We start from the raw sequence: 115,343 nt of genomic DNA on the forward strand, positions 1-115,343 counted from the left end.
TCGGAGACAGCCATCCCGTTCAGCTGGGACTGGTTCGATGTCACCAGAATCGAGACCTTCGGCCAGATCGCAGCGGGGATCTCGCTGTCCATCTTTGTCTACTGGGGCTGGGACGTCTGCCTCACCGTGAACGAGGAAACCGCGAACGGCAAGAAGACCGCAGGCCTCGCCGGCACCCTGACTGCCATCATTGTCCTGGGTATCTACCTTCTGGTGAGCATCGCCACCATGATGTTCGCCGGCGTCGGGGACACAGGCAACGGGCTGAACAACACGGAGAACCACGAGAACATCTTCACGGCGCTGGCCTCGCCGATCATGGGACCATTCGCCATCCTGATGTCCCTCGCTGTCCTGTCCAGTTCCGCTGCCTCACTGCAGTCCACGTTCATGTCGCCGTCACGGAGCCTCCTGGCCATGGCGCACTACGGCGCCCTGCCGGAACCGTTCAGCCGCATGAGCAGGCGCTTCTCGACGCCGGGCTACGCGACCGTTGCCGCCGGCATCCTCTCCGCGGGGTTCTACGCCGTCATGCATGTGATCAGCGAGAACGTCCTCAATGACACCATCCTGGCGCTGGGCCTGATGATCTGCTTCTACTACGGCCTCACTGCCATCGCCTGCGCCTGGTACTTCAGGAACAGCGTATTCAGCAGCGTCCGAAACTTCGTGCTCCGGCTCCTCTGCCCCGTGCTTGGCGGGGTCGGCCTGTTCGTAGTCTTCCTGCAGACGGCCATGGACAGCTGGGCTCCCGAGTTCGGCAGCGGGTCGGAGGTCTTCGGCATCGGACTGGTCTTTGTCCTGGGGATCGGAATCCTGGCCATGGGAGCTGTCTTCATGACGATCATGGCCCGCGTCAGCCCAGGGTTCTTCCGGGGCGAGACCATCCGCCGGGACACCCCCGCGCTGGTGGTTCCTGAGTAGCCGGCCACTAGCGCCGACACCAAAAACGGTGCCCTGCCCGGACAATCTCCGGAGCAGGGCACCGTTTTTCTTGGTTTCCTGTGCTTATCTCAATGCCGGTGCCTCACGTCAGGTCGCTGTGTCCGCCGCTCACCAGAAGTGAGCCACGTCCACAACCACCCGGGATCCGGATCCCGGTCCATCCAGGGTGAAGACCCTGAACGGGAGCCGGGCACGGACGCCCAGTCCGATGCTGGTATAGCCTTCAAAACTTCCTGCGGAAGCTACCTGACGGAAGGTCTGGTATCCCGAAACGTTGGACAGTTCGGCCGGGTTGGCCGGGCTATACGTAGCGGCGCCGGTTTCGACGTCGTAGGACGGTGCTTTCACGGTCACCTGGAGGAACGCCTGCCCCCGAAGCGGAACCAGATTGCCAGAACCGTCCTGTGCCACGTGGTCGACGTAGCGGACGGTGTAGCCGGCGGCAGGGCCGTTGAGATCAACCACCATCCGGTCGAAGCAGTAGTGCTGCCCCGTCCGCACGTTGGTTACTGAAGCGGTACTCATCGCCGGATTTGTTTCAGCCAGCGACCCCCAAACGAGTCCACAGTACGATGTGGTTGCCGAGGCGGGCCCCGGAGCCAGGAAACCTAATCCGACAGCCATCAAGATAGCTGCCAGCCACGTATGAATCTTTTTCATTGCGGGCCACCCTTCGAGTGATTAGGTAGCTCAAGCGTAGGAGCCTGCCACGCCCTTAAGTAGGGCTGTGGCCGCTTCGGCACGCAACCGTTAAGGAGCCCCGTTTCCGGTCACGCGGACGTGATTCTGGATGGCATGAGGGGCAGAAAGTGACCATATTTTGGCCGTTTCTGGACGCCACCGTTATGCGTGATAACGACACCGGATCGAGACATGGGAAGCGCCGGCCATCCAGGGGATGGCCGGCGCTTCCGGAGTGCAGGCAGGGGCCGTTTATCCTTCGCATTCGCGGCAGTACTTCATACCGTTCTTTTCCCTGGCAACCTGGGACCGGTGGCGGACCAGGAAGCAGGACGAACAGGTGAATTCATCGGATTGCTCGGGAACGACAATGACCGTCAGTTCTTCGTTTGAGAGATCAGCGCCCGGGAGGTCGATGCCTTCAGCAGTATCGTTCTCGTCGACGTCGATCACTGCAGTCTGGGCGCTGCCCGCGCGGGATGCCTGAAGAGCCTCCAGCGATTCCGCGGGAGAATCTTCTTCTGTCTTACGTGGAGCGTCGTAATCGGTAGCCATTTGCGTGGTTCACTTTCGTTGCTGCGCTGCGCCATTTCAGGCACCTCAGTGAAGCAGTTTAGGTCATTATGCCGTTCCTTGGAGAAAAGTGTGCCTCAATAGACATTCCGGGTCGGTGGATGCCGTATTTGCTGACGGCAATTCCCCTTCCCGGGTGGTATTTTCCGTCCAGCCGCCGGTGTCCTAGGCCGATTCCGTGGTGTCCTGCCCGGGCGCCACTCCTGCTGCTGCATGTGCGGAGCGGGCGTGGTCACGCCCGAGGGCTACCCCGCTCAGCGCCGGCAGCCAGCCCCAGCGCGTTGCGTCGGCCATGGCGCCGGCCGCCTGGTCAACGGAATCACACATAAACACGTCAGCTGTCCACGCCAGGAGGCGGGCCATGAAGGGAGGACTCATGTCCTGAAAGTACGTAGCGAATGTTGTGGGGGCGTTTCCGGACAGTCTCGCGGGAATTAAGTTTCGGTCCTAGGCTTGAACCGCGATATCAACATTGTGGCCCGGGGAGGCACCATGGCCGTCAAACTTAACGGGAAGGCGCTTAAGCAAGCGCGCAAACTCATCGAGGACGGAAAGGTCGAACGTGATGTCCGTGACGACTGGAGCGAGCACGCGCCCTCCACGGACGACGAAAACAACTTCATCGACAAGCACGGCTTCGCGGCTTTCGCGGAATGGCATCTGGGCAGGGACGACGAAAAATCGGACGGCACCAAGGGCAGTGTGAGCTTCCCCTTCGGCGACTTCAAGAAGGTTCACCGCTGCGCGGTCATCTCGTTGGAAGGCAGGGCCGCCCAGTACGGGCATGATGACATCCGCGACGCCGCGAAAAAACTGCTGGAACTCATGGATTCGGATTAAGAGTCCCCGTTGTTGGTGCTCCGGTTTCCGTGGCTGGTACCTAAAGGACCAGAACGGGCTTGATGGCTGAGCCGGCCTTCATGTCGTCCGCTGCGAGGTTAACGTCTTCAAGCTTGTAGGTGCTGATCAGCTTTTCCACCGGAAAGCGGCCGGCTTCCATCAGCGCGACGATCGCCGGTATCAGCGTTTCGGTTTCACTGTCGCCCAGCGTGATGCCCTGTACTCGCCGCCCGGGCATGATGAAGTTGACGTCCACTGCGGCCGTTGTCCCGAACGCCGGTGCGCCGACTGCCACCACCTGACCCCGCGCCGCCGTCGAAAAGACCGCCTGCTCCAGCACCTTGGTGTTGCCTGTGGCTTCGATTGCGGCGTCCGCGCCGCCGCCGGTGATCTGCCGGATCTCGGCGGGAACGTCCTGCACCGCTGACGCGTGAATCGTGTGGGTTGCCCCGAGTTCCCGTGCGAGTTCCAGCCGCGCAGGAACCATGTCGACGGCGATGATGGTCACGGCCGGGCTGAGCGCCGCTGCCATGATGGCGGACAAACCCACAGCGCCTGCTCCGAAAACGGCAAGGCTGGAGCCCGGCCTGGGCCGGATTGCGTTCCACACGGCGCCCGCGCCGGTCTGTACGCCGCAGGCCAGCGGTGAGAGGAGTTCAAGCGGAAGTGTTGTTTCCACCTTGACCACGCTCCGCTCGTCCACGACAGCCTGCCGCGCGAAGGATGACTGCCCGAAGAAGCGGCCGCCCAGGGCCTTGCCGTCCCGGGATATGGGTGAGCTTCCATCGATCCGGGCCCCGCCGATCAGGTTCGCCGGGAGCCACGTGTCGCAGTAGGCCGGATGTCCGTCCCGGCAATTGCCGCAGCGGCCGCAGGAGGTGAAGGACAAGATGACGGTGTCCCCTGGAGCAACGCGGCTGATGGCTGAGCCGACCGCTGAGACCACTCCGGCACCCTCGTGGCCGAGCACCCCCGGGAGGGGGAAGGGGAGTCCGCCTCCCGCAACCGACAGATCCGTATGGCAGAGTCCGGCGGCCTTGATGTCGACGAGTACTTCGTGCGGCTGCAGGTCATCCAGGAGTACCGGCTGGATGACAAATCGTCCACCGGCCGATTCAACAACGGCTGCTTCAGTGATGAGTGACATGTCCGGCTCCTAGTCGGTGGCGATAATGACGGACTTTGTGCGGGTGTAGGATTCCAGGGCTTCAGGCCCGTACTCGCGCCCCCAGCCGGAATTCTTCACCCCGCCAAACGGCACGGCCGGATCCAGCAAGGCCCAGGAGTTCACCCAGACAATGCCGGCGTCGAGCTTCGAGGAGACCCGGTGGGCGCGGGAGATGTTCGACGTCTGGACACCTGAGGCGAGCCCGTACTCAGTGCTGTTAGCCAGCGCGATGGCTTCCTCTTCCGTATCGAACGGCTGAACCGTGAGGACCGGACCGAAGATTTCCTCCTGGACGGCAGCCGCATCGTTGCCCAGCCCGGCGATGACTGTCGGCTGGTAGTAGAAGCCGCCGTCGAGGTCCAGCGGTCCCCCGCCCACGATGATCTCGCCGCCTGCAGCCTTTGCTGCCTCCACATAGGAGCTCACTTTGTCCAGCTGCTTCCTGCTGGCCATCGGCCCCACCACCGTCCCCGGGTTAGTTGGATCACCGACCGGCACGCCCGCGACTGCGTCCTTCAGGATGCCCAGGACTGTTTCGTAGACGGGCCGTTCCACCAGGAGCCGCGGACCGCCCATGCAGAACTGGCCGGAGTTGAAGACGAAGGCGCCGATGACGGTACCGATTGCCTTGTCCAGGTCGGCATCCGCAAAGAGGATGTTGGCGGCGTTGCCACCCAGCTCCGCGGTGACAGGCCGGAGGTTCTGGCCTGCGAGCGCCGCCACCTTCCGGCCCACGTCAGTTGATCCGGTGAACGCCACTTTGCTGACATCCGGGTGGGCCACAAGATGGTCGCCTAGCGTTCCGCCTGAGCCCGTCACGACGTTGAAGACACCGGCGGGAACGCCTGCATCGGCAAGGATCCCGGCCATGAGCAGCGCACTCAACGGCGTGTCACCGGCCGGCTTGTGGACCACTGAATTGCCAGCGGCCAGGGCAGCGGCAATCTTGGTGCTGGACAGGATCAGCGGAAAGTTGAAAGGAGTGATTGCCACGACCACGCCCAGCGGCTCGCGCCGGGTGAAGGCGTGCGCGTGCAGCGGCGTTTCCCGGACCGAGCCGTCCAGCTGCTGCGCCAGGGCTGCCACATATTCGTACTGGTCCGCTGCCGTCGCCACGTCCACTGCCCGGGCGAAGGTAATGGGCTTCCCGACGTCGGTGCTTTCGGTCAGTGCCAGTTCCTCGGCCCGCTCCCGGATCAGCTGCGCCGCCTTGTTCAGGATCCGGGACCGCTCGCGGCCGCTGAGGCCGGACCAGCGTCCGTCCTCGAATGCTGCCTTGGCCGCGGCAACTGCCGCATCGGCGTCCGACGTCGTGCTGGCTGCAACCGTTGCTGCCACCTCGCCGGTCGCGGGATTGATGATCGCCGTCGTGCCGCCGTCGGACGCCTCCCGCCACACGCCGTTGATGAACAAGCGGCCGTTTACGACGGCGTCCGGCAGGTCGGACGCCGTCGTCCGGAACTCCTGGATAGTCATTTTTCTGTTCCTTCACGAGATCATCTGAATCCGGCGTGCATCTCCGGGCGTCTGGATGTGACCTGCATCATGATTCTTGAAGAACGGGGGCGAAACAACAGGACCCTTGCGGGAAATGGATAGGCCCCTGCGGGCGGCGGTCAGTTTCCGGTTATCCGCTTCAAGGTTTGAGACGGGTGCTCGCCGAAAGTCTTCGCATAGCGGATAGCGAACCTGCCGGCGTGCGGGAATCCCCAGCGTGCTGCCACCTCGTTGATCCGCGTGGATGCGGTGCCGGACAGCAGTTCGCTCCGGACCTTGCGGAGACGGATGCCGCGAAGGTGCTCCATTGGCGTGGAGTCGAGATGCGCGCGGAAGCCCTGTTGGAGCGCCCTCGGGCTGACGCAGGCATCCGCGGCCACACTTTCGAGGGTGAGCGGGAGGTGCGCGTTGGCCTCCATGAAGTCGACGGCGCGCCGGACAGAGGCGGACCCCACTGTCTCTACGGCCCCGGCCAGTTCTTCGCTGAAGTTATTGGGCGCCGACAGCAGCAGGCCGCGGACTGCGTACTGGACAGCGGCCCGGGCCACCAGGGGCGTGGACAGCAGCGAGTCCGGACTGCGCAGGCTGGCGACAAGCAGGTCTACCGCCGAGCGCCACTCCTTGCCGCGGTGGGACGTGAGGTCAAATGAGCCTTCGAACTCCAAAGGCTGCCGGGGAGAGCGGCCCAGGAGTGCTTCAAGTTCCTGGTGCATCAGGGCGGCGGGGATCTTCAGGCCCAGCATCTGCGTCGGTTCGGACCACCCCTGGATGCTCGTGGCCTGAACGGGGCCGTGGATGGCTGCGGTGGCAGCGCTGCCCACCACCACGCGGTTGCCCTGCGAAAAACGTATCCTGCCGAAGAGCGGAAAATTGACCTGGTAGGCGTCTTCCAGTTCCCCGGTGGTGATCTTCACTGGCATGCCGTACTCGAGCATCCCTACGGTCAGCCCCTCCAGGCTCACCGCTTTGAGCCGCCACTGGAAATCAGCAACGGATCTCCCGAAAGCCAGATCGTGCGGATACCAGACACGTCCGCCGATTTCCATTGCTTCGTCCGGAATGCTGCTGCGCGCCGCAACGCGTCCTTGCGTCGAGGTTGAGCCGCCGTCGGCTACCGAAACTGCCATGTTTCGCATCTGTCCACTAGAGCATGAGGAACGACGAGGGGCAACATAAAAATCATGCCCCCGCGCTAGGTGACTTCGATGGTGACGACCGCAAGTCCGTCACCAGATGCACCAGCCGGCAGCCCTGCCTTGGAGGTGACGGCCCGGGAGACGCAGCAAGCCATTCTTTCCGCGGCCCTTTTCTGTCTCGCACTGTAAAACACATCGCGATGGTCGATGCTGCCTTCGAGCTGGAGGATCCGCACCTCGCACAGGCCGCACTCACCCTTGCGGCAGTCGAACATCATGTCGGCGCCGGCATCTTCAAGAGCCTCGAGCATTGATCTGCCCTGGCCGACCTTCACTTCAAGATTCAGGCGTGGCACCTTCACGACAAACTCCTCCGGGTCGTGCCAGCCGCTGTTGCCGAAAGTCTCGTACCGCAAGTTGGGGAAGCTCAGGCCACGCTCCGCCCAGGCACGGCGGACGGCATCCATGAGGCGGATGGGTCCGCACATGTACAGCTCGGTGCCCTCGTCCGCTTGTGCGACCAAGGCGTTCACATCCAATGACGTGCCTTCGTCGTCCACATGGACTGCCAGGCTCCGGCCATGCATTTCCTGCAGCTCGCGCAGGTAGGCCATGGCCCGGCGGGTGCGACCGGCATAGGCGAAGGTGTATTGGGCGCCGAGGTTTTTCAGAACCGCCGCCATGTTCATCATGGCCGTGATGCCGATGCCGCCGGCCAGCAGCATGTATCGTTCTGCTCCAACCCGAAGCGGGAAGTTCTGCAGGGGCTGGGTCATCTGCAGTTCATCGCCCGGCCTCAGTGAATGAATGAACCTGGAGCCCCCGCGCGAGAGCGGCGCCTCCAGGACGCTGATGACCAGCCTCCTGCCATCAGGACTGGATTCCACCACTGAATAGGAACGCCTGTCCTCGTGGCCATCGATGCTGACCATCACGTCGATATGCGAGCCCGGCTCCGCTTTCCTGGGCATGGATGGTTCCAGGACCAGCCGCTGGATGTCTGTGGCGATGTTGACCGTCTCAACAACTGTTCCCAGTTGCCAGACCTCTATGTTGGATGCTGCCATGGCTTCCGTCCCGTATCTGCCTGGCCGCCCTACGCGAGGGGAACCAGGCGGCCTTCGGCCTCGAGTTGGCGTTCGATGAGGCGCCGCACCCACATGCCGCCGGCATCGATGTTCAGGTTGTAGAACTCGTAGTCCGGGTTGGCATCGATGGCCGCCTGCTGCGCGGCAAGCATTGCCTCGTCTTCGCCGAAGACGCCGTGCACGCCGTCGCGCAGCTGGGTGGTGATCAGCTGGCTGTCCAGGCGGTAGTTACGCATGAACGCCCAGAAATAATGGCAGGTCTTGTCGCTTTCCGGCGTGATGGCATTCATGACGAAGCCGTTGACGCCCTGGCTCCGGTCGCCCTCAAAAGCCCCCGTCCCGGATTTGGCCACCCCGACATCAATGTTGATGACAGAGGGGGAACGGAAGGTGATGATCTGCCAGCGGTCCACCTTGCCCTCAAAACCCGGGAACCTGTCCCTCATGTTCTTCAGCCAGAACGGCGGTGCATCAATGTTGAACATCCAGCGCGCCACTGTCACGGTCTCATCATCATGCGTGACCACAAAGTCGGATTCGCTGAGTTCTTCCTGGCCGATTGAGGAGGAGTGGATGAATTCCTCGTGCGTGAGGTCCATGAGGTTATCCAGGACCAGCTGAAAGTTGCACGGGGCGTAGATCGTTTCCCCGTCGCCGGTCCAATCCGGGGAGTCGAGCTGGTGCATGTCCGGGACGAGCCGAGGGTCGGCCTTGGCGGGGTCACCAAGCCACACCCAGACGTACCGGTAGCGCTCGACTATCGGGAATGAGGGCACCGTGGCGCTCGGGTTGATCGTTTCCTGAGCGGGCATTGACACGCAGCGGCCCGCGGAGTTGTAGACAATGCCGTGGTAGGGGCATTGGATCCTGTCCTGGCCGAGGGTCTTGCCCATCGAAAGCGGTGCCAGCCTGTGCCAGCAGGCGTCCGCGAGGGCCACAGCCTTGCCGTCCTCAGCGCGGTAGAGCGCCAGGGGACGGCCTGCCACCTTCCGGGACATGGGTTTACGTGTGACTTCCTTGTCCCATGCTGCGACGTACCAGGCATCCAGGGGGTACCCGGGGAGCTTGTTCGTTGTGGAGCTCTGGGTCCGCACAGCTGTCACGATGATTCCTTCCGGTCTCCCGGGGCGTCGACAATGACGGAGCCGGGCTGGTTCTCAAGAAACGGGCAAAGGGGGCCGGCATCAATACCTATCCCCATAGTTAATGTGGTGGATCACAGACTAACTATGGATATAGTTATTTGCAAGAGGACAGGGGAGAGACTGCATGAGTCTTCGCTATGCGTTGTTGGCGCTCCTTTCTGTGGAGCCCATGACCGGCTATGACCTGTCCAAGAGGTTTGAGTCCTCGGTGGGACATGTCTGGCACGCACCCGACTCGCAGATCTACCCGGAACTGCGCCGAATGGAAAAGGACTCCCTGCTCACAGGGGAAGAGGTCCCCTGGGGCCCGCGGGCCACGAAGACCCGGTACCGGATCACGGCGGCGGGAACCGCGGCTTTCCGGGAATGGATGAACACCCCGCTGGAGTACTCACGGGAGCGTGATCCCGTGCACCTCAAGGCTGCCTACCTCGAATGGGCCTCGCCTGAATCAGCACGCGCGCAGATGAGGGCCCATATCGCCTATCATGAGGTGCGCCGGGAGCAGTGGGAAAACATGATCGCGGAGCTCCGCAGCGGGACCAACATCATGCTGGCGAAACGTCTCGAAGTGACCCCGGAAGAGGACCGCGATCGCACGGTGCAGTTCAAAATCTTCACCTACGAAGGGCTGGTCGCCCGGGCCGCGACCGAAATCGACTGGGCCCGCCGCGGCCTGGAGCTCATAGACCTTCTCGACGGCGGGACCTGAGTAAGCGCATCGGAGAGGAGAGGAGTGGCTGCCTTCCGCGGCCACTACTCCTTATTTCAGCAGGGCGACATCAGACACGAGATCGATGTGCTCCAGCATGGCCGCAGAGGCAGCCTCGGGGTTTTGCTGGCGGATGGCATCGGCGATCCTGCGGTGCGAGGCCAGTGACTGCTCCGGCCGGCCGGGCTGCCCGAGCGATTCGAGGCGGGTTTCCAGGATCATTCCGGCAATGAACGACATGAGCTGCGCCAGCACTGCGGAGTGCGCCGCGGCCGTGACGGCCTGGTGGAACAGTTCGTCGCCATGCGCACCCTTGGCGCCTGAAGCCACTTCTTCGGCCATGGCGTCCAGCGCCTTGTCGATGGCCCTCATGTCCGCGTCCGTCCGCCTGGCGGCGGCGAGCTCAGCGAGCTTGACCTCGAGGGTGCTTCGCGCTTCGACAATCTCCGGGAGCCGGCTGCGGTGCTCGCGCAGGCCCTTGATCACGGATGGAACGTTGGGCCGGTAGACAAGCACTGCTCCCGTTCCATGCTGGACATCAATCACGCCGAGGACTTCCAAGGCAACAAGGGCCTGGGCCAGCGTCGCCCGCGAGACGCCCAGCCGTTCAGCCAGGTCGCGCTCAGCCGGAAGAGTGTCCCCCGGGCCCAGCTGCGCGGCCTCGATGAACTCCATGAGCTGCTCCACCAGCTGCTCGTAAAGCCTTGGCCGCGAGACCCGGGAGATGTGATGCGTGGCTGTCTTCTTTGGCATGCCCGTCCTTCCGCGACGTTCTTGGCACCAGCTTAGCGGAGAACTATTGACAAACTCACCGGGTGTCTAGGAGGCTAGGCCAGTGAGCCAGTAAGCCACGTCACATCAATCTCTCTTGATCCGGAGGAACAAAGATGTCCGCTCCCGTCCTTTCCATCATCATCCTGGCGGTGATGTTCCTGCTGGCCACGGTGCTGCCCCTCAACATGGGTGCCCTGGCCTTTGTGGGAGCTTTCCTGCTGGGCTCGGTCGTCCTTGGCATGTCAACCAATGACATCCTGGCCAATTTCCCCGGCGGTCTGTTCCTCACGATCGTTGGTGTCACCTACCTCTTCGCCATCGCCCAGAACAACGGAACCATCGACTTGCTGGTGCGAGGCGCCGTGCGGTTGGTGGGCAACAAAGTGGCCCTCATTCCCTGGGTCATGTTCGCCATTACCGCGGTGATCACCGCCGTCGGCGCACTGTCTCCCGCCGCCGTCGCCATCATCGCGCCGATCGCGCTGAGCTTCGCCGCCAAACACAAAATCAATCCGCTGATGATGGGCATGATGGTCATCCACGGCGCACAGGCCGGCGGCTTCTCCCCCATCGCCGTTTACGGGGTCACGGTCAACGGCATCATCGCCAAAACAGAACTCGCGGCGAGCCCCATGGCAATTTTCCTGGCCAGCCTGATCTTCAACTTCCTCATTGCCCTGGTTCTCTTCATCGTCCTCGGCGGCAGCAAGCTGCTCGCCACGAAAGCCGGTCGTCTCGTGGGCCACGCCGCGGAGTCGCGAATGGCCGTCAGCGTCGGGGCCCGCGCGGCGGGTGTCACGCTGCAAGGCTCCGGTTCGGACATCTCCTCCGCCTCCGTTTCCGGGGCGGGGACCGCTTCCGGCGCCTCGTCTGAGGGCCGGACAGCGGGGACTGAATCCCATGGCGCCCGCGCCAGCATGCCCCAGCTCGTCACCATCCTGGGCCTGATCGCCCTGGCCGTCATCTCGTTGGGATTCAAGGTCGACGTCGGATTCGTCTCGATCACCATCGCCATCGTTCTGGCACTTGTCTCCCCGGCCGCCCAGAAGGGGGCGGTGAACAAGATCAGTTGGTCCACCGTGCTGCTGATCTGCGGCATGCTGACCTTCGTCGGCGTCCTTGAGGAAGCTGGCACCATCAAATTCGTCTCCGGCGGGGTCGCGGATCTGGGCATGCCCCTCATGGCTGCCCTGCTGATCTGCTACATCGGTGCCGTAGTATCCGCCTTCGCCTCCTCCACTGCCATCCTCGCGGCCCTCATCCCGCTTGCTGTGCCGTTCCTTGCGACAGGCCAAATTGGGGCCGTCGGCGTCATCGCGGCGCTCGCAGTCTCCGCCACGATCGTGGACGTTTCACCTTTCTCAACGAACGGAGCCCTGGTGCTCGCCAACGCCCCTGAAGACGTGGACAAGGAGAAGTTCTACAAGCAGATCCTGGCCTACAGCGGCATCGTCGTCATCGCGGGTCCGGTTATCGCGTGGCTGGCGATGGTGGTCCCGGGCTGGATGTAGCCGGCACGAAACGCATGCAGCAGACCAGCCACCGGCAATCTCCCGAACTGCAAGAAAAGGACCAGCCATCATGAGCACCGAATCCATGTCCCCAGCTGAAGGCCCCCTCTCGGGCTATCTCGTAGTGGACCTGAGCCGTGCCCTCGCCGGGCCCCACGCCGGAATGATGCTCGCTGACCTCGGCGCGCGGGTCATCAAGGTCGAAAACCCGGGAACCGGGGACGACACGCGGGGATGGGGGCCGCCCTTCGTCGGCCCTGACGACGATCCCCAGGCCACGTACTTCCTGTCCTGCAACCGCAACAAAGAGTCCATCGCGCTGGACTTGAAGAGCGACGACGGGCGCTCGGTGCTGCGCGAACTCATAGGACGCGCCGACGTGGTGATCGAGAACTTCCGCCCCGGCGTGCTGGACCGGCTGGGGTTCCCGGCCGCAAAAATGCATGCCCTGAACCCCGCCCTGGTCATCCTGTCGATCACCGGCTTCGGCCACGACGGGCCCGAATCCTGGCGCAGCGGCTACGACCAGATCCTCCAGGGCGAGGCGGGGCTCATGTCACTGACGGGGTCGGGCCCGGACGACCCCCAGCGGGTGGGAGTGCCCATTGCCGATCTGCTCTCCGGGATGTACGGGGCATTCGGCACCCTGGCAGCCTTGCTCCAGCGCGAACGGACGGGCCAGGGGCAGATCGTCCGGACGTCCCTGCTCGCGGCGCTGATCGGCGTCCATGCCTTTCAGGGCACCCGGGCCACCGTTGCGGGCGAGACTCCGAAGGCTCAGGGCAATCACCACCCATCCATCGCGCCCTACGGGCTTTTCCACTGCCGGCAGGGGCGCGTACAGATCAGCGTGGGCAGCGAGAAGCTATGGACCACGTTTGCCTCGGCCTTCGGGATTGACGCCGCCCTGCCGGAATTCGCGACGAACGCAGACCGGGTACGGAACCGGGAAAAGGTCATCGAAGAAGTGGAGCGCGTATTCTCCGACATCGACGCCGAACCGCTGCTCGCCAAACTGAACGAAGCCGGAATTCCGGCCGGCAAGGTGCGGACCCTGGACGAAGTCTACGCATGGGAGCAGGTCCGCTCCCAAGGCCTGGTGATCGACGTCGACCACCGAATCCTCGGCAATGTCAGCCTCCCCGGGCCCCCGCTGCGCTTCTTCAGCACCTCCGATACCGCCGAAACGACGCTCAAGGCCCATACGGCGCCGCCGCTGCTGGATCAGGACGGGGAACAGATCCGGCAATGGCTTGGACTGGCACCCGCCGGCCGGACCGGTAAAGGCGCAAGCAACGGCGCAGTTAACGGAGCTGCCAATCCAGGGGAAGAACATTGAGCACGCCGACAGGCCAGAAAGCCCGTCATCTGGACGCCACCGAACTCATCACCACCGTGCTGGATCCGGGCTCCTACACCAGCTGGGACAGTCGGGCGGTAGACCCCGATCCCAGCCCCGATTACCGGCAGGAACTGGCGGCCGCGCGCGAAAAGACCGGCGTGGACGAGTCCGTGCTGACCGGAGAAGGCCTGATCCGCGGCCGCAGGGTGGCAGTCATCGTCAGTGAATTCCGCTTCCTGGGCGGCTCCATCGGGCTGGCCGCGTCGGAACGGATCGTGATCGCCGTCGAGCGGGCAACGCGGGAGGGCCTTCCGCTTCTGGCCGGGCCGGCGTCCGGCGGCACACGCATGCAGGAAGGCACCATCGCTTTCCTGTCCATGGTGAAAATCAGCGCCGCGGTGCGGGCCCACCGCCAGGCCGGGCTGCCCTACCTGGTTTACCTCCGCCATCCCACCACCGGCGGTGTGATGGCATCATGGGGATCCCTCGGGCACATCACCGTGGCCGAGCCCGGCGCCCTGCTCGGCTTCCTGGGGCCCCGCGTCTACGAGGCGCTGTACGGCGGCCCCTTCCCGGACAATGTCCAGGTGGCCGAGAATCTCTTCGACAAGGGGCTCGTGGACGCGGTGGTCCCGCCCTGGCAGCTGTCCGACGTCGTCGACCGTGCACTGAGCATTCTGGTGACGGGACCGCAGCCGAGGATCCGCCAGCCGCGCACCCTCGCTGTCAGGCCGTCCGATGCCGGGGCGTGGACATCAATCCAGATCTCCCGGAATCCGCGGCGTCCGGACCTGCGCCAGCTGCTGGCCCACGGTGCCCGCGATGTGCTTCCACTTAATGGCACGGGCCAGGGGGAAAAGGACCCGGGATTGCTGCTTGCCCTGGCCCGCTTTGGCCAGATGTCCTGTGTGGTGATCGGCCACACGCGGCCCCGGCCATCGCAGGAGACAGCGATGGGCCCGGCATCGCTCCGGGAGGCGCGGCGCGGGATGCGGCTGGCCGAGGAGCTCGGGCTGCCGCTGCTGACGGTGATCGACACGGGTGGCGCAGCCCTCTCCAAGGAAGCCGAAGAAGGAGGATTGGCCGGCGAAATCGCCAGGTCGCTGCACGACCTCATTGGCCTGAATTCACCCACTGTGTCAGTACTGCTGGGTCAGGGAGCGGGTGGCGGCGCACTGGCTCTGCTGCCGGCCGACCGGACCATCGCCGCCCAGCATGCCTGGCTCTCGCCGCTGCCGCCGGAAGGCGCCAGCGCCATCGTGCACCGCAGCATCGACTTTGCCGCCGAGATGTCTCAGGCACAGGGCGTCAACGTCGGATCCCTGTATGCCTGCGGCCTGGTGGAGCACATCGTGGACGAACGCGGCGACGCCGCGCTGGAGGCCCGGGCCTTCTGCCAGCGCATGGGACAGGCGATCGAATACGAACTAGCCACGCTGTCTACGTCGGGGATCAGCGAACTGCTGACAGGGCGGCTGGAGAAGTACCGCAACCTTCGTTGAGCCTCCTGTCGGATTCGAACCGACGACCCCCGCTTTACAAGAGCGGTGCTCTGGCCAACTGAGCTAAGGAGGCGCGCCCCGGAGGGCCTGCGCAGAAACGACGCTAGATAAGGTTAGCCCAAGTCCACCCGCTGGTAAAAACGCCGGAACCAGCGGAAGCCGCACGGAACAACGAAGGCCCGGTTCCAGATCATTCCGGAACCGGGCCTTCGCGGCTAACTAGCCTTTGGCGGCGATTGCAGCCTGGAGGAAGTCAGGGAACGGGGTCTGGGCGCTGTCGCCCTTGCCCCACTGCTTGCCGTCCACGAAAACTGTCGGAGTTCCGGTGACACCGATAGCGGCGGCCTCTTTGGTGGTGAAGGCCACGTAGGGCCGGTAGGTCTTGTCATCAACGCATTTGCTGATGTCCTGGGCTCCGATGTCGGTGACCATCTTCTTCAGGTCGTTGTCTGAGATGCCTGCGCTGCCTTCTGCGGGCTGTTTCGCAAAGAGCGTGTCCACCAGCGCCGCGTACTTATCCGGTGATGAATTGGCAACGCACGCCGCGACGTTGGCGGCCCGGGAGGAGTAGTTCGTGGTGGACCTGGAATCCAGGAACCCCAGCGGCCTGTATTCGACCGTGATCTTGCCGTCGTTTCGCAGGGAAGTCAGCTGCTCGTTGTACTTCGATTCGAAGTCCTTGCATACCGGGCAGATGAAGTCGATGTAGAGAACCACCTTGACGGGCTTTCCGGCCTCGGCTTCGGCGCCCGGTGCAACCACCTGGGCGGGGACTGTTGCGGGCTTGTCCGGCACGTCTGCCGCATTAACGGTGGTGGGCTCCGACTTGGCCACGTCCGTGTTGGCGAGCAATGTTACGCCGCCGTGGGCGTTTCCATTGGCAGGCGTGGGGCCCTGGTCCGCGATGGGTGCGTTCTGCTTCATGCTGGTGGTCACCACAAGTGCCACGATCACCAGGATGGCAACCACTGCCGCCACAATGCCCCAGCCGATCAGCAGTTTGTTGCGCTTGTCCTTTTTCAGCTGGGCTTCGCGGATGAGGCGCGCCTTCTCGCGTGCCTCCGCGGTTCGCTCAGCCTTGGACTTACGTACTTCATTTGCGGGGGTCATGTGTTCCTTGGGTCGATCGATGTGGGGACCACTCAGTGGCAACTTCATCATTTTAGGGGAGAAACCTAGGAGCTTGCGCTGTCAAGTATTCCTCCAGTTGACCAACGGACGAATAGCACGGAAGATTCCGCCCCGTTAGGGTGGGCTAAGAGGCACAAGCAACCCCAGGGGGCCGCAATGCAAACACCCGTCCAGGAAAAACCCATGGCTCCGCCTGAAACCGGCTCCGCCGCAAACAGCTCCGGCATAGGCACGAAGTACGACTTCATGGTGGTCTCCAACAGGCTGCCTGTTGACCGCTGCCCAAGCGGAGGGGGCGGTGACGACGGGGACGGCTGGCGTCGTTCGCCCGGCGGCCTGGTGACAGCCCTCGCCCCGATGATGACCAAGACTGACGGCGCGTGGGTCGGTTGGCACGGCGCTCCGGACGAGACCGTTGAACCCTTCAGCCACGGAGGGATGGACCTGGTCCCGGTCCAGCTCAGCACCGAGGATATTGAACTGTATTACGAGGGCTTCTCCAACGCCACGCTCTGGCCCCTCTATCACGACGTCATCGCGCCGCCGGAGTTCCACCGGACCTGGTGGGATGCCTACCGCCGGGTCAACAGAAGGTTCGCCGACGCCGTAGCGTCCCATGCGGACCGGAACGCCACGGTCTGGGTCCAGGACTACCAGCTGCAGCTGGTGCCTCGGATGCTGCGCGAAGTGCGCCCGGATCTGCGGATCGGGTTCTTCAACCACATCCCCTTCCCGCCCCCGGAGATCTTCGCCCAGCTGCCCTGGCGCCAGGCCATCATCGACGGCCTCCTCGGCGCGGACCTGGTGGGTTTCCAGCGTGCCAGCGACGCCGGGAACTTCATGCGGTCCGCGCGCCGCTTCCTCGGTGCCAGCGTCAAGCAGCAGCAGGTCCACGTGAAGGGCGGCGACGGCCAAATCACGCACATCGCCCGTGCCCAGTCATTCCCCATCTCCATCGATGTCCGCCACATCACCGAGCTGGCGAGCAAGCCGGAGATCATCGAACGCGCCCGCCAGATCCGCCAGGACCTGGGCAACCCCAAGACGATCCTGCTGGGCGTGGACCGGCTCGACTACACCAAGGGCATCCGGCACCGGCTCAAGGCCTACGAGGAGCTCCTGAACGAAGGCAAGCTCACCGTGGGCGATGCCACCCTCATCCAGGTGGCCAGCCCCAGCCGCGAGCGCGTGGAACAGTACCGCCTCCTGCGCGAGGAGGTGGAGGGCACTGTCGGCCACATCAACGGCACGTACGACACCATCGAGAGCACCGCCGTCCGCTATCTGCACCACAGCTACCCGGTCGAGGAAATGGTGGCGCTGTACCTGGCCGCCGATGTGATGCTGGTGACGGCCCTGCGGGACGGCATGAACCTCGTGGCCAAGGAATACGTCACAGCGCGCACACAGAACGACGGTGCGCTCGTCCTGAGCGAATTTGCCGGCGCCGCAGACCAGCTCAAACAGGCGCTGCTCATGAACCCGCACGATATCGACGGCCTCAAGGACACCATCATGCGCGCGGTCAACATGTCCCCCAGGGACGCAGCGCGGCGCATGCGGGCCATGCGCAAGCAGATCCTTGAACACGACGTGGACCACTGGTCCGCGGACTTCCTGCAGGCACTGAATGAAAAGGTGATCCGGGATGACTCCTGATGCCCGCCCGGCCAACGGCCCGCTGACCCTCTCCCCGGAACTCCGGGAGGCCCTCCGGCGCATCGCGCAGACGGAGCATCTCCTGGTGGCCATGGACTTCGACGGCACCATCTCCCCCATCGTTGACCATGCCGAGGACGCCCGGCCGCTTCCGCGCTCCGCAGCCGCCTTCGCCGGGCTGGCCGCCCTTCCGCGGACGACGACGGCACTCATCTCCGGGCGGGCCCTCGCGAGCCTGCGGGCGGTGGCTTCGCCACCGGTGGACACGCTGCTGATCGGCAGCCACGGCGCGGAAGCCTGGTTGGGCCCCGGCTCCGCCGAGTTGACGCTGGACGACGGGCAGAAGGCCATGCTCGCCGAGGTCCGCGGCATTCTCGAAGAGATCGTGGAGCAGGCACCTGGCACCCTCCTGGAAGACAAACCTGCCGGCGTGGTCCTGCACACCCGGCTCGCGGCCGATGACGTAGCAGAAGACGCTGTGGCAGCGGCCCGCGCCGTCCTGCAGGACCGCAGGGGCGTTTTCCTGAAGAACGGCAAACGGGTCCTGGAGACTTCGGTGGTCAACGCTTCCAAGGGCGAGGGCGTGACCTTCCTGCGGCAGATCACCGGCGCCACGGCCGTGCTGTTCGCCGGGGATGACACCACCGACGAGGACGCCCTGGCGCGCCTGGAACCCGGCGATGTGGGTGTCAAGGTGGGGCTTGACTTCACCCAGGCGCAGTTCCGCATTGAGGCCCCCGTCCATGTGGCTGAGCTGCTGGAAACCCTGCTGCAGGAACGCAGCCTCGTGGTGGCAGAGGAAGAGTCCGGGAGATCCGGCGGGTAGCCGAACTTGACCAGGCTCACATGTGACGTTTGTAACATTTAGGTGGAAAGCCCATTCGTCTGACATACTCTGGGGTGTGATGTGGCGCACAAGTACCGTGCGGCGTCACGCGATACTCTCCGGCTTCGGCCGGGGAGTGCGCGGCTGCAATGCCGCGGATAACTGAATTACATGAACCATTCACAACGGATCGTCCGGCACGTACCTGCCGGTGAAGGGATTGATAACTGTGGCAACAGTTACTTTTGATAACGCTACGCGTCTGTACCCGGGCACAGAGAAGCCCGCTGTTGACAAGCTCAACATTGATATCGCCGATGGCGAATTCCTGGTCCTCGTTGGACCCTCCGGCTGCGGTAAGTCCACCTCACTGCGAATGCTCGCAGGCCTTGAGGATGTCAACGCCGGCCGTATCCTCATTGGCGACCGCGATGTCACCGACGTTCCCCCGAAGGACCGCGACATCGCCATGGTTTTCCAGAACTACGCTCTATACCCGCACATGACGGTGGCGGACAACATGGGCTTCGCCCTGAAGATCGCAGGCGTCAGCAAGGAAGAGCGTGCAGAGCGCGTCCGTGAAGCCGCGAAGCTTCTGGACCTCGAGCCTTACCTGGACCGCAAGCCGAAGGCACTCTCCGGCGGTCAGCGCCAGCGTGTGGCCATGGGCCGCGCAATCGTCCGTAACCCGCAGGTCTTCCTCATGGATGAGCCGCTCTCCAACCTGGACGCCAAGCTCCGTGTCCAGACGCGTACGCAGATCGCATCCCTGACCCGCCGCCTTGGTGTCACCACCGTTTACGTGACGCACGACCAGGTCGAGGCCATGACCATGGGTGACCGCGTTGCAGTCCTCAAGGACGGCCTGCTGATGCAGGTGGACACCCCGCGTAACCTGTACGACAAGCCCAAGAACGTTTTCGTTGCCGGCTTCATCGGCTCCCCCGCCATGAACCTGCTCGAACTCCCGGTCGTCGACGGCGGCGTCCAGTTCGGCGGAACGGTCTACCCTGTTCCGCGCAACGTCCTTGAAGAAGCACACGGCAGCACCGTCACCCTGGGCTCACGCCCGGAGGACCTGGAGACGGCCCCGGCCGGCGAAGGCCTCAAGGTCGAAGTTGACGTTGTTGAAGAGCTGGGTGCCGACGCATACGTCTACGGCCACACCACGCTGGACGGCAAGGACCACGACATCGTGGCACGCGTCGACGGACGCCGCCCCCCGATGAAGGGTGAGATCATCTACGTCCGCCCGCAGTCGGGCCACGTGCACCTGTTCGACACGAAGACCGGCCTGCGCCTGGGCGACTAGTCCCCGTAACCGACGGCGGCCCCTCCTCATAGGACGGGCCGCCGTCGGCGTTAACCCCAGGCAGCGCATGGTTTAGGCCGCCGCCCCGATGTACGGAAGAATTAACCCATGACCGAGGAAAACAGCGCCCAGTGGCACGACGAACCCACCGACTACGCGCAGATCGGCAAACTGCCCCGGTTTGAGGCGGCCAGCGCCAACGACGAGAAACTTTCCATGGTCTCCAGCTCGCTGAACATCACGGCTGCGGCTGCCGATCCTGAGCTCCTGGACCTGCCCTGGCACATTGCCCTGGAGGACTGGCCGGCCGAAAACCTCGCTGCCCTCCCCCGCGGCATCTCCCGTCACATCGTTCGGTTTGCCCACCTGGGTGGCTCGGTGATCGCCATCAAGGAAACATCTGAGCACGTGGCCCGGCACGAATATCACATGCTGCGCAAGCTTGCACGGCTGGACGTTCCCTGCGTGGAACCCGTCGCCGTCATCACCGGCCGCACCACTCCGGACGGCCGGCCGCTGAACCCTGTGCTGGTCACCCGGCACCTGAAGTTCTCCATGCCTTACCGGGCACTGTTCTCGCAGATGCTGCGCAAGGACACCCTGACCCGGCTCATCGATGCCCAGGCCCTCCTGATGGTCAGGTTGCACCTCATCGGCTTCTACTGGGGCGACGTCTCTCTGTCCAACACCTTGTTCCGCCGCGATGCCGGCGCCTTCGCCGCCTACCTCGTGGACGCCGAAACCGGCGAGTTGTATCCGGACCTGTCCACCGGGCAGAGGGAGTACGATCTTGAGATCGCGCGCGTGAACATCGCCGGTGAGCTCATGGACCTGCTCGACGGGGGCCTGATTGAGGACAAGGTGGATCCTGTTGCCACCAGCGAGCTCATCATGGACAGCTACCGCCGCCTGTGGGCCGAGCTGACCGAAAAGGAATCCTTCGAACTCGGCGAGCGCTGGCGTGTAGGCGCCCGTATCCGGCGGCTGAACGAACTCGGCTTCGACGTCGAGGAATACGCCATCAAGACCACCCAGAACGGCTCAACCATCCAGCTCCAGCCCAAGGTGGTGGACGCAGGACACCACCAACGGCGGCTGCTGCGCCTGACCGGGCTGGATGCACAGGAGAACCAGGCCCGACGCCTGCTCAACGACATGGACACCTTCCGTGCCGACAACAACCCGGACATGGACGAGGAATACAGCGCCCACCTGTGGGTCAGCCAGATCTTCGAACCGATCGTCCGTTCCATTCCGCGGGACCTCTCCGGCAAGCTCGAACCGGCGGAAGCCGTGCACGAGGTACTGGAGCACCGGTGGTACATGTCCGAAAAGCAGGAACGGCACATCCCCCTTGCGGAAGCAGTGCAGTCCTACATCGACTCCATCCTTCGCCACCGCCGGGACGAGGCCGCAATCATGCTCAATCCCGACACCCAGCTGCTCAAGATCCTGGAAGTGGAGACCGAGGAGTCAAGGTACGGCGGCGACGAATCGATCGACGAGTACCCGGACGTAGACGACTAAGCGCACCCCCGCCCAACCAGGCTAGATTGCCTTGCCCGGGTTCAGGATGCCGGCAGGGTCAAAGAGCCGCTTGATCCTGCGCTGCAGTTCCCTGACGGGCTCCGGCTGTTCCAGGCCGAGCCAGCGCAGCTTGTACTGTCCTACGCCGTGTTCGCCGGTGATGGTGCCGCCCATCTCCAGGGCAGTGGCGATGGAGGCATCAAGCGCAAGGTTCAGCCTTTTCATGGCGTCTTCGTCAACGGCACGGTCCACCCGGTCGATCCAGAACGTGGGGTGCAGATTGCCGTCTCCGGCGTGCGCGACCACTTTCAGGTTCACCCCATAGGCTCCTGCCATTGCTTCCAGCGCCGCGATATAGTCCACGAGGCGTGAGCGGGGCACGGCAACGTCTTCGCCCACCCGGTATTCGTCATCGACCTCGGCACCCCGGCTGCTCCTCCGCAGCTCCACCAGCTGCTCCGCCTCGGCAGTGGACTCCGTGGTGACCAGGGCGCCGCCGGCAGCGAGGACCGTGCGGATCACGTCGGCTTCAGCGGCGGCGCCGAAGCCGTCAGTCTGGATCAGGAGAAGTGAGCGGCCGCGGGAACTCAGGTCCGAGCCGTGGAGGTCGTCGAGCTGGGCAAGCGTGCCGCCGTCGAGCAGTTCCATAATGGCCGGCTGGACACGGGCCCGGCCCACCGCCAGCACACCGGAGGCGGCCTGCCTGAAGTCGGGGTAGAACGCAGCAATGGTCTGCACGTCCCGCGGCAAGTACTTGAGCCGGACGGTCACACCCACCACAATCCCCAGCGTCCCTTCCGAACCAACAAAGAGCCCGGTCAGGTCATAGCCTGCGACGCCCTTGAACGTCCGGTGGCCTGTGTGGATCAGGGAACCGTCGGCCAGCACCACGTCCAGGGCGAGGACAGAATCCCTGGTGACGCCGTACTTGGCGCAGCGCAGCCCGCCCGCGTTGGTGGCAACGTTGCCTCCGATGGTGGAGATCCGGAAGCTGGCAGGGTCCGGCGCGAACATCAGCCCGTGCACTGCCGCTGCCTCGTTCAGGACTGCGTTCAGGACACCTGGCTCGACGACGGCGGTCTCGTCGTCCGGGTTCAGGTCCAGGATGCGGTTCATCCGTTCCAAGGACAGGACCACCGAATTCCTGCTTGCATGCGCGCCGCCTGAAACGCCTGTTCCTGCGCCGCGAGCCACGACAGCTGTCCCCCGGTCCGCGCAGCTCCGCACCACAGCCTGCACATCCGCCACCGTTTCCGGGAAGACGACGGCGGCAGGCAGCTGGTAATCCAGGACAGGTGCCTGGTCCACCGCATACAAGGCGAGCAAGGCCTCGTCCGTGCTGACTTTGGCAAGCCCCAGCGCGCCTTCCAAGTCTTCAACTATGCTGCCCACGCAGCCTCCAGTTCCGTCGTCGCATCTGTTCGCCAAGTCTAGGCGGACACCTGGACGAGCGCTGGAGGCACTCGCGCTCAGCTATTTTTGGAAGCGCTTCCATACTGCTATTTCGTCTAATCATTTGACTATCAGCACCCTTTGTGTCATATGACTGGAAGCGTTTTCATTTTTGCGCTAGCGCGTCCTAAACTCGTCTCCATGTCCGTTGAAACAGTGATCTCCGCCACAGCACCATTGACAGGCCCGCTGACCCTCATCCATGATGCGGACAAGGCTCCCGGCTGGTGGCGCTCGGCCGTCATCTACCAGGTGTATCCCCGGTCATTCCGCGACCTCAACGGCGACGGCATCGGAGACATTGCAGGCATAACCCAGGAACTGCACCAGCTAGCAGAATTGGATGTGGACGCCGTCTGGCTGTCCCCCTTCTACCGGTCCCCGCAGCGCGACGCCGGTTACGACGTCAGCGACTACTGCGACGTGGACCCGATCTTCGGCACTTTGGGCGACTTCGACGTCATGATGGCCGAGGCAAACCGCCTGGGCCTGAGAGTCATTGTGGACCTTGTTCCCAACCATTGCTCGGCCCAGCACGTGGCGTTTCAGGCCGCCCTCGCCGCGCCGGCAGGCAGCCCCGAACGGGATCTGTTTATTTTCCGCGACGGGCAGGGCCCCGATGGCCACGAACCGCCCAACAACTGGCAGTCCCACTTCGGCGGTCCGGCGTGGACCCGCACAGTCGGAGCGGATGGCCGGCCGGGCCAGTGGTACCTGCATCTCTTTGATTCCTCGCAACCCGACTTCAACTGGGACAACCCCGCCGTCCACGCTGAATTTGAACGGGTGCTCCGTTTCTGGCTGGACCGCGGCGTTTCCGGCTTCCGCGTGGACGTGGCCCATGCCCTGGTCAAGGCCCCCGGGCTCCCGGAATGGGGGCGGCAGGGCTGACGGCAGCAGCTCGGACGGCTTCCCGGGCCATGAGGCCCCCATGTTCGGCCAGCCTGCCCTGCATGACATCTTCCGTGCCTGGCGCCTGATCCTTGACGAGTATGGTCCGGACCGCATCCTGTGTGCCGAAGCCAACGTCGATCCATTGCCACGGCTGGCGGATTGGGTAAGGCCCGACGAAATGCATCAGGCCTTTAACTTCCCCTACCTGCATGCCGGGCTCGACGTCTGGCGTCTGCGGTCCGTCATCACCGATTCGCTGACTTCCCTGGATGCCGTAGGAGCACCAAGCACGTGGGTGCTTTCCAATCACGACGTCGTCCGGCATGCCTCCCGATTCGGCTACAACGGCCCCGGACCGCGCGACGGGGACGGCATTGGCCCCGCGGACCCTCAGCCGGATACAACCCTCGGTCGCCGGCGTGCAGCCGCGGCCTCCATGTTCATGCTCGGGCTGCCAGGTGCCGCCTACCTGTACCAGGGTGAAGAGCTCGGCCTGCCGGACGGCATCGACATCCCGGAGGGCCTGCGGCAGGATCCGACGTTTGCGCGTACCGGCGGAACCCGGCTGGGACGCGACGGCTGCAGGGTGCCGCTCCCCTGGCGTGCCGCCGAGCGTCACAACGGTTTCGGTTCCGGCCAGGATCCCTGGCTTCCGCTGCCGGCGAGCTTCGCTGAACTGGCCAGGGACACCCAGGCGGCGTCGCCGTCGTCGCATTTGTCCCTCTACCGGAAAATGCTGGCCCTTCGTCGGGAACTGGCCCTGGGCCGGGGATCTCTCGCTTGGGCAGAGGAATGGTGCACGGGCTCGTCGCTGGGCTATGTGAACGGCGCTACGCTGGTGCTTATGAACCTGAACCACGAACGCCTGGAGATGCCTGCGGGGGACGTCCTGGTCCGCAGCGCGGAACCAGACGCAGGGCACTTCCTGGCTTCCGGAGAAACCGTGTGGCTGCGGATCGATGGGAGCGGCGACGAGTAGTGGGACTGGCGGGCATCAAGGACGTAGCAGACCGGGCAGGGCTGTCCATTGCCACGGTCTCCCGCGCGCTCAGTGGCAAGGCAAACGTTTCGCCCAAGAGCCGTCAGCTCGCGCAGGCAGCCGCGGAAGAACTCGGTTTTGTGCCGTCCTATCATGCCTCCAGCCTCGCCTCCGGCCGTAACCACAATGTGGGGCTGGTGGTCCCCTCGGTGCACCGCTGGTACTTTTCGTCCGTGATGGAGGGTGTGTCCGTCGCGCTGCTGGACGCCGGCTATGACCTGACGCTCTACAACGTGGGTTTTCAACCGGAACGCCGCCACAGCCTCCTGAACGACTTCCTGCTCCGCAAACGGCTGGACGCAGTGATTGCGGTGGCGCTGGTGCTCAGCGATAGCGAAATCAAGCAGCTGCATGCCATACACCGGCCGATTGTGGGAATTGGTGGCGCGTTGGAGGGTGCCTCAAGTATCCGAATCGATGACGCCCGGCTAGCCCGGATGGCAACCGACCATCTCATCAACCTGGGTCACACTCGCATCGCCCACATGACCGGCCTCGCCGAGCTTAACCAGGACTTTAAGTTGCCCGGGATCCGGCAGGGCGGTTTTGAAGAAGCAATGAAAGCCGCCGGCCTCAGTGTCCGGCCGGAATGGCAGGTGTCAGCGGATTTCACCATCCAGGGCGCCTATGCCTGTGCCCGCCGCCTCCTTGGCACGGCCGAGCGCCCCACAGCGGTCTTTGCGGCGTCGGACGAGATGGGAATCGGCACTATTCTGGCCGCCCGCGATTTCGGCCTCCGCGTGCCCCAGGACCTTTCCGTGATCGGCATGGACGGACACGAACTGGGTGAAGTCTTCGGTTTGACCACCATTGACCAGGATGCGCGTGGCCAGGGCGCGCTCGCGGCCAAGCTGCTGCTTGAAAGGCTCGACCCCGGTGCCAAGCATGACGCCGGGCAAACTTCTGCGGTTCCCGCCACTGTGGACAGGGAGTACCGGACGGAATTCATCATCCGGAGCAGCACAGCGGTACCGCCTGCCTAGGCTGGTTTCCCTTCGGGGACCGTTCCGCCCATGAACCGAACATAGCGGCTGAGGACGTCCGGCCAGTCCGCTGCATAGGCCGCGCGCGTTGCCGATGGATCCTCGGCACCCTCCCAGCCGTCATGGACCAGCCTGATCTCGGTCCCGGACTCCACGGCCCTGAAGGCCACGCGTAGCTCCGTGGACCAGAGCGCGGTGGTTCCGGGGTGCCAGGTGGCATGGAAGGACAGTGGCGGCTGCCAGTCATCGATGGTGCCCCAGATGGTTGTCCTGCCATCCTCAGCTGTCTCAAGGATCAGGTTCTCTTCGAACTCCACATAGGAACCTGCCCCGTAGACGCCGTGCGATTCCAGGGGCCACCACAAATGGGTGTGATCGGTGAAGCCCGCGAACGCCTGGACAACTGATCCAGGAACGGTCACCGTGCAGATCACCGGTCCCAGGTCATCCCGCGACTCGGCAGGGTCCGGGATGGAATCATCCGCATGGCTGAAGAGGCTGTTCATGGACGTCAACTCTACCCGCCGCGCCGAACGTCGCACCCGTCCCCCGACGCTTCCTCAGGTCCTGCAGGGTTTATCCCGACGCTTCCTCACATCCTGCAGGAAACCGGGGGATGCTCTCTCAGTTTGTGTTGGTAGGGCTCGACGGCGGTGCTGGCCGGGTTGTGGGGGGGGGTGTTGTCTTGTGGTTTGGTTGTTAAATGCGTCAGGCCCCGACGTGATTGTCGGGGCCTGAGCCTAAATAGTGTCCGGCGGTGACCTACTCTCCCACACCCTCCCGGGTGCAGTACCATCGGCGCTGTGGGTCTTAGCTTCCGGGTTCGGAATGGGACCGGGCGTTTCCCCCACGCTATGACCGCCGTAACCCTTGTACCCGGACCCGTTGGCTGTGCCGCGGGGTTGGGAAATCTTGTGGTTACAACATTCGTGCCCGTGTTAAGGGGCAGTTGTGGTGTTGTTATGTAGTTGTGGTTTTGTTCCCTGCAACTAACCGGTTTGGTTTGTTGTTTGGGAACCACATAGTGGACGCAAGCAGTCTTGTTTCTTTTTACCAGCCCCGTGGTGCAAACGCTTTTGAAGTTCGTTTGCGGGGTGGTGTGTGGTGTAAGTTATCGGCCTATTAGTACCGGTCAGCTTCACGAGTCGTTAGTCCTCGCTTCCACATCCGGCCTATCAACCCAGTGGTCTGGCTGGGGGCCTCTCACACACGAGGTGTATGGAAATCTCATCTTGAAGCGAGCTTCCCGCTTAGATGCTTTCAGCGGTTATCCCATCCGAACGTAGCTAATCAGCGGTGCACTTGGCAGTACAACTGACACACCAGAGGTTCGTCCGTCCCGGTCCTCTCGTACTAAGGACAGCCCTTCTCAAATTTCCTGCGCGCGCAGCGGATAGGGACCGAACTGTCTCACGACGTTCTAAACCCAGCTCGCGTACCGCTTTAATGGGCGAACAGCCCAACCCTTGGGACCTACTCCAGCCCCAGGATGCGACGAGCCGACATCGAGGTGCCAAACCATGCCGTCGATATGGACTCTTGGGCAAGATCAGCCTGTTATCCCCGAGGTACCTTTTATCCGTTGAGCGACGGCCATTCCACAATGTACCGCCGGATCACTAGTCCCGACTTTCGTCCCTGCTCGAGATGTCTCTCTCACAGTCAAGCTCCCTTGTGCACTTACACTCGACACCTGATTGCCAACCAGGCTGAGGGAACCTTTGGGCGCCTCCGTTACTTTTTAGGAGGCAACCGCCCCAGTTAAACTACCCATCAGGCACTGTCCCTGACCCGGATTACGGGCCGAAGTTAGATGTCCAAAGTGACCAGAGTGGTATTTCAACGATGACTCCACCCGAACTGGCGTCCGGGCTTCAACGTCTCCCACCTATCCTACACAAGCCACTCCGAACACCAATACCAAACTATAGTAAAGGTCTCGGGGTCTTTCCGTCCTGCTGCGCGTAACGAGCATCTTTACTCGTACTGCAATTTCGCCGAGTTTATGGTTGAGACAGCGGGGAAGTCGTTACTCCATTCGTGCAGGTCGGAACTTACCCGACAAGGAATTTCGCTACCTTAGGATGGTTATAGTTACCACCGCCGTTTACTGGGGCTTAAATTCTCAGCTTCGCCTTGCGGCTAACCGGTCCTCTTAACCTTCCAGCACCGGGCAGGAGTCAGTCCGTATACATCGTCTTGCGACTTCGCACGGACCTGTGTTTTTAGTAAACAGTCGCTTCCCCCTGGTCTCTGCGGCCCCGATCCCCTCCGGACAGCGTGTGTCCATCAAGGTTGGGGCCCCCCTTCTCCCGAAGTTACGGGGGCATTTTGCCGAGTTCCTTAACCATAATTCTCTCGATCGCCTTAGTATTCTCTACCTGATCACCTGTGTCGGTTTGGGGTACGGGCGGCTAAAACCTCGCGTCGATGCTTTTCTCGGCAGCATAGGATCACCAAATCCCCCCGTGAGGGGGTCCCATCAGATCTCAGGCATCATGAACAGCGGATTTGCCTACCGTTCGCCCTACATCCTTAGACCGGGACAACCATCGCCCGGCTTGGCTACCTTCCTGCGTCACACCTGTTAATACGCTTACCTCCCAGGATCAGGTCCCGCGCTCCACCAAAACCCTCACACCACAAGGGTGATCGGGCAGGTCTCGGGCAGTTAGTATCCCCTGTTCAGCATGGACGGTTTTTCGCCGGTACGGGAATATCAACCCGTTGTCCATCGACTACGCCTGTCGGCCTCGCCTTAGGTCCCGACTTACCCAGGGCAGATTAGCTTGACCCTGGAACCCTTGATCATTCGGCGGACGGGTTTCTCACCCGTCTTTCGCTACTCATGCCTGCATTCTCACTCGTGTAGGCTCCACCGCTGGTTTACACCGCGACTTCACCGCCCACACGACGCTCCCCTACCCATCCAGACGCCTGAACCACAAGGGCTTAGCAAAAATCTGAATGCCACAACTTCGGCGGTGTACTTGAGCCCCGCTACATTGTCGGCGCGGAATCACTTGACCAGTGAGCTATTACGCACTCTTTTAAGGATGGCTGCTTCTAAGCCAACCTCCTGGTTGTCTTCGCAACTCCACATCCTTTCCCACTTAGCACACGCTTAGGGGCCTTAGTTGGTGGTCTGGGCTGTTTCCCTCTCGACTATGAAGCTTATCCCCCACAGTCTCACTGCTGCGCTCTCACTTACCGGCATTCGGAGTTTGGCTGACGTCAGTAACCTTGTAGGGCCCATTAGCCATCCAGTAGCTCTACCTCCGGTAAGAAACACGCAACGCTGCACCTAAATGCATTTCGGGGAGAACCAGCTATCACGAAGTTTGATTGGCCTTTCACCCCTACCCACAGCTCATCCCCTCCATTTTCAACTGAAGTGGGTTCGGTCCTCCACGACGTCTTACCGTCGCTTCAACCTGGCCATGGGTAGATCACTTCGCTTCGGGTCTAGATCACGCCACTGCAACGCCCTATTCAGACTCGCTTTCGCTACGGCTTCCCCACACGGGTTAACCTCGCGACGTAACACTAACTCGCAGGCTCATTCTTCAAAAGGCACGCCGTCACAGCTACTTGTGATTACTCACGGCTGCTCCGACGGATTGTAAGCACACGGTTTCAGGTACTGTTTCACTCCCCTCCCGGGGTACTTTTCACCTTTCCCTCACGGTACTGGTCCGCTATCGGTCATTAGGGAGTATTTAGGCTTATCAGGTGGTCCTGACAGATTCACACGGGATTTCTCGGGCCCCGTGCTACTTGGGATACTCTCACAGGCGGTACACAACATTTCGGTTACGGGGCTCACACCCTCTCTGGCCGGCCTTTCAAGACCGTTCACCTATGCCTGCACATCACACCCCACCGGTCCGGCAGAACCAGTATGGAAAGTCCCACAACCCCGACCATGCAACGCCCGCCGGCTATCACACATGGAACGGTTTAGCCTGATCCGCGTTCGCTCGCCACTACTAACGGAATCACTATTGTTTTCTCTTCCTGCGGGTACTGAGATGTTTCACTTCCCCGCGTTCCCTCCACGCACCCTATGTGTTCAGATGCGGGTCACCAGATCACTCGCGCGTCTGGCGGGGTTTCCCCATTCGGACACCCTGGGATCACAGTCCGGTTATCGACTCCCCCAGGCTTATCGCAGATTCCTACGTCCTTCTTCGGCTCCTAATGCCAAGGCATCCACCGTGTGCTCTTAAAAACTTGACCACAAAAGATCAAAAAACTAATTCACGAGAGAACCACGAAAACCACCCGGGAACCACCACCACAACCCAAAAGAGCCACAGCAACAGCACCCCGGACAGATCCAGGTTCATATTCTTGGAAATTGCTTCTTATAAAAGATGCTCGCGTCCACTATGTAGTTCTCAAACAACAACCCCAAACCACACACCCCACACACCACCCGCCCCAAAGGACAAGCAAACCGTGCGATCAGTGCAGCCAGGAAACCAGAAACAAACAAACCCGGAAAAACACACCACAACCCGTAAGCCATGACGCATCCCACCGGCCCTGTTGCCTCAGGACCCAACAGTGTGCCAAACACTAAACCACCCAAACCACACCCCGACGTTCCAGGACACCCGCACTCCCCAAAGGAAGAACAAAACATCCGTACTAGACAAGGCATAAACCAGGCAGCCGCTATTCGTTGATATTCCACCCTTGAGCACCCGCCGCAGAACTTGCGTCTGCGCAACGGGCATATACTCCTGACAAACCCCCACACCACATACATGGCATGAACAATCCGTAGGTGCTCCTTAGAAAGGAGGTGATCCAGCCGCACCTTCCGGTACGGCTACCTTGTTACGACTTAGTCCCAATCGCCAGTCCCACCTTCGACAGCTCCCTCCCACAAGGGGTTAGGCCACCGGCTTCGGGTGTTACCAACTTTCGTGACTTGACGGGCGGTGTGTACAAGGCCCGGGAACGTATTCACCGCAGCGTTGCTGATCTGCGATTACTAGCGACTCCGACTTCATGGGGTCGAGTTGCAGACCCCAATCCGAACTGAGACCGGCTTTTTGGGATTAGCTCCACCTCACAGTATCGCAACCCTTTGTACCGGCCATTGTAGCATGCGTGAAGCCCAAGACATAAGGGGCATGATGATTTGACGTCGTCCCCACCTTCCTCCGAGTTGACCCCGGCAGTCTCCTATGAGTCCCCGCCATAACGCGCTGGCAACATAGAACGAGGGTTGCGCTCGTTGCGGGACTTAACCCAACATCTCACGACACGAGCTGACGACAACCATGCACCACCTGTGAACCAGCCCCAAAGGGGAAACCACATCTCTGCAGCGGTCTGGTCCATGTCAAGCCTTGGTAAGGTTCTTCGCGTTGCATCGAATTAATCCGCATGCTCCGCCGCTTGTGCGGGCCCCCGTCAATTCCTTTGAGTTTTAGCCTTGCGGCCGTACTCCCCAGGCGGGGCACTTAATGCGTTAGCTACGGCGCGGAAAACGTGGAATGTCCCCCACACCTAGTGCCCAACGTTTACGGCATGGACTACCAGGGTATCTAATCCTGTTCGCTCCCCATGCTTTCGCTCCTCAGCGTCAGTTAATGCCCAGAGACCTGCCTTCGCCATCGGTGTTCCTCCTGATATCTGCGCATTTCACCGCTACACCAGGAATTCCAGTCTCCCCTACATCACTCTAGTCTGCCCGTACCCACCGCAGATCCGGAGTTGAGCCCCGGACTTTCACGGCAGACGCGACAAACCGCCTACGAGCTCTTTACGCCCAATAATTCCGGATAACGCTTGCGCCCTACGTATTACCGCGGCTGCTGGCACGTAGTTAGCCGGCGCTTCTTCTGCAGGTACCGTCACTTTCGCTTCTTCCCTACTGAAAGAGGTTTACAACCCGAAGGCCGTCATCCCTCACGCGGCGTCGCTGCATCAGGCTTGCGCCCATTGTGCAATATTCCCCACTGCTGCCTCCCGTAGGAGTCTGGGCCGTGTCTCAGTCCCAGTGTGGCCGGTCACCCTCTCAGGCCGGCTACCCGTCGTCGCCTTGGTAAGCCATTACCTCACCAACAAGCTGATAGGCCGCGAGTCCATCCAAAACCACAAAAAGCTTTCCACCCCCCACCATGCGATGAGGAGTCATATCCGGTATTAGACCCAGTTTCCCAGGCTTATCCCAGAGTTAAGGGCAGGTTACTCACGTGTTACTCACCCGTTCGCCACTAATCCCCCCACAAGTGAGGTTCATCGTTCGACTTGCATGTGTTAAGCACGCCGCCAGCGTTCATCCTGAGCCAGGATCAAACTCTCCGTTGAAGTAAAACAAAAACGAAAACAACATGGAAACCACGGGAAAACGCGGCAACCACACTGCAAAAATTTGAAACCAGCTGTAAAAACCAGACCCAACCACGAGGTGGCGGACCCGGCCAAAACAACCAATCAAAAAACAATTGGTATCAACAAACTTGGCACACTATTGAGTTCTCAAACAACAGACACACCCGACACCACCACAACCAAAAACCAGCCATGGATCGCTCCGGAGCAACTTTTCAAACTTACCCGCTAGCTTCGTCCTGGTCAAATCGGCGTTCCTGACTCCGTTTTGCCATGGGCATCTGGGTCACCTTCACCGACTGACTCCGGGGAGCAGCGCGGAAATAAACTCTACCACCACTTGGCGGCTATGGCCAACCAGCCCCCGTCCAGACTGCCCGGATGATCCGAAGACAGCTGAAAGTAAGCTGAAGGTTTACTGAACTAAGACCGCACGATTCCTGAGTGACTCCAAGGCGCAGGCAGGAGCGCGAAAAAGCCCGGAATCGCAAGGATTCCGGGCTTCTTCATCACCGACTCACAGCGTCTTGGTCAATCCGCAGTACTCAATCGGCAGCCGGGGCGCCGGGCTTGAAGTACGCCGCACCCAGCGGCGGCAGCGTGACAGTGAGTGTGGCGGGCTGGCCATGAAGTCCTTCAGGGCTTGCCTTCAGCTCCCCTGAGTTCAGGACACCCGAACCTCCGTAGGCGGCGGCGTCGGTGTTGAGCACCTCGGTCCACGCACCCACTGAGGGGACGCCCAGCTCATAACCGACGTGCGGTCCTCCGGAGAAATTGACGGCGCATACAAGAGGGTTGCCTTTGGTGTCCCAACGGACAAATGTCACGACGTTCCGGTCTGCGTCCCCGCCGTTGATCCACTGGAATCCGCCGGGTTCGTTATCGCGTGAGTAGAGGGCCGGCGTCGAGCTGTACAGCTCGTTCAGGTCCTTGGTGAGCAGCTGCATTCCTCGGTGCGCGGGAATGTCGGCAAGCCACCAATCGAGGCCGTGCTGTTCGGACCACTCCGCTTCCTGCCCGAACTCGGTGCCCATGAAAATCAGCTGCTTGCCGGGGTGCGCCCACTGGTACGCCAGGAAAGCCCGAAGGTTGGCGAGCTGCTGCCAGCGGTCGCCAGGCATCTTGCGGAGCATGGAGCCCTTGCCGTGCACTACCTCGTCATGACTGATGGGCAACAGGAAGTTCTCGGTGAAGGCGTAGACCAAGGAGAACGTCAGGGTGCCGTGGTGCCACTTGCGGTTGACGGGATCTTCGGAGGCGTACTTGAGGGAGTCGTGCATCCAGCCCATGTTCCATTTGAGGCCGAAGCCCAGGCCGCCATGGCTGGTTGGCGCCGTCACTCCCGGGAAGGCTGTGGATTCCTCAGCGATCATCACCGCGCCAGGGTGGGTCTTGTATACCGTGGCGTTGACTTCCTGGAGGAAGGAGATTGCTTCCAGGTTTTCGCGTCCGCCAAAACGGTTGGGCGACCACTGCCCGTCTTCGCGGGAGTAGTCCAGGTACAGCATTGAGGCGACAGCGTCCACCCGGAGCCCGTCGATGTGGAATTCATCGAGCCAGTAGAGCGCGTTGGCCACCAGGAAGTTCCGCACCTCGGTCCGGCCGAAATCGAAGATCAGCGTGCCCCAGTCCGGGTGTTCGCCCAGATTGGGATCGGCGTGCTCGTACAGCGGCTGCCCGTCGAACTGCGCAAGGGCCCAGGCGTCTTTGGGGAAGTGTGCGGGTACCCAGTCAAGGAGCACCCCGATCCCGGCCTGGTGCAAAGTGTCCACCAGGAAGCGGAATTCGTCCGGGTGGCCGAACCGCGAGGTGGGAGCGAAGTAGGACGTGACCTGGTAGCCCCATGATCCGCCGAACGGATGCTCGGCAACCGGCATGAACTCGACGTGGGTGAAGCCCAGCCATTTGACATACTCCACCAGTTCCTTGGCGAGCTCGCGGTAACCGAGTCCTAGCCGCCACGAACCAAGGTGGACTTCGTAGACACTCATTGGCGAATTGTGCGGGTCCCGCTGGGCGCGGGCTTCCATCCACTCGGAATCCTTGAAGGAATAGGACGGCTCCACCACCCTGGAGGCCGTCAGCGGCGGGACCTCGGTGCCGAAGGCCAGGGGATCGGCCTTCTCCACCCAGTGGCCGGCCTTGGTTTTGATCTCGAATTTGTAGCACGCCCCTGCTAAAACGCCGGGCAGGAAGACTTCCCACACTCCTGAAGAGCCCAGGGAACGAAGCGAATGCTCGCGGCCGTCCCAGGCGTTGAAGTCGCCTTTGACGCGTACTGCCTCGGCATTGGGCGCCCAGACAGCGAAGGAGACGCCATCGACATCGCCGAGCGGGGACTTGTAGTGCTGCACGTGGGCTCCCAGCACTTCCCACAGCTTCTCGTGCCGGCCCTCGCTGATGAGGTGCAGGTCCACTTCACCCACCGTGGGCAGGTAGCGGTAGGGCTCATCCACGGTCAGCGGCTCGCCGCCAGGGTAGGTGACCTCCAGCCGGTAATCGGGAACGTGGCCCGGCTGCAGGGGATCCAGCACCACGGCCCAAACGCCGTTGGCCTCATGAGTCATGGGCACGGTATCCGCCGCCGTCACTACCGACACGGATGACGCAAGGTGCTTGACCGTCCGGATGGTGACGTGGCCGTGGTCGTCCAGGTGTGCGCCGAGGACGGAGTGCGGTGCGTGGTGCTCGCCGTTCGCCACCCGTGCAAGGGTGTCTGCGTCCACGTGAAGCGGCACGTGCGGCCGATCTGTGCGTGCTGAGCCTGTCATTTTGTTACCTTCCGATGCCGCCCCGGCCTGATCGCCGGTGCCTTTACCGCTGAGGAGCTTCCGGACCGCGTTCACTGGTATGGCCAGCCAATCCGGTCTGTTCCGCAATTCATAAACAACTTCGTAGAGCGCCTTGTCCAGCCACAATGCCACAAAGAGCGGCGAACGGCGGTCGATGGTGCCCGCTGTGACGCCCGAGTAGCCGGCGAGGAACGCGTCGGCGCAGTCCTCCACCCAGGATTCCGGCACACGTGCTCCCTGATATTCGCGTTCCGCCGCACCCCCGGCGTAGTCGAAGGAACGCAACATGCCCACTACATCGCGGAGCGGAACGTCGGGAAAGTTGCGTTCGGCGATGGGGCGGAGGGGCTCGCCTTCAAAATCCAGGATGGCCCACCGTTCCGGCTCCCCGCCGTGGCCCGGAACCTGCAGGATCTGCCCCAGGTGGAGGTCGCCATGGATCCGCTGCAGGGGTCCCGCGGCCACGCCGTCGAGTCCGGCGAGCAACGCGTTAACGGTCTGGTCGTAGGGCCCGACGGCGGCGCCCGCCTCCGCCCAGGCCTGCCGGACCCGCTGGGCTACTCCCGGAACAATGTCCTGGCCCGCGACCCTCTCTTCGGATTGGCCAAGGGCGTCGGCCAGCCGGCGGTGGACGGTGGCTGTTGCGGCTCCCAGGGCGTGTGCTTCGGCGCTGAAGTCGGTTCCGGTCCTGGCCGCGTCCACGGCCAGACGCCAGGCGTCCCGGCCACCGGCGAGGAACTCATGCGCGACGGCCAACTCGCCCTCGGCCAGGCCGGAACCGCCCGGCAGCTCCCATTCGCCCGTGACCCATCCGAGCGTAGCCGGGACCTCGGACGTGTGGGCCGCTGTCAGGGCAGCGCCCACCTCTACTTCGGGATTCTTCCCTGCAGAGAGGACCCGGAAGAATTTCACAATGGCTGCGGACTCGCCGTCGTCGACTATTACTGAGCTGTTGGACTGCTCGCCGGAGAGAACCTTGACCATGCCGTGGGCAGTAGGCAGCCGGTAGTCGGACGGGGCCCGATGGCCCGTGGCCCTGCCCGTGGCGGAGCCGGACCCGCTGCGGATCAGCTCCAGCCAGGCGGAGACGAAAGCTGGATCGTGGACGGCGTCGTAGATCCATTCCGGTCCGGACCCCGTCTCGGTGAACTGACCGACCAGGGCACGTTCCATTCCGGTCAGCGGCGCCGTCCTGTAACTGACCGGAACCTGGACGACGTCGGTACGCTGTCCGCCGTCGGCGGTAGATGACGTTGCTGCCAGCAGGAAGACCTCAAGGTGGGCATGGCCGGCGGGATCCTCAAGGCCCAGGCTGCCTACCTGTTGCAGCTCAAAATCGGCGGTCTTCACCGGGAACCAGCGCTGACGCGGCAGCCACCCCCGCAGGAGTCCGCTGAGTGCCGGGCTGAGGACGGGTCTGCTCATGTCAGTTCTCATAATCAGTTCTCAATGGAGAGGATGGGCATCGCCTGGGTAAAAGGGGAGGTCGGGTTGGAGGCCGCGGAGCGGATCCTGAGCCAGAAGAAATCGTGGCTTCCCAAGGTCAGCGTCAGTGTGCCGTCGTCGTCGATGCCCGGAAAAGGCTGCCCGCCAAAAACGTCACGCAGCCCGCGGCCCGCAAATTGCGGGAGCTTCAACCGGGCAGCCACAGGGTGCTGTGAGAGGTTGAACGCGCACAGGATGGATTCACCGTCCGCCCCCGCTGTGTTGTCGTCGGACAGCTCCCGCAGGTACGCGAGGACGGCGTCATGATCCGCCTCCACGTGCTTGAAGTTTCCGAGGCCGAACGCCGGATGGTTCTTGCGGACGCTCAGGATCTGCCGGGTCCAGCGGAGCAGGGAACCCGAATGGGCGGCCTCCGCTTCGACGTTGGCCATGCTGTAGTTGTACACAAGCGACTGGATGACCGGAAGGTACAGCTTGCCGGGATCCGCGTCCGAGAAGCCTGCGTTACGGTCCGGGTTCCACTGCATGGGTGTGCGTACGGCGTCCCGGTCTTCAAGCCAGATGTTGTCACCCATGCCGATCTCGTCCCCGTAATACAGGAAGGGACTCCCCGGGAGCGACAGCAGCAGGGCGTGAATCAGTTCGATCTCAGCCCTGGAGTTGTCCAGTAGCGGTGCCAGCCGTCGACGGATACCGATGTTGGCCCTCATCCGGGGGTCCGGCGCGTACCAGCCGAGCATTGCGGCACGTTCATCCGCCGTGACCATTTCAAGCGTGAGCTCATCATGGTTCCGCAGGAACGTCCCCCACTGCGCCCCCTCGGGAATCTCGGGGGTGTCATGCATGGTTTCGATAATGGGAGCGGCCTTCTGGTCGCGCAGTGCGTAATAGAGGCGCGGCATGATGGGGAAGTGGAAGGCCATGTGGCATTCGGGCTCTTCTTCCGTCCCGAAGTACTCCACTACCTCGTTGGGAGGCTGGTTTGCCTCGGCAATGATGACACGCCCGGGGTAGCTCTCGTCCACCATTCTCCGCAGCTTGCGCAGGAAGTCATGGGTGGCGGGGAGATTTTCGCAGTTGGTGCCCTCCTCCTCGAAAAGGTACGGGATAGCGTCCGCCCGGAAGCCGTCGATGCCCTGGTCCAGCCAGAACCTGACAACGTCAAAGAGTGCATCGATGACCTTCGGATTCTCGAAGTTCAGGTCCGGCTGGTGGCTGAAGAACCGGTGCCAGAAGAACTGCCGGCGGATCGGATCGAAGGTCCAGTTGGATTCCTCGGTGTCCACGAAAATGATGCGGGCATCCTGGTACTTCTCGTCCGTGTCGCTCCACACATAGAAGTCGCCGAAGGGACCGTCAGGGTCCTTGCGTGACTCCTGGAACCATGGGTGCTGGTCCGAGGTGTGGTTCAGCGGAAGGTCGATGATGACCCGGACGCCGCGCGCGTGGGCTTCGGCAACGAGACGCTTGAAATCCGTGATGGTGCCAAACTCATCGAGTACCGAGTTGTAGTCGGAGATGTCATATCCGCCGTCGCGCAGGGGTGACTGGAAAAACGGCGGCAGCCACAGGCAGTCAACGCCGAGCCACTGCAGGTAATCGAGCCTGTCGATGAGTCCGTGGAAGTCCCCGGAACCATCGCCGTTGGCGTCCGCAAAGGCCCTTACGAGCACCTCGTAGAACACTGCCTTCCGATACCAGAACGGATCATGTTGAAGACCCGGTGCGTTCAGCTCGAACGTGCTCTTGGGGGTGAAATGCTGGCCGGAGCCCTGCGGGTTAAAACTCACGGATGCGATCTCCTCACGCTCAGGATGTGTGCGGGTTCGATGTGCGCGTCCAAGCGGACGTAGTTGTATTCGCCCCATTCCCAGCTTTCGCCGGAAATCAGGTCATCCACGCGGAAGCCTCCATTGTGCAACAGGTCTTCCGGGTCAAGTTCCAGTGCGGCCAGGTCGAGCGACACGCTGCTCTCCCTTGTCCCGTGCGGATCGACGTTGACCACCACGATGATGGTGTCCTTGGTGCCGTCCGCGAGGGTCTTGTGCTTGGAGAAGACCACGGTGGCTTCGTCCGTGCTCTCGTGGACTGTCAGGTTCTGTAGGTCCTGAAGGGCAGGGTGGCTGTGCCGGATCTCGTTGAGCCGGGTCAGGTACGGGGCCAGCGTCCGGCCGGATGCTGCCGCGGCCTCCCAGTCGCGGGCCTTGTACTCGAACTTTTCGTTGTCGATGTACTCCTCCGCGCCCGGCCGGGCGACGTGCTCGTACAGTTCGTAGCCTGCATAGACACCCCACAGCGGGCTGGCTGTTGCCGCCAGGACCGCTCGGATCTTGAACGCGGGCGGGCCGCCGTACTGCAGGTATTCGGTGAGGATGTCGGGGGTGTTGACGAAGAAGTTGGGCCGGAAGTAGGCCGGCGAGTCGTGGCTGACCTCTGTGAAGTAGGCCTCCAGCTCCTTCTTGGTGTTCCGCCAGGTGAAGTAGGTGTAAGACTGCTGGAAACCGGCCCGGCCCAAAGCGTGCATCATGGCCGGACGGGTGAAGGCCTCGGCCAGGAACACCACACCGGGTGCCTTGGTGTTGACCTGGCCGATGAGCCATTCCCAGAACCATACGGGCTTGGTGTGGGGATTATCCACACGGAAAATCTTCACCCCATGGCTGACCCACAGAAGAACAATCCTGAGGATTTCCTCGGAGAGGCCCTCCGGATCATTATCGAAATTCAGCGGATAAATATCCTGGTATTTCTTCGGCGGGTTTTCCGCGTAGGCAATGCTGCCGTCCACGCGGGTGGTAAACCATTCCGGGTGGGATTCCACCCACGGGTGGTCCGGCGCGGCCTGAAGCGCCAGGTCCAGTGCCACCTCGAGTCCCAGCTCTTTGGCCCGGGCGACAAAGGCATCGAAATCCTCGAACGTGCCTAGATCCGGGTGGATGGCATCGTGGCCGCCCTCCTTGGCCCCGATTGCCCAGGGCGAACCGGGATCGTTGGGGCCGGCGATCAGTGTGTTGTTCGGCCCCTTGCGGTGCTGTACGCCGATGGGGTGGATGGGTGGCATGTAGATCACGTCGAAGCCCATGGCCGCCACAGCGTCGAGGCGTTTGGCTGCCGTGCGGAAGTTTCCTGAAGTCCAGGCGCCCGTGGTGTGGTCCTTGACTGCGCCTTCGGAGCGGGGGAAGAACTCATACCAGGCTCCGCGGCCGGCCAGGTCCCGCTCAACCAGCAAGGGGTACTGCTCGGAGACGGTGACCAGATCGCGGATCGGCTGGTGAGCGACAACGCCGGTGACCGCGTGGCTGAATCCGGCCCCGAGGCGCTCCTCCGTGCTGAGGGAAGGGTCAGCCAGCTTGTCTGCGGCCTCTCGGAGGACGCCCCTGTCCCACTCGCTGCGGGAGTCGTCCCCGGCAGCTTCATGGAGCAAGGCGGCACCCTCGGCGAGCATCAGCTCGACGTCGATCCCGGCGGCCACCTTGACCTCGGCATTATGATGCCACGTTCCGTACCTGTCATGCCACGCCTCGATGAGGAAGGACCAGTTGCCGGTGCCCGACGGCGTGAGGGTACCTTCCCAGCGGTCCGTCCCCATCCCGCGTTCTCCCCTCGGCGGGGCCAGCCTGACGCGTTGGCGCTCCTGGCCGGCGGGATCCAGGAGGACGGCAGTTACGCCCAGCCGGTCGTGTCCTTCGCGGAATACGGTGGCGCCCACCACTATTCCCTCACCAGGCAAGGCCTTGGCCGGAAACTTTCCACCTTCCACCACCGGCTGCACGGCGGCGATAGGAAAACGGCCAAACCTCAGACCGTCAAAGATCCGGCCTTTTGGCTTTTGCATGGATGCGGCACTGGTTCCTAAGTTAGTCGTCACATGCTCGACGTTAGCGAGAAATCAACGAGATTGCTAAGCCTGCTCAGTTTTTTCGGGCCGCGTTTCGACTTTCCTGCAAGCGTTATCTGTCATTTACCTAAAAGAAAGCCAAACCGGTTCCTGCCGCCCATGTTGTCGGTTAGTGTGGCGCAGGTGAAGGCAATCCGCAGATTTACCGTACGAACTGTTCTCCCCGAGCCGATCAGGCCACTGGCCCGATTAGCGACGAATCTCCGCTGGTCCTGGCACCGGCCGACACGCGAGCTGTTCGCGGGATTGAACTCACGCATCTGGGAGGAAAGCGGACAGGATCCGGTCACCTTCCTGGGGCTGGTCAGCCGCGAAGAGTTCCAGAGCCTCGCCGCCGACCAGTCGGTGGTGGAACGGATCAGGGCTGCCGAGAACGACCTTGACCGGTACCTCGAGGAACCCCGCTGGTACCAGGGCCTGGGCGGCGACGCCCCGACTTCCATCGCCTATTTTTCGCCCGAATTCGGCATCACCGAGGTGCTCCCGCAGTACTCCGGCGGCCTGGGCATCCTGGCCGGTGACCACCTCAAAGCTGCCTCCGACCTGGGCGTGCCGCTGATCGGCGTCGGCCTGCTGTACCAGGCCGGCTACTTCAAGCAGTCGCTCTCCCGCGACGCCTGGCAGCAGGAGACCTATCCTGTGCTGGACCCGGACGGACTCCCGCTGACGCTGCTCCGCGAGCCGTCACGGGACGGCAACGGCCGTCCCCTCCAGGTTTCGCTGCCGCTTCCCAACGGCCGCCGGCTGCTGGCACACATCTGGCGTGCAGACGTCGGGCGCGTCCCCCTGCTGCTGCTCGACTCGAATGTTCCGGGCAACGACGACGCCGCACGCGGCATCACTGACCGCCTCTACGGCGGCGGAGGAGACCACCGGCTCCAGCAGGAGCTCCTCCTGGGAATGGGCGGGGTGAAGGCGCTGCGCCTCTACCAGCGGCTCACCGGAACCGACGCGCCGGAGGTGTTCCACACCAACGAAGGCCACGCCGGCTTCCTCGGCATTGAACGGATCCAGGAGCTCATGGCCGGCGAGGAAGCCCTCAGCTTCGAGGAGGCACTTGCTGCCGGCAGGGCCTCCACAGTGTTCACCACGCACACTCCGGTGCCGGCCGGCATCGACCGCTTTGAAGTTTCCCAGATCCAGCACTTCTTCCAGGCGGGGCTGGCGCCTGCCGTGCCGGTCGAGAGAATCCTCGAACTCGGCCAGGAAAACTACGCCGATGGAAACCCGTCGGTCTTCAACATGGCAGTGATGGGCCTCCGGCTGGCGCAGCGCGCCAACGGTGTGGCCAAGCTCCATGGCGAGGTGTCCCGCGGCATGTTCTCCGCGCTGTGGCCGGGCTTCGACCACTCCGAGGTGCCCATCACGTCGGTGACGAACGGTGTGCATGTGCCCACCTGGGTGGATGGGCGAATTTCCAAGCTCGCCAGGGACCAGTTTGGTGCCGAAGCCGAAGCCATGGGGCGCTGGGATCTCGCCTACAACGTCAGCGACGCCGATGTCTGGGCGCTCCGGCGCGAAATGCGCGCCGCGCTGGTTGACGATGTGCGCCGCCGCCTCCGCGCCGCCTGGAAGAAGCGCGGCGCCGCGGACGCCGAACTCGGGTGGACGGACAACGTCCTCGATCCCGATGTCCTCACGATCGGGTTCGCCCGCCGTGTCCCCACCTACAAGCGCCTCACCCTGATGCTGCGGGAGCCCGAGCGGCTGAAGGCACTCCTCCTGCACAAGGAACACCCCATCCAGCTGGTGATCGCCGGCAAGTCGCATCCGGCCGACGACGCCGGCAAGAAGATGATCCAGGACCTGGTGCGTTTCACGGACGATCCCGAAGTCCGGCACCGGATCGCGTTCCTGCCGAATTACGACATTGCGATGGCCAGGACGCTCTTCCCCGGTTGCGATGTCTGGCTGAACAACCCCCTCCGTCCGCTGGAAGCATGCGGCACGTCGGGGATGAAGGCAGCCATCAACGGTTCCCTGAACCTTTCCGTCCTGGACGGCTGGTGGGATGAGATGTACGACGGCGAAAACGGCTGGGCGATTCCCACCGCCAACAACGGCGCGTCCCCGGAGGATCGCGACGACATTGAAGCGGCGGCACTCTATGAGCTGCTGGAAACCCAGGTGGCGCCGCGTTTCTATGGCAGTACAGTCTCCGAGGACGCCGGGGCGGCCGGCCCGTCCCTCTCCGGGATGGAGAAGGTCCCCACGCACTGGGTGTCCATGATCAAGCACACCCTGTCGCACCTCGGCCCGGCCGTTTCCGCGGAGCGGATGCTGCACGACTACGTCAATACCCTCTACCGTCCTGCCGCGGAGGCAGGACGCAGGGCCGTGGCGGACTCCTATGCCCAGGCCCGCACCCTCGCGGCCTGGATCGCGCACGTGCGTTCCGCCTGGCCACTGCTCCATGTGGAACATGTGGATTCCGTTGGGGTATCCGAGGATCCGCAGATTGGCGACACCCTTCAGGTGAACGCGTACGTGGCTCTGCACACCCTTTCCCCGGATGACGTTGCCGTCGAAGTTGCTTACGGCCGCGCCGAGGAAAGCGATACCTTGGCGGATATCACCATCATGGAGCTGAAAGCGCAGGAAGACCTGGGCAGCGGGCGCCACCTGTTCACCGGTTCCCTGGTGATCGACCGCTCCGGCTCCTTCGGCTACACCGTGCGCGTCCTGCCCCGGCACGAGGCGCTGGCGTCCAAGGCCGAACTTGGACTGATCGTCAACGCCTAGCACCGGCACGACCCGGCAGCTAATGACGCTCCACAGCCCGGCTGGGGTCATTAGTTGCCGGTTCGCGCCCTAGGTGCGGTAGATGTTCATCGAGAAGGCCTCCACGAGATCTTTTTCCCCGGCTGCCACCCGGCTGCCCTGGCGGAGCTCGTGCTGGGCTGAAGTGGTGAGCCTAAGCTCGAACGTCGTGTGCAAGGGTGTTCCGTCGTCCTTGGTGAGCCGCGGCAAGGTGACCTTTACGTCCGAGCCGGTGCCGTTCACCACCAGCAGCCCTGTGAGCGTGCCGTCATCCGATCCCAGCAGGTGTTGCATGACCCGGCGCCGGGGGTCGTTCCAGCGCTCCATCGACATGGGTTGGCCCGACTCATCGAACCAGTGAAGATACGAGTGCCCGTCCTTTGCAGGAAAGTCGTCAGGCTGGCTGGCGAGGAACTCCTTGCGCAGCCGGATGTAGCGTTTGGTGCTGCGCAGCATCTCGTGCGACTCAGGCGTCATCGTCCAGTCCAGCCACGCGAGCGGGTTGTCCTGGCAGTAGGCGTTGTTGTTGCCCTGCTGGGTGCGTGCCAGTTCATCCCCTGCCGTGATCATGGGCACGCCCAGGGAAATCATCAGGGTGGCCATCAGGTTGCGCCGGGACTGGGCCCGCCGCGCCAGGATGTCCTCGTCCTCGGTCCGGCCTTCAAATCCGTGGTTGTAGCTGCGGTTGTCCCCGTGGCCGTCCCGGTTCTGTTCCCCGTTGGCCTCATTGTGCTTGCGGTCATAGGACACCAGGTCATTCAGGGTAAACCCGTCGTGGGCGGTGACGAGGTTGACTGAAGCGAGCCGAGAGCGGCCGGAGCCTTCGAACAGCCCTGCCGATCCGGAAAGCGCGTCGGCCAGTTTCGCCACCGATCCACCATCGCCTCCGGCATCGATAGCCCCTCGGTCCGCGACCCAGAATGAACGGACGGCGTCCCGGAAATGATCGTTCCAGTCAACCCAGTCAGCGGGGAACCGTCCCGTCTGCCAGCCGCCGTAGCCCACGTCCCAGGGTTCGGCAATGAGCTTCACGTCGGACAGCACAGGGTCAGCGGCAATGGCGATGAGGAACGGATGCCGCGGATCGAATTCGTTTGCCGCATTCCGGCAGAGCGTCACGGCGAGGTCGAACCGGAACCCGTCGATGTGGAATTCATCCACCCAGTACCGGAGCGAGTCCAGGACCAGCTGGACGACGCGGGGTTCCCCGAAGTTCAGGCTGTTGCCGCATCCCGTGGTGTCCAGATATCTGCCGTTGCCGTCCGTGCGGTAGTACGTGTCCTCGCCAAGTCCGCGGAAGCTCAGTGCCGGGCCGTCCGGGCCGCCCTCCGCGGTGTGGTTGTAGACGACATCCAGAATGACCTCCAGCCCGGCTTCATGGAGGAGCTTAACCATCATCTTGAACTCATCCTGGATGGCTTGCGGGCCGGCCTCCTGGGCGGCGCGGGTGGCATAACCGGGATGGAGGGCAAAAAAAGCGGCGGTGTTGTAGCCCCAGTAGTTAGTCAGCCCGAGATTCTGCAGGTGCGGCTCGTCCAGGTGGAAATGGACCGGGAGCAGTTGGACGGACGTGACACCCAGGTTCTTTAGGTGCTCAACGACCGCCGGATGAGCCATCCCCGCATAGGTGCCCCGCAATTCATCAGGTACATCCGGATGCTGCATGCTCTGGCCGCGCACATGGGCCTCGTAGATGATGGTGTTGCGCCACGGCAGCCGAAGCCGCTGGTCGGACCCCCAGTCGAAATCATCGGCCGTGCGGACGCTCGTCAGGAATCCCTCCCGCTGGTCCACGGCGCGGCCGTACGGATCGAGCAGCAGCGGCTGGCCGCCGTCGTCGTCAAGGTCCAGTGTGGGCACGGACAGCGGCAACGACTCCGCCTTGGATATGGCCCGGAAGCCATATCGGGACCCGTAGGGAAATCCATCCACAAGTCCGTGATGCACGCCCTGGGTCACATTCGGGAGCGCCTGGCAGTGCCATTCGCCGCCGGGAGCCTTGTAGGCGATCTCGAGATTACTCACGCCCGGGGCGTAAACGGCCACGTTGGCCCGCGATCGAGAAGCCTTGGGTCCACCCGAGTGCGGGCGCGGAACGCTGACACCGAGTGGAAGAGCCGTGGAGGCATCCATGGTGGAAGCAGTGTCAAAGAGCGGCATAACCATCACCTAAATCTTAGCTGCCCGGAACAAATGACCGGTTTTCCTAACCGTGACGTCGCCACGGCCGCCTGCCCCGGCGTTGCATACTGGAGGTACGCATCTACATGGAGGAGGCAACTGTGCGGGTTGCGCTTGCCCAGATCATCACCGGCCGGGACCTGGCCGCAAACCTGTCCCTGCTGGATGCGTACGCGCACAAGGCCAAGGCCGGCGGTGCGGATTTGGTGGTCTTCCCGGAAGCCACCATGAGGGCGTTTGGAAACCCGCTGACGGACATCGCCGAACCCTTGGACGGGCCGTGGGCCCGGCGGGTGCGCAGCGTTGCAGAAACCCTGGACCTGGTCATCGTGGCCGGCATGTTCACCCCGGGCTCGCTGTCTGGCGACGGCCGCCGGAAGGTGCGCAACACCCTCCTCGTCACCGGCCCCGGCGTGGAAACCAGCTATGACAAGGTCCACCTTTTTGACGCCTTCGGGTTCCTCGAGTCGGACACAGTTGATCCGGGAACCGAACCGGTAACGTTCGACGCCGGCGGCCTCACCTTTGGTCTTTCCACCTGCTACGATATCCGCTTCCCTGCCCTGTTCACCGCCAACGCGGAGCGTGGCGCCGTGGCTAACATCATCTGCGCATCCTGGGGATCCGGTCCGGGCAAGGTGGAGCAGTGGCAGCTTCTTTCGCGCGCCCGCGCACTGGATTCCACCTCCTACGTCCTGGCCTGCGGTCAGGGTGACCCCGTCAGCCAGGGCATCCGTGCCGGCGGCGCGGCACCTACCGGGGTAGGCCACTCCGCCGTCATCTCCCCGTTCGGGGAGGTGCTGGACGAGCTGGAAGGGGCCCGCGGGCTCCTGTTCGCGGACCTGGATGCGGCCGTGGTGGAGGAAGCCCGCCGAAACCTCCCGGTCCTTGCCAACCGCCGCGACTTCTGAGCACGCTCCCTCACCTTTCGCACACCAAAAGCAACGATCCCTCACTTGATGTGAGGGATCGTTGCTGTTTTGGCTGCAGGATGTGAGGGAGCGTTCCTGTTTTTGTTGCAGGATGTGAGGGATCGTTACTGTTTTGGCTGCATGATGTGAGAGAGCGTCCAGGGACTACTTGGCGGCGCGTTGCCTGGAGACCTCGTAGAGGGAGATGCCTACGGCCATGGAGGCGTTCAGCGATTCCATCGCGGAGTCGATCGGGATCGAAACGATCTGGTCGCAGTTTTCGCGGACCAGCCGGCTCAGGCCCTTGCCCTCGGAACCAACCACGATGCACACCGGTTCGGTGGCGAGGGTGAGGTCGGGCAGGGAAACGTCGCCGTCGCCGTCGAGCCCCAGGACGAAGATCCCCATGTTCTTGAACTGCTTCAGGGCACTGTTCAAGTTAGCGGCGCGCGCCACCGGAACACGTACGGCCGCACCTGCACTGGTTTTCCAGGCTGACGCCGTGACTCCGACCGAGCGGCGTTCAGGCACAATGACACCGTGGCCGCTGAAGGCGGAGACGGAGCGGATGATGGCGCCGAGGTTACGCGGATCGGTGATGCCGTCCAAGGCGACAAAGAGCGGCGCGTTTGCGACGTGGCCCTTCTTCCAGCGGTCCACGGTTTCCTCGGCCAGGTCGTAAGCGTCCTGGTACTCGTACGGCGGGATCTGCAGGACCAGGCCCTGGTGGACGGCGTCATCGGTCATCCGGTCCAGCTCAGGCTTGCCGGTTTCCAGCAGCGGGATGCCGCGCTCGGCAGCAATCTTGAGGGACTCCTTGACGCGGTCATCCATTTCGATCCGGATGGCGATGTGCAGGGCTTTCGCGGGAATGCCCGCCCGGAGCGCCTCGACGACGGAGTTCCGGCCGGTGACGACTTCCTCGGTGGCGCGCCCTTTGGGGCCGGAGCGGGCGGCGCCGGCGCTACGCGCACCCGTGCCGCGCTTGGCGGCGGACCGTTCGGCCAGCTGCTTGCTCTTGTGGGCCTTGTGGTAGGGGCGGTCCTCCGCCTTGGGCGTGGGGCCCTTGCCTTCCAGGGCCTTGCGTCCATGTCCACCGGTTCCGATGGTTGGCCCCTTCTTCGCTTTGACCGATCGGCGACCGTTGTTGGCCATGAGTTCCACCCTTGATTGTTTGACTGAGTCTGCCTACCAGTCTACTGAATCAAGTAAAATCGCCGGTTCAGTCCCTCTGCAGGCTCCAGGTGGCGCCGTCGGGTCCGTCCTCAACGACGACTCCCGCCATCTTGAGCGTGTCCCGAATGGCATCCGAGGCAGCCCAGTCCTTGCTGGCGCGGGCTTCCGCCCGGGCCGCCAGCTGGGCTTCCACGAGGACACCCAGCGCTGCCGCTTCCCGGCTGTTCCCGGCGTCGGTGCTTGCGGCCGCGTTCAGGCCCAGGGCCTCGGTCATGATCATGACTGCGTTCTTTGCATGCCGCGCGGCGTCGTCGTCCCCCTCGGCCAGCGCGGTGTTACCGGCGCGCACGACCTCATGCAGGGCGGCCAGCGCGCGCGGGACATTCAGGTCATCGTCCATGGCTGCCGAGAAGGCCTGCACTGATTCAGTTGACGGCCCGAAATTACCCGCCACAAAACCGAAGTCGGCACCGAGACGGGCGGCGGCCTTGGCCTGGAACCCGTCAATGCGCTCGACGGCGGCGGCGGCCTCTTCCAGCGACGTGGGCCGGTAGTCCAGCACGGAACGGTAGTGGGCCTGGCCCAGGTAGTAGCGGACGACCCGGGGGGATGCGAGTTCCAGCATCTCCGCGGGGCTGACGGTGTTGCCGATGGATTTCGACATTTTTTCGCCCTGGTACGTCACCATGCCGTTGTGCATCCAGAAGTTGGCGAAGCCGTGACCCGCCGCCTGGGACTGGGCCATCTCGTTCTCGTGATGAGGGAAGCGCAGGTCCAGTCCGCCGCCGTGGATGTCGAACTCAGTGCCGAGGTACTTGGTGACCATTGCGGAGCATTCCAGGTGCCAACCCGGCCGGCCGGCGCCCCACGGCGAAGCCCAGCTCGCCGTCGTCGGCTCTCCCTCTTTGGAGCCCTTCCACAGCGCGAAGTCGCGGGCGTCCTTTTTGCCGCGCGGATCAGCGTCCTGGGCGCCCTGCATGTCGTCGATGTTCTGGCGCGTCAGGGAGCCGTACTTATCCCAGGACCGGACGTCGAAGTACACGTCGCCGGAGCCGTCCAGGGCAGGGTAGGCGTGGCCGCGCTCGATCAGCTGCTGGATCAGGGCGTGCATCTCCGGGATGTGGCCGGTAGCCCGGGGCTCATAGGTGGGCCGGGACACGCCAAGGGTGTCGTAGGCCTGGAGGAATTCCTGTTCATAGCGGTAGGCCAGTGCCCACCACTCCTCCTCACGGACTTCTCCCGGCTCAGGCACAAAATCCGGAGCAAAGGACGCTTCGGACTTCGCCAGGATCTTGTCGTCAATGTCCGTGACATTGCGAACCACAGTGACGCGGTAGCCGCGGTACTTCAGCCAGCGGGTGAGCTGGTCAAAGGCTATGGCGGACCTGATGTGGCCCACGTGCGGCATGCCCTGCACCGTAGCCCCGCAGTAGTAGACGCTAGCCTTACCCGCTACGAGGGGGACGAAGTCACGGACTTCGGCGGATGCTGTGTCGTAAAAGCGGAGAGTCACCGCTCCAGATTAGCCGATGCCCGTGGGTTGACTGGGATAAACCAAAGCCGTGGCCACGGCGGAAATGCCCTCGCCGCGCCCTGCGAACCCCAGTCCGTCACTGGTGGTGGCCGTAACGCTCACCGGCGCGCCGGCCGCTGCGCTCAGGGCGTCCTGGGACTCCTGCCTGCGCGGACCGAACTTCGGCCTGTTGGCCACGAACTGCACGGCGACGTTGCCGATCTCGAAGCCGGCCGCGCGGACAATCCTCGCCGCTTCAGCCAGGAGGGTGACGCCTGAGGCGCCAGCGAACTCGGGGCGGTCGGTCCCGAAGTGGGTGCCCAGGTCGCCTATCCCGGCGGCCGAGAACAGGGCGTCGGCCGCGGCGTGGGCCACCGGATCCGCATCTGAATGCCCGGCCAGGCCCCGCTCACCGTCCCAGTGGAGCCCGCCAAGCCAGAGGGGGCGTGGCTCCTCATCCGCGGCGTAGGCATGTACGTCGATTCCGATTCCGGTGCGCGGGAGGATCATCTTGCCAGTACTCATTCCCTAGCCTTCCACCCAGCGCACTCCGAGGGGACCTTCCAGCAGGCCCTCGGCAATGATCAGGTCCAGCGGCGTGGTGATCTTCAACGATTGTGTGGAACCGCGCACTGCATGGACTGGAACCCCCAGCATTTCCACCAGCATGGCATCGTCCGTAACGGCGGCGAACTCTTTCTCGCCCAAAGCCTGTGCTGCCTGGTGCGCCCGCAGCAGTGTGGGGAGGTGGAAGCCCTGCGGAGTCTGCACAGCGCGCAGCTCCTCCCGCGGAGCTGTGCCCGTCACCAGTTCAGGGGCAACCTTGCTGTCCTCCCCCGTAGTTGCGACGACGGTCTTGACAGTGTCCACCACGGGAACCGCCGGGATCACGGCAAGGGCACCGGCGGCCAGGGAATCGACGACGCGTTCGAAGACGTACTCCGGCGCCAGGGCGCGGGCGGCATCATGCACCAGCACAGCCTCGGTGCCATCTTCCAAGGCGGCCAGCGCTGACCGCACGGAATCGGCCCTGGTGGATCCGCCGTCGACAACCGTCAGGAGCGGGCCCGCGTCTGCGAGCTCCAGCCGGAAATCATCCACCAGCTGCCGCAGCCCGTCATGACCCGCTGGGAGGGCTATGCAGATCTGGCTTCCGACGCCGGCTGCCACGACGCCGCGGAGGGCGTGCAGAAGGAGCGGTTCGCCACCGAGCGGGACGGCTGCCTTCGGCATGCCGTAACCCAGCCGCTCGCCGGAACCTGCAGCCACCAAAACGACGGCGGTGATAGGGCGGGGCAGTCCGTTACTCATGCGGTCCAGCCTACGTCCCCGGCCACCGCGGCACTTCACTCATCCAGCCTCGTGCCGCTGAAATTGGGCAAAAAGAAACCCCGGCGGCGCTTGCGCGCCTCCGGGGTCAATTCTTAGGAAGCCAGGACCTCGTCGAGAACGCTTGCTGCCTTCTCTTCGTCGGTCTTTTCAGCCAGCGCCAGTTCTGAAATCAGAATCTGCCTGGCCTTGGCCAGCATGCGCTTCTCACCTGCGGAAAGGCCCCGATCGTGATCACGGCGCCAAAGGTCGCGGACAACCTCTGCCACCTTGATGACGTCACCGGAAGCAAGTTTCTCCAGATTTGCCTTGTACCTGCGTGACCAGTTGGTGGGCTCTTCAGTGAACTCAGCCCGAAGCACATCAAATACGTGCTCCAAGCCTTCCTTGCCCACTACGTCACGGACCCCAACAAGATCAACGTTTTCTGCTGGAACTTCAATGGTCAGATCACCCTGGGCCACCTTGAGCTTGAGATACATTTTCTCTTCGCCCTTGACGGTGCGCATCTTGATTTCTTCAATTTTTGCAGCACCGTGGTGAGGGTAAACTACTGTCTCGCCGACCTCAAATACCATGTGGACATTCCCCTTTCCCGCAGACCAGTTTATCACGATTCAGGCATACGACTGGCCTCGAAAGGCGCCTGGAAGCGCATGAATACGCGGAAAACGGGCAGAATCAACCCCCTCGGACCCCTTGACGGACGTAGATAATAGTGCATGCGGAGGGTCCTGCCAAGGGTATTATGACCGCCCTGAATCCTCGTTTGGAGGGGTTTACGGCTAGGCTATGGGCTGAATAATGTTTCAAGACTCTCGAGGAGTACGTGACGTGCGTTTCATTGCGATGAACCGGGCCCGGCGCAACAAAGTGGCGCTGGCTGCAGCAGCCCTGGGTCTGGGCCTGCTGACCATGACGGGCTGCGGCTACATCACCCCCCAGCAGACCACTCAGCAGTACAGCGCCTCGGACGGTATCCGTGCGGATCTTGGACCCCTGGAGCTCCGGAACATCCTGATTGTCTCCGCAGGCGAAAACAAGCCCGGCCGTCTCCTGGGCGCCGTCTACAACTCCTCCTCCAAGGACGTCAAGCTCAGGGTCAACGGCGCTAAGGGTTCGCAGACAGAGGTGCCGGTGAAAGCCAACTCCTACACGCTGCTCAACGACTCCACGGACGAAGCCATCCTCAGCACGAGCGGCGGAGCCCCCGGCTCCCTGGTGGACATCAAGGTCACTGAAGACGGCACCAACGTGGACAAGACCATCAAGGTTCCCGTCCTGGATGCCACGCTGAAGGAATACCAGGAGTACCTCCCCGGCAGTGCCACGGCCACCGGTACCGCGTCATCGACGCCGTCGCCGTCTTCTTCTGCCGGCCATGTCGCCTCGCCCTCGCCCTCGGCTTCTACATCAGGCGCCGGCCACTAAGGTCCCGCTCGCCAACGCAAGGAGGGGCTCCCGTAGCGAAACTACGGGAGCCCCTCCTTTGGTGCCTGAGACTAGACAGGCCTGCGTCCGGAGCTAAAGCCCCGACGGCCTACGGCTCGAACTTGTAGCCGAGGCCGCGTACGGTCACCAGGTACCGGGGCGCCGACGGGTCAGGTTCGATTTTGCCCCGGAGCCGCTTGACGTGCACGTCCAATGTCTTGGTGTCGCCCACATAATCCGAGCCCCAGACCCGGTCGATCAGCTGGCCCCGCGTCAGCACCCGCCCGGAATTGCGAAGCAGCATCTCCAGCAGTTCGAATTCCTTCAGCGGCAGCAGCACCTGCTCTCCAGCGACACTGACGACGTGCCGCTCGATGTCCATCCGGACCGGTCCGGCCTGGACTGTGGAGGAGACCAGTTCTTCCGGCTCGCCCTGCCGGCGGAGCACAGCCCGCACCCGCGCCACGAGCTCCCGTGACGAATACGGTTTGGTGACGTAGTCGTCTGCCCCCAGCTCCAAGCCGACCACTTTGTCGATCTCGGAGTCCTTGGCGGTCAGCATGATCACCGGAACGCTGGACCGCTGCCTCAGCTGACGGCAGACTTCCGTACCTGAGAGGCCAGGGAGCTGCAGATCGAGCAGGACCAGGTCGGCCCCAGTGCGGTCGAATTCGGTAATGGCGTCCACGCCGTTGTCCACGACCTCCACCTCGAACCCCTCTTTGCCCAGCAAATACGACAACGGGTCACTGAACGACTCTTCGTCCTCGACAATCAAAATCCTGCTCAAGCGCTGGCTCCTTGTTCATTGACGCGGGGTTCTTCGACGCCGGGTTCTCTGGCGTCTTTTTCGTAAGGGGCCTGTTCACTTGGGCCTTGTTCTCTTGGGCCCTGTTCATGGGGGCCTTGTTCACTGGGCACCTGTTCATTGGGGCCTCGTTCTGCTGGGACTGAGGCCGCTGGTTCTTCCAGGGTTTCCATCTCCGGGAGCCGGAGCGTGAAGGTGGAACCCTGGCCGGGCCGGGACCACAGGGTCACCTCGCCGCCGTGGTTGGAGGCGACGTGCTTGACGATGCTCAGGCCCAGCCCGGTTCCGCCGGTATGGCGCGACCGTGCAGCATCCACCCGGTAGAACCGCTCAAATACCCGTTCCTGGTCCTCGGCGCTGAGTCCTTCTCCCTGGTCGGTGACGGACAAGGCGATGAGGCCCTCCTTGGCGCGGACGCCAATGCCCACACGCGTGTTCTCCGGGGAGTAGCGGATGGCGTTGTCGATCAGGTTCCGCAGCGCTGTCACCAGCAGGTCCCGGTCCCCGAACACCATCGCCTCCACCCGTTCGCCCACGACAATCCGGATGTTCTTGCTCTCGGCGGGAAGCTGCGACCTGTCCACGGCTTCAGTAATCACGGTGTTGATGTCCACCGGCGTTCCCTGCCGTGACACGCTGGCACCCTGGAGGCGGGATAGTTCGATGATGTCCTGGACCAGGGCAGCCAGCCGGCCGGATTCCTTGTGCATGCGCTTGGCAAACCGGCGCACGGCCTCCTCGTCGTCGGCGGATGATTCCAAGGCCTCGGCCAGCAGGGAAATGGCACCTACCGGGGTCTTCAGTTCGTGGGATACGTTGGCCACGAAGTCGTTGCGGATCTCCTCCGTGCGCGTAATCTCGGTCCGGTCGTCAGCCAGCAGAAGGATATATTCCTCCCCTAGCATGGCTGCGCGGACCTGCACAATGATGGTTCCGTGGCCCAGCGGGCCGCGTGGAAGCTCCAGTTGTTTTTCCAGGATCACTCCGTCACGGCGGACACCGGCTGTCATGTCGAGCAGTTGCTCGTGGACGACTGTGTGCCCTCGCACCAGCCCGTAGGCATAGGCCGCGGGACTGGCACGGACCACGCCGTCCACGGCGTCCACCACCACAAAGGCCCGACCGACGACGGCAAGAACCTCAGCTGCGCCGGCTGGCAAGGCGAGTTCATCGGCGTCGATATCCACCAGCTGCCGCTGCCTTTCGCTGACCCTGAACGCAAGCACGCCGAAGGTGCCGAACGACAGGCCGATGAGGCCGGCGATGACACCGATGAGCATAGGATCCACAGCTCCAGCTTATGCTCTAAGAAATGCCTGTCCGCCGGTTGCGGCCTCCTGTACCAACGGTTCAGCTAACGTTCATCTACAGGTGCCTAACCGTTCACCGGGTGCTGGCACAGTTATACGTTGGAGTGCCGAACGGCGACATGAATTCCTGCCGCAGTTTTCCTGGCCGGGGTTTCAAAGAAAGGACGCCTACGTGCGTAAGGTTTTTCAGGAAGAGCTGACCCTGGTGGGCGACCAGCTGGTGGAGATCTCGAAGTTGGTCAGCGAGGCGATCGGGAAGGCCACGACATCTTTCGAGGTGGCCGATGTGGATCTTGCCCAGGATGTCATCGCCGCCGACGCCCGCATCGATTTCCTCCAGAACAGCCTGGATGAGCGCGCCATTGACATCCTCGCCCTGCAGGGGCCGGTGGCCAGCGACCTGCGCATGATTGTCGGCTCGCTGCGGATGAGCGCCTCCCTCGAGCGCATGGGCGATCTGGCGCGGCACATCGCCCAACTGGCGCGCCTCCGCTTCCCGTCCAACGTGATACCGGCGTCCATGACAGAGACCTTTAAGAGCTTCGCGGAACTGGACCAGCTGATCGCCGACAAGCTGACCGTGCTGCTGGAAACCCGGGACCTTGAAGTCGCCCGCGACATCCTGAAGGCGAACAGTGCCATCAACGATCTGCACTTGAGCGTGTTCCGCGCGATCGCCGGCAGCGACTGGCAGGAGTCCCCTTCCACCACTGTGGACGTGGCACTGGCCAGCCGCTACTTCGAGCGCTTCGCCGACCACGGCGTCTCCGTGGCGCAAAAGGTCACGTACCTGGTGACCGGCGCGTGGCAGCCCAACGGGCTCGACCACGCCTGACGTCCTTTGCTTCCGGGAGAGTTCAGCTAACGACGACGGCCGGTCACCTTGGGGCGGATTCCATGGGTCGTTGCAACACCGCTGGTGGCTAAGTAGTCAAGAGTAGAACACGCAGGCGCTCGGCTGGGGTTTTCCAGCCGAGCGTTTTGCGTGGGCGGCCGTTGAGTTCCTGGGCGACGTGTTCGAGATCTTCCGGGCCGTAGACGGACAGGTCCGTGCCTTTGGGGAAGTACTGGCGCAATAAGCCGTTGGTGTTCTCATTGGAGCCGCGTTGCCAGGGGCTTGCGGGGTCGCAGAAGTAGACGGGCATGTCGGTGGCCATGGTGAAGGATCGGTGTCCGGCCATTTCGGCGCCTTGGTCCCAGGTCAGTGAGCCGCGCAGGTGCGCTGGAAGGGTACTGATGGTTCGGACGAGGCCGTCGCGGACGGTTTCAGCGGTGTGGTCTGCGGGCAGGTGCACGAGCATCACGTACCGGGTGGTGCGTTCGACCAGGGTTGCGATGGCGGACTGGTTTAGTGTCCCGGTGATCAGGTCGCCTTCCTTACGGTGTTGTTGTGGATGATTTCGGAGCTGTCGTAGTGTTTCGATCACCCTCGGGTGGCGGGTATGGCACAGGTCTCCCTGCCGCTTGGACGGCTCACTGGGAATGGCCGCCCGCTGCCCGCCGATGACTCGACCGCTGATTGAGAATTACGACATTGATCGTTGGGTAAGGACGTGCCGGCGTAGTTATCGACAGGGTTATGAAAAATTGAAGCTGATTGAAGGGGGATAAAGCATGCCGGCGGTTTGGGTGGGAATCGACTCGGGCAAGCGGGCTCATCATTGCGTAGTGATCGATCAGGCCGGGAAGGTCCTGCTCTCGACACGGGTTGAAAACGACGAGGGCGTGCTCCTCGGCCTCATAGCCAAGGTTGCGGAGGTCGCGGCCGGTGGAGAGGTCTGTTGGGCGACGGATTTGAACGCTGGAGGCGCCGCGCTGCTGATCGAGCTACTGGCCGCGCATGCACAGCAGTTGCTTTATATCCCCGGACGGATCGTGCACCACGCCGCAGCAACTTACCGCGGTGATGGCAAGACGGATGCGAAAGACGCCAGGATCATCGCCGATCAGGCGCGGATGCGCACCGATCTGCAGCCCGTCCGTCGTGCGGACCAGATCAGTGTGGACCTGCGGCTCCTTACGGCGCGGCGCACGGATCTGATCTGTGACCGAGTCCGAGCAATCAACCGGCTCCGCGCCACCTTGCTGGAATACTTTCCGGCGCTCGAGGGGGCGTTCGACTACTCGAAGAAGGCGCCTCTGATCCTCCTAGGCGGCTATCAGACCCCGGAGGCCATCCGGCGGATAGGTCTGAGCCGGCTGGCCGGCTGGCTCAAAAAACGTGGCTGCCGGAACAGTGCCAAGATGGCCGAGAAGGCACTGATAGCCGCGAACTCCCAGCACACGGTCCTGCCAACACAATCGACCGGCTCTGCCCTGGCTGTCCGGCTGGCCGAGCAGATCAGCGCCATTGACGCAGAGATCGACGACGTCGATACCCAGATCACCAACCTGTTCCACCAACACGACAGCGCCGACGTTCTACTAAGCATGCCCGGGTTCGGGCCGGTTCTCGCGGCGACTTTCCTCGCGAATATCGGCGGTAACCTCAAGGGGTTCGACAACGTCGACCGCCTCGCCAGCGTCGCAGGCCTGGCCCCGGTCCCACGCGATTCCGGACGCATCAGCGGAAATCTGCATCGGCCACGCCGCTTCAACCGCAGACTTCTCCGGACCTGCTACCTTGCCGCGCTCTCCAGCCTGAAAAACAGTCCCGCATCCAGAACCTACTACGACCGGAAACGCAGCGAGGGAAAGTCTCACAAACAGGCCCTCATTGCCCTCGCCAGACGCCGCATGAACGTCCTCTGGGCCATGCTCCGCGACCACACCATCTACCAGGAACCGATGGCCAGAATCAGCGCTCAAGCAGCTTGACAGAAACATTGAGATTCCCAGTGGCCGGGGACGGCACGGTCCTCGACCTCGGGCGGTCGTTCGGAGATCATGACCATGCGGTCCGTGAAGCGGGAGGTGCGCTGTTCGCCGGTGATATGGGGTTTGCGGCGGGTCCGGCCGGTGCGCAGGGCCGCCTGAATTTCGCGTTTGAGTCCGCCTCGGGCCTGGACGTAGAGGGCTTGATAGATCGTCTCTGGGCACACACGCATCTCCGGCAGTTCGGGGAAATCTTCGACCAGCGTGTGGCTGATCTGCTCTGGAGACCAGCGTATGAGCAGTTTCTCTTTCACGTAGTTGCTCAGGTCCGATTCACCAGCGAGTTTCGCGGTCTTGGGCCGGGCGCGGCGTGAGGCAGCTTGACGTTGCGCCGCATACGGCTGGTAGCCAACGCCCGGGTGGCCGTTACGGGCGATTTCCCGGCTAACGGTCGACGGCGATCGCTGCAACACTGCCGCGATTGAACGCAGCGAAGCCCCAGCGGCGTTCAGGTCCCGGATGGTTTCGCGTTCTTGCAGCGACAGAAACCTCGGGTCAATGGGCCGTTCGAGCACCGAGATCGATACAGGCCGGGTCTGCCGCCTTTTGTCGGGGACGGCAGGAAGTGTCGAAGAATCCACATCATGGTTGTAGTGCATTCTCCGTCCAGCTGGATAAATGCGTCGACCGCCGGATTTCCTCACCCCGAGCTCCCACTCCCGTGCACTGCTGCGGGGGACGCCCAGGGCCTGGACCGCATCGCGCCGGCTCAGTCCTTGGTCTCGTAAGCGCAGGTACTCCGCCCGCCTGCGATGACTCACCGGTCGGCTGGAAATGCCCGCCTCGCGTGCCCAGCGGAATGCGGTGTTTACATTCAGGCTGAGCTCAGCAGCGGCAACAGTGACGCTCCCTTCCCGCTCGAGAACGGACAAGAACTCCCGTTTCTGTTCGGGTGTGTACTTGGCTCTGGCTGCCTGCCGGGTTGATGCGGTGTTCCCGGAAGTGAGGCCAGCCTTGCGGAGCCACTGATAGCAGCTGTTCCGGTTCAAACCCAGTTCTGCCGCGGCCAATGTCGCACTTCCGAGTCGGTCAAAAACTCGGAAGAACGCTTCCCTCTGCTGAACAGTCGATCTCGCATACTTCCGGGACTCCGCTGAGATATCGCTTAAATGCGGCACGGTCGTTGCAACTCCCAAAATGTATGGGTGTTGCAACGACCGCTAGAACTCAAGTGGGGGTGACCGGCCGCTTGTCATTCATGCAGGACGTGCCTACTTCTTGCCCTGGTTGGCCACGGCAAGGATGGCGTCTGCTGCGGCCTCCGGGTCAAGGTAGGTGCCGCCGCGGGTGATGGGCTGGAAGTCCTCGTCGAGGTCGTAAACCAGCGGGATACCGGTGGGGATGTTCAGGCTGGCGATGGCGTCGTCGCTGATGCCGTCCAGGTGCTTGACCAGCGCACGCAGCGAATTGCCGTGGGCTGTCACCAGGACGGTTTTGCCTGCCTTGAGGTCTTCCTTGATATCCGACTCCCAGTACGGCAGGAGACGGACCAGGACATCCTTGAGGCACTCGGTGCGGGGTATGGCGTCCCCGATGTTCGCATAGCGGGGATCGCCCACCTGCGAGAATTCCGAATCATCGGCGAGGGGCGGCGGCGGGGTGTCGTAGGAGCGGCGCCACTCCATGAACTGGTCCTCGCCGTACTCGGCAAGGGTCTGTGCCTTGTCCTTGCCCTGCAGCGCGCCGTAGTGGCGTTCGTTCAGGCGCCAGTCACGCTTGACGTCGATCCAGCCGCGGTCCGCCTTCTCCAGAGCAAGGTTTGCCGTATTGATGGCACGCTTCAGGCGGGAGGTGTACAGGATGTCCGGGAGCACATCATGCTCAACCAGAAGCTCACCGCCGCGTACGGCCTCCGTGCGGCCCTGGTCGTTGAGGTCAACGTCCACCCAGCCGGTGAACAGGTTCTTGGCGTTCCATTCGCTGTGGCCGTGGCGCAGCAGAATCAGCTTGTAAGTCATGATTTTCATCCTAGCCGAGGCGCACTGTGGCCCGCCCAGCGTTACAGCAGGCGTTACAAGGGCCAAGGTTACAGAGCCAGTGCTACCGTGCCAGTGCTGCAAAGATAAGGTTGGGCGGTGGTGCAAAAAGCTGAGCGGGTCGCGGCCCCGCGGACCCATGGCAAGAACCGGCCTGGCCGGCCGGTCGGAAACATCACCCGCGGCACCACCAACCCCAACCGGATGCGCCGTCTCGACCGGTGGCTTACCGGGCCGCAGGCATGGCGGCTCCGTGCAGCGGAAGACCCCCTCGTCGTCGATCTTGGCTATGGCGCAACGCCTGCCACCGCCGTCGAACTCTTCGATCGCCTGGCCGCTGTCCGTCCCGACGTCCGCGTCTGCGGGATCGAAATTGAACCGGAGCGTGTCCGGGTGGCAACGGCCTTGGAAAGGCCCGGACTGACCTTCCTGGTGGGCGGCTTTGAACTTCCGGTGCCCGGCAGACCCGTGCTGGTCAGAGCATTCAATGTGCTGCGGCAGTATGAGGAGGCGGACGTCGAGGGGATCTGGCGCCTCGTCCAGGATCGGCTCTCCCCCGGCGGGCTGTTCATCGACGGCACGTGCGATGAGATCGGGCGCAGGGTGACGTGGATTGCCCTCGATGCCCGGCAGCCTCTGTCCCTGACCCTGTCTGTGCGGTTCGGCAGCTTCAGCCTGCCTTCAGAAATTGCCGAAAGGCTGCCCAAGGCGCTCATTCACCGCAATGTCCCGGGCGAACCGGTCCATGAGCTGATGCAGGCGATGGACCGGGCGTGGCTGGAAGCAGCAGCGCTGGCGCCGTTCGGGAACCGTCAGCGCTGGCAGGCCATGTGCAGTGCGCTGCTCGACGCCGGATGGCCGGTTCATGACGGGCCGTCGCGTTGGCGGCTCGGGGAACTGACGGTGGGCTGGGAGGCCGTGGCGCCGTCGGGCGGTCTGGGAGCCTAGGTCACCAAGGGCCGTAGGGCCCGGTGTTGCGGGTTCCCCCTCGCCCGGCGTCCTTGACGGCGGGCCGGACATCGGCGAGATATACGGACGCGGCCACGACGGCTGCCAGGCCGAACAGGCCCAGCGTGCCGAACAGCCCGCCGCCGCTGTTATAGAGGGAGAAGATACCGATCAGCGCGGCACCACCCGTCAGTGCCAGCCAGAAGGTCTTGGTCCGTTTGCCTGTGGCCTCAAAAGCGCCGGCCCTGTGGCGAACACAATCCAGCAGAGCCCACAGCTCCAGTCCGAGTGCCACCAAGGCAAGGATAAAGTACACTGCCCGCTCTACATACGCAATCATCACTTGACCGTCCACCATCCAAGACTAGCCGCCCAGCGAGTCCAGCGCCTGCTCCAAGTCCGCCCAGAGGTCTTCGACGTTCTCGATTCCGACGCTCAGACGCACCAGGTTCTCCGGCACGCTGATCGGCTCGGCGGTGTGGCGGCGCCGCCGTTCGATCAGCGACTCCACACCTCCCAACGATGTCGCCGGCAGCCAAAGCCGCAGCGCGCCGACCAGCTTGTTGGCGGCGTCGGCACCGCTGAGGCTGCCCACGGGGGCGATCTGGACGCAGACAATGGAGCCGAATCCTGTCATCTGGGTCTTGGCACGTTCGTGGCCGGGGTCCGTTGAAAGCCCGGGAAAGCGGATGCTTTCAATCCGGGGGTCGCCGCTCAGGCGTTCTGCCAGTACCGCGGCCGAAGACTGGGAGCGTTCGACGCGCAGGGCCAGCGTCCTCAGCCCGCGGAGGGCGAGCCATGCTTCGAACGGCCCGGCAATCCCGCCGTGGACGATGCGGTGGTGCAGGAGCGCCGCCCGGATGTCCGGATTCGACGTCACCAGGGCCCCGAGCACCACATCGGAATGCCCCGCCAGGTACTTGGTCACCGAGTGGAGCACGACGTCGGAACCCAGTTCCAGGGGCCGCTGCACCAAAGGGGTGGAGAAGGTGTTGTCCGTGACGACGATGGCGCCGGCCCGGTGCGCGGCGGCGGTGAGCTCCCGGATGTCCGCGATGCCCAGCATGGGATTGGTGGGGCTTTCGAGCCACAGCATGCTGGCCGGCCGGGCATCGGCCCCTTGCGGGGCCAGTTGTTCCTTCACGGCGTCCGTATCCGCGATGTCCACGGTACGGAGCTCCAGGAAGCCCTTCCGGGCAAGCTCGGTGGCCATGACCAGGGACCCGGAGTAGCTGTGCGAGGGCATCACGAGGATGCCTCCGGCCGGAACCAGGGACAGTGCTGAGCTGACCGCGGCCAGCCCGGACGCGTAAAGCAGGCCCGGGAGTTGGGAACCCTCAAGCTGGGCCAGTGCCTCTTCAAACGGGTCCCAGGTGGGGTTGGAGTACCGGCCGTACCCGCGGTCGTCGTCGGACAGTGGCCCGCTGCCGAAGTAGGTGGAGGACAGCACGATGGGCGGGTTCACCGGTTCGTCCCGCTCGCGCGGCGGCCGGCCGGCGGCAACAACCACCGTCTCTGCTGACAGGGATGCTGCGTGCTGTTCCGAAAGACTCATGGAGAAAGCGTACTTTGGAGCCCGGTGTCCGCCTGAAAGGGATCCTGGTCAGAGAAAGTTGTGACAGCGCAAACGGTCAATAAGGGACCTGCAAGCGGATCCGGACCTGCCGCCCGTCGTGGTGTTCCATCACCCCCGCGAAGCGGAGATTTGGCTGTCACAAGTACGGCCAAAAATACGGCTCCAGGACGGGCCTGCCTCACCGGGGTGACGCAGGCATCGTCCCCGGGTGCGCGAAAGAAAGCGAGTCCCCGCCGTTCGTCAGGGTCAAGGTGTTGTTGTAGCCCAGCTCTACGCCTCGCTCCAGGAGCTTCAGGATCCAGTCCTGTCTTTCCCCCTGGCCCTCTACACAGCCTGAGGCGCCAAGGGCTCTCTGTCCCGTGAGCCGCATGATCTTGCCATCGATCGTTACAACGGCATCCAGGGGACCGCAAGGCATCACAACGCTTAGGTGCGTATCCGCCCCGCGTTTGGACAGTTCTGCAGTAACTTCGCCGGCCGTCACCCAGGGGATTTCCTGACCATTTTCAGACCCGGCGATGCTGGCGTAGCGGCCGCACGGCGCCTCGGGCAGGAAGTGAGCGCATTCACTCGGTGGTGCCGACGTCTGCTTCGGATTCAGTTGGCCGGCTTCCGGACCGCAGGAGGCAACTCCCATGCCCAGGAAGACAACAGCAGTAATGCAGGCAATCCCGCGCAGAGCCTTCATCGTCCCCCGTCCCAGGCCTGAAATTACTCGAAGCGTATACCTCACTGCGGCACTTTTCTTGTGAATCCCTCGAAAGCCCCGTCTTCCGTTCACTGCCGCGTTATGAACGTCAAACACCTTTCACTTCGCTCAGTCTGTTTTGCTGGTCTCACAAGCCAGCGCTCCTCCGATGGGTGATTGTCAGCAGGGGTCGGTAGGCTTGTCCAGTGACTAACCACAGCCCCGGGCTCTTCATCGCGTTTGAAGGTGGCGACGGCGCGGGCAAGTCCACGCAGGCGGCCCGTCTGGCCGAGGCGCTGGAGACCCGTGGCCTCACTGTCCTGCGCACCCGTGAGCCGGGTGGAACACCGATCGGCGAAAAGCTTCGTTCCCTGGTCCTTGACCACGGCCACGGCCATATCGACGCCCACACTGAGGCCCTCATCTTCGCGGCTTCACGCGCCGCCCATGCGAGCCAGGTCATCCGCCCGGCCCTGGAGCGCGGTGAGATTGTCCTCACCGACCGCTATATCGACTCTTCGGTGGCCTACCAGGGGGCAGGACGGGATCTTGGCACCGACGCCGTAAGGTCGCTGAACGAGTGGGCAACGGCCGGGCTGCAGCCTGACCTCACGGTGCTGCTGGACGTGGATCCAGCTGATGGCCGCCTCCGCCGTACGGCCGGAGAGGCGGTGGAAGACCGGCTGGAATCAGAAGCGGACGAGTTCCATATCCGCATCAGGGAGGCCTTCCTTAAGCTCGCGGCAAACCGTCCGGGCGCGTATCTGGTGCTGCCGGCACAGCTGCCCGTGAACGAACTCGCGGCGCTGATCCTGGCGCGCGTTGACGGACTCCTGGCGTCCTCAGGCCTTGGTGCCGCGTGACTGTCTGGGATGACCTCCAAGGCCAGCCCGCCGTCGTCGAACAGCTCCGGCAGGCGTCTGTGGGCGACGGGCTGACCCATGCCTGGCTGTTCACCGGACCGCCCGGCTCCGGCCGCTCCAATGCGGCCAAGGCGTTTGCCGCCGCCCTTAACTGCGATCAGGACGACGTCAGACTGCGCGGGTGCGGCGAGTGCGCTGCCTGCCACACCATTCTCGGCGAGACCCATTCTGACGTCACATTCGTCCGGACCGAGAAGGTCACCATCACCATCGATGAGGCCAGGGACCTCGTGTCCACAGCCGGGAACAGACCGTCGTCCGGGCGGTGGCGGATCATCGTGGTGGAGGACGCGGACAGGATGGCCGAGCGCACCACCAACGTGCTGCTGAAGGCCATTGAGGAACCCACGCCGCGCACCATCTGGATGCTGTGCGCGCCGTCGCCTGCGGATGTCCTGGTGACCATCCGTTCGCGCTGCCGCGCGGTCGCGCTGCGGCTGCCTCCGGCCGCCGACGTCGCCGCACTGTTGGTCAAGCGCGACGGCGTGGAACCTGACCTCGCGGAGCGGGCAGCCCGGGCAGCCCAAAGCCATGTGGGCATTGCACGGCGCCTTGCCCGGGACCCCGAGGCCAGGGAGCGCCGGCTGGAAACCGTGAGGTTCCCGTTAGGGCTGCGTGGCGTGACTGCGGCGGTGATGATGGCGGACAAGCTGGTGAAGATCGCTACTGCGGAGGCCAACAGTTCCAATGAAGAGCGTGATGCCGCCGAGAAGGCAGCTCTCCTGGCCACTCTGGGCGCTCCCGAATCCGGCACGCTTCCTCCGCCAATGCGAAGCCAGGTCAGGCAGCTGGAGGAGGACCAGAAACGGCGTGCCAAACGATCCATCACGGATTCGCTCGACCGCACCCTGACGGATCTCCTGTCCTTCTACCGCGATGTGCTGATTATCCAGCTCGGGAATGCCGTGGAGCTGGTGAACGTTGAGCTAAGGGGTGAGCTGGAGGATTTCGCCGGACGGTCCACGCCGGAAGCCACCCTCGCCCGCATGGACGCCATCAACAAAGCACGCGAACGCATCACCACCACCAACGTTGCCCCGCTGTTGACTATTGAGTCCATGGCAGCCAGCCTGATCTAGCCCCCTTCCAAGGAGACCTCACGATGACTGCCCACCCTTCGCACCGACACGCCCGATCCCTGGTGATCGGATTGCGGGCCGCCGGCGCCCTGGTTCTGGCCGTGGTGCTGGCCTCGTGCGGCCTCCTTGGCGGCGGCAGCCAGGACAAGGGCAGCGCAACTGCCAAAGCGGATCCTTCGATTGTCGCCTCCGCACCCGCTGGCCTCGGCTCCTTCTATTCGCAGGAGATTGTGTGGCAGCCCTGCGAAAACGGCTTCCAGTGCGCCAAGGTCACCGTACCGATGGACTATGACAAGCCCGACGGCGACACCATCCAGATTGCCGCGCTGAAGTCTCCGAGCACGGGCAGGAAGTCGGGGACCCTGCTGGTCAATCCCGGCGGGCCGGGCGGTTCCGGCTACGACTTCGTCAGGGACGCAGTCGCCACGCACTTCTCCCAGTCCGTGAGGGACAACTTCGACATCGTGGGCTTCGATCCGAGAGGGGTCAAGCGGTCCGCACCTGTCACCTGCATGACGGACGCCGAGCGTGACGCCGCCCGTGCCAAGAACTATGACTTGGACAGCAACGCCGGCCTGGCTGCCGCCCTGGCGGACAACAAGGCCATCGGGGCCGCGTGCGCAGCCAAAACGGGGCCTTCGCTGGGACACATCGATACCGTGAGCTCCGCCAAGGACCTGGACATCCTGCGTGCGGTTGTCAATGACACCAAGCTCAACTACCTGGGATATTCCTACGGCACGTTCCTCGGGTCCACCTATGCTTCGCTGTTTCCGAACAACGTGGGCAGGATGGTCCTCGACGGCGCCCTCGACCCGTCGATCAGCAATGAGGATCTGACCAGCGGCCAGGCCCACGCCTTCGAAAAGGCCCTCCGCTCCTACGTAGCCGATTGCCAGGGGAAGAACGGCTGTCCCCTCAACGGGAATGTTGACGCCGGCGTACAGCAGATCCGTGATCTCATCAACTCTGTCCAGGCAACCCCGCGTACCGCCAAGGACGGACGGGTTGTGAACGGGACCATGTTCGTCAGCGGGCTCATCACCCCGCTGTACAACAACGAGAGCTGGCCCGCCCTGACCCAGGCGCTCGAAGCCGCCATGACCGGCGACGTCACCCTGATGCTCCGCCTGGCGGACCTCGGCGCTGACCGCTCATCCAACGGATCCTATACATCCAACTCGACGTTCGCCTTCAACGCCATCAACTGCCTCGACTACCCCATGGTCTCCGACACCACAGGTATGCGCGACGAAGAGCAGCGGCTGAAGGCGGACTCCCCCACCCTTGGATACTTCTTCGCCTACGGCGGAACCAACTGCGCTGACTGGCCGTATAAAAACGTCCGGACCCCGGCGCCTGTGAAGTACACGGGCAAGTCCCCCATCGTGGTTATTGGTACCACCGGCGACCCCGCCACGCCCGTGGAATGGGCCGCCTCGCTGCGAAAGCAACTGGAGAATGCCTCGCTGCTGACCTGGCGGGGCGAGGGTCACACCGCCTATGGCAGGTCCAACAGCTGCATCGAAGATGCTGTGGATGGCTATCTGGTGGGCGGCAAGGACCCCGCCGACAACACCGTCTGCTAAGGGTTCCGGCGCGCTGTCTGCCCGCGGACCTGCCGGTCCATTTTGACCCGGATGCGGGGACTCTATTACAGTTGACTCTTGCATGATCCGCCCGGTTCTTCCGGCCGAATCCATGCGGTGCTTCCTTAGCTCAGTCGGTAGAGCGTTTCACTCGTAATGAAAAGGTCATCAGTTCGATTCTGATAGGAAGCTCGGGATAAACCCCCCATTGCCCCTACTTTTAGGGCTTTGGGGGGTTTTTCGCTGGTTAACGCGGGATCTGCCTTTTCGAGCAAGCTACATGGTCGACACAGACACCCCTGTCATGGGCAGACTCCGGCGGGGGCCCGCTCGTCTCCCTAGACCAGCTTCCCGGAACACTTGACGGCCCGTACGCCGAGGCCATGCTGCCACCATCTGGGGGCGAGCCGCCAGATCCGCCGATTTCCCACAGCAGGCATCTGGACCCATGGACCGATGTCCGCAGGCCAGTCCACACTTGGATGATCCGGACGGACGAGGACTGCATCATGGGAGAATTCATGGAGCGTGCCATGGGGCGGCGCAGCTTCTTCATCGGAGTCGGCGCCGCTGCCCTGACATCTGCAGCTGTGGGCGTAGCCGGCTACGCCTCCAGCCGGAACGGCACGGCCGGCCTTGGCGGCACAGCCTGGTCAGGCGGCACTCCTTCGTTGCGCAGATCTCCGCCGGATCAACCCCCTTTGTTGGACCTTCCCCGGATCCCGTGGGAAGGAGGCCCAGAGTTTTGGCGTGACTTCCCGAAAGCCGCGGACGCCGGTTGGACGGATCCTGCGTTCTTTCCTCTGGCTGTGTTCTTCGGACGGCCCGCCCATGCCAGGCAGCTGAAGTCCGTCGGAATCAACACGTTCCAGTGCGTCGAGCACAACGATCCGTTGTCCGTGGCCACGACGGAAGGAATTTACTGCATCGCCCACGACGAATGGACGGAAGCTGAAGTGGGCGACAACCCGATGGTTGTCGCCCACTTCGTCCACGACGAATGCGACATGGGCCTGAGCTGCTCAGGCGGGAACGAGTACGAGCGGCTGGCGGACCATAACAGGGCAATCAGCGACATCCGCGCACGCAACGATGGGCGGTTCGTGAACTCCAACTATTCCAAGGGAGTGCTCGGCACCTGGTGGGCTTCGAACACCATGCCCGATCTGATGCGGGCTGCCGACGTGGTCAGCGTTGACAACTACGCCTACACCTCTCCGGATACCGGCTACGCCATTACCCAGTCAGAATCCTGGCCGGAAGGCACCCCCGCGATGCGCTCCGCCACCTATGGCTGGCTGACCGACCGGATGCGCGCCTACCAGTCTCCGCCGGGAATACAGCCGAACTGGATGTTCGTGGAAACAGCCATGCCGTTCCTCAACGACACCGGTGCACGCACAATCAGTCCTGAGGAGATTGAGGGCGCATGCTGGTCGGCAATCATCCACGAGGCTCGCGGCATCATGTTCTTCCAGCACAACAATGACGGCGTCAACGGCGGCTACTCGCTCGTGGATTGCAGTGAGGCGCGCAAGGAAGTCATCAGGGCGTCAAACGCCAGGATCACCTCCCTGGCTCCGATCATCAACACCCAGTCCTACGAGTGGAGTTTCGGTCCGGACGTGGAAACCATGCTGAAGGCCTCCGGGGATTCGGCATACATCTTCGCGGAGATCGCACTGGCCACCGGGCCCGGCACCAGGACTTTCACCTTGCCACCTTCCATCAGGGGAACGACAGTCGACGTGGTGGACGAAGGCAGAACACTCGACGTCGTCCACGGCTCTTTTAGTGATGACTTTCCCTTCGAATACACGCACCACGCCTACCGGATCGCACTCTGAGACCTGCGGCGCTGCCCTGCCTCTCCGCCCTATGATGGCGAGCATGGATGACACGGGGCTGTTGGACATCGCAAACGAGCTGTATGCCTTGCCATTCGATGAGTTCATGGCGGCCAGGACCGCGGCCGCGAAAGCCGCCACGGACTCCGCCCCGGGCCTTCCGGCTGCGGTGCGGGCGTTGCCTAAGCCGTCAGTGGCTGCGTGGGCGGTCAACATGCTGGCCATTCATCAACCCGACATCCTTGACCAGCTCGCCGAGCTTGGCGAACGGATGCGGGCAGCCCAATCGTCACTGGACGCGGCAGGCCTAAGGGAGCTGGCCCGGGAGCGGCGCACCCTGCTGGCCACCGCCGTCGACGCCGCCCGTTCGGTGTCCGAGCAGCAGGGGCGCGGCATCAGCGATGCCATCGCGTCCGACGTCGAACGGACCCTCCGGGCCCTTACGGCAGACGAGGGCGCGGCAGCAGCCGCACGCAGCGGCCGGCTCCTGCAGGCCCTTTCCGCTGACGGAATGGAAATTGTTGACCTGGACGGCACGGTGGCGGTGCCGGAGGCCCTGAAGGTTGCCCGGACTGCCCGGCCACCTGCCCGCGCGGCCACGACCAGAGCGGCAGGATCGGAAAAGAAGGAACCTACGACGGCGGAACGCACCGTCCGCCCTCCAGCGGAGAAGCCGCGGCTTCAGGCGGTGCGGCAAACACCGCGTCCGGCTTCCAGACCGGCTCTGGAAAAAGCCGAGGCTGTCCTGGCCGAGGCCAAGGCAGCGGAGGAGGAGGCCTCCCGGGTGGCACAGGAGCGGCGAGAGCAGCTGGAGGACGCCGAATCGGAAGCCTCGCGGCTGACTGCCGAGACTCAGGAACTCCGCACCCGGCTCAAGGCCGCCGAGGAGCAGCTGGAGAGGGCGCGGAAACGGCTGGAAACCACCTCGGCGGAGGCCAAACAGTCAGCCAGGGCTGCAGACAAAGCACGGCGTTCCACAGTTCTGGCACAGGAGCGGGTGCTCCGGCTCGGCAACACGCGGGACTGATGCGGCGTTATTGTCAGACCCCGGTTGCACACTGGATTTATGGAAAAGCAACTCGTACAGGAATTTCACGTCACGTACTTCGACGCCGCATGCGGCCGGATTCGCGCGGAAAGCTTCGACACCCTGGCAGAAGCCGAGCGCTTCGCCAACAGGAACTGCATTGGCGAGGATGGCTGGGCCGTCATTGACACCGTTGCACTGGAGCAGGGCAGGATCGCGGCTTAAAACAACAACCGCACCTCCTGGCCTTGGCCGGGAGGTGCGGGTCGGCTTCAAGAGGCTAGGCGAAGTCAGAAACTGCCGGATCCGGGCCGATACGGCCTTCACCCTTAGCCGTCCGGTCCAGGCCGTTGATGGCCTCAATGTCCTCGCTGTCCAGGGTGACATCCAGAGCCGCGAAGTTTTCCTGGATCCGGGACTCCGTGACCGACTTCGGAATCACGACGTTGCCGATGGCCAGGTGCCAGGAAATGACCACCTGTGCCGGGGTGGCCTGATGCTTGGCAGCAATGTTGCTGACGGTGACATCCTCGAGGAGGGCACCACCCTGGCCCAGCGGTGACCAGGCCTGGGTAAGGATTCCCTTGGAAGCGCCGAACTCACGCAGTTCGCGCTGGTTGAAGTAGGGGTGCAGTTCGATCTGATGAATGGCCGGAGTGACGCCGGTTTCGTCGATGAGGCGCTGCAGCCCCTCTGCCGTGAAGTTTGAGACGCCGATCGACCTGACACGGCCACGCTTCCGGAGTTCGATGAGCGCCTTCCAGGTGTCCACGTACTTGTCCTGCCGGGGCTGCAGCCAGTGAATCAGGTAGAGGTCCAGTGTTTCCAGCCCCAGCCGGTCCATGGACTCTTCGAATGCGGCCAGCGTGGATTCATAGCCCTGATCGGCGTTCCAAAGCTTGGTGGTGATGAAGATTTCCTCGGGGCTGAGACCGGAGCCTGCGATTGCCCTGCCCACGCCAGCCTCGTTGCCGTAGACCTTGGCCGTGTCGATGTGCCGGAAGCCGGCTTCGAAAGCCTGGCGGACAACCTTCTCCGCGACGCCGTCCTCGACCTGCCACACCCCATACCCGAGCTGGGGAATCGTGTGTCCGTCATTGAATGTCAGTGTGGGTGAAAGAGTCATTCATTCATCGTGCCAAAGCACCCTCTTTCGGGAAAGCCGGACGGCACATGCTAAGCCAGCCGCTTAACCGGGAATATTCTCCCCCTGTTGCCCGGCGGCATCCTCGACGAGGCGGCGTTCGGCGTCGGCCACCTGCTCAAATACCGATTCCGCGCGCCGGCGCACGGAGGCGGCCCCCACGGGGACCGGCCCGACGGCGAGCCTCAGCATGGCGGCTGCCTCGGCTGTGGTGGCCAGGGAGTTCCCCGCCTTGGACAGCGACCGGTGCACTCCGGCCAGGGCTCCCGGAATGTCCAGGCCCTCGCTGGGCGAGCGCCGCTGGGCCTCCACGCAGACCGCCCGTACCCGTTCCAAAAGAGCTGCCAACTCGTTGGCTACCTCAACCAGTTCAGCGTAAAGCTGATCGTCTTCAACGCCTTCGAGGACCTGGTGGTAACGGTCCAGTCCCCGGTGGAAACGGTCATGGGCGCGGCGCCACAGGCCCTTGCCGAGTTCGGCGTCGTCTTTCCGGCCCTGGCGGGCTGCAGTGAAGAATCCCAAACGGAACCTACAGGTACTGGCCGGGACCGTGGTCCGGGTCCTCCGGGCGGCCCTGTTTTCCGGGACCCGGGCCGGGGCGCTGCTGACCTGCTGATGCCCGCTGCGGCTCGCCGTTCTCCCCGATCACGACTCCGGGGGCAATCATGGTCCCTGGCGGAAGCTGCCTGAGCTGCAGCTGTGCAGCGGCCTGCTCCCGGGCTGCATGCTGGGCGGCTATGGCCGTCTGGATGCCGTGGAACAGACCCTCCAGCCAGCCCACCAGCTGCGCCTGGGCAATCCTGAGTTCGGCGTCGGACGGAGTGCCGTCTTCCGGGAAAGGCAGGCTGATCCGGTCCAGTTCTGCAACCAGCTCCGGAGCCAGCCCGTCCTCCAGTTCCTTGATGGACCGCTCGTGGATTTCGGCGAGGCGCCCGCGAGCGGCGTCGTCCAGCGGCGCGGCTTTAACCTCCTCCAGAAGCTGCCGGATCATGGTCCCGATCCGCATGACTTTGGCCGGTTGGTCCACGAGGTCCTGCAGGCTGCTGCCTTTGGGTTTGTTTTCTCGTGCCCCATTGGCGGCAGGTCCCGCAGCGGCAACTGCCGGCGCCGGCTGTTCCCCGTTGTCCAGAGTTGTGCCCTCAACCGGGACGTCATCGGGCTGAGTGTCTGTTGGGTCGCTCATGCGTTCATACTCTCACGAGTCCGCAACGCGCAGTCCAGTCAATGAAGCTCCTTGACCTCCGCATCAGCAGCACCTGCCTTGCGGATTGGTCTCCTGGCGGTCGGTGCGGTCCCGCCAGAATTCGCGTTCACTCAAAGGCGGCGTCCCATGTCCGGTAACCCTGTGGTGCTCCACGTATTTTGTGTACGCGTCCGCGCCCAGCACCCCTTGGAAGTAGCGGGCGAAACTCCGGAACCCGGTGGCGACGGCGGCCAGTCCCTGACTCCTCAATGGTGGCCTGCTCAATGGTGGCCTGCCTTTTCGAAGCGGAGCTCGGCCGGCACTTTGTCCCATTCCGCCATGAGCCCACGTTCCGCAACGGTGGGGATGAGCCCCGCGGGTGCGAAGACCCGGGAGGGCCGCGGCTCGTCCTCGTGGTCAGTGTTGGCAGTTCCGGCAGCGGTGTTGCGGAAGGCCTTGATGGTGGCGAGGATGGCCGTGGCGATGACGATGATGCTCAGGACCACGAAGATGATGGACAGCCAGCCCTGGATCATGGTGTTGCGCACCACGGCCTCCATGGCCGCCGCGGTCTTGGCTGTGCCGAACTCGGTCTTCCCGTCCGCCAGAGCCTTTGAGAAGGCGGCGTTGTTGGCGAAATATCCCACGGCCGGAACCGGCGAGAAGATTTTCTGGAAGCTGGCCGTTATGGTGACCACGGCGGCGAAGGCCAGCGGGAGCGCCACGATCCACAGGTACTTGAAGGCCCCGCGTTTGGCTGCGATGGCCATGCAGACGGCCAGCGCGATCGCTGCGAGCAGCTGGTTGGCGATGCCGAACAGCGGGAACAGTGTATTGATGCCGCCCAGCGGGTCCGTGACACCCATCAGCAGCACAGCTCCCCACGCGCCCACCATCACCGCGGTGCAGAGCCAGGCACCCGGACGCCAGGAGGCTTCCTTGAATTTGGGGACGAAGTTGCCGATGGAGTCCTGCAGCATGAACCTCGCCACCCGGGTCCCGGCGTCGACCGCGGTGAGGATGAAAAGTGCCTCGAACATGATGGCGAAGTGGTACCAGAAGGCCATCATTGCTGTTCCGCCGATGAATTGATGCATGATGTGGGCCAGGCCGACGGCCAGGGTGGGGGCACCGCCCGAGCGGGAGATGATGCTCCCCTCGCCCACGTCCTTTGCCGTCTGGGCGAGCAGGTCAGGCGTGATATTCACTCCGGCCAGACCCAGGCTGTTGACCCAGGTGGCGGCGGACTCAACAGTTCCACCGGTGAGGGCCAGCGGTGCATTCATGGCGAAGTAGATGCCACGGTCGATGGAGATCGCTGCAACCAGGGCCATGATGGCCACGAAGGACTCCATCAGCATGCCGCCGTAGCCGATGAAGCGCGTCTGGCGATCCTTTTCAATGAGCTTCGGTGTGGTGCCTGAGGAAATCAGGGCATGGAAGCCGGACAGGGCTCCGCAGGCAATGGTCACGAAAAGGAACGGGAACAGGGCACCTGAGAACACCGGCCCGTTGTCCTTGCCGGAAAATTCGCTGAACGCGGGCACGCTGATTTCGGGACGGACCACCACAATGGCCAGGGCCAGCATGACGATCACACCGATCTTCATGAAGGTGGAGAGGTAGTCGCGGGGCGCGAGCAGCAGCCAGACGGGAAGGATGGCGGCAATAAAACCATAGATGATGAGGCCCCAGGCAATGGTGACCTTATCGAGGTGGAAGAACGCGGCACCCCATTCGGTGCCGGCTACGGCACCGCCGCCGATGATGGCCGCCATGAGCAGCACAAACCCGATGATGGAGACTTCAAGGATCTTCCCGGGGCGGAGGTAGCGAAGGTAGACACCCATGAACAGTGCGATGGGGATGGTCATGCCTACGGAGAACACACCCCACGGGCTCTCTCCAAGGGCATTGACGACGACGAGCGCCAGGATGGCGACAATGATCACCATGATGAGCAGCGTGGCTACCAGGGCGGCGGTACCGCCGATGACGCCCAGTTCCTCCCGTGCCATCTGCCCGAGGGAACGCCCGCCGCGGCGCATGGAGAAGAACAGCACAAGATAGTCCTGGACCGCACCGGCAAATACGACGCCGACGATGATCCAGATGGTGCCCGGGAGGTATCCCATCTGCGCCGCGATCACCGGCCCAACCAAGGGGCCGGCACCGGCTATGGCTGCAAAGTGGTGGCCGAAGAGCACGTTCCGGTCCGTACGGACGTAATCCTTGCCGTCCGCCTTGTACTCGGCCGGCGTGGCGCGGCGGTCGTCGGGCTTGAGGAGGAGCTTCTCGATGACCTTGGAGTAGAACCGGTAGCCGATGAGGTAGGTGCAGACCGAAGCAAAGACAAACCAGATGGCATTGACGGTTTCACCCCGGACAATGGCCAGCATGAGCCACGCCACGCCTCCCAACAGTGCGATAGCGGCCCAGAGGGCAATCTTTGCGGGAGTCCATCTCTGATCTTCGGCTTCGCGAACGGCCTCATCCACCGCGGTTGCGGGAAGGGCCGGGTCTGCGGTCAAAGCGCTGCCCTTATGCGTTGCACCTGCGAGTTCATCAGCCGTTCCGGCCATATCTCCTCCTTGAGATTGTTGCTGCAGTGGTCTGCCCTTGGGCACCCTACACAACGCAGGGGCGCCACGCGTATCTTTTTCCGGCGTGGCGCAGTGGCCATCGGTGGACGGCAGGCCGAACGCGGTGAGCGGCCGGCCGCCCGGCCCGGTCCGCCTTTTCGGGTGTCAGGCTTCCAGGCTGCGCCGGGACATCGGCAGGCGCGCCCGCGTGAACACCCATGCCAAAACCGAACCGGTGAGCGGCACAGCGACGAGTAGAGCCAGCAACTGAAGCCACGGTACGACGGCGGCCGCCGCCAGTCCCGTGGCGTTGACGATGATGATCGCGGGGCCTATCCCGGCCAGGCATCCCAGGAACGAACCCAGCCCGCCTGTCATGAGGGCCTGGACTCCTGCCAGGGCTTTGCGCAGCCTGGGCGCCGCGCCTACTCCCGCGAGAGTCATATGGTCGCTGCGTGAATCGGCAAGCGACAACCCGGTGGTGATCCCGGCAGCGCTCAGCGTGATCAGCGCGCTGACCCCCACGATGGTCCAGATGACCCATGACGAATCCCGGTCCACGCCGGGCTCGGCGTACATACCTACCTGGGCTTTGCCAAAGAAGGCGGATGCCGTGGCCGTCATCAGATCATGCTCGGCAGCGCTGGGATAGGAGCTGAACTGGATCAGCAGCGAAGATTCCGTTCCCCGTATCCCTGCAGATTCCGCTCCAGCCGGTGAGATGACGCCGAAGTAGGGAACCGGGACCTCGGGAACAACCACGACGGCGGGCAGTTCCGTGGACGTGACCACCTCGTAGGCAGCGCCGAACTGCGACGCTGACGTATTGCCCTTGCGGATGTCGGCGCCTTCCACGACTGCCCGTCCATCCCGCACAAAGGCAGGGTTGGTCACCACCATTCCGCCCCTCCTGAGAACTTCCAATGCCTCCTCGGAAGGCGCCGTCCCGAGCATGGCGCGGATCTCGGCCTCTCCTCCTACCACCAGCGACCTGGGCGAGCCACTATTGGACGGTCGCATGGAGCCCTGGCAGCGCCAGTCCTCCGGGTCCTTGACCCGTTGGCCGGCGGTCAGTGCGCATTCGTTGCCTGCGGGGACCTTCAGGGAGTACAGGAGGCAGTTCGACGTCGGAGTCACGGCGGGCACCGAGAGGTCCGCCGTGGGCCCCATGGCACAATTTGCGACGCCCGGCGAGCTCAGCACCTGCGTCCACGAGACAGTGTCAACGGCGCTCTTCAAGGCGTTGCTGAGCTTAAGGGGATCAACGGCTACAGGCACCGGGCTGCTGCCGTCAGCCAGGAGCGGAGCGTACACAGTCAAGGGCACCACCGCCTGGTTCTGCAACGCCAGCCACTGGTGGTTTTCCCGCATCCCGAGGTCCTGGCTGGCCGCGAGGACCATCGCCGCGCTGGCGAGGGTGGCCGCAGCCAGCACGGCAGCGACGGCAGGAACAGTACGGCTTCGGTTCCTGGCAGAATCGCGGGCAGCCATCCGCCACGGAAGCGGCAGCCTTCCGGTTCGGCGGGTCATGAGCGACACGACAGATCCCGTGACGAGCACCAGCCCGGTCACGGTCAGCACGGCTCCGGCGATCACCAGCGATGAGACCAACGGCATTCTCTCGCTGAGAAGGTCGGGGTCGTCACGGACGTCCGCCAGGGCGTTGCCGGAGAACAAGAGCACAGCGGACACCAGCAGCATGAGTGCGCCGGCCCGCTGCGGCCATTTGCCTACAACTACGGGTGCCCGTCCGGATTTGAGGGCCCCCAGGACCGCCTGCCGTGAAACCTGCCTGGCCGGTGCCAGGGCAGCGAGGATGCATGCGCCCAGACCCATGAGCATCGCGATGGCGATGAGGAGGATGTCGGGGTGGAAACCTGCAAGCTTCGTGTAGCCAAGATGACGGGCCCAGAGTACGGCACCGCCGGCGCCAGTTAGCCCGGCAGCGGCACCAGCGGCGACGGCCAGGGTCCCCAGCCATACGCCCGCTGCGGTCACCACCGCCCGGACAGTCGGAGCCTCAGCGCCGGAGGCGGCCAGAAGCGCCAGCTCCCGTATCTGCCGTTTTGCCCCCACGGAAAACGCCGCTCCCGCCAGCAACCCGACCTCCAGCAGTGCCAGGGCACCGATGAAGGCGCCGGTAAGGTAGGCGGCATATGGAGGCGACTGCTCGTACTGGGGACGCGAACCGTCAACGCTGCGCTGGTCCATGGGCGGCGGGTTAAGAGCCACGGAACGTGAGAGCACGGCCACGCCAACAGTGTTGGCTTTCCTCACCTGGGCCCAGGTAACGGGCTCAGGACCGATCAGGTAATACTGTGCCTGGGCACCCGGCAGGGGTGATTGTGCGGGCGCGACGGCTCCCCGCGCCTGGCCAGGTTTGACAAAGAGGACTTCGCTCCGGTCGGAAGCACCGAAGTCACGCACCATGCCGACGGCGGTAAAGGTGCCGGCCGACGTCGTCAGGTTCTCCCCCAACTTCATGCCGAAGCGGTCCAGGAGACCGGGTGAAACGAGGGCCTCCGCGTCGGATTGCGGTGGCCTGCCATCCAGGAGCTTGAATTTTCCCTCGAAGGCAGGGTTAAGCGCATCCACCGCTTTACCCTCCAGCGAAACGTCCGCGTTCCGCACTTTGGTAGTCAGGGCGATCGGGGATTCAGTCAGCACGGTGTACCCGGCTGGCAGGACATCCTTGGGATCCGCCGCCGTGAAGTCCGGATCGACATCCTGGGAATTGGATGCCACGATCGTTTCCATGACGGGGTCCTGGACCATCACGCTGTTCACGGCGTTCATCGGCTGGAACCGCGCCTGGGTCCTGCCGAGCTGGTACTGGACCCGTTCCGCGGGAGTCTCCTGCATGCTCTGGACAAGCGTGGCGGCACCTGTCATGCCGCCCACGGGCAGCATGATCAGCAGGATGATGAGGAGTGAACGGCCCTTGTGGCGGCGGATATCCCGCCGCGCCATCCGCATGGCAACACGGAAGGAATGCCGGCGCCCGCCGGGCACCGGCTTGAGGTCGAGCGCCACCTCAGAGCCCGGCCTGGGTCAGGAGCATCGTGGGATCGTGCATGGCGGCTGCCTGGTCCACTATGCGGCCGTCCCTCAGGAACACCACGCGGTCCGCCCAGGCGGCGTGCCGGGCTTCATGGGTCACGAGCATGACGGCGGCGCCGGCGTCTGCCCGCCCCCGCAGTACTTCCATGACACCCTGGCCTGTGGTGGAGTCCAGGGCTCCGGTGGGTTCATCGGCAAGGATCAGCCGGCGCTCTCCGACAATGGCCCTGGCGATGGCCACCCGCTGCTGCTGGCCGCCGGACATCTGGTCCATGAACCGGTCCGCCAGTTCGGGCATCCCCACCTGCCTCAGGGCGTCCAGCGCCTGCCGGTGGGCCTTCTTTGCTCCTGTTCCGTCGAGTTCCAGTGGCAAGGCAACATTTTCGGCGGCAGTCAGGGTGGGAACCAGGTTGAAATCCTGGAAGACGTAGCCGACGGCGCGGCGCCGCAGCCGTGCCAGTTCGTTCAGTCCCAGCCCGGCCAGGGGTGTCGACTCCACAAAGACATCCCCCGACGTCGGCAGGTCCAGACCGCCGGCCAGCGCCAGGAGCGAAGATTTTCCAGAACCTGACGGGCCCATCACGGCAACGAACTCGCCGGCACTAATGGTGAGGTCTACGTCGCGGAGCGCCGCGACCGCCGTCGCGCCTTCACCGAAAGTCCTGCTGACGCGGGCCAGTTCCAGGACCTGCTGCGGCCCCTGGACGCTCACCGGCGGCTGTCCGCGATAAGCGGGGCAGCCTCTTCCACAGTGACCCCGTTGGACGGTTTACTTGCTGCACGGTGGCCCGCAGACTGCGCCTGCTGCACCATCCGGGCCTCGCAGAGGTCCAGCCAGCGGACTTCTGCTTCCGTCTGGAAAATCAGCGAGTCCAGGACCAGCAGCCAGGCGGTGTCCGCGGCTCGCTGGTTGGCGGCAGTCTCGCGGCGGGCCTTGGTGTAATCCTGCAGGGCCCGGATGGAAGCGACTCTCTGGGCTTGGATGATGGCCTGCACATCTACCCCTGGCAGCGTCACCGCGAGGGCCAATTTGATGGCGAGTTCGTTCCGCGGCGGGTTGGCGCGCTCCACCGGGGCGGCGAACCAGCCCTGTACTTCGGCCTTGCCCGCGGCAGTGATGCTGTAAACCACGTGGCCTTCGCCATCCCCGCCTTCGTTGCTGACCAGGCCGTCCCGTTCCAGCCGGTCCAGGGTGGTGTAAACCTGGCCGATGTTCAGAGGCCAGGTGGCCCCCGTGCGGTTCTCGAACTCGACCCTGAGCTGGTAGCCATAACGCGGCTGGTCCTGCAGCAGGGCGAGGAGGCTGTGACGGATGGACATGGTGCTCCTAGCGCTGGCCGGTTGCCGCGGCATGTACGAACCCCCAAGACCCGTACATACCGCGTATGGATGAGACTAGCCAAGTTCTCCCGAGGAAGCAATACTCAGTATCTAAACCTTAAGTGACCAGGAGGATCTTTCCGACGTGTTCACCGCTGTCGAAGTACTGGTGCGCGGCCTGGACCTGGTCCAGGGGAAAGGTTTTGGCCACCAGCGGGCGGATTTGGCCGCTGCTGATGAGCGGCCACACCGCCTGCCGCACGGCATCCAGGATGGCGCCCTTTTCCGCCACCGGCCGGGGCCGGAGGGCTGTGGCCACCAACGCGGCGCGCTTCTTCAGCAGCTGGCCAAGGTCCAGTTCACCCTTGGAGCCGCCCTGCAGGCCGATCACGATCAGCCGTCCGTAGTCGGCGAGCGCATCAACGTTTTGCTGCAGGTACTTGGCGCCCACAACGTCCAGGATCACATCGGCGCCTTTGCCGCCATTTTGCCGCCTGAGGCTTTCCGGAAAGTCTTCTTCGGTGTAGTCGATGGCGATGTCCGCCCCGAGGAAGGCCTTGGCGGTCCCTACCTTCTCCGCTGATCCTGCAGTGGTTGCCACCTTCGCACCAAATGCCTTGGCCATCTGTATCGCCATGGTGCCGATGCCGCCGGTTGCCCCGTGGATCAACACGGTCTCGCCCTCCTGCAACTGCGCCGTCATGAAGAGGTTGGAGTAGACAGTGGCGGCAACCTCAGGCAAGGAAGCGGCGGTCACCACGTCGACGCCGTCGGGAATCCTCAGCACCTGTTCGGCCGGAACGGCGACCTGCTGCGCATATCCGCCGCCGGCGAGCAGCGCTACCACTTTGTCGCCCACCGAGAACGGCTTGGTGACACCGGGCCCGAAGCCCACGATCCGCCCCGAAACCTCCAGTCCCGGGATCTCGGAGGCGCCCGGCGGTGCCGGATAGAATCCCCTGCGCTGCTGGACGTCTGCACGGTTGAGCCCCGCGGCCACGACGGCGATCAACACCTCGCCCTGCCCGGGAACCGGAGGGTCCACGTCACGGACCTCCAGCACTTCCGGACCGCCAGGTTTTGATATGTAGACGGCTTTCATGGAGAACTCCCGTTTCTAGCTGATTCGTTCCGCAGAACCAGTGTGCACCGGACGTGCGCCAGACTCTGTTTTGTTGCAGCCAACTGCCTATGAAACACTACTCGTTAGGGAAGGTTGTCCGAGCGGCCGAAGGAGCTAGTCTTGAAAACTAGTGTGCGGTAACCCCGTACCAAGAGTTCGAATCTCTTACCTTCCGCGAATGGAACCCCGGTTCGCCAGCATGGCTGGTGCGCCGGGGTTCTTCGTTTGCATGCCTTGCCTGGCATGACAAAGGCCTGGGATGACAAAGGATGCCTTCCCCGCCTGCGGCGGAGAAGGCATCCTCCTTTTCGTCCGGCCTGCGCTGGAACAGTTGCGGTGGAACAATTGCCCTAAAGCAGTTGCCCCAAAACAGTTGCCCGAAACAGTTGCCCTAGATCAGCTGCGGCACCGCGCTGAACGGGTTGGCCGGTTTGGTCAGTCCGAAGTGTTCCCGGAGTGTCCGTCCCGAGTATTCCCGCCTGAAGAGTCCCCGGTCCTGCAGGATCGGAACCACCTGGTCGACGAAGATGTCCAGGCCTGTAGGCAGCACGGGCGGCATGATGTTGAAGCCATCGGCCGCTCCGGCCTCGAACCAGTCCTGGATGGCGTCCGCCACCTGCACCGGCGTGCCGGAGAAGGTCCGGTGCCCGCGACCGCCGCCAAGCCGGCCGATCAGTTGCCGCACGGTGAGGCGTTCCCGCCGCGCGAGGTTCACGATCAGCCTGTAGCGGCTCTTGGCGCCTTCGATTTCGTCCTCCGACGGAAGGTCGGCCGGAAGTTCGGCGTCCAGCTTCAGGGAGTCGGCCGGAACCCGCAGCAACCCGGCCAGCTGGTTGCGGGCGTGCTCGGGCAGGATGAGCTCATCCAGTTCCCGCTCGAGCCGGCGCGCCTCCTCCTCTGTTGAGCCGATGACCGGAACGATGCCCGGCAGGATCTTGATTCCTTCCGGATCCCTGCCGGCTGCGGCTGTGCGCTGCTTCAGATCCGAATAGAAGGCCCGGGCATCGGCCAGGGTCTGGTGTGCGGTGAAGACGGCCTCCGCATACCGGGCGGCGAACTCCTTGCCGTTTTCCGATGAGCCTGCCTGCACAATCACGGGGTACCCCTGCGCTGACCTCGGGACGTCCAAGGCGCCTTCCACCTGGAAGTGCCGGCCCTCGTGCTCGGCCCGGTGCACCCGGGAACTGTCCGCCCAGATCCCTGCCGCTTTGTCCGCCACAATGGCGTCATCCTCCCAGCTGTTCCAGAGTTTCTTGGCGACATCCAGGAACTCCGCCGCGCGCTCGTACCGCTGGGAATGGGCAGGCTGACCCGCGAGGGAGAAATTCCTGGCCGCTGCGTCCCCCGCAGTGGTCACGACATTCCAGCCGGCCCTGCCTCCGCTGATCTGGTCCACGGAAGCGAAGCGCCGTGCCAGGTTGTACGGTTCGTTGTACGTGGTGGATGCCGTGGCAATGAGCCCGATGCGCTCCGTGACGGCAGCTATCGCGGCGAGCAGCACTGTCGGTTCCAGGCCGCCGTAAGGCCGCTGGGCCACGTCCCCGTGCAGGACCGGCGAATCGGCAAAGAAGATGGAGTCCAGCTTCCCGCGCTCGGCCGTCTGCGCCAGCCTCTGGAAATGCCCCACGTCCGTACCGGCGTGGCTGTTGCTCTCCGGCAGCCGCCACGATGCCTCGTGATGGCCTGTGCTCATCAGGAAGGCGTTGAGGTGAAGCTGCCTTTGTTCGGTCACTGCTGGACCCCGGCGTACACGGTTTCGTCAAGGACAACGGTCTCGGAGTAGGCCGATGAATCACCCTTGATGGAGGTGCTGGCACGGCCGTCCACGCCGCGGGGGATATCGCCGGCGACAGTTACCCTGTTGAGCTGGCGCGCCTGCCCGTCGTAGTTGTCCGGGGCGTAGTGCTGGGTGATGCGGTTGTCGAAGAGGACCAGCTGGTTGGGTTCCCAGTTCACCCGGACCACGTTCTCCGGGCGGGTGATGTAGGCCTGCAGGAGCCGAAGAATGTCCCTGGATTCGGTATTGGACAAGCCAACGATCCTCAGCCGCTGGGCGAACCCGCCGATGAACAGCCCCCTTTCCCCGGTAAGCGGATGCACCCGGACCACGGGGTGGGCAGTTTCGAAGTGGATACGCGTGAACTCCTTGCGGCGCTCCTCGGCGTTAGCGTGTTCCAGGTTCTTGGGCACCGAATAGTCGTAGTCGTTGGTGTGGATGGCCCACAGGGTGTCCGCGAAATGACGAAGCTCCTCCGGCAGGTCCCGATATGCGCCGGCCGAAGATGCGATCAGCGTTTCGCCGCCATATGCGGGGAGCGTGATGCTGCGCAGAGTCGAGGCCTGGGGCGGGTTCACGACGAACGTGACGTCAGTGTGCCAGTTGTTGGCACTGCCGTTTTCACTGTCCACCGGGAGGACTGCTGGTTTGCCGTCCACCGACGCCACCGTGGGATGGGCGTTGGTGAGCGGGCCGAACCGGCTGGCGAAGCGGACCTGGGCGTCGTCGTCGAGCACGTTTGCTTCCCGGAAGACCAGGGCCTTGTGGACGTTCAGGGCCTCGCGGATCCGGGCGATGGTGGCGTCGCTGAGATCCGCGCTGAGGTCCAGCCCCCGGATTTCGGCGCCAATGCGGGATCCCAGTTTGGTGAACTGGAGCCTGGTTTCAGTGATGGCGGTCATGGTTGTTTCCTTTGCAGTTCAGGAGGTTGGCAGTTCAGGTGATTGCAGTTCAGGAGGGTTGGTATTCAGGAGGTGGAGCCGACGGCGGTGCGCCAGCGGGAGAAGTGCCGTTCCAGCGACACGAGCAGCAGGTTCACCAGCAGGCCCAGCACGGAGACTGTCAGGATGCCGGCGTACATGTCCGGGATGAGGAAGCTCATCTGTGAATTGACGATCAGGTAGCCCAGCCCGGCCTTCGCTCCGACCATCTCTGCAGCGATCAGGACCAGGATGGAGGAGGTGCCCGCCATCCTGATGCCGGTGAAAATGGTCGGGACGGCGGAGGGCAGGATCACCTTCTGGAACAGTCGGAAGCTGTTCAGCCCCAGCGACTTGGCGGCACGGATCAGCAGCGGGTCCACGGTCCGGACGCCTGCAATGGTGTTCAGCAGAACCGGAAAGAACGCGGCGTAGGCAACGATGGTGATCTTGGATTCCTCGCCTATGCCCAGCAGCAGCGTGAACACGGGCAGCAGGGCCAGGGTGGCGGTGTTCCGGAAGAGTTCCAGCAACGGGTTCAGGAATGAATTCAGCCAGCTGTACCAAGCGATAAGCAGTCCCAGCGTCACTGCCGACACCACAGCAATGCTGAAGCCGGAGACGGAGCGGGACAGACTGGCCTGCAGGTGGTTCTGCAGCTGGCCTGATTGCACGAGCTTCACGCCGGCGGCCAGCACTTCATGCAACGGAGGCAGGAACACGCGGGTGGACGGACCCGCCAAATACAGCGGGCCTACTTCCCAGAGGGCCAGGAACAGCAGGACGGCCAGGGACTTCCACGCTGCCCGGCTAACGCGGCCAGCAAGGATGGCCAGTGCTCCTGCTGCCTTCCGTCCCCCTCCGGCGGGAGTCCCGGGAGCGGGTCGCCTGACGGCGGAACCCTTTCCCATGGGGGCGGGTGTCAGACGATGTGGCTGCAGTTGATGTGTCAGCAGTTGATGATTCCGGGACTTCTGTTTCGGTCAGAACGGTTGCCATCAGGCTGCGCTCCTTTCACGTGGCTGTTCGTCGGGGGCAGTGCCGTCCGGAAGGATCTTCCGGTGGCCGGAGTCCTGGGCGAGGCGGACCTCGTCGTGCAGGAGGGACCAGACCTGGTGCCGGTGCTCCACAAAGGCCGGATGCGAGCGAATGTCCGCGTCGCTGTCACGATCGGGGATGTTGATGTCCACGATTTCCTTGAGCCGGCCGGGCCTGGCGCTGAGCACGGCCACGCGCTGGCCCAGGTACACGGCCTCGTCGATCCCGTGCGTGATGAACACGATTGTTTTTCCCGTCGCTTTCCAGATCCGCAGGAGTTCGTCCTGGAGCTGCTCCCGGGTCTGGGCGTCCAGCGCCGCGAACGGCTCGTCCATCAGCAGGACGTCAGGTTCATAGGCGAGGCTCCTGGCGATGGCGACGCGCTGCTTCATCCCGCCTGACAGTTCGTGGGGATACCGGTCCTCGAAGCCCGCCAGACCCACCAGATCGAGGAACCGGCTGGCAATCTCGGCCCGCTGTTTCCGGGACAGACCCTTGTTTTCAAGACCGATGGAGACGTTGGCCGATGCGGTGCGCCATGGGAACAGGGCGTACTGCTGGAACACCACCGCCCGGTCCTGCCCGGGTCCCGTCACGTCTTTCCCGTCCACCAGGACACTTCCGGACGTGGGGCGGGAAAGACCGGCCAGCAGGTCAAGGAGCGTGGTCTTTCCGGAACCGCTGGGGCCCACGAGGGTGAGGAATTCGCCGTCGGCCACGTCCAGGCTGAGATCATCGAGCGCAGTGAGGACAGAGGGTTCGCTGCTCCGGCGCGCGCCCCTGCCGCCCTGGCGGACGATGAACTCCTTCGTGACATTTTTCAGACTGATCTTGGGGGTCATGGCTATCCTTTCGAGGTTGCGGCCGGTGCCGTGGCCGGCAGGCTGTTGAACTCGTTCGTGTAGAGCTTGCGGGTATCGAGCTCGCCGGTGATGATGCCGGCTGATTTCAGATAGTCGGCCCAGCGGGTGAAGTCGTTGTCCTGGATCCGGCCGCCGGTTGACGCTACCCCGACGCTCTTCCAGTACTTGAGCGCCTCCGCGCTCTCATTCCGGCCGCGCTTGGCGAGGATTTCTTCGAACTTGGCGATGACCTCTTCCCGGGGAGTGGTGCGCTCCCACTCGATGGCCTTGGCGACGCCGGTGACCAGCGTCCGGCTGGTTTCGGGGTTCCGGGCCAGGAAGTCTTTGCGGAGGACGTACTGTCCCGCGTCAAAAGGGCCGCCAAGGACACCGGTGTCAGTGAACAAGGCCCGGATGCCGCCCTCGGCGAGCGCCCGGTCCTGCAAGACACCGCCCAGGGTCCCTACGTCGACCTGCTTCTTGCGCAGTGCCAGCTCCGTCTCGTTGGGCGGGACCACCACCAGCTGCACCTGCTTGATCTCCTCGGGTGTCAGCCCGCTGTTCTTCAGGTGGGTGGTGATGACGGCTTCGTGGTGGGCGCCGAGCGTGTTGACGGCCACCTTCTTACCGATCAGGTCCCTGGCAGTCCGGATCGGGCTGCCCTCCTCCACGTAGTAGCCGGTGAAGGTCTGCGCATCCTCGCCGTAGTAGTTGATGACGGCCTGGACAGGTGCACCTGCCTCGATCAGCTTGATCACGGCGCCTGTGAAGGCTCCCCCGATGTCTGTTTGGTCGGTGGCGACGGACTGGATGCTCTGCGGGCCGCTTGTGGTGTTGCTGACCCACTTAAGCTTGACGTCGCCCAGGTAACCGAGGTCTTCGGCGAGTTCCAGCAACGCAACGTTGTTAGGTGAGCCCTGGTAGCGGACGGTCTTCTCTTCCGAGCCGCCCGCACCGCCAGCCCCGCCCCCCTCTGCGGTCGCCGGGCCACCACAGCCGGATAAGACGAGAGAGACCGCCATGGCTGCAGTCACGGCAGCTGCCTTCGCTGCGGCGGGTATGGTTCTTCGGCTTAAGGGACGGTTTTTCATGGGGATACTTTCTGCGCTTGGGGTGCGGGTCTTGACGGATGAATCCCGGCCGGCTGGCTCGTGTCCACCATCAGAGCAGAGATGGATCAGCGGGCTGAAGCCCCGGGTTCATGCAGTGCAATCGAGGGAAACCGCACGTAACGGGACTGCACACGGCGTCTCGGAGGGCAACAGGGACACACCACGAAATACCGGGGAACGAAGCGAAATGCGGGGCAACGAAACGACACTTTTGCCGTGCGCGCACGGTCATGAGCCGTCATCTTTTGCCGTCAGGAGACATCCAACGGGCCCCCAGGTGCCGGGATTCAAAGGCAGCAAGGGCAGGCGGTTCCGCCGGCGAGGCGTCGGACGCATGTTATGGCGAGTACCGGCGACGAAAGATTTCCCCCCACGGCCCGACTTTGTTACCGCATTCTTTTCTTGCCTATTGATAATTAATTTACAGGTGTATAGCATCTTGGGCATGGAGCCCGAACCCGCAGATGTGCCGATCCAGGACCGCCGGGTCCGGCGTTCCAAAGCCGCCCTGATCAAGGCCACCATCATGCTGGTTGGCGAGCGGGGCACTGCCGCTGTTCCGGTCTCGGACATCGCCGAAGCCGCAAACGTCAGCCGTCCGGTGGTGTACCAGCACTTCGGTGACCGCGACAACCTCCTCCTCGAGGCGGCCATTGACCTCGCCACCCGCGAACTCCTTCCCGGCATGGCGGATGCTACTGGCTCACTAACGAGGCGCGACGGGGCGTTGACTCTGGTCAAGCACTTCGCGGACCATCGGGCGTTCTACCGGGCGGTCCTGACGAGCTCCTGCGCGTTCGCGTTGAACAAATCACTGACTGCCCTGCTGATGCCGATCAACAGGCAACTCGTGCAGGAGGTGTTCGGCCCCGCGCTGGAGCCGGAAGCGGCAGACGATTACGCCGCCTTCATCACTGGCGGTGGAGCAGCCCTGGTCAACACCTGGATCATCGAGGGCGCCGAACCGCTCGACCCCGAAGCGTTCGCGGACAGGCTGATGCGGATACCGCCCTTTGTCAACGATCTACTGCGTATGCCTGGAACACCACAACATCACAAGGAGCCGGTCCGATGAACCTCATGAGCCACATCCTGCAGCGCAAACTGGAACTCCCGTCGCCCCTTACCCGGGACCTTGTGGTGCAAAAGGACTTGCGCGTGCCGATGCCCGACGGCGTAGAACTACTGGCGGACAGGTGGGCACCGCGGGGAGGAGGCGAGGGATTGCCGACAGCACTCCTGCGTTCCCCTTACGGCCGGTCGGGCATGTTCGCCGCCGCCATGGCCAGGCCGCTTGCCGAGCGCGGATACCAGGTGCTGATCCAAAGCGTCCGGGGCGGTTTCGGTTCCGGGGGGACCCTTGACCCCATGCGCCAGGAGCGGGAGGACGGTTTGGCCACACTGGACTGGGTGGTGGAGCAGCCTTGGTTCGGGGACTCGATGGTGCTTGTCGGCCTCAGCTACCTGGGGTTTGTCCAGTGGGCGGTGGCGGATCGCCTGCCTCCGCAGGTCAAGGCGATGATCCCGCACATGACCGAGTCGGCGCTGACCCTTGAGTTCCTTCGCGACGACGGCATGTCACTTGAGCTGCCGTTCGAATGGGGCGTCATGACCGCGGTTCAGGAGCGGCGCTGGGCCATGCTCAGGAGCCGGGGCCAGGCCAGGAAAACGGTTCGCGCGCTGCGCACCCTGCCGCTGAACCAGGGTGACGTCGCAGCCATCGGGCGCAGCTCAAAATACATCCAGGACATCCTCACGTACGACGCGAAACACGAATACTGGGCCGCCGTCGATCACTCCCACCGTGTGGCCGGGGTGAACGTGCCGGTGAGCTCGATCGGCGGCTGGTACGACATCTTCCTGCCCGGCCAGCTCCGCGACTTCCAGGTACTGCAGGACGCGGCGCGGCCGGCACGGTTGACCGTCGGTCCCTGGACCCATTCTGAGTTCACCAACGCGGCCGTCCTGGAAGCCGTGGGATTCGGGCTCGCGCATGCACGCGGCGAGCAGCCGCCGGAACGCCCTCCCGTACGGCTGTTCGTGATGGGCGAGGAAGCCTGGCGGAACTTCGATTCCTGGCCGCCGAAGGGGTACGAGCCGCAAGCGTTCCGGCTCCAGCCCGACGGCGGGTTGTCCACGGAGCCTGCGATTGAATCGGCCGCGGATACGTACCGCTACGACCCGGCTGACCCGACCCCCGCAGCAGGCGGCATCAGCATCAGCAGCGGGGGCCGCGTCGATAACACGGAGCTGGAGGACCGCCCGGACGTCCTGACCTACACCACTGCCACGCTCACCGAGGACGTCGAGGTCATCGGTGAGGTCAGCGCGAACATCTGGTTCCGCTCCAGCCTCGCCAACGCGGACGTCTTTGTCAGGCTCTGCGACGTGGGTCCGGATGGCCGCTCCCACAATGTCTGCGACGGGCTGACCAGCCTGACCGGCGCGGACACGCTGTCCCAGACAACTGTCCGTCTTTGGCCCACCGCGTACCGCTTCAAGCGCGGGCACCGCATCCGGGTCCAGGTCTCCAGCGGGGCGTTCCCCCGCTATGCCCGCAATACCGGAACCGGCGAACCGCTTGCCACCGCCACCATCCTCCGGGCAGCCGACCAGGCCGTGTACCACGACCCCCAGCACCCCTCTGCGGTCATCCTGCCGGTGCGGGCAGCTGGTTCCGGGAGCCCGTAGCGGTGCCTATCGGCTCTTATGGGGACGGCCGCAGACGGCACCGCTAAGGGACCCATTTTGTGCCCTGTTAGTGCCCCAGGATGGCTTGTGCGATTTCGTCGGCGTCACGGAGCGTGCGTTGGCCGCTGCGATAGGCCGGACGTCCGGGCTGGATCGCCTCCGCAGCGATGGCCGTGCCCCACTGGGCCGCCGAGAGCTGCAGTCCCAGCACGTAGAGATTCCGGGTGACTGAACCGCTTGCCGCCACCGGGCGATACGGGTGCGGAGTCACGTCCAGGCCGGTCGCCTGCACGGGAGCGCCCTCCGCCGTCATCATGAGCCTGGGGCGGACCAGTCCGTCCGCGAGGAGCTGCTCCAGAAGCGGGGATGCGTTGGCGGATACCCGGTTTGCGGGTGCGAGCGCCTCCAGCATGGTTTTCGCCTGCACTGGCGGGCCTTTCACCCAAGGCGAGCGTGCAGTGAACATCCCGGTCCCCCTGTCGACGCCGAACCGGGGATCCGGCCCCACAAAACTGACCACGCCAGCGCGGGCGAGGGCTGCCAACTGCTCGGAACGCAGTGCGGGCGGCCCGCTGGCCAACCCCTCCACGAACGACTCGAACCAGCCACGGAGCCCGGCGACCCATGACTCATCCGTGATCCCGCCGTCGGCCACTGCCGTCTTCAGGACCGCCCGCCCGTGATGGAGCGCGCCGATGGCCATCTTCACCGGATCCTGCTCCCCCAGGGCGGATCGGCGGGCGTCATCGAGAAGGTAATCCACAACGGCGGCATCAAGTTCGGCGCGCGAGGCGAAAGATCGGCCCGCCAGCGGGGATGCCAGGCCCAGAAGGTCCAGCCGGTGCCGCGGATCAACATGGAGGGCTATGACGCCCTGCACCGCCTGCTCCCAGTTGGCCGAGCTGTGGGCATGCGGCCGGAGCGCATCATCGAGGGCAGCCAGGAATTCTGACCGGTCCGGAACCGCCACGGGCTGCGAGCGCACCAGCGTTGAATAGTGGGCCCAGAGAGCGTCGCGGTGCAGCAGGGGCCAGAGGTCGTGGTCGAAGCCGGGGCGGATCCCGGCAGCCGCAAACCGCTCCAGAGCGGCCTCCGTCAGGAACCGGAGTTTCACGGACAGCGGGTAGTAGCCGTCCAGCGCCGCTTTGGCACGGTACGGCGTGCCGCGCCGCGAGGCAGCAATAATCAGCGGTTCCTGGCCGGAGGGCTCGTACTCGAGCCTGTTTCCGGCGTCGATGAACTTGCCGCCGCGGCCCTCCGTGAGCTGTCCCACGGCGTCAAAGAAATTCAGCCCCATGCCGCGGACCAGTATCGGCTCTCCAGCCGGAAGCTCTGACCAGTCCACGTCCGCCGGTATGGCAGGCGGCAGGTAGCGCAGGCCCAGCTGCCTGGCCGAGGACTGCAGGTCCCGTTGCTCCGGGCTGAGCCGGGAGGGAATGTGGCCGAGGGCCAGCACCACGGAGTCTGCGGGGAGGGACCCACCGTCGGCGAGCCCGACGTCGAACGTTCCGTTGCCTGCCGGGCGCACCGACCGGGCGGACGTTTCATGGAACCGGATGCTCACGCCGTCGGGAAGGTTCGCCGTCAGCTCCTCAAGGGCGCAGCGAAGGTAGCGGCCGTACAGTGCACGGCTGGGAAAGTCCTTGGAGGTCAAAGCAGCGAGCTCGGAGCGTTCGTCGGCAGTGAGGGACGGCAGCGGATCACGCTGCTGCCGTGCCCGCCACCGGTCGAAAGTGGTTCCGGCCAGCGGCGGGGCCAGCCGGGGATCCTCGGGTATGAGCGTGGGGTAGAAGGCCTGGGTGTTCATCAGGTACAGCCGGGACTGGTCCGGCCGCCACACGTGTCCCGGCCCTGCCGGGTAGGGGTCGATGACGTCGATGTGGAGCGGCCGGGATCCGGGCTGGGCCGCGGAGTGGGCGAGCAGGCGCTCCAGGACGCTGGTGCCCCGGGGGCCGGCGCCGATGATGGCCGTCCGGATGCTCTGCGATCTACCCACGGCATCCAGAGTATCGGCATGTGCCTTCGACGCTTGACTTGCTACCTGCACGCAGATGTTGTTTGGATGGGGCGCATGACCACCACTGCAGCTGATCCAGCGTCCGCACCAGGTTCTCCCTCCGCCCCGGCTTCCTCCGCCGCTTCTTCCGCTGATTTGGCTGCGCGGGTGGCTCCCGAGCCCACGGACGAGAACGTCTGGCTTGAGGAGATATACGGTGAGGAGCAACTGGCGTGGGTCCGGGAGCAAAACGCCCGCACTGAGGACCTGCTGGAGGACGCCGACTACGCAGGCCTGGAAGGAAGCATCCTGGAGGTGCTGGACTCCACGGACCGGATTGCCATGGTGGGCAAACGCGGAGACTGGTACTACAACTTCTGGAAGGACCGGCAGAACCCGAAGGGGCTGTGGCGCCGCACCACATGGGAAAGCTACTGCACCGAGACGCCCGAATGGGATGTCCTCCTGGATGTCGATGCGCTGGCCGCCTCCGAGGGTGAAGACTGGGTCTTCCACGGCGCCACCTTGCTCCGCCCGGCCACCGGTGAACCGCACCGGCTCGCGCTTCTGGCCCTCTCCCCCGACGGCGGTGACGCCAACCGATACCGCGAGTTCGACGTCGGAACCCGCACCTTCGTTGACCCCGCTGCCGGCGGCTTTGACCTGCCGACGGCGAAGGGCAACGTTTCGTGGCTGGACCCGGACACGCTGCTGGTGGCCTCTACCGCCGAGGGACTGCCCCGGACGGCGTCTTCGTACGCACGCACGGCTGTGACCTTGCGGCGCGGTGAATCCCTGGGCCAGGCGCCCCGGCTGTTCGACGTCGCCGAGGACCACATGATGGCCGTGGTGGCACACGATTCCACGCCCGGATTTGAGCGCACTTTCGCCGTGGACTACATCGACTTCTTCAACCGGAGGACCTTCGTCCAGCGGGACGGCTCGTGGCTCGAGATCGAGGCCCCGACCGACGTGAACCTGAGCGCCCACCGGGAGTGGCTGCTGTTCCGGCCGCAACGCGACTGGCCGCTTAACGGGACCACGTACCCGGCCGGTTCCCTGCTGGCAGCAGGATTTGAGGACTACCTCGCCGGATCACGCGATCTTTCGGTCCTGTTCACGCCGGACGAGCACACGTCGCTGCAGTCCTGGAGCTGGACCCGGGACTTCCTGCTGCTCAACCTCTTGCGGGACGTCTCGTCCGAGCTCCGGGTCCTTGATCCGTCCCTTCCCGGGGGCAGTTCGGGCGCGTGGGCATCCTCCCTGCTCGATGCCTGCCCGCCGCTCCACGATGTGAACGCCTACGCCGTGGACGATGAGGACGAAAGCCCGGACGACGGCGGTGCAGGTAACGATTTCTGGCTGGTCGCCACCGGCTTCACCACGCCCAGCACGCTGATGCGGGGGACCCTCAGGCGGGCCGCAGCCGAAGAGAAGTCTGCCGGGGCGCCGGCCGTGGTGAGCAGTCACGCGGCTGTCAAGGCGTCGCCGTCGTTCTTTGACGACGGACAGTATGAGGTGCAGCAGCACTTCGCCGTCTCGGCCGACGGCACGAGGGTCCCCTACTTCCAGGTGGCCTCCCGCGACCTGGTCCTCGACGGGCAGAACCCGACGCAGCTCTCCGGTTATGGCGGCTTCGAGATTTCCAGGACACCTGCCTACAGCGGAACGGTGGGCAGGGCGTGGCTCGAACGTCGGACGGCGGAAGCCGCCGGAACCGACGGCGAAGGCCCGCATTCCCGCGGGGGCGTCTACGTGGTGGCCAATATCCGGGGCGGCGGCGAATACGGGCCCTCGTGGCACCGGGCCGCCCTGAAGGAGAACAGGCACCGGGCGTACCAGGATTTCGCGGCGGTCGCCAGGCACCTTATCTCCCGCGGTGTGACTTCGCGGGAGAGGCTCGGCTGCGTCGGCGGGTCCAACGGCGGGCTGCTGGTGGGCAACATGCTCACCCAGTACCCGGAACTCTTCGCTGCCGTATCCTGCGGCGTCCCCCTGCTGGACATGCGGCGCTACACGAAACTTTCGGCCGGGCACTCCTGGATTGCCGAGTACGGCGACCCGGACGTGCCTGAAGAGTGGGAGTACATCCGGACGTTCTCGCCGTACCACCTGCTGAAGGACGGTGTGGAGTACCCGGAAACGTTCATCTGGACAGCCACCTCCGATGACCGGGTGGGGCCCGTCCAGGCACGGAAGATGGCAGCGCGTATGCAAGCCATGGGCATCCCGAACGTCTGGTACCACGAAGCCCTCGAGGGCGGCCACGCAGGGGCCTCTGACAACCGGCAGGCCGCTGCGCTGCAGGCCCGCAGCCAGCACTTCCTGTGGCGGACGCTGGCCGGCGGGCCTGCTTAGCGCCGGCGGACCTGCCTAGCGCGGCCGGGGCCTGACGCTGGCGATTAGGAGAAGCGTCCGGGCCGGAAGGTGGCCAGCATCGGATGCTTGTTTCCGGTCAGGATCTCACCGCTGAGCAGTTCGCCGGCGATGAGTCCGAGTGTGGCCCCTGAATGGGTGAAGGCAACGAAGCAGCCCGGCACCTGCCCGGTTTCGCCGAGGACGGGTTCGCCGTCTCCGGGGATGGGCTTGTAGCCGATTTTCCAGGACGCGGGCTTGAGTTCCGGGTTGCCGGCGATGAGCTTGGATGCTTCGTCGGCGAGCTCCTGGACCACGGCGTCGGGGATATCGAAGGAGCCGTCGGCGTGTTCGGTGATGTGCTCCTCGTACCAGTCGTGATCCAGGGCAAAAGTGCTTCCGGGGTTGGGACGGACGGCGGCCCGCGGGGTGTTCAGCACGGCCTTGACCTCGTGGTCAACCGGTTTGGTGACCACCAGCATGGAGACAGGGGAACTGTTGGGGATGTCGACGCCGAGCGGTGCCAGGACGGCGGGGGTTGCGGCCCCGCAGGCAACCAGGACAGCGTCAGCTTCGTACGTGTCGCCGTTGGCCGTCTCGACGCCGGTGGCCCGGCCGCCGTCGACCATGACGGAGGCCTTGCCGGCGTTCAGCACGAGTTTCCCCCCGCGTGCGTGGAATTCCTCCATCAGGAAATCCACCAGGTCCGGCAGGCTGACCCAGCCTTCTCCGGGGTTGAAGATGGCGTTTTCCGGCACGGCCGTTTCATCGATGCCAGGCGTTACGGCCGCGATTTCGGCCGGGGTCAGGAGTTTGGAGTCATATCCGACGGACTTCTCATAGGCGTGCCGGGCCACGGTGACGTCCTGCTGACCGGCAGCGTTCCACATGAGCCCGCCGCCGAACTGCAGCCAGTCGCGGCCGGGATCTGTTGCATAGAGCGTGCGGTAGCGATCCACACCGGCCAGGCGCAGCTGATGATATGGAGTGGACCTCTCCCCTGCCGAATTCAGCCAGGACAATGAGCGGCCGGAAGCCTCGCTTGCCAGGCCCCGCTCGGTCAGCAGGGTCACGGACGCGCCCTCCCGAAGCAGGTGTACGGCGGTGGAAACCCCCAGGATGCCGCCTCCGATGATGGCGACGTGTTTGGTTGGAGCGATGGAGGACATGGTTCTCCCCTTCCTTGATACGTGGGCGCCTTGGGCGCAGGTTTGTTTGGTGGAATTTGCGGGCTACGCAAAGGCATGGATTTTTTCGATGACCCTGAGGACCTCCAGGGACTCGGCCGGTGAAACGGGCAGCGGGCCCTCCCCGCGCAGGGCTGTGGCCAGCTGCGTATAGAAGCTGGGGTAGGCCCCCTTTTCGGCCGGTACGGGCTCGGTGGCTCCGTCGATCCCCAGGACCCCCCAAGAGTCCTGGGATTCAATGCCGTAGGCGGGGTCCGACGGCGACATACCGGCCGCCAGGGCAGGCTCCTGGCTGTCCAGGCCCCACTTTGTATACCCGGCCGTGGAACCGAGTACATGGAAGCGCGGGCCAACCCGGGCCGCCATGCCGTTCATCCAGAGCCGGGAGCGGACCCCGGATTCATGGCGCAGGGACACGAAGGCCTCCGTTTCGGCGCTGTCCGGATACGGCCCGTGGTTTGCCGTCTCCCCGTGGATTTCCTCCACGGTTCCGAACAACCGGATGGCCTGGTCGATCAGGTGCGCGCCGAGGTCGTGAAGGATGCCTCCGCCTTCCGCAAGGGTTGCAGTGTCCCGCCAGTTACCGAATCCCTCGGGCCGCCACCACTCGAACCGCGACTCGAAGGTGCGGATTTCCCCGAGGGCCCGCTCCCGGATGAGCCGCTGGAGGGTCAGGAAGTCGGCGTCCCACCGGCGGTTCTGGAATACCGTCAGCTGCACACCGGCGTCGGACGCCCGGCCGGCGAGCTCCTCACCCTGGGCCGAGGTGGTGACAAACGGCTTGTCAACCACCACGTGGAGGCCACGGGCAATGGCCGTGCCGGCCAGATCGAAGTGCGTGAGCGGCGGCGTTCCCAGGACGAGGAGGTCAAGTTCCCCTGCCAGCGCGAACATCGCCGCGGGCGTCGGGACCACCCGCGCCCCCGGGTAACGCCGGGCAGCCTCGGCGGCCCGCCGGGGATCAGCCGTCACGATGACGTCCAGTGAGTAGTCCGGATCGGCCGCAAGGAGCGGGGCGTGGAAGACACTGCCCGAGATTCCGAATCCGACGAGGCCGGTGCGGATACGCCCTGTTGCCGCCTTGGGCATCAGAGCACCTCCGACAGGAAGCGCTGCAGCCGTTCGCTTTTCGGGTTGTCGAACAGCTCGCCCGGGGTTCCGGCCTCCACCACTTCGCCCTCGTCCATGAAGACCACCTGGTCGGCGACCTTGCGGGCGAAGCCCATTTCATGAGTAACGACGAGCATGGTCATTCCGCGCTTGCCAAGCCCTGCCATGAGGTTCAGTACGCCCTTGACGAGCTCCGGGTCCAGGGCGCTGGTCGCTTCGTCGAACAGCATGACCTCGGGTTCCATTGCCAGGGCCCGTGCGATGGCGACGCGCTGCTGCTGGCCTCCGGAGAGATCCCGCGGCCGGTGGTCAGCGCGCTCCGCGAGTCCGACCTCGGCGAGGCGCTGCCTTGCCCGTTCCCGTGCTTCAGCCTTGGGCATTCCCTTGACGCTCCAGAGAGCGAGCGCCACGTTGTCAAGCGCCGTGTGGTCGGGGAAGAGATTGAAGTGCTGAAAGACCATGCCGATCCGGCTTCGGAGAATGTCGGGTTTGACCTCCAGCGCACTTTCACCGGCCAGCAGCACGTCGCCGCTCTTGGGTTCGTGCAGCCGGTTGACGCCGCGCAGGAGCGTGGATTTTCCCGAACCGGAGGGGCCGATGATGCAGGTTGTGGTGCCGGGGGCGACGGTGAGGCTGACGTTACGGAGCACCTCGATGTCGCCGTAGGCCATGGTCAGGTTCTTGAGCTCCAGGCTGGAGCCGTGAAAGGTCTGGCTTTCCGCGGCGGCTTGGCCCGTGCTGCTTGTGAGGCTCATGTGTTGCTCCCGGTGATCAGCGGCGAGGCCGCGTCGAGTTCCTTGACTTCTTTGAGGCCGCTGCTTGGAGCGGAGGGACGCCGCCTTCCGGTGCGGAAGCGGTTATCAAAGTAATTGACCAGGTGAGTCAGGGGCACCGTAATCACCAGGTAGAAGACTCCTGCCATGACCAGCGGAGAGAGGTTTCCGGAGAGCACGGCCGCATCCTGGCCGACCCGGAAAAGCTCGCGCTCGCTGACCAGCAGGCCAAGGAAGTAGACCAGTGACGAGTCCTTGACGATGGCGATGAACTGGTTGACAAGAGCCGGCAGGACCCTGCGGACGCCTTGCGGCACCACCACCAGGGCCATGGACTTGGCGTAGCTCATACCCAGTGCACGGCAGGCTTCTCCTTGGCCCTTGTCCACGCTTTGGATGCCGGCCCGGAAGATTTCCCCAATGTACGCGCTGGCGATCAGGCTCAGCGCGATGACTCCCAAGGGATACGGGGAAGGGCCGAAGATGGACTGGCTCAGCCGGGCGAAGCCCTGGCCGATCAGCAGGATGGTGAGGATGGCCGGAAGACCGCGGAAGAGGTCTGTGTAGATCCGGGCCGGAATACGCAGCCACCTCGACGGCGAAATGCCCATGATCGCCACGATCATGCCCAGCGCGAGACCGATGACGGTGGCAGCGATGGAGATGATCAGCGTGTTCAGGAGCCCTACTCCAAGGAGTTGGGGCAGGACTTCGGCCATTGCGCCGAAGTCGAAGAAGGTGCGGATGATGGTGTTGAACCAGTCCATGGTTACTCTCAGACGTCGTTTGCTTGTGAGTGGCGGGCGGACCGCTCGGCGCGGCCCGCCCGTTCAGAGGCCAACAGGCAAAGCCTTTGGCTTATTTGCTGGCGGTGGCAGTGGCTGTCTGCTCGGCCTTGGGCAGGTACTGTTCGGGCATCGGCGAGCCAGGGAACCACTTCTGGTAGAGCTTCTTCCAGGTTCCGTCTTCCATGGCCTCTGCCAGGCCCTTGTTCAGGGCTTCCTTGAAGGCGGTCTTGCCCTTAGCCACGGCGAACCCCGCGGGAGCATCAAAGGACGGGATATCGGCAGCGCTGACCAGGCCGAACTGCTCCTGGTAGGCCTTGGCGGCCTCGTAATCCAGGAAGTGAGCGTCCACGGCGCCGCTGTTGACTGCTGAAATAGCCGTGTTGTTGTCCGGGAAGCGCACCAGGTTCGCTGACGTGAAGTTCTTGACGGCGTAAGCCTCCTGCAGGGTTCCCTGCACGACGCCGAGACGCTTTCCGCCCAGGCCCTCCGCGTTGTTGATGCCCGACGTCTTCGTAGTGATGACGGTCAGGTAACCGGCGAGGTAACCGTCGGAGAAGTCCACTGTCTGCTTGCGCTTGTCGGTGATGCCGATCGCGGCGACGCCGGCGTCGAACTGGCCGTTCGCCACGGCGGCCAGCAATCCGGAGAAGTCCTGACCGGTGAAGACCACGTTGTCCACTCCGGCACGGTGGGCGACATCCTTGAAGAGCTCAATGTCGAAACCGGTGAAGTTTCCCTGGGCATCGGCGAACGTGTACGGCTTGGCGTCACCGAGGCTGGCGACCCGGATGGTGCCCGGCTGGATCAAGCCGTAGGGGTTCTCGGCGTTCGGGGACGACGAGGCAGTCGTTCCCCCGCATGCTGAAAGTGCCAGGACGGTTGCTACGGCGGCCGCGACAATTGCCCCGGGCCGGAATTTAGGTCGATGAGTCACAGCGTTTTTCCTATCTTGGGAAGCAGGTGTGGCCCTGCGGCCGGATTGAATGAATTATCAGAATCCCTTGTTGAGTCCGGTCTCAGGCCTTACGATTGAGACCGGACTCACAGCGGGGTTGCTAAAAAATGTAACCCATGACACACGGACCGTCAAGGCCCCTCTTTCGAAAGGCTGATATGAGCAGTAACACTTCGAGGCGCCGGGACATCACCGTGGCGGATGTTGCAAGGGAGGCGCAAGTGTCCAAAGCCCAGGCCGCCCGGGCCCTGGGTAACTATGGCGCCGTCAGCCAGGATGTGCGGGAGCGCGTGCTGGCTGCAGCTGAGGAACTGGACTACCGGCCCAACGAGCTCGCCCGCAGCATGAACACGGGCAAGTCGCACACCATAGGCGTGGTGGTGGGTGACATCGAAAACCCCCACTTCGGCCTCGCGACAAGGGGCATCACGGACATTGCGAAGAAGAGCGGATTCCACGTCATCCTGATCAACACCGATGAAGAAACGGCCGCGGAAGTTGAGGCAGTCCGTGTGCTTTTGGATAAACGGGTAGATGGCCTCATCGTGGCTCCGGCCTCGTCTGTGGAAACACAACATCTGCAACAGGTTCGTGAGTCCGGACGCCCGCTGGTCCTGCTGGACCGGAAAGCCGGAGGTTTGGACGTCGAAACCGTCGCCGTGGACATGGCCGACATCTCTTACGACTCAACGCGATACCTGCTTGAGTCCGGACACCGGCGCATAGCCTTCGTCTCAACCCTGAAAACGGAGGAGCCCTACGTGGCCGGCATGGAGCTCGACTCGTCCCAGATCTCCGAGCGTCTTGACGGAATAACCAGGGCTTTCGAGGCACAGGGCCTGCCTCACCCTGCAGACCTGGTCCGGCTCAACTCGGGGGATGCGGAATCCATCAGGAAGATCACCGTGGAACTGCTGCAGGGCCCCGACGCCGCGACAGCCATCATCGCCTCCGACGGCCTCGTCGCACTAAGCGTCGTGGAAGCCATCCAGGAACTCGGCCTGTCCATCCCGGACGATGTCTCCTTCCTGATGTACGACGACTTCGCCTGGACCCGCCTTACAACTCCGCCGCTGACGGTCATTTCGCAGCCTGTATATGAGATGGGGATGGCAGCTGCCACCGCCCTGATACGCCAGATTGAAGGCCGGAAGGCGCCGGCTACTGCGGAACCGCTTAATGCCCGCCTGGTGCTGAGGGGGTCTGTTTCCGCACCACGCGCCGTCGAGATCTACAACTAGCCATCACTCCCCCGTCAGTTCACGGCCCTTTCATGCGGCGCATACCACTCGCGACCCTCAGCCGTTTTGCGCTGCATGCCCGATTCTGCGTATCCTTGGTGGGCTAGGAATAGCAATTGGAGACGTGCCAGAGCGGCCGAATGGGCTTCACTGCTAATGAAGTGTGGGGCACAACTCCACCGGGGGTTCAAATCCCCCCGTCTCCGCGTTTGGCCCCGGTCCTGGACCGGGGCCTTTTGCGTTTGCCGGCACCCAACCAGGTAGCAGCTGATGTCGTTTTGAAGGCGCAAAACGACCCCTGCTGCGACCTAGTTGGGCCGGAAGGCTTATCCACGGTCCGGGCACGCACGCCCCGCACGGTGCCAGTGGCAGGATAGATGGATGGCGGCAAGCAACGTGACGGACGAGGACCATCGGCTGCAGGCGTGGAACCCGCGCCTGGCGCTGCTGGTTGCGGCCACGTTCTTCATGGAATTCCTTGACGGGACCGTCCTCACCACTGCGATTCCGAGTATCGCCGCCGACTTGCGGGTGCCTGCCCCGGACGTCAACGTGACCATGACCGCTTATCTCATGACAGTTGCAATGGGCATTCCGCTCAGCGGCTGGCTTGCGGAACGGATGGGCGCCCGGCAGGTGTTCTGCCTGGCCATTGCCCTGTTCACCGTCGCCTCGTTGAGCTGTGCGCTCAGCCAGGATCTCACCGTGCTGACCCTCAGCCGGGTCGTACAGGGCGCGGGCGGGGCAATGATGGTGCCGGTGGGCACCTTGGTGGTGCTGCGGCGCACGCCCAAATCGGATCTGTTACGAGCCACCGCTTTCCTGGTCTGGCCGGGCCTGCTGGCGCCTGTACTGGCACCGCTTGTGGGCGGGGCTCTGACAACTTACCTTTCCTGGCACTGGATTTTCCTCATCAACCTGCCGCTCGGCCTGGCTGCGTTCCTCGCGGCCTGGCGGCTGGTGCCCGGAGAAGCCGGAAACAGCAGCCGCAGGCTGGACTGGCTGGGACTGGTCCTGACTACAGCGGGAGTGGGTGCCCTGGTGGTTGGCCTGGAGCTGGCCTCCGGCCATGCTGAAGCGCAATGGGCCGCTGTCTGGGCGGCCGCGGGCGTGGCCGCACTATCCGGGGCGGCGCTGTGGATGAGGCGCTCCAGGAATCCGCTCTTTGACCTCACCGTATTTTCCACCCGGACGTTCCGAGCCATGGCAACCGGCGGCTTCGTATACCGCCTCACAGTCAGCTCTGTGCCTTTCCTCCTGCCCCTGATGTTCCTGGCGGGGTTCGGCTGGACGCCCCTGCATGCCGGGATCATGGTGGCGGCAGTCTTCATTGGCAACATCGGCATCAAACCCGCCACCACACCGCTGATCAGGCGGTTCGGGTTCAAGGTGATGCTGGTGTTCGCGTCCCTGGCCTCAGCCGTGACGTTTGCGTTGTGCTCCCTGCTGACCGCCGACACGCCCGAACCCGTCATGTTTGCCCTGCTGGTGTGCAGCGGAGCGTTCCGGTCCATTGGCTTTTCGTCCTATGCCTCGGTGCAGTATGCGGACATCGTCCCGGGCCAACTCACGTCGGCCAACACCGTCTCTGCAACACTGGTACAGCTCGCGACAGGCACGGGCATTGCCCTTGCTGCGCTGCTGATCCGTGTTTTTGAGGAACTGGCCGTATTCTCCCAGGATCCCGCCGGTCCGTTCCGGGGGGCATTCCTGGCCATGGCTGTCCTCATGCTGTTCAGTACGGCAGACAGCCTGACATTGCACAGGCATGCTGGGGCAGAGGTCAGCCGGCCTGGCCCAGCACCAGCGGAAGGACAGCGCCCGCTCCCGCCTGCCTCAGGGCGCGTCCGGCGACGGTGACCGTCCAGCGACTGTCCACAAGATCGTCGATTAGCATGATGCTCTGGCCTCGCAGTGGCTCAAGGGCAGCACCAAGGTCCGGACCCACCACCAGTCGGTCCCATACGCCTGCCAGCCGATAAGCGCTGTTGCCGCCGCGGCCTCCCGTAGGTCCGCCGTGATTCAGCTGGAGTTCCCCAAGGTTGGGGATCCGGCCAATTTCCGAGATTCCCTGCGCGAGGGTCCGGACAAGTTCCGGCTTGCTTCGCGAAGGGATGCTGACGATGGCCGCAGGCCTGCCGGCACCGCTCCATCCCGGGCTGCGTCCGTCCCCGGCTGCCCACTCCCGCAATACTTGCACGCAGGCCTGCAGCATGCCGGGGTCTACCGCCCGGTCCGGCGCTCCGGCTGCAAACAGTTCCCGCAGGGCCCCGCCCCAGCCGAGGTCGGTGAGCCTGGCCAGGACACGGCCGTCCGCAACACCTTCGTCCGGCCTGATCTTGCCCTTGACCGGGACACCCAGTCGGTCCATACCGCTTGGCCACTGCAGGCGTGCCTCCAGGACTCCGCCGGCCCGGCTAAGGGTCTGGCCCGCTGCCGCCGTTGCATCCGCCGCGATGTCGGCCGGAAACCAGCGGCCCGCGCAGTTGTCGCACCGGCCGCAGGCCCGAGCCGTTTCGTCATCCAGGACCGAGGTGATGTACTCCATCCGGCAACCGGCAGTGTCCTGGTAGATCACCATGGAGTCCTGCTCGTCCACCCGGGCCTCGGCGATCCGCCGGTACCGCTCAGCATCGTAGAACCAGGGCTGGCCGGTGGAACGCCACCCGCCACCGACCCGCTCGACGGCCCCATCCACGGCAAGGACCTTCAGCAGCAGCTCCAGCGGGGTGCGCCGGAGGTCGACGCGCGCTTCCAGCGCCACCGTCGAAACGGCTGTCCCGGCTTCAGCCAGTGCCGTCAGGACTGACGTGGCCTTCTCCTCTGAGGGCATGGAAGCGGTGGCAAAATACTGCCAGATATCCCGGTCCTCCGACCCCGGCAGCAGCAGGACGTCCGCGTTGGCAGCACCGCGGCCGGCACGGCCGACCTGCTGGTAGTAGGCCACCGGGGAGGACGGCGCACCAAGGTGGACCACGAAGCCGAGGTCGGGCTTGTCGAAGCCCATGCCGAGCGCAGAGGTGGCCACCAGGGCCTTGACCTGGTTGTCTTTCAGCAACTGCTCCGCCCGTTCCCGGTCCGCGGGATCGGTCCTGCCGGTATAGGCCAGGACCCGGTGCCCCGCCTCCGCGAGAAGGCGCGCAGTGTCTTCCGCCGCCGAGACCGTGAGCGTATAGATGATGCCGCTCCCGGGCAGATCCGCCAGGTGCGTCAGGAGCCAGCCCAGCCGTTCCCGTGAATCCGGCAGCGCCAGTACACCGAGCCGCAGCGAGTCGCGGCCCAACCCGCCCCGGATGGTCAGGACCCCTGCGCCCAGCTGTTCCTCGATGTCGTGGACTACCCGGGAATTCGCGGTGGCCGTCGTGGCAAGGACAGGGACAGTCTCCGGAAGCTGCGTGATCAGGTCAGCTATCCTGCGGTAGTCCGGCCGGAAATCGTGGCCCCAGTCAGAAATGCAGTGTGCCTCATCAACCACCAGGAGGCCTGTGCGCCGGATAAGTTCCGGCAGCTGGTTCTCCCGGAAAGACGGGTTGGTGAGGCGTTCGGGCGATACCAGCAGCACGTCTACTTCATCCGCCGCGAGCTGTTCACGGACGCTGTCCCACTCCAGCTGGTTGGCCGAGTTGATGGCTACGGCCCGGACGCCGGCACGGGCAGCCGCAGCCACCTGGTCCCGCATCAGGGCGAGCAGCGGCGAGACGATCAGCGTGGGGCCCGCACCACGGCGCCTGAGGAGCAGCGACGCCACAAAATAGACCGCGGACTTCCCCCACCCGGTGCGCTGGACCACCAAAGCCCGCCTGCCGCCGTCGACCAGTGCCTCAATCGCCTCAAACTGGCCGTCATGGAACTCCGCCCCCTCATGCCCCACGAGCTCGCGAAGAACCTCAAGGGCCTGGGTGCGGGTAGGGGAAGCTGAAGGTGCCTGCGCGGGAGTGGCGGGTGAAAGGAGGGCGTTCTGGTTATCGGCCATTGATTCAGTATCCCAGCCACCACTGACACCCAAAAGCCGGAGCTCTCCTAAGTGGATTACCGCGCCCTGGTGCCCAGGCATCCGGCCGGACGGCCGTTCCCCGCCAGCCCGGCACTTTCCCTCCACAGCGATCACCGCGCATCCACGTAAGATAAGACCCGTGACTAGCGAACAGACAAAGACTTTTGACCTCTCGGCATCCTTCAAGGCCTACGACGTCCGGGGCATTGTGGGTGATTCCATCACCGCTGAAATCGTCGAAGCCGTCGGAGCCGCGTTCGTGGACGTACTGCAACTCGAAGGCCAGACTGTCCTGGTGGGCGGCGACATGCGCCCCTCCTCCCCTGAGTTCAGCAAGGCGTTCGCTGACGGCGCCGCCATCCGGGGGGCCAATGTCGAGCTCCTGGACCTGATCTCAACCGATGAGCTCTACTTCGCATGCGGTTCCCTCAACGCAGCCGGTGCCACCTTCACCGCAAGCCACAACCCCGCCGAATACAACGGCATCAAGATGTCCAAAGCCGGGGCACAGCCCATCTCATCCGAATCCGGGCTCAAGGAAATCCAGGCCCTCGCCGAGCAGTACCTCAACGACGGCTCCATTCCGGCAGCTGCCACCCGCGGCCTCATTGGTGTCCGGGACGTCCTGAAGGACTACGCCGAGTACCTGCGCGAGCTCGTGGACCTGTCCGGTTCCCGTCCGCTCAAGGTCGTGGTGGACGCCGGCAACGGAATGGCCGGCCTCACCACCCCTGCGGTTCTCGGCGATACCCTGCTGCCCAAGCTGCCGTTCGAGATCACCCCGCTGTACTTCGAGTTGGACGGTTCCTTCCCCAACCACCCCGCCAACCCCCTGGAACCGGAGAACCTCCGCGACCTGCAGGCGGCCGTCATTGAGCAGGGTGCAGACATCGGCCTGGCGTTCGACGGCGATGCCGACCGCTGCTTCGTCATCGACGAAAAGGGCCACCCCGTCTCGCCATCGGCCATCACGGGCATGGTGGCGCGCCGCGAGATCGCGCGCGCCCAGGCGCAGGGTGAGCCCAACCCCACCATCATCCACAACCTCCTGACCTCCCGTGCCGTGCCGGAACTTGTGGAGCACGACGGCGGGCGTGCGGTCCGTACGCGTGTTGGCCACTCCTTCATCAAGGCAGTCATGGCGGAGGAAGGGGCAGTTTTCGGCGGCGAGCACTCGGCGCACTTCTACTTCCGCGACTTCTGGAACGCCGATACCGGAATGCTGGCCGCCATGCACGTGCTGGCAGCCCTCGGCGAACAGGACGGCCCGCTTTCCGAACTCGGCCGTGAGTACGAGCCTTACGTCTCTTCCGGGGAAATCAATTCCGAGATCGAGGACAAGGCCGCGGCAGTGGAGCGTGTCCGCAAAGACTTCGCCGCTGAAGACATCACAGTCGACACCATGGACGGCAGCACGTTCACGGCAAACGACGGCAGCTACTGGTTCAACCTGCGCCCGTCCAACACGGAACCATTCCTGCGCCTGAACGCCGAAGCCACTGACCGGGAAACCATGGAACGCGTGCGGGACCGCGTCCTGTCGCTCGTCCGGGGCTAATCAACGTGACTGATCATCCGGCCGGCAGCCCTGCAGCGGCATCCTCCTGGCGGGACTCCATCCCCGAGGCTGCGGCAACGGACCTGGAGAACCTGTTAGGCACCGGCGTTGGCGCGGCGCAGGAACAGCTGCAGCGCAACGGCGGTTTCCTGCCGTTCGCCCTGGTAGTGGAGAACGACGGCGAAGTCCGCCTGATGGCAGTCACTCCGGCAGATACCGCGCAAGATTCCGACGCCGACTTCGATGCGGACACCATGATCGAAGACCTCACCCAGTTGCTCCGCCAGAACCGGGCCGACTTCAGGGCGACCGCCGTGGTTTGCGACATCCTCCTTGTGGAGGAAGAGTCAGATGCCATTCATGTGGCCGCAGAGCACCGTGACGGGTCCGTCTTCGCCGTAGTGCTCCCCTACGCCGCCAATCCCGCCAGCCATGAACTGGAATTCGGCCAGCTCGCCGCTGACACCAACGAACCCGCCATCTGGGTGGACTAGACCAGCCCGGCCTCATGAAAATCAACGCCTTTGCAGATGTAAGCCTCCGGGCCCTCATGGTGCTGGCCTCCGCCCCCGGCCGCAGCCTCCTCACGACACAGAGCATCGCCGACGCCATAGGCACGCCGTACAACCACGTCAGCAAGGCCATGGCAAAGCTGCGCAACCTGGGCCTCATCGAAGTGGAGCGCGGGCGCAGCGGCGGAGCGCGGCTCAGCCCGGAGGGTCGTCAGGTCACCGTGGGCCAGATGCTGCGGCAGCTTAACACCCGGCAGGACGCGGCCGATTGCGTGACGCCGAACGGAAACTGCCCGCTGATCAACGAATGCAGGCTGCGGCTTGCGCTGGGACGTGCCCGTGAGGCGTTTTACCGGGAACTGGACGACGTAGTGGTGGCAGACCTGCCTCACTCGCAGCAGATGACTCCGGTTTTCCAGCTGATCGGGCTGCGCCCCGGACTCTAGCGTCGCTGGATTTGCGCACGTCTTCTACAGGGAGTAGAACTGGGAGTAGGAAAACTAGTACTTGAGATATTGGTTTTCTCCAGGCCGGACAAAAGGCCCCGGTCCCTTAGCTCAGGAGCACACATGCTTTCAGACAAATCCCGCCCTGTCATTGAGGCAACACTGCCGCTGGTCGGATCGCGGATCGGGGCGATCACACCGAAGTTCTACGCCCGGCTGTTCGCCGCCCACCCTGAGCTGCTGGACGGCGTGTTCAGCCGTTCCAACCAGCGCTCGGGCAACCAGCAGCAGGCCCTGGCCGGAAGCATCGCCACCTTCGCCGCGCACCTGGTCAACAATCCCGATTCCCTCCCCGAGGCCGTGCTGTCCCGCATCGCCCACCGCCATGCCTCGTTGGGCATCACGGAGCCGCAATACCAGGTGGTATATGAGCATTTATTCGCCGCGATTGCCGAGGACCTGGCCGATGTGATCACCACGGAAATAGCCGAAGCCTGGACCGAGGTTTACTGGCTGATGGCCGACGCCCTGATCAAGATCGAAAAGGATCTCTACTCCATCCAGGCCAACAGCAAGATGTGGTCGCCGTGGCGGGTTGCCGCGAAGGCCCCGGCGGGCACAGGCGCCATGACCTTTACCCTTGAGCCCGCCGACGACACCCCGATCACTCCGGCCCTTCCTGGACAATACGTCAGCGTCAAGGTCAAGCTCCCGGAGGGGCTGCACCAGGTCCGCCAGTACTCGCTCTCCGGCGACGCCGGCACAAGCAGGACCTTCACCACCAAGCTCGACGACGGCGGAGAGGTTTCCCCTGTCCTGCACCATTCAGTAGAGGTGGGCGACGTACTGCAAATCTCCAATCCGTATGGCGAGATCACCCTGAGGGAAGGCGAGGGCCCGATTGTCCTGGCCTCGGCAGGCATCGGCTGCACCCCCACGGCGTCCATCCTCCGGTCTCTGGCCGAATCCGGATCCGGGCGCAGAGTGCTGGTACTTCACGCCGAAAGCACACTGGACAGCTGGGCGCTGCGCGGACAGATGACTGACGACGTCGAACGCCTGGAAGGTGCGGAACTGAAGCTTTGGCTCGAAGAACCGCGCGCGGGATCCTTCGAGGGGTTCATGTCCCTTCGCGAAGTGGATCTGCCGGCCGACGCATCCCTTTACCTTTGCGGGCCGTTGCCGTTCATGAAAAATATCCGCAACGAAGCCATAAACGCCGGCATCCCTGCCACGCGCATCCACTACGAGGTTTTTGGACCGGACATCTGGCTGGCTTCCTGATTGGAGATGCGTAAACGGTCGTTTAAGCACCAGGCTTAAACGACCGTCAACGCAAGAACGACGGCGGCCCCGCACCTCTTTCTGGAAAAGGTGCGGGGCCGCCGTCGTACTTTCTGGCGGTGGGCTAGCCCAGGCGGGACTTCAGGCCGGCCAGCTCGGACTTCAGTGCCTCGGGCAGTGACTCCCCGAAGTTGGCAAACCATTCCTCGATCGAAGCAAGCTCGGTGGCCCACTCGGCCGGATCGACACGGACGGCCTCCTCAACCTGAGCCGGAGTCATGTCCAGGCCCTTGAGGTCAATGGAATCACCGGTGGGAACGAACCCGATGGGTGTCTCCACGGCGTCGGCCTTGCCCTCGAGGCGTTCGATGGCCCACTTCAGGACGCGTGCGTTGTCGCCGAATCCGGGCCAGGCGAAGCCGCCCTCGGAGTTCCGGCGGAACCAGTTGACCAGGAAGATCTTGGGCAGGCGTTCCGGATTGGCCTTGGCGGACAGGTTGACCCAGTGGTTCAGGTAATCCCCGGCGTCGTAGCCGATGAAGGGGAGCATGGCCATGGGGTCGCGGCGGACCACGCCAACCTGGCCGGCTGCGGCGGCAGTGGTCTCGGAGGACAGCGTCGAGCCCATGAAGATGCCGTTGGACCAGCTGCGTGCCTCCGTGACCAAGGGGATGGTGGTCTTGCGGCGGCCGCCGAAGAGGATCGCGGAGAGTTCCACGCCGTCGGGGTTGTTGTACTCCTCAGCCAGCATGTCGATCTGGTCGATCGGTGTGCAGAAGCGCGAGTTGGGGTGTGCTGCCGGCCTGCCCGAATCGGGCGTCCACGAGTTGCCCTGCCAGTCTGTCAGGTGCGCGGGAACTTCCTCGGTCATACCTTCCCACCACACACCGCCGTCGTCTGTCAGCGCCACGTTGGTGAAGATGCTGTGGCCCTTGGCGATAGCGCGCATGGCGTTGGGGTTGGTGCCCCAGCCGGTTCCGGGGGCAACACCGAAGAGACCGGCTTCAGGGTTGACTGCGCGGAGCTCGCCTTCCTTGCCGAAACGCATCCAGGTGATGTCATCACCCAGGGTCTCAACCTTCCAGCCTTCGATGGTGGGATCAAGCAGCGCGAGGTTGGTCTTGCCGCAGGCGGACGGGAAGGCTGCCGAAATGTAGTAGGTCTTCTGCTCCGGGGAAGTCAGCTTCAGGATGAGCATGTGCTCGGCCAGCCAGCCTTCGTCGCGGGCCATCACGGACGCGATACGCAGGGCGTAGCATTTCTTGCCCAGCAGGGCGTTTCCTCCGTAGCCGGAGCCGTAGGACCAGATGGAGCGCTCTTCGGGGAAGTGCACGATCCACTTGTCCGGGTTGCACGGCCACGGCACGTCAGCCTGGCCGGCTTCGAGCGGCGCACCCAGGGAGTGCAGAGCCGGCACGAAGAACGCGTTGGTCTCGGTGATGCGGTTCAGGACGTCGGTGCCGATCCGGGCCATGATGCGCATGGAAGCAACAACGTAGGCGCTGTCGGTGATTTCGATGCCGAACTTGGGGTCTTCGGCGTCCAGGTGGCCCATGACGAACGGGATGACGTACATGGTGCGGCCGCGCATGGAGCCTGCGAACAGGTTGCGCAGCTTCTGCTTCATCTCGGCCGGAGCCATCCAGTTGTTGGTGAAGCCGGCGTCGTGCTCCTTTTCGGAGCAGATGTAGGTCTGCTCTTCGACCCTCGCCACGTCTGCCGGATCAGAGAACGCGGCGAACGAGTCGGGAAACAGCTCCTGGTTCAGGCGCTTCAGCGTTCCCGCTTCCACGAGCTCGTCAGTCAGGCGTCGGTTTTCCTCTTCGGATCCGTCAACCCAGTGGATACGGTCCGGCTGTGTAAGCTCAACAACCTCTTCGACCCATGCCAGCAGGGCGGCATGTGTGGTGGGTGCATTCTCAAGCTGCGGCTTCTGCGCCAGATCGCCCATTGCGGTTCCCTTCCTCGGGTTCATCGGTGTGAGCTAAATGCTATGGGCCGGGGAACGGCTGTTTCTGGGGTCCGGTTGGCCAACTGGCAGGCATTTCATCCGGAATCCGCGTAAATTCAACAAAGAAGCTTCCCAAACCCGGGGATTAAGTGATGAAGGTCACCTAGACCGGTCTAGTCGCCTACATTACACGCTTCCGATTTGGCAGTACAGGCACCCCTCGCGTAAAGTTATTCGAGGTTCGGGGAGAGAGATACTCCGCGAGACACAATATGCGCCCATAGCTCAGCTGGATAGAGCGTCTGTCTACGGAACAGAAGGTCAGGGGTTCGAATCCCTTTGGGCGCACAGATCAAAGGTCTGCACCGGTTCCCCGGTGCGGACCTTTTTGCATGTGCTGACGGACTCCCCCTGTCGTGAATGTGTCACTTTTTGTCACAAACTTCCGCGGGCCCCTTAGCTCCGCCGGCTCCGACCGGCCGGGCACATGCCGCCCAGGGCGGGGCCCCGCCAAGAGTTGCGCAGCCCGACGCGTGCTTTCCCGGGCAAGGCCGGCCGGGGTCCCAGGCCACCCGGCGTAGGCTGTTTCCATGACGCCTGAGCCCCTGGAACGCGAATTTGATGTCATCGTGCTCGGAGCCGGCGCTGTCGGGGAAAATGTGGCGGACCGCGTGGTCCAGGGCGGCCTGACAGCCGTTCTGGTGGAGGCGGAACTGGTGGGCGGCGAATGCTCTTACTGGGCATGCATGCCGTCTAAAGCCCTGCTCCGGCCCGGTACCGCGCTTCATGGAGCCCAGGCTGTCCCGGGTGCGGAGGCGGCAGTAACCCGGACGCTGGATGTCGCTGCCGTGCTGAAACGCCGCGACTACTTCACCTCCAACTGGCAGGACGACAGCCAAGTGAAGTGGGTCGAGGAGACGGGCATCGAGCTCATCCGGGGCCACGGCTGGCTCACAGCTCCACGGACTCTTCAGGTTGCGGGCCGGGACGGCAACTCCTACCAGCTCACGGCACGTCACGCCGTCGTCCTGGCGACCGGCTCCACACCGAACATCCCGCCCATCGACGGCCTCGCTGATCTCCAGGTCTGGGGAACCCGTGAAGCGACCTCGGCGAAGGAAATTCCGGCCCGGCTTGCGGTGCTGGGCGGCGGAGTGGCCGGGACGGAACTGGCCCAGGCTTTTGCCAGGCTGGGCTCGAACGTGACACTCGTGGCCAGGAGCAGGCTGCTGGGCAGTTTTCCCCCGGAAGCGGCCAGGCTCGTAGCCGCCGGGCTTCGTGCGGACGGCGTGGAGCTCCACCTCAACACCTCAACTGACAGCGTCAGCGAGAACGGCGACGGCACCTTCACCCTGGCCCTGGGCGATGGATCGAAGGTTACGGCTGACAAGGTCCTGGTATCCACCGGCAGGCATCCCGCTCTTGAAGGACTCGGGCTGGAGAGCGTGGGGTTCGCGGCACCTGACGGTCAGCCCCTGAAGCTCACTACCGATTCCTCGGGCCTTGTCAACGGAGCCCGCGACGAACCCTGGCTTTATGCCGTTGGCGATGCGGCCGGAAAGAACTTTTTCACGCACCAGGGCAAGTACGAGGCAAGGGCCGCCGGAGACGCCATCGCAGCCCGGGCCAAGGGGGAGTTGCACGGCGCCCCGGCGGAGTGGAGCCGCTACGCCCAGACGGCCAACCAGCACGCCGTGCCCGGCGTCGTGTTCACCGATCCGGAACTGGCAACAGTAGGCCGCACAGTGGAGCAGGCCGAAAAGGACGGCTATAGCGTTTCCTCGGTGGAGCTTCCCATACAAGTGGCAGGATCTTCCCTCCATTCGGAGCACTACGAAGGCTGGGCGCAGCTCGTGATCGACGAGGACCGCAAGGTGTTGCTGGGTGCCACGTTCGCGGGTCCGGACGTGGCGGAGCTGCTGCACGCTGCCACTATTGCGGTGGTGGGCGAGGTCCCGCTGGACCGTCTCTGGCATGCAGTGCCCTCGTATCCGACTGTCAGCGAAGTCTGGCTCAGGCTGCTGGAAAAATACGGCCTCTGACTCGCGCCGAGGGATAGCTGGCGGCTGAGCTCGGGCTCTCTATTTGAACTGACCGGTCAGTTCAGTTAGACTCAGGGCGGAACATTCCCTGCGAAAGGCCATCCTTGCTCTCCGTACAGCAGCTCCACGTGAAAGGCCGGCGGGACGATCTGCTTCCGCCCACCTCGCTGCAGGTCGAACGGGGCGAACTGCTCCTCATTGCAGGCGAACGCCAGTATCAGCGGACGGCGCTGGCCCTCACGCTCAGCGCCCGAATGAAATCCAGCGGCGGCCGAATCGTCTGGGACGGCAGCCCGAAGACGCATTCCCTCCGCCTGGCGAGTGCCCTGGTCGACTCACCCGGGGTCAACGAGCCCGAGCAGCACCTGAGCGTCCGCGACCTCGTCACAGAGGACCTTGCCCTGATCCCACGCCGCTACCGGGGCGCACTGCTCAGCAAGCCCTGGCTAAAAGTCAACAGCTTCGAGGATATCGCGGACCTCTGGACGGAACAGCTCCCCCCGGACCGGCGAATGGAACTCCTTACCGCCCTGGCGCTGGCCAACCCGCATGCCGACCTTCTCGTTGTGGACTCCCCGGACCGGCATAGTTCCCATTCTTCCGACTGGCTCCCCCGGCTTGAGCGGCTGGCGTACGACGGCGGGCGGCCGCTGGCCGTCGTCGTCACCGTTTCTGCCCTCCCGCCGGAGTGGACCGGTCCAGCCGCCGTCATCGGCAACTCGGTTCACAGCCCGCACGGTACGCCGGCGCTTGCACCAGACAATGAACTCCGACTCGAAACTGAGGACGCCAAGTGACTGTTCTGCGGCTGGCCCGCTCCGAACTCAAACGCATGACCGGCGGGCTGCTGCCCAAGCTGACCATCCTGGCATTGATTATGGTGCCGCTGCTCTACGGGGCGGTGTACCTCTACGCCAACTGGAATCCGTACGGCAACCTGAACCAAATCGATGCCGCGCTCGTGGTCGAGGACACCGGGGCGACCTCCAGCAACGGCACCAGGCTCCAGGCCGGCACCAAGGTGGCGGACAGCCTGGTGCAGGGGAACGTCTTCAACTGGAAGTCGGTCTCCACTGCCGAAGAAGCCGACCAGGGAGTCAGTAGCGGGAAGTACGCCTTTGCCCTGAAGATTCCGCAGGATTTCTCCAAGAACCTCGTCTCGCCCGGCAGCTTCGATTCAGCGAGCCAGGCCATGCTTGACGTCACCACCAACGATGCCAACAACTACCTCCTCAGCACCGTCGTGGACAAGCTGACCACTGCCGTGCACAACACCGTAGCCAAGGACGTGGGTGAGGAGACAGCAAACCAGCTGCTCACCGGCTTTGGCACCATCCACGCGCAGATGCTCAAGGCAGCCGATGGTGCCGGACAGTTAGCCGACGGCGTGGCCACCCTTCGCGACGGGACCACCACCCTGCACCAGGGCACGACCGATTTGAGCACCGGGGCCGGTGACCTGTACGCCGGCCAGCTGAAACTGCGTGACGGCGCCAACGAGCTCACCGACGGCGCCGGCCAGTTGAGCAGCGGCCTGTCGACCCTGAAGGACAAAACGGCCACGCTGCCCACTGACTCGCAGACGCTCGCCAACGGTGCGGCACAGGTTGCCACGGGAAACGCCCAGCTGAACTCCCGGGTCCAGGACGTGGTGGCCCAGCTCGATGCCGCCGACCAGGGGCTTCGGACCCGTGTGATCGAATCGAACAACCGGCTGATCGCCTCCGGGGTCCTCACACAGGAGCAGGCTGACAAGATCCTTGCCGACTTTGACACTGTGGCGGCCTCAAGCCCGGTGGCGGCCGCGAAGACCAAAATCCAGACCGACGCCGCGCAGATCCAGCAGCTTGCGAACGGTTCCGAGGCCGTGAGTGTTGGTGCTTCACAGCTCGCCGCCGCCACGCCCGCACTGAGGGACGCCATTGCCCAGGCGTCCGGCGGCGCCAACCAGCTCCACACCGGGGCAGCAACGTTGGCCACCGGCCAGCAGGCTGCCCTGGACGGAGCCGGCCGGCTCGCGGAAGGCGCGCGGAAGCTCGACGCCGGAGCGGCGCAGCTTGAGGCGGGCGCCGGAACTGCCGCGGAGGGCTCCCGGACCCTTGCCGACGAAATCGCGAAGGGCACGGGCCAGGTGCCCAACCCTGACAACTCGCAGAAAAGCAGCCTCTCCGAGGTGATCGCCGATCCTGTGGCGGTCAGCAATGTCTCCCAGGCGAAGGCAGGCTCCTATGGTGCGGGGCTGGCCCCGTTCTTCCTGACCCTCGCACTGTGGATCGGGATCTTCATGCTGATCCAGGCCATGCGGCCCATCACCCAGCGGGCCCTGGCGTCAAACGCCCCTGCCTGGAAAATCGCCGTCGGGGGCTGGCTTCCGTTCCTGGCGGTCTCAGTGGTGCAGGCAACCCTGCTGACCCTCGTTGTGGACCTGGGACTGGGACTCAACCCGGCGCACCCCGTGCTGATGTGGCTCTTCATGCTGGCCGCAGCAATGGCGTTCAGTGCCATCATTCAGGGCGTGGTTGCCCTGCTGGGATCTCCCGGAAAGCTGGTGGTACTTATCCTGCTGGTGCTGCAACTGGTGTCCTCAGGCGGCACCTTCCCCTGGCAGACCACGCCGCAGCCCCTGCATGTGGTCCACGAGGTCCTGCCCATGGGCTACGTCGTCACAGGCATGCGGCACCTCATCTACGGCGCCGACCTGTCCATGATTCTGCCCACCGTCCTGGGCCTGCTGGGCTACACCGTGCTGGGTGCGGCCATGACAACGCTGGCGGTACGGAAGCACAAGTTCTGGACCCTGAAGACGCTCAAGCCTGAGATTGCGGTATGAACACCCGGCCGCCAGGACCTAACGGGAGGGAGCTTCGCCCCGCGCGCACCAACGTCACCCGCCAGAAGCTCTTCGAGGCGTCCATGGAATTGATCGGCGAACGGGGTGCCGCCGGAGTGACCATGGACGAGATCGCGGCCGCAGCCGGGGTGTCCAAGGGCACTGTCTATTACAACTTCGGCAGCAAGGCTGACCTCATCGCACAACTGCTCCGCCACGGCGTGGACATCCTCAAGGCCCGGCTGGTCAGTGCTGGCAGCAGTGCTGGCGAGGCCGCCCCGGGAGGCAGCCCGGGACAGGATCCGCTCCTGGCCATGGAGGCGATGATCGGCCAGGCCATGGATTTCATGGCGGAGTACCCGTCGTTTGCCCGGTTGTGGGTGAGTGAAAACTGGCGGATACCCAGTGAATGGCAGGACACGTTTGCGGTGCTGAGGGCCGAGTTGCTCGACATCATCGGTGCGGCCATCGGTCGGGTGGCTGCTGTGTATCCCGTGGATGAGTCCATCGCCCGCGGGAGCCTGGAGACGGCCATCTTCGGTGCCTGTTTTGTGGTGGGACTGGACCGCCAGACTTATCACCCTGACCGGACCCGTGACCAAAGTGTTGCAGCAATCATGACGATCATGCGCGGCTACGTGAGGCAGTAGCTTTCTCCTCGCAGATGATTGCCCCATGGGGAATAGCGGAAAAGTTGCCATCGGAGCTGCTCTGGCTGCCGTTGGGATGCTGGTGCTCACGGCTGTCACGCTCGAAGAGCCCGTGATGTTCACGTTCCTGGGCCTAGTGGCCGTGGCTTACGTCGCGGCGGTGACCGAGGTTTTCGCACGGCGGCGCTATCTTGCCGTGGTGGCCGCCGGTGCAGGCACCAGCATGTCCCTCGGTTTCTCCATCGCGTTCCTGAGAATGTGGGGCCTGGCGTTCAACCAGGATGCTGCCGCCCTGGGCACTGCGGTAACCAGCAAGGATTCGGATATCTACTTCTACCTCGCGGCCGCTTCCGCGATGGCCACGCTGGTGGTCCTGTTCCTGGGCGTCGTCTGGCCTGCCGGCAAGCGCCTCCGGCCCTCACGACAAAAATCCGCCAGCCGCCGGCCACCTTCTGCCGTCCGCAGACCCGCGGCCAGGACCGGCGCCAAGGGAGCCGGCACCCGGCAGCCCGCCAACTCCCAGCGCAGCAATCCCCAGGGTTCCCCCGCTCAGCGTTTTTCCGGCTCCCGCAACCCCGCTGCCCGGGCTCCCGCTGCGGCAGCAAAGCGGCCGGCGTCGTCGGCCTCCACGGCAGGCAGGACCACGTCAGCGTCCAAACCGGCCGCCAAGCCCGCGCCGAAACCCGGTTCCAAAACAGCTTCCCGTCGCTGAGCCCGCGCACCGGTCCGGGTGAGTACCGCCGTCGCCACTCCGCCGAGGAGGAGCCCCCCACCGGCCAGTTCGGCAGGCGCCGGCACCTCCCCCAGTGCCAGCCATGCAGCACTCATCCCCACCACAGGCACCAGCAGCGTGAACGGAACCACAGCCGACGACGGGTAGCTGGCCAGCAGGCGGTTCCAGATTCCATACCCCACCAGCGACGCGAACACGGCGGTATACAACGCGCTGAGGATGGTTGCGGGCTGCAGGTCACCGAGCGTTCCCAGGACCGCCGCGGGGCCGTCAATGATCAGCGAAAGTCCCGCCAGGGGCAGCGGCACCACGGCCCCGGACCAGACGACCAGCCCCAGCCCCGAGGCCGCCTTCGCCTTGCGGGCAATGATGTTGCCGGCGGCCCATGACAGCGCTGCCGCCAGCACGATGATCAGCGGAAGTATCAGAGCCACTGCGCTGCGCCCCACGGCCACCACGGCCAGTCCTGCGACGCCAAGCACGACGCCGGCAAGCTGACGGCCGCTGGGCCTCTCACCGAGGAACCCGGCGGCCAGCAGGACGGTGAGCAGCACCTGTGCCTGCAGCACCAGTGAAGCAAGACCTGCGGGCATGCCAAGCGCCATCGCGAGGTAGAGGAGCCCGAACTGCCCGGCACTCATGAAGAGCCCGACGCCGATGATCGCCTTCCAGCTGGCGTCCGGCTTCCTGATGAAGAAGATCCAGGGTAGGACCACCAGGACAAACCGCATGGCGACGAACAGCAGCGGCGGAACATTGCGGCCATCCGGATGCAGGCCGAAATCGATGGCGACGAAGTTCAGGCCCCACAGAACGGCGACCAAGGCTGCAAGGAGGGAATGGCGAATGCTCACAGTGCTACTTTCGCAGAGTACCCAATGAAGGACCAGCGTTGTATTCTGCACCTCATCATGTACGTTTGCTTCATGATCGACATTGGTTCCCTGCGCGCCCTCACGGCTATAGAGCAGCACGGTTCTGTCATAGCTGCATCGGAAATCATGGGCTTCAGTCCGTCCGCAGTCTCCCAGCAGGTGAAGAAGCTGGAGAAGCAGACAGGTTTTGCTGTCCTGGAGCGGCGCGGCCGGGGCGTGCTGCTGACTGAGCGCGGGCTGGCCCTGGCCGCCTACGGCCGCCGGATCCTAGCCGAGCTTGAGGAACTGCACTCAACGCTGCTGGCGGACCCGGCCAAGCCGAGCGGGCGCCTGAAGGTGGTTGCCTTTTCCACGGCATGCCGCGGGCTGGTGGGGCCGATGCTCGGAAGGCTGGCCTCTTCCGAAACCGAGCTGGAGGTCAGCGTGCTGGCCGAGGATCCGCGTGAAGCTGTGGCGCGTGTTGCCAACGGCGAAGCTGACCTGGGTGTGGTGCATAACTGGAATTCGGTTCCCCTGGTGATCCCGGAGCACATGAGCCTGGAGTGGCTGTGCGAGGACATTGCGGACCTGCTGGTGCATCGCAGCCATCCGCTGGCCGGGCAGGCCGCGGTGGAACCGGCAGACCTGCTGGACGAGCGCTGGGTCAGTACACCGCATGGGGCCATCTGCAACGAAGCCTTGCTGCGGATCTTCGCAGACCTGGGCCGGGTGCCGGACATCAGGGTCTACGATCCGGACTTCGCCACCCACATCGCGCTGGTGGACCAGGCTGCAGTCGTGGCACTGGTCCCCCGCCTCGGCAGGCCAGGCCTTCCGCCGGACGTGGTTTCCGTGCCTGTGGTCAACCCGATGCAGGTGCGCCATGTGGGGATCGTGCACCGCAGGACCATGACGGCGAGCCCGGGGATCCGCCACGTCGCGGGTCTGCTGCGGGAGATCGCCGGCTCACCCAATCAATGACAGTAGACGCCAGTCCCGCTCACGTGCAGCTAGTGCCCGCGCGGAACCTTGAATCTGGTGAGCCTGGCGTCCTGGCCGTCCAATTCAGACCACGATTTTTCCGTTTCGAGGACTGTGAGCGCGCTGGTGGGATACCTGGTG

At 64.0% G+C, this 115,343-nt stretch carries 88 protein-coding genes, 5 tRNA genes, 3 rRNA genes and 3 pseudogenes (2 of these 99 cut by a window edge); 42 read left to right on the forward strand and 57 right to left on the reverse strand.

Features of this window, described 5'->3' with window-relative positions:
* Positions 1-924, forward strand: the 3' portion of a protein-coding gene (locus tag QFZ40_RS16260) for an APC family permease (protein ID WP_306905659.1). Its footprint begins 606 nt before the window's first position; only the last 924 of its 1,530 coding nucleotides appear in the window; its start codon lies beyond the left edge, outside the window; the stop codon is at positions 922-924.
* A 129-nt stretch (positions 925-1,053) separates the two neighbouring features.
* Here the strand turns inward: QFZ40_RS16260 and QFZ40_RS16265 are convergent, their stop codons facing one another.
* The 3 genes from QFZ40_RS16265 to QFZ40_RS16275 form a co-directional block, all read right to left on the reverse strand.
* Entirely contained in the window at positions 1,054-1,605 is a 552-nt protein-coding gene (locus tag QFZ40_RS16265) for an AMIN-like domain-containing (lipo)protein (protein WP_306905660.1), read from the reverse strand.
* 273 nt (positions 1,606-1,878) lie between these two features.
* Complete coding sequence (locus QFZ40_RS16270; RefSeq protein ID WP_306905661.1) at positions 1,879-2,181, reverse strand: DUF4193 domain-containing protein; 303 nt, start codon at positions 2,179-2,181, stop codon at positions 1,879-1,881.
* Between the two features lie 183 nt (positions 2,182-2,364).
* A complete protein-coding gene (locus tag QFZ40_RS16275; protein ID WP_306905662.1) occupies positions 2,365-2,577 on the reverse strand; it encodes a hypothetical protein in 213 nt (70 codons plus the stop codon).
* Positions 2,578-2,691: 114 nt separating this feature from the next.
* Between QFZ40_RS16275 and QFZ40_RS16280 the strand changes: the two genes are divergently transcribed.
* The gene (locus QFZ40_RS16280) at positions 2,692-3,039 is read left to right on the forward strand and encodes a hypothetical protein (protein ID WP_306905663.1); all 348 of its coding nucleotides are present in this window, start codon (positions 2,692-2,694) and stop codon (positions 3,037-3,039) included.
* 40 nt (positions 3,040-3,079) lie between these two features.
* Here QFZ40_RS16280 and QFZ40_RS16285 read toward each other — a convergent pair whose 3' ends face one another.
* From QFZ40_RS16285 to QFZ40_RS16305, 5 genes are all read right to left on the reverse strand, one after another.
* Complete coding sequence (locus QFZ40_RS16285) at positions 3,080-4,186, reverse strand: NAD(P)-dependent alcohol dehydrogenase (protein ID WP_306905664.1); 1,107 nt, start codon at positions 4,184-4,186, stop codon at positions 3,080-3,082.
* 9 nt (positions 4,187-4,195) lie between these two features.
* Entirely contained in the window at positions 4,196-5,683 is a 1,488-nt protein-coding gene (locus QFZ40_RS16290) for an aldehyde dehydrogenase family protein (protein ID WP_306905665.1), read from the reverse strand.
* Between the two features lie 140 nt (positions 5,684-5,823).
* Positions 5,824-6,831, reverse strand: a complete 1,008-nt coding sequence (locus QFZ40_RS16295; RefSeq protein WP_306905666.1) for an AraC family transcriptional regulator — start codon at positions 6,829-6,831, stop codon at positions 5,824-5,826.
* Between the two features lie 65 nt (positions 6,832-6,896).
* Complete coding sequence (locus tag QFZ40_RS16300) at positions 6,897-7,907, reverse strand: PDR/VanB family oxidoreductase (protein ID WP_306905667.1); 1,011 nt, start codon at positions 7,905-7,907, stop codon at positions 6,897-6,899.
* A 29-nt stretch (positions 7,908-7,936) separates the two neighbouring features.
* Complete coding sequence (locus QFZ40_RS16305) at positions 7,937-9,031, reverse strand: aromatic ring-hydroxylating dioxygenase subunit alpha (protein ID WP_306905668.1); 1,095 nt, start codon at positions 9,029-9,031, stop codon at positions 7,937-7,939.
* Between the two features lie 166 nt (positions 9,032-9,197).
* On the opposite strand from QFZ40_RS16305, the gene QFZ40_RS16310 reads away from it, so the two are divergent.
* Entirely contained in the window at positions 9,198-9,785 is a 588-nt protein-coding gene (locus tag QFZ40_RS16310) for a PadR family transcriptional regulator (protein ID WP_306905670.1), read from the forward strand.
* 51 nt (positions 9,786-9,836) lie between these two features.
* Here QFZ40_RS16310 and QFZ40_RS16315 read toward each other — a convergent pair whose 3' ends face one another.
* Entirely contained in the window at positions 9,837-10,538 is a 702-nt protein-coding gene (locus tag QFZ40_RS16315; RefSeq protein ID WP_306905672.1) for a FadR/GntR family transcriptional regulator, read from the reverse strand.
* Between the two features lie 134 nt (positions 10,539-10,672).
* On the opposite strand from QFZ40_RS16315, the gene QFZ40_RS16320 reads away from it, so the two are divergent.
* The 3 genes from QFZ40_RS16320 (at position 10,673) to QFZ40_RS16330 (ending at position 14,914) form a co-directional block, all read left to right on the forward strand.
* Positions 10,673-12,070, forward strand: a complete 1,398-nt coding sequence (locus QFZ40_RS16320; protein WP_306905674.1) for an SLC13 family permease — start codon at positions 10,673-10,675, stop codon at positions 12,068-12,070.
* 70 nt (positions 12,071-12,140) lie between these two features.
* A complete protein-coding gene (locus QFZ40_RS16325) occupies positions 12,141-13,409 on the forward strand; it encodes a CaiB/BaiF CoA transferase family protein (protein ID WP_306905675.1) in 1,269 nt (422 codons plus the stop codon).
* Positions 13,406-14,914 (forward strand): carboxyl transferase domain-containing protein, encoded by a 1,509-nt coding sequence (locus QFZ40_RS16330; RefSeq protein WP_306905676.1) that lies wholly within the window; start codon positions 13,406-13,408, stop codon positions 14,912-14,914. The genes QFZ40_RS16325 and QFZ40_RS16330 overlap by 4 nt, the downstream gene beginning before the upstream one ends.
* On the opposite strand, the gene QFZ40_RS16335 is transcribed toward QFZ40_RS16330, so the two are convergent.
* Both QFZ40_RS16335 and QFZ40_RS16340 read right to left on the reverse strand, forming a co-directional pair.
* Positions 14,914-14,987, reverse strand: a tRNA-Thr gene (locus QFZ40_RS16335). The genes QFZ40_RS16330 and QFZ40_RS16335 overlap by 1 nt on opposite strands.
* Positions 14,988-15,133: 146 nt before the next feature.
* Positions 15,134-16,024 carry a DsbA family protein gene (locus QFZ40_RS16340; protein ID WP_306905677.1) on the reverse strand — a complete coding sequence of 297 codons (891 nt, stop codon included), beginning with the start codon at positions 16,022-16,024 and terminating at the stop codon, positions 15,134-15,136.
* Positions 16,025-16,201: 177 nt separating this feature from the next.
* Here QFZ40_RS16340 and QFZ40_RS16345 point away from each other — a divergent pair, with 177 nt between their 5' ends.
* The 4 genes from QFZ40_RS16345 to QFZ40_RS16360 all read left to right on the forward strand — a co-directional run bounded on the left by QFZ40_RS16345 (position 16,202) and on the right by QFZ40_RS16360 (position 21,369).
* Positions 16,202-17,704 (forward strand): alpha,alpha-trehalose-phosphate synthase (UDP-forming), encoded by a 1,503-nt coding sequence (locus tag QFZ40_RS16345; protein ID WP_373427441.1) that lies wholly within the window; start codon positions 16,202-16,204, stop codon positions 17,702-17,704.
* Complete coding sequence (gene otsB, locus QFZ40_RS16350) at positions 17,694-18,530, forward strand: trehalose-phosphatase (RefSeq protein WP_306905679.1); 837 nt, start codon at positions 17,694-17,696, stop codon at positions 18,528-18,530. Before QFZ40_RS16345 ends, otsB begins: the two co-directional genes overlap by 11 nt.
* Before the next feature lie 229 nt (positions 18,531-18,759).
* Positions 18,760-19,842, forward strand: coding sequence for an ABC transporter ATP-binding protein (locus tag QFZ40_RS16355; protein ID WP_306905681.1), 1,083 nt, complete (start codon positions 18,760-18,762; stop codon positions 19,840-19,842).
* 108 nt (positions 19,843-19,950) lie between these two features.
* Positions 19,951-21,369 carry a DUF4032 domain-containing protein gene (locus QFZ40_RS16360; protein ID WP_306905682.1) on the forward strand — a complete coding sequence of 473 codons (1,419 nt, stop codon included), beginning with the start codon at positions 19,951-19,953 and terminating at the stop codon, positions 21,367-21,369.
* Positions 21,370-21,390: 21 nt separating this feature from the next.
* On the opposite strand, the gene QFZ40_RS16365 is transcribed toward QFZ40_RS16360, so the two are convergent.
* Positions 21,391-22,761, reverse strand: a complete 1,371-nt coding sequence (locus QFZ40_RS16365) for an FAD-binding oxidoreductase (RefSeq protein ID WP_306905683.1) — start codon at positions 22,759-22,761, stop codon at positions 21,391-21,393.
* 201 nt (positions 22,762-22,962) lie between these two features.
* On the opposite strand from QFZ40_RS16365, the pseudogene QFZ40_RS16370 reads away from it, so the two are divergent.
* A pseudogene (locus tag QFZ40_RS16370) lies at positions 22,963-24,694 on the forward strand (glycoside hydrolase family 13 protein).
* A 5-nt stretch (positions 24,695-24,699) separates the two neighbouring features.
* Complete coding sequence (locus QFZ40_RS16375) at positions 24,700-25,737, forward strand: LacI family DNA-binding transcriptional regulator (protein ID WP_306906959.1); 1,038 nt, start codon at positions 24,700-24,702, stop codon at positions 25,735-25,737.
* Here QFZ40_RS16375 and QFZ40_RS16380 read toward each other — a convergent pair.
* The 7 genes from QFZ40_RS16380 to QFZ40_RS16410 all read right to left on the reverse strand — a co-directional run bounded on the left by QFZ40_RS16380 (position 25,734) and on the right by QFZ40_RS16410 (position 40,161).
* Positions 25,734-26,243, reverse strand: coding sequence for a hypothetical protein (locus tag QFZ40_RS16380; RefSeq protein ID WP_306905685.1), 510 nt, complete (start codon positions 26,241-26,243; stop codon positions 25,734-25,736). The two genes, QFZ40_RS16375 and QFZ40_RS16380, sit on opposite strands and share 4 nt — an antisense overlap.
* A gap of 243 nt (positions 26,244-26,486) precedes the next feature.
* Positions 26,487-26,603 (reverse strand): 5S ribosomal RNA (gene rrf / locus QFZ40_RS16385).
* Positions 26,604-26,838: 235 nt separating this feature from the next.
* Positions 26,839-29,976, reverse strand: a 23S ribosomal RNA gene (locus QFZ40_RS16390).
* A gap of 564 nt (positions 29,977-30,540) precedes the next feature.
* Positions 30,541-32,064, reverse strand: a 16S ribosomal RNA gene (locus QFZ40_RS16395).
* The 16S, 23S and 5S rRNA genes sit together here, the layout of an rRNA operon.
* Before the next feature lie 569 nt (positions 32,065-32,633).
* Positions 32,634-36,305, reverse strand: coding sequence for a 1,4-alpha-glucan branching enzyme (locus QFZ40_RS16400; protein ID WP_306905687.1), 3,672 nt, complete (start codon positions 36,303-36,305; stop codon positions 32,634-32,636).
* Positions 36,306-36,319: 14 nt separating this feature from the next.
* On the reverse strand, positions 36,320-38,116 hold the full coding sequence (gene treS, locus QFZ40_RS16405; protein ID WP_306905688.1) for a maltose alpha-D-glucosyltransferase: 1,797 nt from the start codon (positions 38,114-38,116) through the stop codon (positions 36,320-36,322).
* Positions 38,113-40,161: an alpha-1,4-glucan--maltose-1-phosphate maltosyltransferase gene (locus QFZ40_RS16410; protein WP_306906960.1), complete on the reverse strand. Its 2,049-nt coding sequence runs from the start codon at positions 40,159-40,161 to the stop codon at positions 38,113-38,115. The genes treS and QFZ40_RS16410 overlap by 4 nt, the downstream gene beginning before the upstream one ends.
* Positions 40,162-40,347: 186 nt before the next feature.
* On the opposite strand from QFZ40_RS16410, the gene glgP reads away from it, so the two are divergent.
* A complete protein-coding gene (gene glgP / locus QFZ40_RS16415) occupies positions 40,348-42,966 on the forward strand; it encodes an alpha-glucan family phosphorylase (RefSeq protein ID WP_306905689.1) in 2,619 nt (872 codons plus the stop codon).
* Positions 42,967-43,035: 69 nt separating this feature from the next.
* On the opposite strand, the gene glgX is transcribed toward glgP, so the two are convergent.
* The gene (gene glgX, locus QFZ40_RS16420) at positions 43,036-45,150 is read right to left on the reverse strand and encodes a glycogen debranching protein GlgX (protein WP_306905690.1); all 2,115 of its coding nucleotides are present in this window, start codon (positions 45,148-45,150) and stop codon (positions 43,036-43,038) included.
* A 116-nt stretch (positions 45,151-45,266) separates the two neighbouring features.
* Between glgX and QFZ40_RS16425 the strand changes: the two genes are divergently transcribed.
* On the forward strand, positions 45,267-46,076 hold the full coding sequence (locus QFZ40_RS16425; protein WP_306906961.1) for a carbon-nitrogen hydrolase family protein: 810 nt from the start codon (positions 45,267-45,269) through the stop codon (positions 46,074-46,076).
* A gap of 165 nt (positions 46,077-46,241) precedes the next feature.
* Here the strand turns inward: QFZ40_RS16425 and rlmB are convergent, their stop codons facing one another.
* The 5 genes from rlmB to QFZ40_RS16450 all read right to left on the reverse strand — a co-directional run bounded on the left by rlmB (position 46,242) and on the right by QFZ40_RS16450 (position 50,672).
* On the reverse strand, positions 46,242-47,231 hold the full coding sequence (gene rlmB, locus QFZ40_RS16430; protein WP_306905691.1) for a 23S rRNA (guanosine(2251)-2'-O)-methyltransferase RlmB: 990 nt from the start codon (positions 47,229-47,231) through the stop codon (positions 46,242-46,244).
* 67 nt (positions 47,232-47,298) lie between these two features.
* Complete coding sequence (gene cysS, locus QFZ40_RS16435; protein WP_306905692.1) at positions 47,299-48,765, reverse strand: cysteine--tRNA ligase; 1,467 nt, start codon at positions 48,763-48,765, stop codon at positions 47,299-47,301.
* Between the two features lie 9 nt (positions 48,766-48,774).
* Positions 48,775-49,275 carry a 2-C-methyl-D-erythritol 2,4-cyclodiphosphate synthase gene (gene ispF / locus QFZ40_RS16440; protein WP_373427481.1) on the reverse strand — a complete coding sequence of 167 codons (501 nt, stop codon included), beginning with the start codon at positions 49,273-49,275 and terminating at the stop codon, positions 48,775-48,777.
* An 18-nt stretch (positions 49,276-49,293) separates the two neighbouring features.
* Positions 49,294-50,076, reverse strand: coding sequence for a 2-C-methyl-D-erythritol 4-phosphate cytidylyltransferase (gene ispD / locus QFZ40_RS16445; RefSeq protein ID WP_306905694.1), 783 nt, complete (start codon positions 50,074-50,076; stop codon positions 49,294-49,296).
* Positions 50,077-50,189: 113 nt separating this feature from the next.
* The gene (locus QFZ40_RS16450) at positions 50,190-50,672 is read right to left on the reverse strand and encodes a CarD family transcriptional regulator (RefSeq protein ID WP_026266570.1); all 483 of its coding nucleotides are present in this window, start codon (positions 50,670-50,672) and stop codon (positions 50,190-50,192) included.
* 271 nt (positions 50,673-50,943) lie between these two features.
* Here QFZ40_RS16450 and QFZ40_RS16455 point away from each other — a divergent pair, with 271 nt between their 5' ends.
* On the forward strand, positions 50,944-51,525 hold the full coding sequence (locus QFZ40_RS16455) for a hypothetical protein (RefSeq protein ID WP_373427482.1): 582 nt from the start codon (positions 50,944-50,946) through the stop codon (positions 51,523-51,525).
* A gap of 109 nt (positions 51,526-51,634) precedes the next feature.
* Here QFZ40_RS16455 and QFZ40_RS16460 read toward each other — a convergent pair whose 3' ends face one another.
* The gene (locus QFZ40_RS16460; protein ID WP_306905703.1) at positions 51,635-52,315 is read right to left on the reverse strand and encodes a response regulator transcription factor; all 681 of its coding nucleotides are present in this window, start codon (positions 52,313-52,315) and stop codon (positions 51,635-51,637) included.
* Complete coding sequence (locus QFZ40_RS16465; protein WP_306906963.1) at positions 52,312-53,613, reverse strand: sensor histidine kinase; 1,302 nt, start codon at positions 53,611-53,613, stop codon at positions 52,312-52,314. The genes QFZ40_RS16460 and QFZ40_RS16465 overlap by 4 nt, the downstream gene beginning before the upstream one ends.
* 202 nt (positions 53,614-53,815) lie before the next feature.
* On the opposite strand from QFZ40_RS16465, the gene phoU reads away from it, so the two are divergent.
* Complete coding sequence (phoU, locus tag QFZ40_RS16470) at positions 53,816-54,478, forward strand: phosphate signaling complex protein PhoU (protein ID WP_306905704.1); 663 nt, start codon at positions 53,816-53,818, stop codon at positions 54,476-54,478.
* 88 nt (positions 54,479-54,566) lie between these two features.
* Here phoU and QFZ40_RS16475 read toward each other — a convergent pair.
* A pseudogene (locus tag QFZ40_RS16475) lies at positions 54,567-55,019 on the reverse strand (IS30 family transposase); the annotation flags it as partial.
* A 238-nt stretch (positions 55,020-55,257) separates the two neighbouring features.
* Here QFZ40_RS16475 and QFZ40_RS16480 point away from each other — a divergent pair.
* Complete coding sequence (locus QFZ40_RS16480; protein WP_306902761.1) at positions 55,258-56,460, forward strand: IS110 family transposase; 1,203 nt, start codon at positions 55,258-55,260, stop codon at positions 56,458-56,460.
* A 14-nt stretch (positions 56,461-56,474) separates the two neighbouring features.
* Here the strand turns inward: QFZ40_RS16480 and QFZ40_RS16485 are convergent.
* Together QFZ40_RS16485 and QFZ40_RS16490 are read right to left on the reverse strand one after the other, a co-directional pair.
* Positions 56,475-57,230 (reverse strand): annotated as a pseudogene (locus QFZ40_RS16485) (IS30 family transposase); the annotation flags it as partial.
* 498 nt (positions 57,231-57,728) lie between these two features.
* Positions 57,729-58,475 (reverse strand): phosphoglyceromutase, encoded by a 747-nt coding sequence (locus tag QFZ40_RS16490; protein ID WP_306905705.1) that lies wholly within the window; start codon positions 58,473-58,475, stop codon positions 57,729-57,731.
* Positions 58,476-58,592: 117 nt separating this feature from the next.
* Here QFZ40_RS16490 and QFZ40_RS16495 point away from each other — a divergent pair, with 117 nt between their 5' ends.
* Positions 58,593-59,441: a class I SAM-dependent methyltransferase gene (locus QFZ40_RS16495; protein WP_306905706.1), complete on the forward strand. Its 849-nt coding sequence runs from the start codon at positions 58,593-58,595 to the stop codon at positions 59,439-59,441.
* A 1-nt stretch (position 59,442) separates the two neighbouring features.
* Here QFZ40_RS16495 and QFZ40_RS16500 read toward each other — a convergent pair whose 3' ends face one another.
* The 3 genes from QFZ40_RS16500 to QFZ40_RS16510 form a co-directional block, all read right to left on the reverse strand.
* Complete coding sequence (locus QFZ40_RS16500; RefSeq protein ID WP_373427442.1) at positions 59,443-59,781, reverse strand: DUF2516 family protein; 339 nt, start codon at positions 59,779-59,781, stop codon at positions 59,443-59,445.
* Positions 59,782-59,805: 24 nt separating this feature from the next.
* Positions 59,806-60,996: a trans-sulfuration enzyme family protein gene (locus tag QFZ40_RS16505; RefSeq protein ID WP_306905710.1), complete on the reverse strand. Its 1,191-nt coding sequence runs from the start codon at positions 60,994-60,996 to the stop codon at positions 59,806-59,808.
* A gap of 199 nt (positions 60,997-61,195) precedes the next feature.
* Positions 61,196-61,705: a hypothetical protein gene (locus QFZ40_RS16510; protein ID WP_306905711.1), complete on the reverse strand. Its 510-nt coding sequence runs from the start codon at positions 61,703-61,705 to the stop codon at positions 61,196-61,198.
* 206 nt (positions 61,706-61,911) lie between these two features.
* On the opposite strand from QFZ40_RS16510, the gene tmk reads away from it, so the two are divergent.
* The 7 genes from tmk to QFZ40_RS16545 all read left to right on the forward strand — a co-directional run bounded on the left by tmk (position 61,912) and on the right by QFZ40_RS16545 (position 68,395).
* Positions 61,912-62,568 (forward strand): dTMP kinase, encoded by a 657-nt coding sequence (gene tmk, locus QFZ40_RS16515; protein ID WP_306905713.1) that lies wholly within the window; start codon positions 61,912-61,914, stop codon positions 62,566-62,568.
* Positions 62,565-63,707 (forward strand): DNA polymerase III subunit delta', encoded by a 1,143-nt coding sequence (locus QFZ40_RS16520; RefSeq protein ID WP_306905714.1) that lies wholly within the window; start codon positions 62,565-62,567, stop codon positions 63,705-63,707. Before tmk ends, QFZ40_RS16520 begins: the two co-directional genes overlap by 4 nt.
* A 23-nt stretch (positions 63,708-63,730) precedes the next feature.
* Positions 63,731-65,296, forward strand: a complete 1,566-nt coding sequence (locus tag QFZ40_RS16525; protein WP_306905715.1) for an alpha/beta hydrolase — start codon at positions 63,731-63,733, stop codon at positions 65,294-65,296.
* A 119-nt stretch (positions 65,297-65,415) separates the two neighbouring features.
* A tRNA-Thr gene (locus QFZ40_RS16530) sits at positions 65,416-65,488 on the forward strand.
* A 317-nt stretch (positions 65,489-65,805) separates the two neighbouring features.
* Positions 65,806-67,143: a hypothetical protein gene (locus QFZ40_RS16535; protein WP_306905716.1), complete on the forward strand. Its 1,338-nt coding sequence runs from the start codon at positions 65,806-65,808 to the stop codon at positions 67,141-67,143.
* A gap of 43 nt (positions 67,144-67,186) precedes the next feature.
* Complete coding sequence (locus QFZ40_RS16540; RefSeq protein ID WP_306905717.1) at positions 67,187-68,170, forward strand: hypothetical protein; 984 nt, start codon at positions 67,187-67,189, stop codon at positions 68,168-68,170.
* A gap of 39 nt (positions 68,171-68,209) precedes the next feature.
* The gene (locus QFZ40_RS16545; RefSeq protein WP_306905718.1) at positions 68,210-68,395 is read left to right on the forward strand and encodes a hypothetical protein; all 186 of its coding nucleotides are present in this window, start codon (positions 68,210-68,212) and stop codon (positions 68,393-68,395) included.
* Between the two features lie 55 nt (positions 68,396-68,450).
* Here QFZ40_RS16545 and QFZ40_RS16550 read toward each other — a convergent pair whose 3' ends face one another.
* From QFZ40_RS16550 to QFZ40_RS16590, 9 genes are all read right to left on the reverse strand, one after another.
* Positions 68,451-69,296 carry an aldo/keto reductase gene (locus QFZ40_RS16550; RefSeq protein WP_306905719.1) on the reverse strand — a complete coding sequence of 282 codons (846 nt, stop codon included), beginning with the start codon at positions 69,294-69,296 and terminating at the stop codon, positions 68,451-68,453.
* 63 nt (positions 69,297-69,359) lie between these two features.
* A complete protein-coding gene (locus QFZ40_RS16555) occupies positions 69,360-69,836 on the reverse strand; it encodes a hypothetical protein (protein WP_306905721.1) in 477 nt (158 codons plus the stop codon).
* A gap of 7 nt (positions 69,837-69,843) precedes the next feature.
* Positions 69,844-70,497 carry a bacterial proteasome activator family protein gene (locus QFZ40_RS16560; RefSeq protein ID WP_306905722.1) on the reverse strand — a complete coding sequence of 218 codons (654 nt, stop codon included), beginning with the start codon at positions 70,495-70,497 and terminating at the stop codon, positions 69,844-69,846.
* Positions 70,498-70,560: 63 nt separating this feature from the next.
* Positions 70,561-70,752: a YbdD/YjiX family protein gene (locus QFZ40_RS16565; protein ID WP_306906964.1), complete on the reverse strand. Its 192-nt coding sequence runs from the start codon at positions 70,750-70,752 to the stop codon at positions 70,561-70,563.
* A gap of 26 nt (positions 70,753-70,778) precedes the next feature.
* Positions 70,779-73,079: a carbon starvation CstA family protein gene (locus QFZ40_RS16570; RefSeq protein ID WP_306905723.1), complete on the reverse strand. Its 2,301-nt coding sequence runs from the start codon at positions 73,077-73,079 to the stop codon at positions 70,779-70,781.
* Between the two features lie 165 nt (positions 73,080-73,244).
* Positions 73,245-76,112, reverse strand: a complete 2,868-nt coding sequence (locus QFZ40_RS16575; RefSeq protein ID WP_306905724.1) for a hypothetical protein — start codon at positions 76,110-76,112, stop codon at positions 73,245-73,247.
* A 1-nt stretch (position 76,113) separates the two neighbouring features.
* Positions 76,114-76,851 (reverse strand): ABC transporter ATP-binding protein, encoded by a 738-nt coding sequence (locus QFZ40_RS16580; protein ID WP_306905726.1) that lies wholly within the window; start codon positions 76,849-76,851, stop codon positions 76,114-76,116.
* Positions 76,848-77,459 (reverse strand): PadR family transcriptional regulator, encoded by a 612-nt coding sequence (locus QFZ40_RS16585; RefSeq protein ID WP_306905727.1) that lies wholly within the window; start codon positions 77,457-77,459, stop codon positions 76,848-76,850. Before QFZ40_RS16585 ends, QFZ40_RS16580 begins: the two co-directional genes overlap by 4 nt.
* A 118-nt stretch (positions 77,460-77,577) precedes the next feature.
* Positions 77,578-78,561 (reverse strand): NAD(P)H-quinone oxidoreductase, encoded by a 984-nt coding sequence (locus QFZ40_RS16590; protein ID WP_306905728.1) that lies wholly within the window; start codon positions 78,559-78,561, stop codon positions 77,578-77,580.
* Between the two features lie 108 nt (positions 78,562-78,669).
* Between QFZ40_RS16590 and QFZ40_RS16595 the strand changes: the two genes are divergently transcribed.
* Positions 78,670-78,757 (forward strand) — tRNA-Ser (locus QFZ40_RS16595).
* A 216-nt stretch (positions 78,758-78,973) separates the two neighbouring features.
* Here the strand turns inward: QFZ40_RS16595 and QFZ40_RS16600 are convergent.
* From QFZ40_RS16600 to QFZ40_RS16620, 5 genes are all read right to left on the reverse strand, one after another.
* Positions 78,974-80,314 carry an LLM class flavin-dependent oxidoreductase gene (locus QFZ40_RS16600; RefSeq protein ID WP_306905729.1) on the reverse strand — a complete coding sequence of 447 codons (1,341 nt, stop codon included), beginning with the start codon at positions 80,312-80,314 and terminating at the stop codon, positions 78,974-78,976.
* The gene (locus QFZ40_RS16605; RefSeq protein WP_306905731.1) at positions 80,311-81,261 is read right to left on the reverse strand and encodes a TauD/TfdA dioxygenase family protein; all 951 of its coding nucleotides are present in this window, start codon (positions 81,259-81,261) and stop codon (positions 80,311-80,313) included. The genes QFZ40_RS16600 and QFZ40_RS16605 overlap by 4 nt, the downstream gene beginning before the upstream one ends.
* Before the next feature lie 65 nt (positions 81,262-81,326).
* Positions 81,327-82,190: an ABC transporter permease gene (locus QFZ40_RS16610; RefSeq protein ID WP_306905733.1), complete on the reverse strand. Its 864-nt coding sequence runs from the start codon at positions 82,188-82,190 to the stop codon at positions 81,327-81,329.
* 87 nt (positions 82,191-82,277) lie between these two features.
* Complete coding sequence (locus tag QFZ40_RS16615; protein WP_306905734.1) at positions 82,278-83,159, reverse strand: ABC transporter ATP-binding protein; 882 nt, start codon at positions 83,157-83,159, stop codon at positions 82,278-82,280.
* A 2-nt stretch (positions 83,160-83,161) separates the two neighbouring features.
* Complete coding sequence (locus QFZ40_RS16620; RefSeq protein ID WP_306905735.1) at positions 83,162-84,193, reverse strand: ABC transporter substrate-binding protein; 1,032 nt, start codon at positions 84,191-84,193, stop codon at positions 83,162-83,164.
* 523 nt (positions 84,194-84,716) lie between these two features.
* Between QFZ40_RS16620 and QFZ40_RS16625 the strand changes: the two genes are divergently transcribed.
* Together QFZ40_RS16625 and QFZ40_RS16630 are read left to right on the forward strand one after the other, a co-directional pair.
* Entirely contained in the window at positions 84,717-85,346 is a 630-nt protein-coding gene (locus tag QFZ40_RS16625; protein WP_306905736.1) for a TetR/AcrR family transcriptional regulator, read from the forward strand.
* The gene (locus tag QFZ40_RS16630) at positions 85,343-86,962 is read left to right on the forward strand and encodes a CocE/NonD family hydrolase (RefSeq protein ID WP_306905737.1); all 1,620 of its coding nucleotides are present in this window, start codon (positions 85,343-85,345) and stop codon (positions 86,960-86,962) included. Before QFZ40_RS16625 ends, QFZ40_RS16630 begins: the two co-directional genes overlap by 4 nt.
* A 67-nt stretch (positions 86,963-87,029) precedes the next feature.
* Here the strand turns inward: QFZ40_RS16630 and QFZ40_RS16635 are convergent, their stop codons facing one another.
* Positions 87,030-88,958 carry an FAD/NAD(P)-binding protein gene (locus QFZ40_RS16635; protein WP_306905738.1) on the reverse strand — a complete coding sequence of 643 codons (1,929 nt, stop codon included), beginning with the start codon at positions 88,956-88,958 and terminating at the stop codon, positions 87,030-87,032.
* Between the two features lie 75 nt (positions 88,959-89,033).
* On the opposite strand from QFZ40_RS16635, the gene QFZ40_RS16640 reads away from it, so the two are divergent.
* Complete coding sequence (locus tag QFZ40_RS16640; RefSeq protein ID WP_306905739.1) at positions 89,034-91,316, forward strand: prolyl oligopeptidase family serine peptidase; 2,283 nt, start codon at positions 89,034-89,036, stop codon at positions 91,314-91,316.
* 44 nt (positions 91,317-91,360) lie between these two features.
* On the opposite strand, the gene QFZ40_RS16645 is transcribed toward QFZ40_RS16640, so the two are convergent.
* From QFZ40_RS16645 to QFZ40_RS16665, 5 genes are all read right to left on the reverse strand, one after another.
* On the reverse strand, positions 91,361-92,482 hold the full coding sequence (locus QFZ40_RS16645; protein WP_306905741.1) for an NAD(P)/FAD-dependent oxidoreductase: 1,122 nt from the start codon (positions 92,480-92,482) through the stop codon (positions 91,361-91,363).
* 63 nt (positions 92,483-92,545) lie between these two features.
* Complete coding sequence (locus QFZ40_RS16650; RefSeq protein ID WP_306905742.1) at positions 92,546-93,589, reverse strand: Gfo/Idh/MocA family protein; 1,044 nt, start codon at positions 93,587-93,589, stop codon at positions 92,546-92,548.
* Positions 93,589-94,365: an amino acid ABC transporter ATP-binding protein gene (locus QFZ40_RS16655; RefSeq protein WP_306905743.1), complete on the reverse strand. Its 777-nt coding sequence runs from the start codon at positions 94,363-94,365 to the stop codon at positions 93,589-93,591. Before QFZ40_RS16655 ends, QFZ40_RS16650 begins: the two co-directional genes overlap by 1 nt.
* Positions 94,362-95,150: an amino acid ABC transporter permease gene (locus QFZ40_RS16660; RefSeq protein WP_306905745.1), complete on the reverse strand. Its 789-nt coding sequence runs from the start codon at positions 95,148-95,150 to the stop codon at positions 94,362-94,364. The genes QFZ40_RS16655 and QFZ40_RS16660 overlap by 4 nt, the downstream gene beginning before the upstream one ends.
* Before the next feature lie 91 nt (positions 95,151-95,241).
* Positions 95,242-96,105 (reverse strand): ABC transporter substrate-binding protein, encoded by an 864-nt coding sequence (locus tag QFZ40_RS16665; RefSeq protein ID WP_306905746.1) that lies wholly within the window; start codon positions 96,103-96,105, stop codon positions 95,242-95,244.
* Positions 96,106-96,284: 179 nt separating this feature from the next.
* On the opposite strand from QFZ40_RS16665, the gene QFZ40_RS16670 reads away from it, so the two are divergent.
* From QFZ40_RS16670 to QFZ40_RS16680, 3 genes are all read left to right on the forward strand, one after another.
* Positions 96,285-97,367 carry a LacI family DNA-binding transcriptional regulator gene (locus QFZ40_RS16670; protein WP_306905748.1) on the forward strand — a complete coding sequence of 361 codons (1,083 nt, stop codon included), beginning with the start codon at positions 96,285-96,287 and terminating at the stop codon, positions 97,365-97,367.
* Between the two features lie 118 nt (positions 97,368-97,485).
* Positions 97,486-97,573 (forward strand) — tRNA-Ser (locus QFZ40_RS16675).
* A gap of 175 nt (positions 97,574-97,748) precedes the next feature.
* On the forward strand, positions 97,749-99,227 hold the full coding sequence (locus QFZ40_RS16680; RefSeq protein ID WP_306905750.1) for an MFS transporter: 1,479 nt from the start codon (positions 97,749-97,751) through the stop codon (positions 99,225-99,227).
* Here the strand turns inward: QFZ40_RS16680 and QFZ40_RS16685 are convergent.
* Positions 99,151-101,340 (reverse strand): RecQ family ATP-dependent DNA helicase, encoded by a 2,190-nt coding sequence (locus tag QFZ40_RS16685; RefSeq protein WP_306905751.1) that lies wholly within the window; start codon positions 101,338-101,340, stop codon positions 99,151-99,153. The genes QFZ40_RS16680 and QFZ40_RS16685 overlap by 77 nt on opposite strands.
* 160 nt (positions 101,341-101,500) lie before the next feature.
* On the opposite strand from QFZ40_RS16685, the gene QFZ40_RS16690 reads away from it, so the two are divergent.
* The 4 genes from QFZ40_RS16690 to QFZ40_RS16705 all read left to right on the forward strand — a co-directional run bounded on the left by QFZ40_RS16690 (position 101,501) and on the right by QFZ40_RS16705 (position 105,161).
* Complete coding sequence (locus QFZ40_RS16690; RefSeq protein ID WP_306905752.1) at positions 101,501-102,919, forward strand: phosphomannomutase/phosphoglucomutase; 1,419 nt, start codon at positions 101,501-101,503, stop codon at positions 102,917-102,919.
* Between the two features lie 5 nt (positions 102,920-102,924).
* Positions 102,925-103,413 carry a hypothetical protein gene (locus QFZ40_RS16695; RefSeq protein ID WP_306905753.1) on the forward strand — a complete coding sequence of 163 codons (489 nt, stop codon included), beginning with the start codon at positions 102,925-102,927 and terminating at the stop codon, positions 103,411-103,413.
* A 14-nt stretch (positions 103,414-103,427) separates the two neighbouring features.
* Complete coding sequence (locus QFZ40_RS16700) at positions 103,428-103,877, forward strand: RrF2 family transcriptional regulator (RefSeq protein ID WP_306905754.1); 450 nt, start codon at positions 103,428-103,430, stop codon at positions 103,875-103,877.
* A 123-nt stretch (positions 103,878-104,000) separates the two neighbouring features.
* Positions 104,001-105,161: a globin domain-containing protein gene (locus QFZ40_RS16705; protein WP_306905755.1), complete on the forward strand. Its 1,161-nt coding sequence runs from the start codon at positions 104,001-104,003 to the stop codon at positions 105,159-105,161.
* A 124-nt stretch (positions 105,162-105,285) separates the two neighbouring features.
* Here the strand turns inward: QFZ40_RS16705 and QFZ40_RS16710 are convergent, their stop codons facing one another.
* Entirely contained in the window at positions 105,286-107,112 is a 1,827-nt protein-coding gene (locus QFZ40_RS16710) for a phosphoenolpyruvate carboxykinase (GTP) (protein WP_306905756.1), read from the reverse strand.
* A 274-nt stretch (positions 107,113-107,386) separates the two neighbouring features.
* Here QFZ40_RS16710 and QFZ40_RS16715 point away from each other — a divergent pair.
* The 5 genes from QFZ40_RS16715 to QFZ40_RS16735 all read left to right on the forward strand — a co-directional run bounded on the left by QFZ40_RS16715 (position 107,387) and on the right by QFZ40_RS16735 (position 112,634).
* A tRNA-Arg gene (locus tag QFZ40_RS16715) sits at positions 107,387-107,460 on the forward strand.
* Positions 107,461-107,702: 242 nt separating this feature from the next.
* Complete coding sequence (locus tag QFZ40_RS16720; protein ID WP_306905757.1) at positions 107,703-109,154, forward strand: dihydrolipoyl dehydrogenase family protein; 1,452 nt, start codon at positions 107,703-107,705, stop codon at positions 109,152-109,154.
* 104 nt (positions 109,155-109,258) lie between these two features.
* Positions 109,259-109,951 carry an ABC transporter ATP-binding protein gene (locus QFZ40_RS16725; protein ID WP_306905758.1) on the forward strand — a complete coding sequence of 231 codons (693 nt, stop codon included), beginning with the start codon at positions 109,259-109,261 and terminating at the stop codon, positions 109,949-109,951.
* Positions 109,948-111,984, forward strand: coding sequence for a YhgE/Pip domain-containing protein (locus tag QFZ40_RS16730; RefSeq protein ID WP_306905759.1), 2,037 nt, complete (start codon positions 109,948-109,950; stop codon positions 111,982-111,984). Before QFZ40_RS16725 ends, QFZ40_RS16730 begins: the two co-directional genes overlap by 4 nt.
* Positions 111,981-112,634 (forward strand): TetR/AcrR family transcriptional regulator, encoded by a 654-nt coding sequence (locus QFZ40_RS16735; RefSeq protein WP_306905761.1) that lies wholly within the window; start codon positions 111,981-111,983, stop codon positions 112,632-112,634. The genes QFZ40_RS16730 and QFZ40_RS16735 overlap by 4 nt, the downstream gene beginning before the upstream one ends.
* Positions 112,635-113,183: 549 nt before the next feature.
* On the opposite strand, the gene QFZ40_RS16740 is transcribed toward QFZ40_RS16735, so the two are convergent.
* Positions 113,184-114,221: an EamA family transporter gene (locus QFZ40_RS16740; protein WP_306905762.1), complete on the reverse strand. Its 1,038-nt coding sequence runs from the start codon at positions 114,219-114,221 to the stop codon at positions 113,184-113,186.
* Between the two features lie 72 nt (positions 114,222-114,293).
* On the opposite strand from QFZ40_RS16740, the gene QFZ40_RS16745 reads away from it, so the two are divergent.
* Entirely contained in the window at positions 114,294-115,202 is a 909-nt protein-coding gene (locus tag QFZ40_RS16745) for a LysR family transcriptional regulator (RefSeq protein WP_306906966.1), read from the forward strand.
* Positions 115,203-115,231: 29 nt separating this feature from the next.
* Here the strand turns inward: QFZ40_RS16745 and QFZ40_RS16750 are convergent, their stop codons facing one another.
* Positions 115,232-115,343: the final stretch of a SixA phosphatase family protein gene (locus QFZ40_RS16750; protein ID WP_306905763.1), read on the reverse strand. It continues 416 nt past the right edge of the window; 112 of the gene's 528 nt are visible here — the last part of the coding sequence; the start codon falls outside the window, past its right edge — the gene reads right to left on this strand; it ends in the stop codon at positions 115,232-115,234.

Source organism: Arthrobacter pascens (genome assembly GCF_030816475.1).
Taxonomy (GTDB): Bacteria; Actinomycetota; Actinomycetes; order Actinomycetales; family Micrococcaceae; genus Arthrobacter; species Arthrobacter pascens_B.

Excerpts from the sequence above, each read along its gene's own strand:
- QFZ40_RS16265 (WP_306905660.1), bottom strand. The coding sequence starts at position 1,605 with ATGAAAAAGATTCATACGTGGCTGGCAGCTATCTTGATGGCTGTCGGA.
- QFZ40_RS16270 (WP_306905661.1), bottom strand. The coding sequence starts at position 2,181 with ATGGCTACCGATTACGACGCTCCACGTAAGACAGAAGAAGATTCTCCC.
- QFZ40_RS16275 (WP_306905662.1), bottom strand. The coding sequence starts at position 2,577 with ATGAGTCCTCCCTTCATGGCCCGCCTCCTGGCGTGGACAGCTGACGTG.
- QFZ40_RS16280 (WP_306905663.1), top strand. The coding sequence starts at position 2,692 with ATGGCCGTCAAACTTAACGGGAAGGCGCTTAAGCAAGCGCGCAAACTC.
- QFZ40_RS16285 (WP_306905664.1), bottom strand. The coding sequence starts at position 4,186 with ATGTCACTCATCACTGAAGCAGCCGTTGTTGAATCGGCCGGTGGACGA.
- QFZ40_RS16290 (WP_306905665.1), bottom strand. The coding sequence starts at position 5,683 with ATGACTATCCAGGAGTTCCGGACGACGGCGTCCGACCTGCCGGACGCC.
- QFZ40_RS16295 (WP_306905666.1), bottom strand. The coding sequence starts at position 6,831 with ATGGCAGTTTCGGTAGCCGACGGCGGCTCAACCTCGACGCAAGGACGC.
- QFZ40_RS16300 (WP_306905667.1), bottom strand. The coding sequence starts at position 7,907 with ATGGCAGCATCCAACATAGAGGTCTGGCAACTGGGAACAGTTGTTGAG.
- QFZ40_RS16310 (WP_306905670.1), top strand. The coding sequence starts at position 9,198 with ATGAGTCTTCGCTATGCGTTGTTGGCGCTCCTTTCTGTGGAGCCCATG.
- QFZ40_RS16315 (WP_306905672.1), bottom strand. The coding sequence starts at position 10,538 with ATGCCAAAGAAGACAGCCACGCATCACATCTCCCGGGTCTCGCGGCCA.
- QFZ40_RS16320 (WP_306905674.1), top strand. The coding sequence starts at position 10,673 with ATGTCCGCTCCCGTCCTTTCCATCATCATCCTGGCGGTGATGTTCCTG.
- QFZ40_RS16325 (WP_306905675.1), top strand. The coding sequence starts at position 12,141 with ATGAGCACCGAATCCATGTCCCCAGCTGAAGGCCCCCTCTCGGGCTAT.
- QFZ40_RS16340 (WP_306905677.1), bottom strand. The coding sequence starts at position 16,024 with ATGACCCCCGCAAATGAAGTACGTAAGTCCAAGGCTGAGCGAACCGCG.
- QFZ40_RS16345 (WP_373427441.1), top strand. The coding sequence starts at position 16,202 with ATGCAAACACCCGTCCAGGAAAAACCCATGGCTCCGCCTGAAACCGGC.
- otsB (WP_306905679.1), top strand. The coding sequence starts at position 17,694 with ATGACTCCTGATGCCCGCCCGGCCAACGGCCCGCTGACCCTCTCCCCG.
- QFZ40_RS16360 (WP_306905682.1), top strand. The coding sequence starts at position 19,951 with ATGACCGAGGAAAACAGCGCCCAGTGGCACGACGAACCCACCGACTAC.
- QFZ40_RS16380 (WP_306905685.1), bottom strand. The coding sequence starts at position 26,243 with ATGAACAGCCTCTTCAGCCATGCGGATGATTCCATCCCGGACCCTGCC.
- QFZ40_RS16400 (WP_306905687.1), bottom strand. The coding sequence starts at position 36,305 with ATGAGCAGACCCGTCCTCAGCCCGGCACTCAGCGGACTCCTGCGGGGG.
- QFZ40_RS16410 (WP_306906960.1), bottom strand. The coding sequence starts at position 40,161 with ATGCAAAAGCCAAAAGGCCGGATCTTTGACGGTCTGAGGTTTGGCCGT.
- glgX (WP_306905690.1), bottom strand. The coding sequence starts at position 45,150 with ATGGTTATGCCGCTCTTTGACACTGCTTCCACCATGGATGCCTCCACG.
- rlmB (WP_306905691.1), bottom strand. The coding sequence starts at position 47,231 with ATGGCCAACAACGGTCGCCGATCGGTCAAAGCGAAGAAGGGGCCAACC.
- ispF (WP_373427481.1), bottom strand. The coding sequence starts at position 49,275 with ATGATCCTCCCGCGCACCGGAATCGGAATCGACGTACATGCCTACGCC.
- ispD (WP_306905694.1), bottom strand. The coding sequence starts at position 50,076 with ATGAGTAACGGACTGCCCCGCCCTATCACCGCCGTCGTTTTGGTGGCT.
- QFZ40_RS16450 (WP_026266570.1), bottom strand. The coding sequence starts at position 50,672 with ATGGTATTTGAGGTCGGCGAGACAGTAGTTTACCCTCACCACGGTGCT.
- QFZ40_RS16455 (WP_373427482.1), top strand. The coding sequence starts at position 50,944 with ATGAACCGGGCCCGGCGCAACAAAGTGGCGCTGGCTGCAGCAGCCCTG.
- QFZ40_RS16465 (WP_306906963.1), bottom strand. The coding sequence starts at position 53,613 with ATGCTCATCGGTGTCATCGCCGGCCTCATCGGCCTGTCGTTCGGCACC.
- QFZ40_RS16480 (WP_306902761.1), top strand. The coding sequence starts at position 55,258 with ATGCCGGCGGTTTGGGTGGGAATCGACTCGGGCAAGCGGGCTCATCAT.
- QFZ40_RS16490 (WP_306905705.1), bottom strand. The coding sequence starts at position 58,475 with ATGACTTACAAGCTGATTCTGCTGCGCCACGGCCACAGCGAATGGAAC.
- QFZ40_RS16500 (WP_373427442.1), bottom strand. The coding sequence starts at position 59,781 with ATGATTGCGTATGTAGAGCGGGCAGTGTACTTTATCCTTGCCTTGGTG.
- QFZ40_RS16505 (WP_306905710.1), bottom strand. The coding sequence starts at position 60,996 with ATGAGTCTTTCGGAACAGCACGCAGCATCCCTGTCAGCAGAGACGGTG.
- QFZ40_RS16510 (WP_306905711.1), bottom strand. The coding sequence starts at position 61,705 with ATGAAGGCTCTGCGCGGGATTGCCTGCATTACTGCTGTTGTCTTCCTG.
- QFZ40_RS16525 (WP_306905715.1), top strand. The coding sequence starts at position 63,731 with ATGACTGCCCACCCTTCGCACCGACACGCCCGATCCCTGGTGATCGGA.
- QFZ40_RS16535 (WP_306905716.1), top strand. The coding sequence starts at position 65,806 with ATGGGAGAATTCATGGAGCGTGCCATGGGGCGGCGCAGCTTCTTCATC.
- QFZ40_RS16540 (WP_306905717.1), top strand. The coding sequence starts at position 67,187 with ATGGATGACACGGGGCTGTTGGACATCGCAAACGAGCTGTATGCCTTG.
- QFZ40_RS16545 (WP_306905718.1), top strand. The coding sequence starts at position 68,210 with ATGGAAAAGCAACTCGTACAGGAATTTCACGTCACGTACTTCGACGCC.
- QFZ40_RS16550 (WP_306905719.1), bottom strand. The coding sequence starts at position 69,296 with ATGACTCTTTCACCCACACTGACATTCAATGACGGACACACGATTCCC.
- QFZ40_RS16560 (WP_306905722.1), bottom strand. The coding sequence starts at position 70,497 with ATGAGCGACCCAACAGACACTCAGCCCGATGACGTCCCGGTTGAGGGC.
- QFZ40_RS16570 (WP_306905723.1), bottom strand. The coding sequence starts at position 73,079 with ATGGCCGGAACGGCTGATGAACTCGCAGGTGCAACGCATAAGGGCAGC.
- QFZ40_RS16585 (WP_306905727.1), bottom strand. The coding sequence starts at position 77,459 with ATGTCCATCCGTCACAGCCTCCTCGCCCTGCTGCAGGACCAGCCGCGT.
- QFZ40_RS16590 (WP_306905728.1), bottom strand. The coding sequence starts at position 78,561 with ATGAAAGCCGTCTACATATCAAAACCTGGCGGTCCGGAAGTGCTGGAG.
- QFZ40_RS16605 (WP_306905731.1), bottom strand. The coding sequence starts at position 81,261 with ATGACCGCCATCACTGAAACCAGGCTCCAGTTCACCAAACTGGGATCC.
- QFZ40_RS16610 (WP_306905733.1), bottom strand. The coding sequence starts at position 82,190 with ATGGGAAAGGGTTCCGCCGTCAGGCGACCCGCTCCCGGGACTCCCGCC.
- QFZ40_RS16615 (WP_306905734.1), bottom strand. The coding sequence starts at position 83,159 with ATGACCCCCAAGATCAGTCTGAAAAATGTCACGAAGGAGTTCATCGTC.
- QFZ40_RS16625 (WP_306905736.1), top strand. The coding sequence starts at position 84,717 with ATGGAGCCCGAACCCGCAGATGTGCCGATCCAGGACCGCCGGGTCCGG.
- QFZ40_RS16630 (WP_306905737.1), top strand. The coding sequence starts at position 85,343 with ATGAACCTCATGAGCCACATCCTGCAGCGCAAACTGGAACTCCCGTCG.
- QFZ40_RS16640 (WP_306905739.1), top strand. The coding sequence starts at position 89,034 with ATGACCACCACTGCAGCTGATCCAGCGTCCGCACCAGGTTCTCCCTCC.
- QFZ40_RS16645 (WP_306905741.1), bottom strand. The coding sequence starts at position 92,482 with ATGTCCTCCATCGCTCCAACCAAACACGTCGCCATCATCGGAGGCGGC.
- QFZ40_RS16650 (WP_306905742.1), bottom strand. The coding sequence starts at position 93,589 with ATGCCCAAGGCGGCAACAGGGCGTATCCGCACCGGCCTCGTCGGATTC.
- QFZ40_RS16655 (WP_306905743.1), bottom strand. The coding sequence starts at position 94,365 with ATGAGCCTCACAAGCAGCACGGGCCAAGCCGCCGCGGAAAGCCAGACC.
- QFZ40_RS16660 (WP_306905745.1), bottom strand. The coding sequence starts at position 95,150 with ATGGACTGGTTCAACACCATCATCCGCACCTTCTTCGACTTCGGCGCA.
- QFZ40_RS16670 (WP_306905748.1), top strand. The coding sequence starts at position 96,285 with ATGAGCAGTAACACTTCGAGGCGCCGGGACATCACCGTGGCGGATGTT.
- QFZ40_RS16680 (WP_306905750.1), top strand. The coding sequence starts at position 97,749 with ATGGCGGCAAGCAACGTGACGGACGAGGACCATCGGCTGCAGGCGTGG.
- QFZ40_RS16685 (WP_306905751.1), bottom strand. The coding sequence starts at position 101,340 with ATGGCCGATAACCAGAACGCCCTCCTTTCACCCGCCACTCCCGCGCAG.
- QFZ40_RS16700 (WP_306905754.1), top strand. The coding sequence starts at position 103,428 with ATGAAAATCAACGCCTTTGCAGATGTAAGCCTCCGGGCCCTCATGGTG.
- QFZ40_RS16705 (WP_306905755.1), top strand. The coding sequence starts at position 104,001 with ATGCTTTCAGACAAATCCCGCCCTGTCATTGAGGCAACACTGCCGCTG.
- QFZ40_RS16710 (WP_306905756.1), bottom strand. The coding sequence starts at position 107,112 with ATGGGCGATCTGGCGCAGAAGCCGCAGCTTGAGAATGCACCCACCACA.
- QFZ40_RS16720 (WP_306905757.1), top strand. The coding sequence starts at position 107,703 with ATGACGCCTGAGCCCCTGGAACGCGAATTTGATGTCATCGTGCTCGGA.
- QFZ40_RS16735 (WP_306905761.1), top strand. The coding sequence starts at position 111,981 with ATGAACACCCGGCCGCCAGGACCTAACGGGAGGGAGCTTCGCCCCGCG.
- QFZ40_RS16745 (WP_306906966.1), top strand. The coding sequence starts at position 114,294 with ATGATCGACATTGGTTCCCTGCGCGCCCTCACGGCTATAGAGCAGCAC.